The organism is Amycolatopsis sp. cmx-11-32 (assembly GCF_047608695.1).
Taxonomy (GTDB): domain Bacteria; phylum Actinomycetota; class Actinomycetes; order Mycobacteriales; family Pseudonocardiaceae; genus Amycolatopsis.
This window is the reverse complement of record NZ_JADNQN010000005.1, coordinates 390436-501898: the sequence shown is the minus strand read 5'-3', so window position 1 is coordinate 501898 and position 111463 is coordinate 390436. Positions and strand designations below refer to the sequence as shown.

Annotated in this window: 110 protein-coding genes and 1 pseudogene (2 of these 111 running past the window's edge); 68 read left to right on the top strand and 43 right to left on the bottom strand. The window is 68.8% G+C overall.

Annotated elements, in window-relative coordinates:
• Positions 1-377, top strand: the 3' end of a protein-coding gene (locus ACM6LR_RS18585; protein WP_414944185.1) for an ImmA/IrrE family metallo-endopeptidase. 391 nt of this gene lie to the left of the window's left edge; 377 of the gene's 768 nt are visible here — the last part of the coding sequence; the start codon falls outside the window, past its left edge; the stop codon is at positions 375-377.
• Positions 378-504: 127 nt separating this feature from the next.
• Here the strand turns inward: ACM6LR_RS18585 and ACM6LR_RS18580 are convergent, their stop codons facing one another.
• From ACM6LR_RS18580 to ACM6LR_RS18570, 3 genes are all read right to left on the bottom strand, one after another.
• On the bottom strand, positions 505-720 hold the full coding sequence (locus tag ACM6LR_RS18580) for a hypothetical protein (protein WP_414944184.1): 216 nt from the start codon (positions 718-720) through the stop codon (positions 505-507).
• Between the two features lie 169 nt (positions 721-889).
• The gene (locus tag ACM6LR_RS18575) at positions 890-1939 is read right to left on the bottom strand and encodes a DUF2293 domain-containing protein (RefSeq protein WP_414937326.1); all 1050 of its coding nucleotides are present in this window, start codon (positions 1937-1939) and stop codon (positions 890-892) included.
• An 18-nt stretch (positions 1940-1957) separates the two neighbouring features.
• Complete coding sequence (locus ACM6LR_RS18570; RefSeq protein WP_414937941.1) at positions 1958-2020, bottom strand: CGNR zinc finger domain-containing protein; 63 nt, start codon at positions 2018-2020, stop codon at positions 1958-1960.
• A 41-nt stretch (positions 2021-2061) separates the two neighbouring features.
• Between ACM6LR_RS18570 and ACM6LR_RS18565 the strand changes: the two genes are divergently transcribed.
• Positions 2062-2406 carry a hypothetical protein gene (locus ACM6LR_RS18565; RefSeq protein WP_414937327.1) on the top strand — a complete coding sequence of 115 codons (345 nt, stop codon included), beginning with the start codon at positions 2062-2064 and terminating at the stop codon, positions 2404-2406.
• On the opposite strand, the gene ACM6LR_RS18560 is transcribed toward ACM6LR_RS18565, so the two are convergent.
• Positions 2363-2950: a TetR/AcrR family transcriptional regulator gene (locus tag ACM6LR_RS18560; RefSeq protein WP_414937328.1), complete on the bottom strand. Its 588-nt coding sequence runs from the start codon at positions 2948-2950 to the stop codon at positions 2363-2365. The two genes, ACM6LR_RS18565 and ACM6LR_RS18560, sit on opposite strands and share 44 nt — an antisense overlap.
• A gap of 92 nt (positions 2951-3042) precedes the next feature.
• Between ACM6LR_RS18560 and ACM6LR_RS18555 the strand changes: the two genes are divergently transcribed.
• Both ACM6LR_RS18555 and ACM6LR_RS18550 read left to right on the top strand, forming a co-directional pair.
• Positions 3043-3699, top strand: coding sequence for an FMN-dependent NADH-azoreductase (locus tag ACM6LR_RS18555; RefSeq protein WP_414944183.1), 657 nt, complete (start codon positions 3043-3045; stop codon positions 3697-3699).
• Entirely contained in the window at positions 3699-4013 is a 315-nt protein-coding gene (locus ACM6LR_RS18550; RefSeq protein WP_414937330.1) for a DMT family transporter, read from the top strand. Before ACM6LR_RS18555 ends, ACM6LR_RS18550 begins: the two co-directional genes overlap by 1 nt.
• A gap of 63 nt (positions 4014-4076) precedes the next feature.
• On the opposite strand, the gene ACM6LR_RS18545 is transcribed toward ACM6LR_RS18550, so the two are convergent.
• A complete protein-coding gene (locus ACM6LR_RS18545; protein WP_414937331.1) occupies positions 4077-6083 on the bottom strand; it encodes a prolyl oligopeptidase family serine peptidase in 2007 nt (668 codons plus the stop codon).
• A gap of 86 nt (positions 6084-6169) precedes the next feature.
• Here ACM6LR_RS18545 and ACM6LR_RS18540 point away from each other — a divergent pair, with 86 nt between their 5' ends.
• The 3 genes from ACM6LR_RS18540 to ACM6LR_RS18530 are packed head-to-tail and all read left to right on the top strand — an operon-like array spanning position 6170 to position 8021.
• Positions 6170-7063: a neutral zinc metallopeptidase gene (locus ACM6LR_RS18540; protein WP_414937332.1), complete on the top strand. Its 894-nt coding sequence runs from the start codon at positions 6170-6172 to the stop codon at positions 7061-7063.
• Entirely contained in the window at positions 7060-7542 is a 483-nt protein-coding gene (locus ACM6LR_RS18535; protein ID WP_414937333.1) for a hypothetical protein, read from the top strand. The genes ACM6LR_RS18540 and ACM6LR_RS18535 overlap by 4 nt, the downstream gene beginning before the upstream one ends.
• Before the next feature lie 47 nt (positions 7543-7589).
• Positions 7590-8021 (top strand): CBS domain-containing protein, encoded by a 432-nt coding sequence (locus tag ACM6LR_RS18530; RefSeq protein WP_409491779.1) that lies wholly within the window; start codon positions 7590-7592, stop codon positions 8019-8021.
• A gap of 79 nt (positions 8022-8100) precedes the next feature.
• Here ACM6LR_RS18530 and ACM6LR_RS18525 read toward each other — a convergent pair whose 3' ends face one another.
• On the bottom strand, positions 8101-9669 hold the full coding sequence (locus tag ACM6LR_RS18525) for a DUF4139 domain-containing protein (protein ID WP_414944182.1): 1569 nt from the start codon (positions 9667-9669) through the stop codon (positions 8101-8103).
• Between the two features lie 82 nt (positions 9670-9751).
• Between ACM6LR_RS18525 and ACM6LR_RS18520 the strand changes: the two genes are divergently transcribed.
• The 3 genes from ACM6LR_RS18520 (at position 9752) to ACM6LR_RS18510 (ending at position 13788) form a co-directional block, all read left to right on the top strand.
• The gene (locus tag ACM6LR_RS18520) at positions 9752-11563 is read left to right on the top strand and encodes a Xaa-Pro dipeptidyl-peptidase (RefSeq protein ID WP_414944181.1); all 1812 of its coding nucleotides are present in this window, start codon (positions 9752-9754) and stop codon (positions 11561-11563) included.
• Between the two features lie 153 nt (positions 11564-11716).
• Entirely contained in the window at positions 11717-12571 is an 855-nt protein-coding gene (locus ACM6LR_RS18515; RefSeq protein WP_414937336.1) for a M23 family metallopeptidase, read from the top strand.
• Positions 12572-12720: 149 nt separating this feature from the next.
• Positions 12721-13788, top strand: a complete 1068-nt coding sequence (locus ACM6LR_RS18510) for a DUF4192 domain-containing protein (RefSeq protein WP_414937337.1) — start codon at positions 12721-12723, stop codon at positions 13786-13788.
• Here the strand turns inward: ACM6LR_RS18510 and galE are convergent.
• From galE to ACM6LR_RS18495, 3 genes are all read right to left on the bottom strand, one after another.
• Positions 13757-14716, bottom strand: a complete 960-nt coding sequence (galE, locus tag ACM6LR_RS18505; RefSeq protein WP_414937942.1) for a UDP-glucose 4-epimerase GalE — start codon at positions 14714-14716, stop codon at positions 13757-13759. The genes ACM6LR_RS18510 and galE overlap by 32 nt on opposite strands.
• A 291-nt stretch (positions 14717-15007) precedes the next feature.
• Positions 15008-16189, bottom strand: coding sequence for a galactokinase (gene galK / locus ACM6LR_RS18500; protein WP_414944180.1), 1182 nt, complete (start codon positions 16187-16189; stop codon positions 15008-15010).
• A complete protein-coding gene (locus ACM6LR_RS18495; RefSeq protein WP_084749284.1) occupies positions 16186-16905 on the bottom strand; it encodes a metal-dependent transcriptional regulator in 720 nt (239 codons plus the stop codon). Before ACM6LR_RS18495 ends, galK begins: the two co-directional genes overlap by 4 nt.
• Positions 16906-17012: 107 nt before the next feature.
• On the opposite strand from ACM6LR_RS18495, the gene ACM6LR_RS18490 reads away from it, so the two are divergent.
• From ACM6LR_RS18490 to ACM6LR_RS18480, 3 genes are read left to right on the top strand one after another with little or no spacing between them, the layout of a single operon-like run.
• Entirely contained in the window at positions 17013-17861 is an 849-nt protein-coding gene (locus ACM6LR_RS18490) for a sulfurtransferase (RefSeq protein WP_414937339.1), read from the top strand.
• Positions 17862-17918: 57 nt separating this feature from the next.
• Positions 17919-19091: an acetoin utilization protein AcuC gene (locus ACM6LR_RS18485; protein WP_414937340.1), complete on the top strand. Its 1173-nt coding sequence runs from the start codon at positions 17919-17921 to the stop codon at positions 19089-19091.
• Between the two features lies 1 nt (position 19092).
• Complete coding sequence (locus tag ACM6LR_RS18480) at positions 19093-21789, top strand: GNAT family N-acetyltransferase (protein ID WP_414944179.1); 2697 nt, start codon at positions 19093-19095, stop codon at positions 21787-21789.
• Here the strand turns inward: ACM6LR_RS18480 and ACM6LR_RS18475 are convergent.
• Together ACM6LR_RS18475 and ACM6LR_RS18470 are read right to left on the bottom strand one after the other, a co-directional pair.
• Entirely contained in the window at positions 21782-22693 is a 912-nt protein-coding gene (locus ACM6LR_RS18475; protein WP_414937342.1) for a hypothetical protein, read from the bottom strand. The genes ACM6LR_RS18480 and ACM6LR_RS18475 overlap by 8 nt on opposite strands.
• A gap of 28 nt (positions 22694-22721) precedes the next feature.
• A complete protein-coding gene (locus ACM6LR_RS18470) occupies positions 22722-23147 on the bottom strand; it encodes an SgcJ/EcaC family oxidoreductase (protein WP_414944178.1) in 426 nt (141 codons plus the stop codon).
• A 63-nt stretch (positions 23148-23210) separates the two neighbouring features.
• Between ACM6LR_RS18470 and ACM6LR_RS18465 the strand changes: the two genes are divergently transcribed.
• Positions 23211-23816, top strand: a complete 606-nt coding sequence (locus tag ACM6LR_RS18465) for a TetR/AcrR family transcriptional regulator (protein ID WP_414944177.1) — start codon at positions 23211-23213, stop codon at positions 23814-23816.
• On the opposite strand, the gene ACM6LR_RS18460 is transcribed toward ACM6LR_RS18465, so the two are convergent.
• The 4 genes from ACM6LR_RS18460 to ACM6LR_RS18445 all read right to left on the bottom strand — a co-directional run bounded on the left by ACM6LR_RS18460 (position 23768) and on the right by ACM6LR_RS18445 (position 28542).
• Positions 23768-24865, bottom strand: a complete 1098-nt coding sequence (locus tag ACM6LR_RS18460; RefSeq protein ID WP_414937344.1) for an alpha/beta hydrolase family protein — start codon at positions 24863-24865, stop codon at positions 23768-23770. The two genes, ACM6LR_RS18465 and ACM6LR_RS18460, sit on opposite strands and share 49 nt — an antisense overlap.
• Positions 24866-24909: 44 nt before the next feature.
• Positions 24910-26157 (bottom strand): AMP-binding protein, encoded by a 1248-nt coding sequence (locus tag ACM6LR_RS18455; RefSeq protein ID WP_414944176.1) that lies wholly within the window; start codon positions 26155-26157, stop codon positions 24910-24912.
• Positions 26154-27266, bottom strand: coding sequence for an acyl-CoA dehydrogenase family protein (locus tag ACM6LR_RS18450; protein WP_414944175.1), 1113 nt, complete (start codon positions 27264-27266; stop codon positions 26154-26156). The genes ACM6LR_RS18455 and ACM6LR_RS18450 overlap by 4 nt, the downstream gene beginning before the upstream one ends.
• Positions 27267-27360: 94 nt before the next feature.
• The gene (locus tag ACM6LR_RS18445; RefSeq protein WP_414937347.1) at positions 27361-28542 is read right to left on the bottom strand and encodes an acyl-CoA dehydrogenase family protein; all 1182 of its coding nucleotides are present in this window, start codon (positions 28540-28542) and stop codon (positions 27361-27363) included.
• Between the two features lie 103 nt (positions 28543-28645).
• On the opposite strand from ACM6LR_RS18445, the gene ACM6LR_RS18440 reads away from it, so the two are divergent.
• From ACM6LR_RS18440 to ACM6LR_RS18380, 13 genes are all read left to right on the top strand, one after another.
• Positions 28646-28837, top strand: a complete 192-nt coding sequence (locus ACM6LR_RS18440; protein ID WP_414937348.1) for a ferredoxin — start codon at positions 28646-28648, stop codon at positions 28835-28837.
• Positions 28838-28907: 70 nt separating this feature from the next.
• Positions 28908-29792, top strand: coding sequence for a 3-oxoacyl-ACP reductase (locus ACM6LR_RS18435; protein ID WP_414937349.1), 885 nt, complete (start codon positions 28908-28910; stop codon positions 29790-29792).
• A 25-nt stretch (positions 29793-29817) separates the two neighbouring features.
• Entirely contained in the window at positions 29818-30579 is a 762-nt protein-coding gene (locus ACM6LR_RS18430) for a glucose 1-dehydrogenase (RefSeq protein WP_414944174.1), read from the top strand.
• 171 nt (positions 30580-30750) lie between these two features.
• Positions 30751-31509 carry an MlaE family ABC transporter permease gene (locus ACM6LR_RS18425; protein WP_101606438.1) on the top strand — a complete coding sequence of 253 codons (759 nt, stop codon included), beginning with the start codon at positions 30751-30753 and terminating at the stop codon, positions 31507-31509.
• Between the two features lies 1 nt (position 31510).
• Positions 31511-32359, top strand: coding sequence for an MlaE family ABC transporter permease (locus ACM6LR_RS18420; RefSeq protein WP_414944173.1), 849 nt, complete (start codon positions 31511-31513; stop codon positions 32357-32359).
• Positions 32356-33672: an MCE family protein gene (locus ACM6LR_RS18415; protein WP_414944172.1), complete on the top strand. Its 1317-nt coding sequence runs from the start codon at positions 32356-32358 to the stop codon at positions 33670-33672. Before ACM6LR_RS18420 ends, ACM6LR_RS18415 begins: the two co-directional genes overlap by 4 nt.
• Positions 33673-34048: 376 nt before the next feature.
• Complete coding sequence (locus tag ACM6LR_RS18410) at positions 34049-35086, top strand: MCE family protein (protein ID WP_414937353.1); 1038 nt, start codon at positions 34049-34051, stop codon at positions 35084-35086.
• On the top strand, positions 35083-36114 hold the full coding sequence (locus tag ACM6LR_RS18405) for an MCE family protein (RefSeq protein ID WP_414937354.1): 1032 nt from the start codon (positions 35083-35085) through the stop codon (positions 36112-36114). Before ACM6LR_RS18410 ends, ACM6LR_RS18405 begins: the two co-directional genes overlap by 4 nt.
• Entirely contained in the window at positions 36111-37301 is a 1191-nt protein-coding gene (locus ACM6LR_RS18400) for an MCE family protein (protein ID WP_414944171.1), read from the top strand. The genes ACM6LR_RS18405 and ACM6LR_RS18400 overlap by 4 nt, the downstream gene beginning before the upstream one ends.
• Positions 37298-38512 (top strand): MCE family protein, encoded by a 1215-nt coding sequence (locus ACM6LR_RS18395; protein ID WP_414944170.1) that lies wholly within the window; start codon positions 37298-37300, stop codon positions 38510-38512. The genes ACM6LR_RS18400 and ACM6LR_RS18395 overlap by 4 nt, the downstream gene beginning before the upstream one ends.
• Entirely contained in the window at positions 38509-39744 is a 1236-nt protein-coding gene (locus ACM6LR_RS18390; protein ID WP_414944169.1) for an MCE family protein, read from the top strand. Before ACM6LR_RS18395 ends, ACM6LR_RS18390 begins: the two co-directional genes overlap by 4 nt.
• Positions 39744-40232, top strand: coding sequence for a hypothetical protein (locus tag ACM6LR_RS18385; RefSeq protein WP_414944168.1), 489 nt, complete (start codon positions 39744-39746; stop codon positions 40230-40232). Before ACM6LR_RS18390 ends, ACM6LR_RS18385 begins: the two co-directional genes overlap by 1 nt.
• Positions 40229-40723 (top strand): hypothetical protein, encoded by a 495-nt coding sequence (locus tag ACM6LR_RS18380; RefSeq protein WP_414944167.1) that lies wholly within the window; start codon positions 40229-40231, stop codon positions 40721-40723. Before ACM6LR_RS18385 ends, ACM6LR_RS18380 begins: the two co-directional genes overlap by 4 nt.
• A gap of 8 nt (positions 40724-40731) precedes the next feature.
• Here ACM6LR_RS18380 and ACM6LR_RS18375 read toward each other — a convergent pair whose 3' ends face one another.
• Positions 40732-41133 carry a hypothetical protein gene (locus ACM6LR_RS18375; RefSeq protein ID WP_414944166.1) on the bottom strand — a complete coding sequence of 134 codons (402 nt, stop codon included), beginning with the start codon at positions 41131-41133 and terminating at the stop codon, positions 40732-40734.
• A gap of 269 nt (positions 41134-41402) precedes the next feature.
• On the opposite strand from ACM6LR_RS18375, the gene ACM6LR_RS18370 reads away from it, so the two are divergent.
• From ACM6LR_RS18370 to ACM6LR_RS18360, 3 genes are all read left to right on the top strand, one after another.
• Positions 41403-42647, top strand: coding sequence for an aminotransferase class I/II-fold pyridoxal phosphate-dependent enzyme (locus ACM6LR_RS18370; protein ID WP_414937361.1), 1245 nt, complete (start codon positions 41403-41405; stop codon positions 42645-42647).
• Positions 42648-42734: 87 nt separating this feature from the next.
• On the top strand, positions 42735-43682 hold the full coding sequence (locus ACM6LR_RS18365) for a ferritin-like domain-containing protein (protein ID WP_414944165.1): 948 nt from the start codon (positions 42735-42737) through the stop codon (positions 43680-43682).
• Positions 43683-43745: 63 nt separating this feature from the next.
• Complete coding sequence (locus tag ACM6LR_RS18360; protein WP_414937363.1) at positions 43746-44846, top strand: FAD-dependent oxidoreductase; 1101 nt, start codon at positions 43746-43748, stop codon at positions 44844-44846.
• A 191-nt stretch (positions 44847-45037) separates the two neighbouring features.
• Here the strand turns inward: ACM6LR_RS18360 and ACM6LR_RS18355 are convergent, their stop codons facing one another.
• Entirely contained in the window at positions 45038-46834 is a 1797-nt protein-coding gene (locus tag ACM6LR_RS18355) for an AMP-dependent synthetase/ligase (RefSeq protein WP_414937364.1), read from the bottom strand.
• A gap of 126 nt (positions 46835-46960) precedes the next feature.
• Here ACM6LR_RS18355 and ACM6LR_RS18350 point away from each other — a divergent pair, with 126 nt between their 5' ends.
• The 7 genes from ACM6LR_RS18350 to ACM6LR_RS18320 are packed head-to-tail and all read left to right on the top strand — an operon-like array spanning position 46961 to position 52107.
• Entirely contained in the window at positions 46961-47371 is a 411-nt protein-coding gene (locus ACM6LR_RS18350; RefSeq protein WP_414937365.1) for a polyketide cyclase / dehydrase and lipid transport, read from the top strand.
• A gap of 8 nt (positions 47372-47379) precedes the next feature.
• On the top strand, positions 47380-48168 hold the full coding sequence (locus ACM6LR_RS18345; protein WP_414944164.1) for a metallophosphoesterase family protein: 789 nt from the start codon (positions 47380-47382) through the stop codon (positions 48166-48168).
• A 27-nt stretch (positions 48169-48195) separates the two neighbouring features.
• Entirely contained in the window at positions 48196-48636 is a 441-nt protein-coding gene (locus tag ACM6LR_RS18340) for an SRPBCC family protein (protein ID WP_414937367.1), read from the top strand.
• Between the two features lie 14 nt (positions 48637-48650).
• Positions 48651-49832 (top strand): ArsA family ATPase, encoded by a 1182-nt coding sequence (locus ACM6LR_RS18335; RefSeq protein ID WP_414937368.1) that lies wholly within the window; start codon positions 48651-48653, stop codon positions 49830-49832.
• On the top strand, positions 49829-50257 hold the full coding sequence (locus ACM6LR_RS18330) for a hypothetical protein (RefSeq protein WP_414937369.1): 429 nt from the start codon (positions 49829-49831) through the stop codon (positions 50255-50257). The genes ACM6LR_RS18335 and ACM6LR_RS18330 overlap by 4 nt, the downstream gene beginning before the upstream one ends.
• Positions 50258-50273: 16 nt before the next feature.
• Positions 50274-51233 carry an ROK family protein gene (locus ACM6LR_RS18325; protein WP_409491894.1) on the top strand — a complete coding sequence of 320 codons (960 nt, stop codon included), beginning with the start codon at positions 50274-50276 and terminating at the stop codon, positions 51231-51233.
• 4 nt (positions 51234-51237) lie between these two features.
• On the top strand, positions 51238-52107 hold the full coding sequence (locus tag ACM6LR_RS18320; protein ID WP_414937370.1) for an NUDIX domain-containing protein: 870 nt from the start codon (positions 51238-51240) through the stop codon (positions 52105-52107).
• Between the two features lie 59 nt (positions 52108-52166).
• On the opposite strand, the gene ACM6LR_RS18315 is transcribed toward ACM6LR_RS18320, so the two are convergent.
• The 3 genes from ACM6LR_RS18315 to ACM6LR_RS18305 are packed head-to-tail and all read right to left on the bottom strand — an operon-like array spanning position 52167 to position 54618.
• On the bottom strand, positions 52167-53309 hold the full coding sequence (locus ACM6LR_RS18315; RefSeq protein WP_414944163.1) for a glutamate--cysteine ligase: 1143 nt from the start codon (positions 53307-53309) through the stop codon (positions 52167-52169).
• Between the two features lie 20 nt (positions 53310-53329).
• Positions 53330-53851 (bottom strand): hypothetical protein, encoded by a 522-nt coding sequence (locus tag ACM6LR_RS18310; RefSeq protein ID WP_414944162.1) that lies wholly within the window; start codon positions 53849-53851, stop codon positions 53330-53332.
• Positions 53848-54618, bottom strand: a complete 771-nt coding sequence (locus ACM6LR_RS18305; protein WP_414944161.1) for an alpha/beta hydrolase — start codon at positions 54616-54618, stop codon at positions 53848-53850. The genes ACM6LR_RS18310 and ACM6LR_RS18305 overlap by 4 nt, the downstream gene beginning before the upstream one ends.
• A 213-nt stretch (positions 54619-54831) precedes the next feature.
• Here ACM6LR_RS18305 and ACM6LR_RS18300 point away from each other — a divergent pair, with 213 nt between their 5' ends.
• Positions 54832-55593 (top strand): lysophospholipid acyltransferase family protein, encoded by a 762-nt coding sequence (locus tag ACM6LR_RS18300; protein WP_414937374.1) that lies wholly within the window; start codon positions 54832-54834, stop codon positions 55591-55593.
• A gap of 20 nt (positions 55594-55613) precedes the next feature.
• Entirely contained in the window at positions 55614-56099 is a 486-nt protein-coding gene (locus ACM6LR_RS18295) for a polyadenylate-specific 3'-exoribonuclease AS (protein ID WP_414937375.1), read from the top strand.
• A 365-nt stretch (positions 56100-56464) separates the two neighbouring features.
• On the opposite strand, the gene ACM6LR_RS18290 is transcribed toward ACM6LR_RS18295, so the two are convergent.
• Complete coding sequence (locus ACM6LR_RS18290; RefSeq protein ID WP_414937376.1) at positions 56465-57541, bottom strand: 3-deoxy-7-phosphoheptulonate synthase; 1077 nt, start codon at positions 57539-57541, stop codon at positions 56465-56467.
• Positions 57542-57824: 283 nt separating this feature from the next.
• Here ACM6LR_RS18290 and ACM6LR_RS18285 point away from each other — a divergent pair, with 283 nt between their 5' ends.
• Positions 57825-58850 (top strand): 6-phosphofructokinase, encoded by a 1026-nt coding sequence (locus ACM6LR_RS18285; protein ID WP_414937377.1) that lies wholly within the window; start codon positions 57825-57827, stop codon positions 58848-58850.
• Positions 58851-59028: 178 nt separating this feature from the next.
• On the top strand, positions 59029-60495 hold the full coding sequence (locus tag ACM6LR_RS18280) for an amidohydrolase family protein (RefSeq protein WP_414944160.1): 1467 nt from the start codon (positions 59029-59031) through the stop codon (positions 60493-60495).
• A 112-nt stretch (positions 60496-60607) separates the two neighbouring features.
• Here the strand turns inward: ACM6LR_RS18280 and ACM6LR_RS18275 are convergent, their stop codons facing one another.
• The 3 genes from ACM6LR_RS18275 to ACM6LR_RS18265 all read right to left on the bottom strand — a co-directional run bounded on the left by ACM6LR_RS18275 (position 60608) and on the right by ACM6LR_RS18265 (position 63149).
• Complete coding sequence (locus ACM6LR_RS18275; protein WP_414937379.1) at positions 60608-62050, bottom strand: aromatic amino acid ammonia-lyase; 1443 nt, start codon at positions 62048-62050, stop codon at positions 60608-60610.
• 126 nt (positions 62051-62176) lie between these two features.
• Entirely contained in the window at positions 62177-62434 is a 258-nt protein-coding gene (locus tag ACM6LR_RS18270) for a hypothetical protein (RefSeq protein ID WP_414937380.1), read from the bottom strand.
• Between the two features lie 406 nt (positions 62435-62840).
• Positions 62841-63149, bottom strand: a complete 309-nt coding sequence (locus tag ACM6LR_RS18265) for an ArsR/SmtB family transcription factor (protein WP_414937381.1) — start codon at positions 63147-63149, stop codon at positions 62841-62843.
• A gap of 73 nt (positions 63150-63222) precedes the next feature.
• On the opposite strand from ACM6LR_RS18265, the gene ACM6LR_RS18260 reads away from it, so the two are divergent.
• The 9 genes and pseudogenes from ACM6LR_RS18260 to ACM6LR_RS18220 all read left to right on the top strand — a co-directional run bounded on the left by ACM6LR_RS18260 (position 63223) and on the right by ACM6LR_RS18220 (position 72186).
• Positions 63223-63387: a hypothetical protein gene (locus tag ACM6LR_RS18260; protein ID WP_414937382.1), complete on the top strand. Its 165-nt coding sequence runs from the start codon at positions 63223-63225 to the stop codon at positions 63385-63387.
• A 29-nt stretch (positions 63388-63416) separates the two neighbouring features.
• Positions 63417-63595 (top strand): annotated as a pseudogene (locus ACM6LR_RS18255) (chitinase); the annotation flags it as partial.
• A 105-nt stretch (positions 63596-63700) separates the two neighbouring features.
• Positions 63701-64366, top strand: a complete 666-nt coding sequence (locus ACM6LR_RS18250) for a DUF2461 domain-containing protein (RefSeq protein WP_414937383.1) — start codon at positions 63701-63703, stop codon at positions 64364-64366.
• 110 nt (positions 64367-64476) lie between these two features.
• The gene (gene pyk / locus ACM6LR_RS18245) at positions 64477-65901 is read left to right on the top strand and encodes a pyruvate kinase (protein ID WP_414937384.1); all 1425 of its coding nucleotides are present in this window, start codon (positions 64477-64479) and stop codon (positions 65899-65901) included.
• A gap of 324 nt (positions 65902-66225) precedes the next feature.
• A complete protein-coding gene (locus ACM6LR_RS18240) occupies positions 66226-67125 on the top strand; it encodes an acyl-CoA thioesterase (RefSeq protein WP_414937385.1) in 900 nt (299 codons plus the stop codon).
• 457 nt (positions 67126-67582) lie between these two features.
• Positions 67583-68497 (top strand): helix-turn-helix domain-containing protein, encoded by a 915-nt coding sequence (locus ACM6LR_RS18235; protein WP_414937386.1) that lies wholly within the window; start codon positions 67583-67585, stop codon positions 68495-68497.
• Between the two features lie 15 nt (positions 68498-68512).
• Entirely contained in the window at positions 68513-68722 is a 210-nt protein-coding gene (locus ACM6LR_RS18230) for a DUF397 domain-containing protein (RefSeq protein WP_414937387.1), read from the top strand.
• A 164-nt stretch (positions 68723-68886) separates the two neighbouring features.
• Entirely contained in the window at positions 68887-69099 is a 213-nt protein-coding gene (locus tag ACM6LR_RS18225) for a hypothetical protein (RefSeq protein WP_414937388.1), read from the top strand.
• Positions 69100-69162: 63 nt separating this feature from the next.
• A complete protein-coding gene (locus ACM6LR_RS18220) occupies positions 69163-72186 on the top strand; it encodes a helix-turn-helix transcriptional regulator (protein WP_414937389.1) in 3024 nt (1007 codons plus the stop codon).
• A gap of 268 nt (positions 72187-72454) precedes the next feature.
• On the opposite strand, the gene ACM6LR_RS18215 is transcribed toward ACM6LR_RS18220, so the two are convergent.
• The 8 genes from ACM6LR_RS18215 to ACM6LR_RS18180 form a co-directional block, all read right to left on the bottom strand.
• Positions 72455-74068, bottom strand: coding sequence for a succinic semialdehyde dehydrogenase (locus tag ACM6LR_RS18215; RefSeq protein ID WP_414944159.1), 1614 nt, complete (start codon positions 74066-74068; stop codon positions 72455-72457).
• A 146-nt stretch (positions 74069-74214) separates the two neighbouring features.
• On the bottom strand, positions 74215-75006 hold the full coding sequence (locus ACM6LR_RS18210; protein WP_414944158.1) for a hypothetical protein: 792 nt from the start codon (positions 75004-75006) through the stop codon (positions 74215-74217).
• Between the two features lie 103 nt (positions 75007-75109).
• Positions 75110-75685, bottom strand: coding sequence for a DUF3558 family protein (locus ACM6LR_RS18205; RefSeq protein ID WP_414937392.1), 576 nt, complete (start codon positions 75683-75685; stop codon positions 75110-75112).
• Positions 75682-76392 carry a hypothetical protein gene (locus ACM6LR_RS18200; RefSeq protein ID WP_414944157.1) on the bottom strand — a complete coding sequence of 237 codons (711 nt, stop codon included), beginning with the start codon at positions 76390-76392 and terminating at the stop codon, positions 75682-75684. The genes ACM6LR_RS18205 and ACM6LR_RS18200 overlap by 4 nt, the downstream gene beginning before the upstream one ends.
• Positions 76389-76772 (bottom strand): WXG100 family type VII secretion target, encoded by a 384-nt coding sequence (locus ACM6LR_RS18195; RefSeq protein ID WP_414937394.1) that lies wholly within the window; start codon positions 76770-76772, stop codon positions 76389-76391. The genes ACM6LR_RS18200 and ACM6LR_RS18195 overlap by 4 nt, the downstream gene beginning before the upstream one ends.
• The gene (locus ACM6LR_RS18190) at positions 76769-77035 is read right to left on the bottom strand and encodes a hypothetical protein (RefSeq protein WP_414937395.1); all 267 of its coding nucleotides are present in this window, start codon (positions 77033-77035) and stop codon (positions 76769-76771) included. The genes ACM6LR_RS18195 and ACM6LR_RS18190 overlap by 4 nt, the downstream gene beginning before the upstream one ends.
• Entirely contained in the window at positions 77032-77388 is a 357-nt protein-coding gene (locus tag ACM6LR_RS18185; RefSeq protein WP_414944156.1) for a YbaB/EbfC family DNA-binding protein, read from the bottom strand. Before ACM6LR_RS18185 ends, ACM6LR_RS18190 begins: the two co-directional genes overlap by 4 nt.
• A 126-nt stretch (positions 77389-77514) precedes the next feature.
• On the bottom strand, positions 77515-78129 hold the full coding sequence (locus ACM6LR_RS18180; protein WP_414937397.1) for a TetR/AcrR family transcriptional regulator: 615 nt from the start codon (positions 78127-78129) through the stop codon (positions 77515-77517).
• 100 nt (positions 78130-78229) lie between these two features.
• Between ACM6LR_RS18180 and ACM6LR_RS18175 the strand changes: the two genes are divergently transcribed.
• Both ACM6LR_RS18175 and ACM6LR_RS18170 read left to right on the top strand, forming a co-directional pair.
• The gene (locus ACM6LR_RS18175) at positions 78230-79381 is read left to right on the top strand and encodes an acyl-CoA dehydrogenase family protein (protein WP_414937398.1); all 1152 of its coding nucleotides are present in this window, start codon (positions 78230-78232) and stop codon (positions 79379-79381) included.
• A 30-nt stretch (positions 79382-79411) separates the two neighbouring features.
• Positions 79412-80554 (top strand): CaiB/BaiF CoA transferase family protein, encoded by a 1143-nt coding sequence (locus ACM6LR_RS18170; protein WP_414937399.1) that lies wholly within the window; start codon positions 79412-79414, stop codon positions 80552-80554.
• Positions 80555-80628: 74 nt separating this feature from the next.
• Here the strand turns inward: ACM6LR_RS18170 and ACM6LR_RS18165 are convergent, their stop codons facing one another.
• Positions 80629-81147, bottom strand: coding sequence for a GNAT family N-acetyltransferase (locus ACM6LR_RS18165; RefSeq protein WP_414937400.1), 519 nt, complete (start codon positions 81145-81147; stop codon positions 80629-80631).
• Positions 81148-81157: 10 nt separating this feature from the next.
• A complete protein-coding gene (locus ACM6LR_RS18160) occupies positions 81158-81934 on the bottom strand; it encodes a crotonase/enoyl-CoA hydratase family protein (RefSeq protein WP_414944155.1) in 777 nt (258 codons plus the stop codon).
• A 133-nt stretch (positions 81935-82067) separates the two neighbouring features.
• On the opposite strand from ACM6LR_RS18160, the gene ACM6LR_RS18155 reads away from it, so the two are divergent.
• The 5 genes from ACM6LR_RS18155 to ACM6LR_RS18135 all read left to right on the top strand — a co-directional run bounded on the left by ACM6LR_RS18155 (position 82068) and on the right by ACM6LR_RS18135 (position 85021).
• Positions 82068-82223 carry a hypothetical protein gene (locus ACM6LR_RS18155; protein WP_162182762.1) on the top strand — a complete coding sequence of 52 codons (156 nt, stop codon included), beginning with the start codon at positions 82068-82070 and terminating at the stop codon, positions 82221-82223.
• Positions 82224-82573: 350 nt separating this feature from the next.
• The gene (locus tag ACM6LR_RS18150) at positions 82574-83056 is read left to right on the top strand and encodes a helix-turn-helix transcriptional regulator (RefSeq protein WP_414937402.1); all 483 of its coding nucleotides are present in this window, start codon (positions 82574-82576) and stop codon (positions 83054-83056) included.
• A 131-nt stretch (positions 83057-83187) separates the two neighbouring features.
• The gene (locus tag ACM6LR_RS18145; RefSeq protein ID WP_414937403.1) at positions 83188-84072 is read left to right on the top strand and encodes a lytic transglycosylase domain-containing protein; all 885 of its coding nucleotides are present in this window, start codon (positions 83188-83190) and stop codon (positions 84070-84072) included.
• Between the two features lie 193 nt (positions 84073-84265).
• On the top strand, positions 84266-84643 hold the full coding sequence (locus tag ACM6LR_RS18140; RefSeq protein WP_414937404.1) for a hypothetical protein: 378 nt from the start codon (positions 84266-84268) through the stop codon (positions 84641-84643).
• A 24-nt stretch (positions 84644-84667) separates the two neighbouring features.
• Complete coding sequence (locus tag ACM6LR_RS18135; RefSeq protein WP_414937405.1) at positions 84668-85021, top strand: DUF3817 domain-containing protein; 354 nt, start codon at positions 84668-84670, stop codon at positions 85019-85021.
• On the opposite strand, the gene ACM6LR_RS18130 is transcribed toward ACM6LR_RS18135, so the two are convergent.
• The gene (locus ACM6LR_RS18130) at positions 85018-86439 is read right to left on the bottom strand and encodes an MFS transporter (RefSeq protein ID WP_414937406.1); all 1422 of its coding nucleotides are present in this window, start codon (positions 86437-86439) and stop codon (positions 85018-85020) included. The genes ACM6LR_RS18135 and ACM6LR_RS18130 overlap by 4 nt on opposite strands.
• A gap of 137 nt (positions 86440-86576) precedes the next feature.
• On the opposite strand from ACM6LR_RS18130, the gene ACM6LR_RS18125 reads away from it, so the two are divergent.
• On the top strand, positions 86577-87146 hold the full coding sequence (locus tag ACM6LR_RS18125; protein WP_414944154.1) for a TetR/AcrR family transcriptional regulator: 570 nt from the start codon (positions 86577-86579) through the stop codon (positions 87144-87146).
• A gap of 556 nt (positions 87147-87702) precedes the next feature.
• On the opposite strand, the gene ACM6LR_RS18120 is transcribed toward ACM6LR_RS18125, so the two are convergent.
• From ACM6LR_RS18120 to ACM6LR_RS18110, 3 genes are all read right to left on the bottom strand, one after another.
• Positions 87703-89277 (bottom strand): cation acetate symporter, encoded by a 1575-nt coding sequence (locus tag ACM6LR_RS18120; RefSeq protein ID WP_414937408.1) that lies wholly within the window; start codon positions 89275-89277, stop codon positions 87703-87705.
• Positions 89274-89696 (bottom strand): DUF485 domain-containing protein, encoded by a 423-nt coding sequence (locus ACM6LR_RS18115; protein ID WP_414937409.1) that lies wholly within the window; start codon positions 89694-89696, stop codon positions 89274-89276. The genes ACM6LR_RS18120 and ACM6LR_RS18115 overlap by 4 nt, the downstream gene beginning before the upstream one ends.
• 604 nt (positions 89697-90300) lie before the next feature.
• Positions 90301-90432 (bottom strand): hypothetical protein, encoded by a 132-nt coding sequence (locus ACM6LR_RS18110; protein ID WP_414944153.1) that lies wholly within the window; start codon positions 90430-90432, stop codon positions 90301-90303.
• A 231-nt stretch (positions 90433-90663) separates the two neighbouring features.
• Between ACM6LR_RS18110 and ACM6LR_RS18105 the strand changes: the two genes are divergently transcribed.
• Genes ACM6LR_RS18105 through ACM6LR_RS18090 form a run of 4 tightly spaced genes read left to right on the top strand, consistent with a single transcriptional unit; the run spans position 90664 to position 95848 of the window.
• Positions 90664-94074: a nitrate- and nitrite sensing domain-containing protein gene (locus ACM6LR_RS18105; protein ID WP_414944152.1), complete on the top strand. Its 3411-nt coding sequence runs from the start codon at positions 90664-90666 to the stop codon at positions 94072-94074.
• A complete protein-coding gene (locus ACM6LR_RS18100; RefSeq protein WP_005166055.1) occupies positions 94071-94523 on the top strand; it encodes a roadblock/LC7 domain-containing protein in 453 nt (150 codons plus the stop codon). Before ACM6LR_RS18105 ends, ACM6LR_RS18100 begins: the two co-directional genes overlap by 4 nt.
• A gap of 7 nt (positions 94524-94530) precedes the next feature.
• Positions 94531-95256 (top strand): DUF742 domain-containing protein, encoded by a 726-nt coding sequence (locus tag ACM6LR_RS18095; protein WP_414937411.1) that lies wholly within the window; start codon positions 94531-94533, stop codon positions 95254-95256.
• A gap of 28 nt (positions 95257-95284) precedes the next feature.
• Positions 95285-95848, top strand: coding sequence for a GTP-binding protein (locus ACM6LR_RS18090; RefSeq protein WP_101606490.1), 564 nt, complete (start codon positions 95285-95287; stop codon positions 95846-95848).
• 36 nt (positions 95849-95884) lie between these two features.
• Here the strand turns inward: ACM6LR_RS18090 and ACM6LR_RS18085 are convergent, their stop codons facing one another.
• The 3 genes from ACM6LR_RS18085 to ACM6LR_RS18075 form a co-directional block, all read right to left on the bottom strand.
• A complete protein-coding gene (locus ACM6LR_RS18085) occupies positions 95885-96442 on the bottom strand; it encodes a dihydrofolate reductase family protein (protein WP_414944151.1) in 558 nt (185 codons plus the stop codon).
• Between the two features lie 115 nt (positions 96443-96557).
• Complete coding sequence (locus ACM6LR_RS18080) at positions 96558-97214, bottom strand: DUF899 domain-containing protein (RefSeq protein ID WP_414944150.1); 657 nt, start codon at positions 97212-97214, stop codon at positions 96558-96560.
• On the bottom strand, positions 97207-97545 hold the full coding sequence (locus ACM6LR_RS18075; RefSeq protein WP_414937414.1) for an ArsR/SmtB family transcription factor: 339 nt from the start codon (positions 97543-97545) through the stop codon (positions 97207-97209). The genes ACM6LR_RS18080 and ACM6LR_RS18075 overlap by 8 nt, the downstream gene beginning before the upstream one ends.
• 136 nt (positions 97546-97681) lie before the next feature.
• Here ACM6LR_RS18075 and icmF point away from each other — a divergent pair, with 136 nt between their 5' ends.
• From icmF to ACM6LR_RS18060, 3 genes are all read left to right on the top strand, one after another.
• Positions 97682-100918, top strand: coding sequence for a fused isobutyryl-CoA mutase/GTPase IcmF (gene icmF, locus ACM6LR_RS18070; RefSeq protein WP_414937415.1), 3237 nt, complete (start codon positions 97682-97684; stop codon positions 100916-100918).
• A gap of 170 nt (positions 100919-101088) precedes the next feature.
• Entirely contained in the window at positions 101089-101934 is an 846-nt protein-coding gene (locus tag ACM6LR_RS18065) for an LLM class F420-dependent oxidoreductase (RefSeq protein ID WP_414944149.1), read from the top strand.
• Positions 101931-102920, top strand: a complete 990-nt coding sequence (locus ACM6LR_RS18060; protein ID WP_414937417.1) for a TIGR03557 family F420-dependent LLM class oxidoreductase — start codon at positions 101931-101933, stop codon at positions 102918-102920. The genes ACM6LR_RS18065 and ACM6LR_RS18060 overlap by 4 nt, the downstream gene beginning before the upstream one ends.
• Before the next feature lie 338 nt (positions 102921-103258).
• Here ACM6LR_RS18060 and kstR read toward each other — a convergent pair whose 3' ends face one another.
• Positions 103259-103906, bottom strand: coding sequence for a cholesterol catabolism transcriptional regulator KstR (gene kstR, locus ACM6LR_RS18055; protein ID WP_414937943.1), 648 nt, complete (start codon positions 103904-103906; stop codon positions 103259-103261).
• A gap of 169 nt (positions 103907-104075) precedes the next feature.
• Here kstR and ACM6LR_RS18050 point away from each other — a divergent pair, with 169 nt between their 5' ends.
• The 3 genes from ACM6LR_RS18050 (at position 104076) to ACM6LR_RS18040 (ending at position 110217) form a co-directional block, all read left to right on the top strand.
• Positions 104076-106151: an acyl-CoA dehydrogenase family protein gene (locus ACM6LR_RS18050; protein WP_414944148.1), complete on the top strand. Its 2076-nt coding sequence runs from the start codon at positions 104076-104078 to the stop codon at positions 106149-106151.
• Positions 106152-106267: 116 nt separating this feature from the next.
• Positions 106268-109033 (top strand): DEAD/DEAH box helicase, encoded by a 2766-nt coding sequence (locus ACM6LR_RS18045; protein ID WP_414944147.1) that lies wholly within the window; start codon positions 106268-106270, stop codon positions 109031-109033.
• Positions 109033-110217, top strand: coding sequence for an SWIM zinc finger family protein (locus tag ACM6LR_RS18040; protein ID WP_414937420.1), 1185 nt, complete (start codon positions 109033-109035; stop codon positions 110215-110217). Before ACM6LR_RS18045 ends, ACM6LR_RS18040 begins: the two co-directional genes overlap by 1 nt.
• 138 nt (positions 110218-110355) lie before the next feature.
• On the opposite strand, the gene ACM6LR_RS18035 is transcribed toward ACM6LR_RS18040, so the two are convergent.
• Positions 110356-111463: the 3' portion of an alpha/beta hydrolase fold domain-containing protein gene (locus tag ACM6LR_RS18035; protein ID WP_414937421.1), read on the bottom strand. Its footprint extends 140 nt past the window's final position; 1108 of the gene's 1248 nt are visible here — the last part of the coding sequence; its start codon lies beyond the right edge, outside the window; its stop codon occupies positions 110356-110358.

Here is a 111463-nt window from a genome sequence, read left to right as displayed (position 1 = left end):
CGGAGTTCCTGCTTCCTTCAGGTGTGCTCGAGCGGGCGTCGACGAGTGATCTGCGGGCTGAACTGATCCGGTTGTCCGCTGTCTACCGCACCTCATGGTCGTTGACCGTGCGCCAGGCCGGTTACGTCGGCCTGCTCGACGGCGATCGCCTCACGAGCTGGTTCTCTGAGGCGCCGACGCGAGCGGAGCTCAGGGACGCCGTCGGATGGGATCCGCAGCCTGATCTGGAAGGGGTGCGGGTCCCGCCAAGCTATGCCCGCGCTGTGATGAAGGCCTTGAGGCAGAGCTGCGTCACGCCTGCCAGGGCAGTCGAGCTCATGCACGGTGAGATCGCAATCGACGACCTCCCGGAGACCGGGACGAGCTCCGGCTCGTGACCGCCGGGTGTCCCCTGGTCCTCGATGCGACGTGTCTGAACCATTTCGCGCGTGCGGACGGCTCGACGTACTGCGGGATCTGCTCGTCTCCGACGAATGTCGAACGACTTACGTGGTCATCGAGGAGCTACGCCGTGGTTCGTCGGCTCATCCAGCCCTTCAGGACGCGCTGGAGCTCGAGTGGATCGGATGTTTTGTGAAGTGGGCGGAACGGATCGGCGCGAGTGGGCGAGATCGGGGAGAAGCCAGCGTTTTCGCCGTAACCGAGTTGCGAAGCGGTATCGCGATAACCGATGACCAAGCCGCGATCCGGGTGGCCCGGCGGTTCGGTCTTGAAGTTCACGGAACCGTATGGCTCCTGGCCAGGGCCTGCCGGGATGGGAAGTTGACCGAAGTGGCTGCTGGGAATCTCATCGACTTGGTTCGGGTCACAGGTATGCGCCTGCCCTGTACCGGTGCCGAGTTCGGCAGGTGGGGCCGAGCCCACTACCTGTTGTGACCGACTACAGGGATCAGGTTCGCCAGCGTTCGAGGACGGCGTCGATGGCCGTCTGAATGCGGTCGCGGGCGGCCTGTCGTTCCACACCTGCCATGAGGAGGTCGTCGTAGTCGGTGTCGAGGTGCCGGATCGAGGCGACGACGGCGAGGAACACCGCTCGCTCGGCCAGTTCCCGTCCGGCGGCCGACCGGCCGACCCGGCCGCTGCCGCGCAGGCCGGCGTGTTCGGCGATGGCGCGTGCCCGGTCCGGCGGGCAGCCGGGGAACATTTCGGTGATCGCGGCGAAGAACCGGGCGGTGAACTCGACGTCCTCCAGCGCTCGCCGCTCGCGATCGCGTCCGCGACGTCGTTCCCGGACGTCTTCGTCGGCGAGGCACTGGTCCTCGGCGCTGCGCAACGCCGCGTCCTCGACCAGGATCCCTTGCCGATCATGGCGTTTCCGTGACCGGTTGAACTTCATGACGACGGCGGAGAGCCGGCTCGCCTTCTTCGCCCGGCGGGTCAGGGCGGTGTCACCTGAAGGCAGGAAAACCAGGTGGCCGAGGTCGGCGCAGTCGAGGCAGTGGGGCACCTCGTTCTCCAGGAACAGCAGGCCGCCGGTGCCACCGCAGTCGGCACACGTCCACTCCTTGAGGGTCACCAAGACGATGAGGTCGGGGGCTTTCCGTTGCCTCGCCACGACTTGCGCGCGTTTGGCCTCGGACAACCCGGGCATGATCCACTGCGTTCGGAACACCGGCTCGAGGTCGGCCAGTTCGCCGGAGGTCGCCTTCAGCGGGGCTCGGTCGCGAGTGGCCCCGACGTGCTCGATTTTGGCGCTCTCGAGGCTTTTCCCGGTCGCCCATCGCCGAAGCGCGCCGAGAGCGAAGCTCAATTTCTCCGCGTTCACCGGCAAGGCCGTCGACAGATCGGGGATCCGGCCCTGCTGCCAGGACTCGAGGACGGTGTCCGGTAACCAGCCGATCCCGGTCAGGACGTCGAGCGCGGTCACCGATTTCCGCGTGGACAGCAGTTTCTCCGCCGTCTCCACGACGCGCTGTTCCAGTTTCGCCGCACCCTGCATCGCCGGAAATTCTAGCGATCACGCGGTTTCGGTCCGCGCCCGGTAGGCCCGGATCTTGGCGCGGTTGCCGCAGCGCTCCATCGAGCACCAGCGGCGGCCCGCGATCAGGCAGTTGCTTTCCGGTGACGGGCGGCGCCCAGGCGAGCCGCCGCGTTTCCGGGTCGATCACCGGCCGTGGGTTCGCCCCGGTCGAGTCGTTCGAACAAGACGAGGTCTTCGTCCGACGGTGCTTCGCCGCGGGCGTGGGTGGGCGCGACGCGGTAGAGCGCGTCCCGGAGTTGCTTGAGTGCGGCCTTACCTGGCGGCCGAAGGGCTGGGACCACGAGAGCACGATCCAGGTGGGACTCCGTCCGGCGGGGCCGGGCAAGACGACCGTCGTCCACCAGGAGCGGCTCGCCGGGCCAGAAGAGCGTGCGGCGCTGATCAGGACAGCGCGCGTCGCGCCTGCTCGCTCAGCGCGTCGGTGATCCGCTCGGGACTCAGGCCGAGTTCGCCGGTCTGGTAAAGAAAGACCTCGGGGGCGAGTGGCGCCAGCAGGATGTCGGCGAGCGCGTCCGGGTCCTTCGCATCCGCTTGCTCGGCGAGGACGCGGACGTGCGTGCGCCACAGCCGGTACGGACCGGTGGTGAACCGGGAGTGCCCGACTTCGGTGCCGAGGACGAGATGCGCGTGCCGCGCGAGCAGGTCGGTCATCGCCGCGTAGAACGCGGCCAGCCGCTCGGCGGGCGGTGCGCCGGGGCCCAGCGGGGGAGGGCCGGTGAGCAGTCGCTCCTGCAGTTCCCGCTCGTGTTCGTCCAGCAGGGCGACGGCGATCGCCGAGCGATCCGGGTAGCGGCGGTACAGCGTGGCGCGGCCGACCCCGGCCGCTTTGGCGATGTCCTCCATGGTGACGTCGGCGGCTGGACGTGCGGCGAAGAGCTCTTCGGCGGCTTCCAGGATCTTCGCGCGGTTGCGGGCGGCGTCCGAGCGTTCCCGTCCCGGACCGTTCGCGAGCAGATCTTCCGTCGGCATGTCCGCAGCTTAGGGAATATCCGGACGCGACGTCCACTTGTACCCGGTGAAGCAAGTGGACGACATGTCCACTTCACGATCTGGGAGGCCGGATGAGCCACCTTCTCCACCTCGACTCCAGTGCCCGCAGCGCGTCGTTCTCCCGTGAGCTGAGTGCACGCTTCGCCGACGTCTGGCGCGCCGCGCGTCCTGGCGCGGGCTACATCTACCGCGACTTGGCCGCGGAGCCGGTGCCGCCGATCGGGCAGGCGTGGACCGAGATCTGCGACGCCCTCCTCGCCACCGGGATCACCGACCCGGCCGGCTACGCCTCGGTGGTGAAGACGCCGGGGCAGCGCGAGGCGTGGACCGTCATCGAGCCGCTGCTGGCCGAACTGCTCACCGCCGACGTCGTGCTGATCGGGGCGCCGATGTACAACTTCTCGATCCCCGCGACGCTCAAGCTGTGGATCGACCAGGTGACGTTCCCGAAGATGTCCTTGGCGGGCAAGGCTTTCGTGGTCGCCGGGGCGCGCGGCGGCACCTATCTGCCGGGAACGCCGCGGGAGCAGGTCGATCATCACGAGCGCTATCTGCGGGACTTCTTCGCCGGGCACTACGACGTCCACGACGTCACGTTCCTGCATTCCGAGCTCACGAACGCGCTCGTCGATCCGCGGCTGAACCCGCGTGACCCCGACCGGGTCGCGTCGCGGGGACAGGCGCTCTTGGCGGCGGAAGAGCTGGCCGCGACCGAAAGGATCGCCTGATGGGCTGGGGAATCCTGCTACTGGCAGGGGTCGTCGAAGTCGCCTGGTCGCAGAGCATCAAACCGACGGAGAACTTCACCCGGTTCTGGCCGACCGTGCTCTGTTTCGTACTCGGTGTCGCGGCGGTCTTTCTGCTGTCGAAGGCGATGGACTCGCTGCCGGTGGGGACCGCGTACGCCGTGTTCACCGGGATCGGTGCGGTGGGCGCGATCTTGTTCGGCGTCGTGATCCACAAGGACCCGCTCAGTTTCGGACGGTTCGCGGCGATGGCGCTGATCGTGGGAGGGGTGGTGCTGGCGAAGGTGGCGGAGTGAGCCAGGTGTCGTGAAAGGGTCTTTCAAGACGAAATGTGTCTCGAAAGACCCTTTCATGACACGTCAGGCGAGTTTCTCCCACAGGAATTCGAGCATCAGCGCCCATTTGAACGCCAGCTGCTCGTTGTCGGCGGCCGCGCCGTGACCGCCCTCGATGTTCTCGTGGTACCGCACGTCGTGCCCCTGTTCCAGCATTCGCGCGACCATCTTGCGCGCGTGCGCGGGATGCACCCGGTCGTCACGGGTGGAGGTGACGAACAGGACCGGCGGATAGTCCCGTCCACTGTGGACGTTCTGGTACGGCGAGTACTTCCCGATGAAGTCCCATTCCACCGGATCGTCGGGGTCGCCGTACTCGGCCATCCACGACGCTCCCGCGAGGAGCTTGTGGTACCGCTTCATGTCCAGCAGCGGTACCTGGCTCACGATCGCGCCGAACAGGTGCGGGTAGCGCGTGAGCATCACGCCCATCAGCAACCCGCCGTTGCTGCCGCCCTGGATCCCGAGGCGGTTCGGCTCACTGATGCCGCGCTCGACGAGGTCGGCGGCGACGGCCGAGAAGTCCTCGTAGACCTTGTACCGCTCGGCCTTGGTGACCGAGGTGTGCCAGTCGGGCCCGTATTCGCCGCCGCCGCGGATGTTCGCGACGACGTAGGTCCCGCCGCGCGAGAGCCAGCCTCGGCCGATCACGCCGCTATAGCTGGGGGTCAGCGAGACCTCAAAGCCGCCGTACCCGGTCAGCAGTGTCGGCCCGCCTTCGGCGCCGGAGGGGCGTACAACGAAGTACGGGATCTTCGTGCCGTCCTCCGACGTCGCGAAGTACTGCGAGACCGTCATGCCTTCGCTGTCGAAAAACGAGGGCGCGCGTTTGAGGACTTCGACGTCGCCTCCGACGTGTCCGTAGCTCAGCGTCGACGGCTGGGTGTAGCCGCTGGAGTCGAGGAGGTACTCGTCGCTGACGTCAGGGTCGGTGCCGGTGATCTGCGCCGTGCCCAGCTCCGGGGCGCCGGCGAGTGGCTGCGAACTCCAGTCGTCCGACGGCGTGAGCACGCGCAGTTCCGTTCGGACGTCGGACAGCGTCGAAAGCAGCAGGTGGTCGTGCGTCCATGCCCAGTACTCCAGCGACGTGTGCGCGTCGGGTGTGAAGAGCGTCGTGAAGGTGCGCTCACCCGCCATGAAGGTGTCGAACCCGGAGGCGAGCAGGGTCCCGGACGGGTAGGTGGTGCCGTCGACGGTCCAGTCCGAGCGGAGCCGGATCAGCAGCCATTCGCGGTGCGAGGACGTCTGGGCGTCTTCGGGGACCTCGATCCGCTTAAGTTCGCCAGGTGTCCTGAGATACCGCTCCGTGCGATAGAAGTCGATCGACCGGTAAACGAAGTCGCGCTCGTATCCCTCGGTCGGGTCGTGGTGGGCGGAGACCGAGACGTCGTCCGGCTTGCCCTCGAAGACCACCGTCGCCTCTTCGAGCGGGGTGCCGCGCAGCCATTCCTTGGCCAGCCTCGGATAGCCCGAGCTGGTCAGCGTCCCCGCGCCGAAGTCGGTGCCGATGTACACGCGGTCGCGGTCGATCCAGCCGATCCGGGTCTTGGCTTCGGGCACGAAGAACCCATCCTCGACGAAGCGGCGTCCTTCGAGGTCGAACTCGCGGACGACGGTCGCGTCGGCCCCGCCACGCGACAGTTCGACCAGCGCGATGTCGTAACCCGGCCGCAGGACGGCGGCTCCCTGCCACACCCAGTTCTCGCCGTCGGCCTCGGCCAGCGCGTCGACGTCGAGCAGGAGCTCCCACTCCGGCGCGTCGAGCCGGTACTGCTCGAGGGTGGTGCGGCGCCACAGCCCGCGGGGGTTTGCCGAGTCCTGCCAGAAGTTGTACAGGTATTCGCCGCGGCGGCGGACGTACGGGATCCGGTCGTCGGCGTCGAGGACCTCGCGGACCTCGTCACGGATACCGGCGAACCGCTCACCGGTGGACAGCTCCGCCAGGGACTCGGAGTTGCGGGCTCGCACCCAGTCCAGCGCTTCGCCGCCGGTCACGTCTTCCAGCCACAGGTACGGGTCCTCGTCACTCATGTTGACAGTCTCGCCGGGGCGTCGGCCCCGGCGCCACCAGGTGTGGTGTTTTCGTATGCTGATGGCTCGCACGCTTGGGGGAGACCATGACCGGCACTGACGAGGTACCCCGCAACACGGGCTCCGCCGTGGTCGGCTTGTTCATCGTCGCCGCCTTGACCGCCGTGGGGATGGCGATGGCGGGCGGGCCGCGGGAGATCGGCGGCCAGGCCCTTCCGGTGGCGGAGGCGCTCACCTCGGAACGCGCCAAGGCGCCGGCCGGGACGGCCAGACCCACGCCGGAGGAGGTGCGGGAGCTGGAAACGAACCCGCTGCTGGCCGACGGGATCGCGCTCGCCGCGGTCACCTGCCGGCTGCCGGCGATCAGCCGAGACCCCGCGAAGCTGGAGAGGTACTACAAGACTTTCGCCTCCTGTCTCGCCGAAGCCTGGAAACCGGCTTTGGACCAGGCGAACGAGCCCGCGCTGCCGGCGACCGTGCAGGTGACGCTGCCGGAGACGAGTGCTTGCGGGAAGGTGCCGAGCGAGGCCGAGGCCGTCGCCTACTACTGCGGCGGCGACACCACGATCTACGCGCCGACCGAGTGGATGCTGAGCGACGCCGGCCTCGAACGGTCCCGTCATCTCGCGACGATGGCCCACGAGTACGGGCACCACATCCAGCGCTCCAGCGGGATCCTGTCGGCCGCCGCCGAGAAGATGACCTCGCCGGACGAGGACAGCCCGGCCGACAAGGAACGGGTCCGCCGCATCGAACTGCAGGCGAACTGCTTCGGCGCGCTCGCCCTCGCGGCCGCCGCCGGCCGCGGGTCGATCAGCACTTCGCTGGCCGGTGCCGCGCTCGACACCTACGGGAACACCGACGACAGCGACACCCACGGCAGCCGTCGTAATCAGCTGAAATGGGCGAAGGCCGGATTCGTGGGCAAGACGACGTCGTCGTGCAACACCTGGGCGGCGACCGCTTCGGAGGTCAAATGACAGACGACGTGATGGCCGAGATCAACACCGGCCTCCAGCTGCACATCTCCGGCGACCGGGCGGGCGCGCGCGAGAAGTTCGCCGCGCTGTGGGAGCGGATCGGCGAGGACGGCGACCCGCTGCACCGATGCGCGCTCGCGCACTACATGGCCGACGTCTGCGACGACCCGGCCGACGAACTCGCCTGGGATCTCCGCGCGCTCGCGGCCGCGGACTCGCTGACCGACGAACGCGCCCAGGAGTATCACGCGACCCTGGCCGTGCGCGGTTTCTACCCGTCGCTGCACCTCAACCTCGCCGAGGATCACCGCAAACTCGGTGATCACGAGGCCGCGAAGGCCCAGTGGGAACTCGGTCAGGGGACACTCGGCGCGCTCGGCGACGACCCGTACGGCACCGGGATCATCCAGGCGTACGACGCGCTCGCGACCAGGTTGGGCATCGAATCGGACTCTCCGGACTATCGCGCGCGGCGGTGAGGCCATAACCTGGAGTGACTCAGGTCACCCATCCGGGAGGAGCGCGTATGCGGATTTCCGATCTGTTGCGGAACAAGGGGGCGGCCGTCGCGACCGTCTCGCCGGAGACGAACGTCACCGAATTGCTCGAGAGACTGGCGGAGCACAACGTCGGCGCCCTGGTGGTCGTCGACGACGAGGGCGGGATCGTCGGGATCGTCTCCGAACGGGACGTGGTGCGACGGCTCAACGAGCGCGGACCCCAGCTGCTCGACGGATCGGTGTCCGCGATCATGACGAAGATGGTCGCCAGCTGTACCCCCGAGGACTCGGTGGACCAGCTGTCGGTCCTGATGACCGAACGCCGTATCCGGCACGTCCCGGTCCTGGTGGACGGCAGGCTCGCGGGGATCGTGAGCATCGGCGACGTCGTGAAGACACGCATGGAACAGCTGGAAAAGAGTCAGGAACAGCTCGAGGCGTACATCTCGCAGGGCTGAAGCCGGCCGACAATGCTATGAACGGTCCGTTACTTGCAAAATTTGCAAGTAACGGACCGTTCATAGCATCCCGAGGGCGCTACTCGCGCCACCCCGAGAGCTCCACACCCTTCGCGACATCCACCCGATATCCGAGCGTCACGACGCCCTTCGCGCCCGGAGCGAGCGTCAGCCGCCAGGTATATTCGCCCAGCTCGGTCTGCTCCACTGGCTCGGGTACGGCGCGGAGGTCGCGAACTGTGATCGCTTCGTCGCGGGAGACCGGCGCCTGGTCCAGCACGGTCACGACCGCTTCGCGCGGGCTGTGGTTGCTGACGGTCGTGTTGTAGGAGGCTTCCCGTTTGCGCACGCCGGACAGCGTCGCCTTGCTCGCCGAGCGATGCGCGAGTTCCCGTTCGACCCGGATCCGGTCGTCCACGCCGAGGGCGAGTTCGAGTTCCTCACCCGGCGCCCAGACTTCGAGCCGCGTGGTGCCGACGAACTCCGTCTCGTGGAACACCGACGCCTTCCCCGGCCGCAGCGTGTGTTCCGACGCGTTGATCACGGTCGCCCGCAGATACGCCTCCGAAGAGATCGCCGGAGCGGTGAGGTAGCCCAGTTTCGCCGTCAGGTCCAGTTGCGCGAGCGTCGTACGGTGACCCTGCGCGCCGGAAGGCACCGCCACCGGACGGCCCGGCCGGTAGGTGACCGCGGTGGTGCCTTCTTCGGCGGTCGCGGTCCGCGCCGCCATCGGGGCGGCGGCAGGGGGCGGCGGCATGCCCACCGATTCCGGGACCCCGCCGCCCATCGGCGACGCCCCGCCGTACGCGGCGCGGGCCATCATTGGCTGGACCGGGCGCACGCGGTCGAGGAACCACGGTTCGAGTTCGGGGACCACCACGGTGTTCGCCGGTCGCGCGGTGGACAGGGCCAGCTCGCATTCGGGCCAGTCCTCGCCGGTGTGCTGGGTGATCCGCCCGTACCAGGTCACGCTGACGTCCTCGCCCCGGACGCGGACGTCGTAACCGGGTTCCCAGCTCGCGTTCGCGACCACATAGGACAGTTCGAGGCCGATCTCCGCGCCGTCCTCCTGGCTTTCCAGCTCGACCGTGACCGTCGCGCTGTCCACTTCGGACAGCCCCTGCTTCGACTGGATCTCCCGGTCGAGCGCGCCGAGGTCGTCACGGAGGCGGGCGAGCCGGATGCCGAGTTCGCGGCGTTTGCCCAGCGCGTCGGCCAATTGCGTGCCGAGCGCGTCGGTCACCTCCGCGACCCGGGGCGGTTCCGCCGTGCCCGCCGCGAGCGCCTTCGCGAAGCTGCCGCCACTCCGCTTCGCCACGCCAGTCAGCAGCTCGACCTTCGCGGTCTCCGCGGCGACGGCGTCCGCGACCTCGTCGACCACGGCCTGGTCGACGCGCCGCTGTTCGATCAGGGTGCGCAGGGCGGCGTCGGCGGGCACGGCATGGCGCTCGACGGCGACGTCGACACCGGCGATGACAGCCGGGCCGGAACCGGTGACGCGCACGGAATCGGAGTCCAGGTTCCAGGGCAGACCGGCGAAACCGAACCGCGTCTCCTTGTCAAGGCGCGCCGAGGCCCGTCTCGTTATCCGGGCATGGTGGGGGTAGACGGTGACGGCGACGATCGGTGCTTCCACGATGCTCGGCATGCCTCCGACGTTAGTCTCTTGACACCTGTTCGGGCGGCCGGAAACCTCAGCTGCGTCTTACCCGCCCGCCTTTGGGGGTCCCGTGAGAGTCGCCAGGCTCGCCGCCTTGTTCACCGCCGTCCTGGTTCTTCCAGCGACGGCTCTGCCTGCCCAAGCCGATGCCCCGCCGACGCCGGTCTTCAAGGACGGCCAGGCGCAACCGGTGTTCGACCCGGCGGACGTCATCCGGGAGAACGTCTGGGTCACCGCACCGATCGACAGCGACGGTGACGGCAAGGACGACCTCGTGCACGCGGAGGTGGTGCGGCCGCGCGCGACCCAGCAGGGCATGAAGGTCCCGGTCGTCTACCAGGCCAGCCCGTACTACGCGGGCGGCAACGACGTGGCGAACCACAACGTCGACGTCGAGCTGTACGTGCCCGGCGCGAAGCGCGCCCCCGCGGGCCCGCGGATCGCGACCAAGACCGTCGGCCCGAACCCGGCGCCGATCAACTGGAGCTACCAGAACTACTTCATCGCCCGCGGCTTCGCCGTGGTGTACGGGGAGTCGCTCGGCAGCGGCCAGTCCACCGGCTGCCCGAGCACCGGTGACGTCAACGAGACCATCGGCGCGAAGTCCATTGTGGACTGGCTGAACGGCAGGGCGACGGCGCGGGACGCCGGGGGCAAGGCCGCGGTCGCGGACTGGAGCACCGGCAAGACCGGCATGACCGGCGTCTCCTACAACGGCACGCTGCCCAACGCGGTGGCCAGCACCGGCGTCGAAGGGCTGGAGACGATCGTCCCCATCGCGGCGATCTCCAGCTGGTACGACTACTACCGCAACGACGGCGCCGTCGTCGCGGCCGGCGGTTTCCAGGGCGAGGACGCCGACGTGCTCGCGGACTACGTCCACACACGCAAGGATCGTGCCGTCTGCCGCCCGCTGATCGACCGCATCGCCGTCGACCAGGACCGGGTGACCGGCGACTACAGCCCCTTCTGGGACGTGCGGAACTACCGCAACGACGTGCGCAAGGTGCGGGCCTCGGTGCTCGTGGTGCACGGCCTCAACGACTGGAACGTCAAGACCGACCAGGGCACGCGCTGGTACGAGGCGCTCAAGCAGCACGGCGTCGAGCACAAGATCTGGCTGCACCAGTCCGGCCACGCCGACCCGATCAGCCTCCGCCGCGACGTCTGGCTCGCCACGATCAACAAGTGGATGTCGCACTACCTCTACGACGTGGACAACGGCATCGAACGCGAGCCGAAGGCCACCATCCAGCGTGAGGACAAGTCGTGGGTGGACGAGCCCGAGTGGCCGCTGCCCGGCACCCAGGACGTGAAGCTCTACCCGTGGCCCGGCGGCTCCTCGAAGGGCAAGCTCGACACGCGCAACGCCGTTCCGGGCAAGGCCGCCGTCGAGAAGCTGGCCGACGACGCGAGCAAGACCGTCGAACAGCTCGCCAACGCGGCCTCGTCGGGCAACCGGCTGCTGTACTCGACCACCGCGGCGAAGCAGCCCGTACGCTTGTCCGGCACCGCGAAGGTCGGGTTGTCGGTGTCCTTCGACAAGCCCGCCGCGAACGTGACGGCGGTGCTCGTAGACCGTGCCCCGAACGGTACGGCGAAGGTGATCAGCCGCGGCTGGACCGACCCGCAGAACCGCCGCGACCCCGCCCGCACCGACCCGATCACCCCCGGTGAGAGCTACCAGGTCGAGGTCGAGCTGGTGGCGAAGGACTATCTGCTCGCGGCCGGGCACAAGATCGAGTTCCTGTTGGCCTCCAGCGACCACGACTACACGCTCCGGCCGAAGCCGGGGGCGGGTATCTCGCTCGAACTGAACCGGACCACCGTGGTGCTGCCGGTGGCGGGCGGGAAGCCCGCGTTGCGCGCGGCCTTCGGCTGAGTCGTCCCACGCCGGATGCCACGTCTTCCGAGGGAGACGTGGCATCCGGCGTTTCGGGCGGAAAACGCCGACCCGACCTCGGGCTTGTATGGAAAATGTATTTCGCCCGGCTTTGCTTCGCGGCGTCCGGCTTCCCCATCCGATGGAGGTTCCATGTCCAGGTTGCGACGCCTCGCAGTGCTCGCCGCGGCCACCGTTCTCCCCGCGCTCGGCCTGACCCTGGCCGGAACGACGCAGGCGTCGGCGGCTCCGAACTTCCAGGTCCCGTTCAAATGCGGGGTGACGGTCACGGCCGCGACATTCAGCGGGCACAGCCCGGCGAACTCGGTCGACTTCCAGAAGTCGGGAATCACCGGAATGCCGGTGCTGGCGTCGGCGGGTGGCACCGTCAGCCGGGTCGCCAACGAAGGCAGCACGAGCTACGGGCGCTGGGTCGAGATCAACCACGGTGGTGGCTGGACCACCCGTTATGCCCACCTCTCGACCCAGTCGGTCTCGGTCGGCCAGGCCGTCAGCCTCGGCAAGCAGATCGGCACGGCCGGGGCGACCGGCGGAGTGACCGGCCCTCACCTGCACTTCGAAGAGCGGCTCAACGGAACGGCACAGAAGGCGAAGCTGAACGGGGTCGCGGTGCCGTACTACGGCCACACGAACTTCACCAGCAAGAACTCGTGCGGCGGCAACCCGTACGAGGCCACGGAGGTGTGCGGAAGCGGGTTCTCGGTGGTCGACTCGCAGGCGCTCGCCGGGGGCTCCGGCACGGCGTACCTGCTGTACAACGCCTCGACCAAGGGTAACTGCGTGACCACGCTGAAGGCGGTTTCGCTCGGCACCGCGTCGCCGGTTTCGGCGTTCCTCGAAGTTCAGGGTTCGGCTCGTACGACCGATTCCGGCAGCTTCACCTACTACGCCGGGCCCGTGACGAAGACGGCCGCCTCGACCTGCGTCAAGTGGGGCGGTTCGGTCGGCTCGAACGCCTACGAGAGCCCGTTCGAACACTGCGACTGACCCTGCGGGGCCGGGCACGATAGACCACCCCACCGACAGGATCCGCGTCCCCGCGACCGGTCCACGGCGGTTGTGCACAACGGCCCCGGCTGTCCACAGATATGTCCTGCCCCCACCCGGCGGCCCCATTCCCGCCGCAGGGTGGGGGCATGACCACTTCCACCCCGACCGGCAGGACCAAGGTCGATCTGAAGGATCCGGCGGACCTGCTCGCCGCGATCCCGTACATCCTCGGGTTCCACCCCGAGAACTCCGTCGTCGTCTTCGGACAGCGAGGGCCGGACCGCAAACGGCAGGGCATGACCCTGCGCGTGGACGTTCCGCCGCCCAGCCTCGAGAAGGAGCAAGCGCTCGACCTCGCTGGCAGGCTGGCCGCGACCGCGCACACCGGTGCCACGGTGGCCGTCGTCGGCGGCGGTTCCCCGAACCCGGCCGGGCGGCCGCCACGCCGCCGTTTCGTCCGGCGCCTGGAAACCTCGCTCGCCGAGTACGGCATCCCCCTGCTGCACTCGCTGTGGGTGCCGTCCATCACCGCCGGCGTGCGGTGGGGGTGTTACCGCGACAGGGACTGCGGCGGCATCCTGCCCGATCCTCGTGAGTCGGTGATCGCCGCGGTCGCCACCAGTGCCGGCCACGTCACCCGCGAGTGCAGGGAGGACCTGGAGCGTGTCTTCGAAGCCGGTCCGCCGGAAACGCTCGCGCGGCGTTCCGACCTCCTGACCCGGCTGGCGGAGCCGCCCTGGGAAGGAGATGCCACCGTCGCCGAGGCGGGGCTCGCCGAAGTGAACGCCGCGCTCGCCCGCGTCGAGAGCGGCGACCAGGTGCTCACCGACGACCAGGCCGTCCGCTTGGCCTGGGCGCTTTCCCTCGTCGAAGTCCGGGACGCCTGCCTGCTCACCGCCGCGCCGGTGGACTCGTCACTGGCGCGGACCGCGGAGGATCTCTGGCTCTGCCTCGCCCGTGAGCTGCCCGAGCCGGAATCCGCCGAGGCACTGTGCCTGAAGGCGCACGCCGCCTACGCCCGCGGTGACCTGACCGTCGCCGGGATGGCGCTGGCCAGGGCGCGCGAAGTCGATCCGGAGCACAGAATGACCGGACTGCTGACAGCCGCCTTGGACGGGATGCTGTCCCCGTCCGAAGTGGCCGGGATCATTCTGCGGCAGCGGGCGGAAAGCCCGCTCGCACTCAGTCTCGGGCCGCTGGGCGGGACCGCGTGAACTCCCACGCGTCGGCCACGATGCCGTCGAGGTCGGTGCGCTCGGGCTTCCAGCCGAGTTCGTCACCCGCCCGCTCGCTGGAGGCCACCAGCACCGACGGGTCGCCCGCCCGGCGCGGCGCGACCGCGGCGGGGATCTCGTGACCGGTGATGCGGCGGCACGACTCGATCACCTCGCGCACGGAGAAACCGGTGCCGCTGCCGAGGTTGTAGACGCGGTGCTCGCCGTCGACGGCGTGGCGCAGGGCCAGCTGGTGCGCGTCGGCGAGGTCGACCACGTGGATGTAGTCGCGGATGGCGGTGCCGTCCGCGGTCGGGTAGTCGTCACCGAAGATCTGGATCCGCTCGCGGTCCCCGGTGGCGACCTGGAGCACGAGGGGGATCAGGTGGGTTTCGGTGGTGTGCCGTTCGCCGAAGGAGCCGTAGGCGCCCGCGACGTTGAAGTAGCGCAGGCTCACCGCGGCGATGCCGTGGGCGCGCGAGAACGATGTGATCGCGTGGTCGATGGCCAGCTTCGTCGCGCCGTAGGTGTTCGTCGGCCGCGTCGGGGCCGTCTCCGGGATAGGGGAGGACTCGGGTTCGCCATAAGTGGCCGCGGTGGAGGAGAAAACCAGTCGCTTCGTGCCGTGGTCGCGCATCGCCTCGAGCAGGCGAAGCGAGGTCAGGACGTTGCCCTCCCAGTACTTCGCCGGATCCGTCATCGACTCACCGACCAGCGACTTGGCGGCGAAGTGGAGGACACCGTCGAAGCCGTCGCCGAGGATTCGCCGCGCGACCTCGGCGGCGTCGCCCTCGATGAAGACAGCGTCCGGGTGCACCGCGTCGGCGTGCCCGGTGGAGAGGTCGTCGACCACGGTGACGTCGTGCCCCGCCTCGATGAGGCGGGCCGCGCAGACGCTGCCCACATAACCGGCTCCGCCCGTCACCATCAGTTTCAGGGTCTTGGTCGGTTCGTCGGTCACGTTCGCGCCTTTCTGCTGCGGATGCGGTCGCGGCCCAGTCTCCACGCTCCCGGGCGTCCGTCGCGCCCGGGGGTGGAAAGGCCTCTCTTGAGGTATGGGGCGAAGGTGACCTGTTCGCGCGAGGGGCCGGTGACCTACGTGGCACCGGGCCGTGGCGCTGATCGTGTGGATTTCGGCGCGTCAGACGACCCGAAATCCATACAGTTCTGCCTCACCGGCTCGATCGTGACAATAGGCAACCGGGCTTTCACCAGATGGCTAAGGCTCGTCGCGACCCGCGCCGCGCGAAGGCACCGCGGTGAACAGCCTGGGGTGGCGCAGATCCGCAGTCTCGTACGCGGCCTTCACCGCTCGCCCCACAGCGTCCACATCGGACTCACGGACCAGTGCGATCGCCGAACCGCCGAAGCCGCCGCCGGTCATCCGCGCGCCGAGCGCCCCGGCTTCGCGGGCCGAATCGACGGCGAGGTCGAGTTCACGGGTGGAGATCCGGTAGTCGTCGCGCATGCTGACATGCGAGGCGTTCAGCTGAGGGCCGATCCCGGCGATCCGGCCTGCCCGCAGCAGTTCGACGGTGTCGAGGACACGCTTATTCTCCGTCACCACATGGCGCACCAACGGCACCAGTTCGTCCGGCAGCTTGGCGAGCGCGGTGTCCAGCCCGTCGACGCCGATGTCCCTCAGCGCCTTCACCTCGAGCAGTTCCGCGGCGCGCTCGCAGCCCCTCCGGCGTTCGCCGTAGCCGCCCTCGGCGTGCGAGTGCTTCGTGCGGGTGTCCATGATCAGGATCCGGACGCCGGATTCCTCCAGCGGGAACGGCACCTGCTCCATCTCGCCGGAGCGGACGTCGAGGAACAGCACGTTCGATTCCGTGCAGCACAAGGAAGCGGTCTGGTCGAGCAGGCCGGTCGGCGCCCCGACGAAGTCGTTCTCCGAACGCTGCACCCAGCGGGCCACTTCGTGCAGGGCCGGCCCGCCCGAGCCGGTCCCCGGAGTGACGCCCCTCAACCCCAAGAGGGCGAGCGCGACGGCGCATTCGAGCGCGTGGGAGGAGGACAGTCCCGCCCCCGAGGGCACGTCCCCCGCGATCACCACGTCCGCGCCGCCGCCGAGACCCTGGTCACGCAGTACCCAGGCGACCCCCGCCGGGTACGCGGCCCACCCCTCGACCGCACCGGGGCGCAGGTCGGCGATGGTGAGCGGGCCGGATTCCTGGACCCGGCCGTCCGACCCGAGCGTGGCGACGGTCAGGACACCGTCCTCGCGCGGGCTCGCCGCGGCGGCGAGCCGGTGCGGCAGGGCGAACGGCAGCACGAAACCGTCGTTGTAGTCGGTGTGCTCGCCAATCAGGTTCACCCGGCCGGGTGCGGACCAGACCCCGGCCGGAACCCGGTCGTGAAGGGTCCGGAAGGTCGCTGCGGCGTCGGACGCGGCCCTCACCTGGCCTGCGCCAGCACGGCGTGCAGCGCCGAAACGGGCACCTGGGCGATGTTGTTCCCACCGGTGACCTCGATGGTCCCGCCGGGCGCCGTCTTGCCGACCTTGACCCGGCCGCCGGGCACGATGCCGACCGACTTGAGCTCCGTCATCAGCGTCTCGTCGAGCTGCACGTGCTCGGCGATGCGGCGGATCTCGACGTCGCCGCCACCCATCCGGGCGAACTCGTCGAGCCGCACCAGGTCGGCTTCGGCTGGCGGGGCGGGATCGCCGTCGCCGAGCTTGTCCAGTCCCGGGATCGGGTTGCCGTAGGGCGAGGTGGTCGGGTGGTCGAGCAGCTTGACCAGCTTGCGCTCGACGGCTTCGCTCATCACGTGTTCCCAGCGGCAGGCCTCGTTGTGGACGTGCTCCCATTCCAGGCCGATCACATCGACGAGGAGGCGCTCGGCCAGCCGGTGCTTCCGCATGACCGCGATGGCGAGCTCGCGACCGTGGTCGGTCAACTGGAGGTGCCTGTCGTCCGCGACCACGACCAATCCGTCGCGTTCCATCCTGGCGACGGTCTGGCTCACGGTCGGGCCGCTCTGCTGCAGCCGCTCCGCGATCCGGGCCCGCAGCGGGACGACACCCTCTTCTTCGAGCTCGTAGATCGTACGTAAGTACATCTCTGTGGTGTCGATGAGATCGTTCACGCTGTCCCCTTCGTCCGCGTAGCTCATCGTAGTCGCTGGCACTGACAGCGACGCAGGCGTGGGGACAACAAGCTCCGGAGCGGGAAGGTCCCCCAAGCTGGGCCTGAAGCCACGAGGCGCGGGAAGATGGGCCCATGCGCCCCATGATCACCACCAGCGAACTCGCCGCGCAGCTCTCCTCACCGGAATCGGCACGCTCCGTAGTCCTCGACGTCCGCTGGCGGCTCGTCGGCCCGCCCGGTGCCGATTCCTATCTTGAGGCACATCTCCCGGGAGCGGTGTACGTCGACCTCGACACCGCGCTCGCCGGGGAGCCGGGTGACGGCGGTCGTCATCCGCTGCCCGAGCCGGAGACACTGCAGCGGCATCTGCGGGCGGCCGGCGTCCGCGCGGGTCACCCGGTCGTGGTCTACGACGACTCCGACGGATCGGTCGCGGCCCGAGCGTGGTGGCTGCTGCGCTGGGCCGGGCACGCCGAGGTCGCCGTGCTGGACGGCGGGTTCGCCGCCTGGGTCGAGGAGGAGCGCCCGCTCACGGACGAGGTCCCCGTACCCGAGGCCGGGGACATCGTCGTGGAGCCCGGCGGTATGCCGGTGCTGGACGCGGCCGAGGCCGCCACCCTGGCCAGGGAAGGTCTGCTCTTCGACGCCAGGGCCGAGCCGAGGTACGCGGGGGAGACCGAGCCGATCGACCCGCGCGCCGGGCATATCCCCGGCGCGGTCAACGCCCCCTTCTCCGGGCATCTCGCGGAGGACGGCCGCTGGCGCGACGCCTCGGAACTGGCCGAGCGATTCGAAGAATTCGGCGTGACCCCGGAGACCTCGATCGGTGTCTACTGTGGATCGGGCGTCACCGCCTCGTCGGTCGTCCTCGCGCTCGAGGTCGCCGGTCACCCGGAGCCCGCGGCGCTGTACGCGGGTTCGTGGTCGCACTGGTCCCGCGATCCGGAGCGCGCGGTGGCCACGGGGGACCAGCCCGGCTGACCCGCCGGGCGGTCCGGGACGGGGCACGAGCCGCTTCCGGGCACTAGAGTTCGGGTCATGCGAGCACCGGCCGTCGTATGGGACTCCTCGCTGCTGGGTTACGACCTCGGCGGCGAGCATCCGTTCAATCCGGTGCGGCTCGAACTGACCATCCGGCTCGCCACCGAACTGGGTGTGCTCGACGGGGTCGAACTGCTCGTCCCAAGCCCGGCGGGAGACGACGAGATTCGTCGCGTCCACATCGGCGAGTACATCGAGGCCGTCCGTCAGGCGCCGATGACCGGCGCCGATTTCGCGCACGGCCTCGGTACCGAGGACAACCCGGTGTTCACCGGCATGCACGAGGCTTCGGCGCTGGTGGTCGGCTCCACGTTGCTCGCCGCTCGCAAGATCGCCGACGGCGAGGCGACCCGCGCGGTGAACATCGCCGGCGGGCTGCACCACGCGATGCCGGACAGGGCGTCGGGCTTCTGCGTCTACAACGACTGCTCGGTGGCGATCTCGTGGCTGCTGGACCACGGTTTCGATCGCATCGCCTACGTCGACACCGACGTGCACCACGGCGACGGGGTGCAGGCCGCGTTCTACGACGACCCCCGCGTGCTGACCGTGTCCCTGCACCAGCATCCGTTCACGCTGTGGCCCGGCACCGGATACTCGGCGGAGATCGGCAAGGGCGGTGCCGAGGGCACCGCGGTCAACCTCCCGCTGCCGCCCGGCACCCGTGACGGCGGCTGGCTGCGGGCGTTCGAAGCGGTCGTGCCGTCGATGCTGGAGCAGTTCCGGCCGCAGATCCTCGTCACCCAGTGCGGGGTCGATTCGCACGAAGAAGACCCGCTGGCCGACCTCTCGCTCTCGGTCGACGGTCACCGCGCCATCTACCGGCGGCTGCGTGAACTGTCCGAAGCGCACGCCGGCGGCCGCTGGCTCGCCGTGGGCGGCGGTGGCTACCAGCTGATCCGCGTGGTTCCGCGATCGTGGACGCATCTGCTCGCCACCGTGCTCGACCGCGACGTCGACCCGGAGACGGCGTTGCCGCCGAACTGGGTCGCGTCCATCTCCAGGGCAGCGCCGAACGCCGAGATCCCGGCAGGCATGTCCGACGACCGCGACACCGCTTACGTCCCCTGGGGAGACGGGGCGGACGAGCCGGTCGACATCGCCATCCGCGACACCCGCCGCGCGATCTTCCCGCTGCACGGCCTCGATCCGGACGATCCGAGGGACTGACATGACCAGTGAAGGCACCGGAAACCGCGACCCCTTCGACTACCCGCGCGAGTGGGAGGCCGACGTCCTGCTCTCCGACGGCGGCACGGTGCACCTGCGCCCGGTGATCCCCAGTGACGCCGACGGGCTGGTCGCCTTCCACGGCCGGTTGTCCGAACGCACCCGGTACTTCCGGTACTTCGGCGCCTACCCCCGGATCCCGCAGCGGGATCTGGAACGGTTCTCCGTCGTCGACCACCACGACAGGGTCGCCTTCGTCGCACTGCTGGGCGACGACATCGTGGCGGTCGGCCGCTACGAACGGCTCGAACACGGGCCGTCGGCCGAGGTCGCGTTCGTCGTCGACGACACCCACCAGGGTCGCGGGCTCGGGTCCATCCTGCTGGAGCATCTGGCCGCCGCCGCTTCGGAATCCGGGCTGCGCCGGTTCGTCGCCGAAGTGCTCGCCGAGAACGCGGGGATGGTCCGCGTGTTCCGTGACGCGGGTTACCAGGTCAGCCGCGAGATGGAAGAAGGCGTGCTGCACCTGGAGTTCGACATCGATCCGACCGAGGAGTCCCTCGCGGTCGCCCGGTCGCGGGAGCAGGCCGCCGAGGCACGCAGCGTGCACAACCTGCTGCACCCGAAGTCGGTCGCGGTGATCGGCGCGTCCACCGATCCGACGAAGATCGGGTACGTCGCCCTCACCAACCTGCTGAGCGCCGACTTCGCCGGCACCGTCTACCCGGTCAATCCGGAGCACAAGTCCGTCCGCGGCGTGCGCGCGTATCCGTCCGTCGTGGACATTCCCGACGACGTCGACCTCGCGGTGGTCGCCGTCCCCGCCGAAGCCGTCGAGTCCGTTTTGGACGGTGCGCTGGCCAAGGGGGTCAAGACCCTCCTGATCGTCTCGGGCGGGTTCGCCGAGGCAGGGCCGCATGGGTTGCACGCCGAACTGAGGCTGGTCGGGGAGGCAAGGGCGCACGGCATGCGCGTCGTCGGCCCGAACGCGCTGGGCGTGCTCAACACCGACGTCTCGGTCCGGCTCAACGCCACCCTCGCGCCGCGCCTGCCAGCCCGCGGCCGCACCGGGTTCTTCTGCCAGTCCGGCGCGCTGGGCACCGCGATCCTCGCCGACGCCGAGTCGCGCGGCCTCGGGCTCTCGACGTTCGTCTCGGCGGGGAACCGGGCCGACGTCTCCGGCAACGATCTCCTCCAGTACTGGGAAACCGATCCGGCGACCGACCTCGTCCTGCTGTACCTGGAATCGTTCGGCAATCCGCGCAAGTTCGCGCGGCTCGCCCGGCGGCTGGCGCGGACGAAGCCGGTGGTGGCGGTGAAATCCGGCAGGCACGCGGTCCGCCCGCAGCTCGCCGCGACCTCGGCCGAGGTCGACGAGTCCAGCGTCCAGGCCCTGTTCGAGCAGGCGGGTGTCGTCCGCGTCGACACGCTCGCGCAACTCTTCGACACCGCGCTGGTCTTCGCTCACCAGCCGCTGCCCGCCGGGCCACGGATCGCCATCGTGGGCAATTCCAGCGCCATCGGGCTGCTCGCCGCCGACACCGCGCGGGCGCAGGGCCTCCGGCTGGCCTCCGACCCGGTCGATGTCGGGCCTCAGGCGAGCCCGGAAGAGTTCGCCGGTGCCGTGCGCGAAGCACTCAACTCCCCGGAGACCGACGCGCTCGTCGTGGTTTTCGTGCCACCGCTCGCGATCCCTGGCACCGCCTACGCCCGCGCGCTGCGGGAAGCCGTGGTCGAGATGGACAAGAACAAGCCGATCGTGTCGACCTTCCTCGCCGTCGAGGGTGTGCCGGACGAACTGGCCGTGCTGTCTGAGGACGGCGTGCCGACGCGGGGTTCGGTCCCGTCGTACCCCAGCCCCGAGCGCGCGGTGAACGCGCTCGCGCGAGTCGTGCGTTACGCCGCCTGGCGTCAGCGGCCGCAGGGCAATCTGGTGCGGCCGTCGGGATTGCACGCCGAGCAGGCGCAGGTGATCGTCGCCGAGCTGCTGGCGGGCGAGGACGGCAAGACGACGCTGCTCTCCGACGACGACGTGGTCCGGCTCCTGGGCTGCTACGGCATCGACGTCGTCCCGTTCCAGGTCGTGACGTCCGCGGACGACGCGGTGAAAGCGGCCGAGGACCTGGGGTTCCCGGTCACCCTCAAGGCCGTCGACGAGCGGCTGCGCGGCAGGCCGGACCTCGCCGGGGTGCGGCTCGACCTGTCCTCCGCGGACGGAGTGCGCCGGGCGTACCTCGATCTGCGGGAAATCTCCGGCGAAGACGACGTCTACGTCCAGCGGATGGCGCCCAAGGGCCTGTCGTGCGTGATCGGGCTGCAGGACGATCCCTCGTTCGGCTCGCTGGTGTCGTTCGGTCTCTCCGGGCTGGTCAGCACCCTGCTGGGGGACCGGGCCTACCGCGCCGTCCCGGTCACCGACGTGGACGCCGCCACGCTGCTGCGTGAACCGCGGACGTCACCGCTGCTCACCGGGTACCGCGGCGACGAACCGGCGGATCTGGCCGCGTTGCAGGACATGGTGCTGCGCGTCGCGGCGCTCGCCGAGGACAACCCCGAAGTCCGCTCGATGACGCTCGACCCGATCCTGGCCTCACCGGACGGAGCTTTCGTCGCCAACGCCCGGATCCTGCTGGGCCCGCCACCGTCCCGTCCCGACACCGGGCCGCGACGGCTGCGGCCGATCAACGCCGTTACTTGAGTCCCGGGAGTATTACGCTGAGCACGCTCGTCGAGAGTGGCGCGAGGATCCCGAACGCCACCGTGACGTTCTTGCCCACGGTGGTGTCGGTGCCCAGAAGCTGGGTCAGGCGAGCGCGGCCCGCCAGCCAGTCCTCGGTGGGGCGCGCGTCGGGCGGCAGCGGGTAGATCTCGTCCACCAGCCGTACGCACCGGGTCTTCCACGCGAGGAACACCGGGACGTACAACAGCAACGAGATCGCGGTGAACAGCGCGCCGTAGAGCAGCACGCTCTCCGCCGGAAAGGCTTCCTTAGGGGTGCCGGTCGCGAGAAAAGCCCGGCGCTGGGCCCCGGCGTCGATGACCGCCGTGGACACGATGAGCGCCAGTACCGTGAGACAGGCCCCGTTGGCGCGCTTGCATTCGAGGAGTTCTCCGAGCACGTCGTCCGCGTGCCCTCGCGTCTCGCCGTCGAGCACTCGCGAGATCCGGCGCAGCCGGGTGTGGTTGAGCCACAACCCCAGCACCGCGGGCGCCGCCGCGATCAGGCCGAGGGCGAGCAAGGTCCGCGACACCCCGATCGCCGTCGTGGGCCTGAGGTCCCCGATCGGTGACCCGGTCTTCCACTGGAACGCGAACAGGATCGCCGCGAAGATCCCGTACGCCAGAGCCGGCTTCCAGACCGCGACACCGGCGAGGCGGCGCCAGGCCGTCAGGTGGACCGAGTGCGCGAACAGGAAGGCGAACAGCACCGCGGACGCCCCGATCAGCAGCGACCACACCCCGAACGCGCCGGTGTCGGCCAGCGCCCGGTTGCCTCGCGAGCCGAGCACCGCCCGGGTCAGCAGGCCGAGCCCGGCGAAGGCGCCGAGTGCGAGCACGCTGATCACGAGCGGCCAGAGCCAGTGCTTCCTCAGGCGCGTCACACCGACAGTGTCCCGCGAACGGCGTCGATCAGGAATCCCAGTCCTGGGGAGATCGCGCCGCGAGGTCCGCGTCGTGGCCGGTGAACTCCGCGATATCGCCCCGGATCGTGTTGTGGAACGCGGCGACCCGCCCGTCGTGGACGACCATCGTCTGCACCGCGCGTTGCTCCCCGGCGAGGGGGCCCGCCGGGATGAACATCACCGTCGCGGTGTGCACGAGGTCCAACCCGCCGCCGAGCGGGCGGTTCGACACCTGGTTGAGCTCCAGCCTGCTGCCCCGGTAGATGGTGTCGAAGATCTTCTGGCTTTCGCGTGCGATCGTCGCGCGGCCGCGCTGGATGCGGCCGAGGACGTCGACGAAGTCCACGTCCTCGGCGAAGTTCGCGGCCCACGCCTCACCGTCGCCGGCGTTCCAGGCGCGTTCCAGCGCGGTGATGATCTCTTCGGTGGTCATCGCTATCCTTTCTTGTAACGGCTACCCATTACTTAGAACAACGTTCCAACTTCGGGAGCATACATGTCAGCGGATCTTGCCGGCATCGTCCGGTTGCGCGACCGCCGCGAAGCGCTGACGCTGTGCACGATCCTGACCGCGGCCCGCGGGCTGTTCGCCGATCGCGGGTACGCGCGGACCCCGATCCGCCTGATCGCCCAGGAAGCGGGAGTGTCGCCGCAGACCATCTACGCCCACTTCGGCTCGAAGGCCGGTGTCCTTGGCGGGCTCGTCGACCTGCTCGACGACGAGGCTGGGATTCCCGACCTCATCGCCGATGCGGGGCGGACCGAGGACCCGGTCGCGCTGCTCGGCCTGCTGGCCAGGGTCGCGCGCCAGGTCCGCGAACGCTGCGGCGACATCGTCACGATGCTGGGGTCCGGAGCGGTTGTCGATCCGGACATCGCCGCGACGCAGGCCGAGGGCGCGCGACGCAACCGCCTCGGGGTCGAAATGGTGATCGGCCGTGTCCTGGCGAGCGGCCGCGAGATGGTGCCCAGGGCCGTCGACATCGCCGTGGCCCTGATGGGCGCCGGCGTCCACGCCGACCTCGTCATCGAGGCCGGGTGGACGCACGACGACTACGAAGCCTGGCTCAAGGACACGTTGGTCTCTTCGCTGCTCCGGTGACGCAGGTTCCTGCCGAAGAACGCCCTCAGTTCGGCTCGCTGGGCCGCGACGCTCCGCGCCGGGTCGACGGTGCCGATGAACGCGGCCGGGGCGTTGCCCAGCTGCGGCAACAAGGTCTGGTAGTCGGTGAAGCTGAAGTGCTCGCCGTCCGGCAGGCGCGTTTCGCGGGTCCAGCCGCGCTGGTTGCGCTGGAACTCCTGCCAGGACGCGTCCGAGGCGGCGCTGTGATTGCCCGCGCTCATCAGGAGGAACGGCCGGTCCAGCCCTTCATCGGCGACGCGGCCGAAGATCCGCTGCGACTGCGAGTGGGCCATGCTGCCGTCCAGGTTCGCTCCGGCGACGATGCGCCTGTCGGTCACCATCGTCTCGCCCGCGGTGAACCCGCCCGCGGAGTGGCCGAACATGCCGACCCGGTTCAGCCGGAGCGAGTCGAGGACGAAGCGGGTGTCCTGGACACGGGTCTCGATCACCCGCTTCGACACCTCGATGCTCGAAGGCGGCAAGGCCTTCTTCTCGACGCGGCCCCCGGGGAACTCGACCGCTTCCGCCTCGTGGGTGTGGTCGATGGCCACGACGACGTAACCCTCGCTCGCGAGCTGCTCCTGCAGAGTGGTGCCGTGCGAACGGGACAAGGTGCCGCCGGGCGAATACAGCACGACAGGTCGCTTGCCGCCCACTGCCGGCGCCCCGAGCCGCGAATGGGTGGGGAAGCGGTAGTCGATCCGGCTCGCGTCCATGCCCAGTTTGGCGGCGTCTCCTTCGGCCACCACCTTCCCGACTCCTGGCGCCATGTACGGCGCTTTCGGCTTCCCGCTCGGCAAGGCCGGGTACCGCACGGTGACCATGAGTTCCCGCCTGACGCCGGGAACCCACGGATCCTGGCGGGAGTGGTCGACCAGGTGGAGATCGGTGCTGCCGACCGCGTACGGGCCGGTCGGCGCGGTCAGGCTCAGCGGGACGGAGGTGGCGGAAGCCGCCGGGGCGATCAGCACGGCGGGGAGCGCGAGCGCCGCGGCGAGAACGCCGATCCGGCTCGGAATTCGTGTCATAGGCCGAACTTAGGAAGCGGACGGGCGCCGGGGCATCGGGAAGATCACCGGTCCCGACCCTGGGATCGCCTCCGGGTACCCGGGTAGCGGACTTCCCAGGCCTCCGCGACGCCCTCCGCCGCCAACTCTCGTTTGAGCACCTTGTGGGTCGCCGTCCGTGGGAGTGCCTCGACCACCCGCACGAACCGGGGCCGCTGTTTCGGCCCGAGATCGCCTTGCGCGACCACGAAAGCGGCGAATTCGCCCGCGCCGCCGGTGTTGACCAGTTCGCCGACCGCCTCGGCAGCGTTGAGCGGTTTCCCGCACGCGTCGAATTCCGCCGGGGGACAGGGTTTTCCGGTCTCCGGGGCGAGGATGGCGACCCCGTCGAGCAGACGGCCGAGCGAGCCTGCCGGTGTGCCGGCGTCCCGGCCGAAGTTCACGCCGCCTTCGGTCGAGCCGAACGCGTCGACCACGTGACAGCCGAACCGCGTGCCGAACACGGCGAGGTCGGCTTCCGCGCCTTCGTTGCCGTAGACCAGTTTCAGTGGGTTGTCGGCGTCGTCGTCCCGCTCGGGTGTGGAGAGCACGTAGGACAGCGGCTTGCCGACGTAGTTGGCGTACGTCGCCCCGAACTTCCGGACGTCCGGCAGGAACCCGGAGGCGGAGAACCGCCGCCTCAGCGCGATCCCGGCGCCCGAGGCGAGCCCGACCGACCAGCCCGCCATGATGGCGTTGGAGTGGAACATCGGCATCGACACGTACGCGGTGTCCTGTGTGGACAGTCCGAACCGGGTGGCCAGCATCGCACCGGGGTAGGCGACCTTGCCGTGCGTGCACCGGACGGCCTTCGGGTCGCCGCTGGTGCCGGAGGTGAAGATCAGCATGAGCAGGTCTTCGGGCTTCGCTGCCACGGGGACGACCGCCTCCCGCAGCGGTTCGAGATCGCTCAGCGGCAGCACCGGGACACCGGCCTCGGACAGCAGCGGCAGGTAGCGGTCCTCGGCGAACACCATCTCGCAGTCGGCCAGCGCGACGTCGCGGGCCAGCGCCGTACCCCGGCGCGTCGGGTTCAGGCCGACCAGGACATGTCCGGAAAGCGCCGCGCCGCCGAGCAGGAACGAGAACTCCGGGATGTTGTCCGCGAGCAGGCCGAAATGCCCGCCGGGGCGCAGCATCGCGGTGAGCGCGGCGGCGTGACCGGCGCAGGCCTGGACGTGGTCGGCCCACGACCAGCGCCGGTCCTCGAACAGCAGCCCGGTCGACGGGTCCGCTGCCCGGGCGAGCAGGAGTTCCGTGACCGTGGGGGTCATGCCGGGTCCGCGGCCAGGAGGTCGCCGAGTCCGCGCGCCTGCGCGGTCGCCCCGCCCAGCGTGAACTCCAGCCGCTTCGCCGCGACGAAGTAGCGGTGCAGCGTGTGGTCGACGTCGATGCCGACCCCGCCGTGGACGTGCACGGCGGTGTGCGCGACGCGGTGCCCGGCCTCGGCGGCCCAGAACTTCGCCGTCGCGACTTCTTCGGCCGCCGGAAGCCCTTCGCTCAGCCGCCAGGCTGCCTGCCACAACGTCAGCCGGACGGCTTCGACGTCGACATAGGCGTCGGCGAGCCGTTGCCGCACCGCCTGGAAACTCCCGATGAGGTGGCCGAACTGCTCGCGTTCCCGCGCGTACGCCGCGGTCAGTTCCAGCGCCCGTTCGACGACGCCGAGTTGCTGCGCGCAGACGCCGATCGTGCCGCGCAGCCGCAGCCATTCACCGATGTCGCCCAGCGAAACGGACGATCTCGCGCCGGGCAGTTCGACGAGGGCGGCGTCGGCGTGGTCGACGGTCCGCTGCGGCGAGACGGTCACCGAGTCCCGGTCGAGCAGGAATACCTGACGACCGCCGTCGATCGCGGCCTCGACGAGGAATCCGTGCGCGAACGCGCCCGAAGCCACCGCGGTCTGGGCGCCGGTCAGCCGCCAGCCGTCTCCGTCGGCCTCGGCGGTGAAGCCGCACGGCACGCCGTAGTCCGGCAGTGCCACCGCGAGGACGTGCTCGCCGCGCAAGACCGGGACGACCCAGCGCTCGGCCAGCCTGCCGTCGCCGGACCGCGCTGAGGGGTTCTCGGCGGGAGAACGTGCTTCGAACTCGGCGACCGCCGTCGCCGCCATGACGACCGACGTGAGATACGGCACGGGCGCGACCGCGCGGCCGATCTCGGCCAGAACCGAACACTGCTCCAACAGACCGAACCCGCCGCCTCCGACGCGCTGCGGCAGCGCGGCGTCCACCACTCCCGCCTGCGCCAGCGCTGTCCACAGTGGAGCGTCGAACCCGCCGGAACCGTGTGGTCCCAGCACTTCGGGAGTGACCTTGTCCGTCAGGATCCGGCGCGTCAGCGACGCGAGGTCCTGCTGTGCCTCGGTGAGCGTGAAGTCCATCAATGCCTCCTAGGGGGCTGAAGGGAACCATCCCCGCATCTCACGCGGCGAAGGGAGCTTTCACCGCATCGCATGCGGGGAAAGCGTCCTTCGCCTAGCGCGTGACGGGCAGGCCGAGGGCGGTCGCGGCGATCATGTCCCGCTGGATCTCGTTGGTACCGCCGCCGAAGGTGAGGATCAGCGACGACCGGTGCAGCCGTTCGATCCGGCCGCGCAGCAGCGCGCCGGGGGAGCCTTCGCGAACCACGGCCCCCGCGCCGAGGATCTCCATCATCAGCCGGTACGCCTCGGTCGCGAACTCCGTGCCGAACACCTTGGTCGCCGACGCCTCCGCCGGGCCGAGGTCGCTGCTCGCGGCCGCCCACGCGATCCGCCAGTTGCGCAGCTTCAGGTACTCGGCGTGCGTGTGGATCCACGCCAGATGCAGCCGCACCCAAGGCTGGTCGACGACGCGGGTGCCATCGGGCAGCTTGGTCGTCTGGGCCCAGGTCCGCACGTCGCGCAACGACGTCTGGATCGGGGCGGCCGAGGTCAGCGCGACGCGTTCGTGGTTGAGCTGGTTCGTGATGAGCGGCCAGCCCTCGTTCTCCCCGGCGACCCGGGAGGTCACCGGCACGCGGACGTCGTCGTAGTAGGTCGCGCTCGTGCCCGGCCCGGCGACCGTGCGCACCTTCGTCCAGGAGAAGCCGGGAGCCGTCGTCGGCACGATCAGCATGCTGAGGCCCTTGTGCTTGCGGGCCCCGGGGTCGGTGCGGGCGGCCAGCCAGATGTAGTCGGCGTACTCGATCAGGCTCGTCCACATCTTCTGGCCGTTGATCACGTAGTCGTCGCCGTCGCGGACCGCGCGGGTACGCAGCGACGCCAAGTCGGTCCCCGCGCCCGGCTCCGAGTAGCCGATCGCGAAGTGCAGTTCGCCGGCGGCGATCTTCGGCAGGTAGAACGCCTTCTGTTCTTCGGTGCCGTAGCGCATGATGGTCGGCCCGACGGTGTTCACCGTGAGGAATGGGACCGGCACCCCGGCCACGGCCGCCTCGTCGGTGAAGATGAGCTGGTCGAGCATCGGCCGGGCCTGCCCGCCGTACTCGCGGGGCCAGCCGATCGCGAGCCAGCCCGAACTGCCGAGATCTCGGACGATTTCCTTGTACACCAGGCCGTTGCCGTACTCGCCGCCATCACCGGCCAGGGCTTCACGGCGCTCGGGGGTCAGCAGTCCGGCGAAGTACTCCCGTAGTTCCCCGGCCAGGGCTCGCTGTTCCGGCGTGTAGTCGATCCGCATCCGTCACCTCTGCCGTCGGTGCTCGTTACTGGTGCCGTGGCCGCTCGCGGCGGTAGGGTAGAACCTGTTCTAGTTGTACCAGGTATGGCGGCGAGGAGGGAATATGGAGATCGACGTCGATCGCTCGCTCTGCGAGGCGAACGCGATCTGTGTCGGCTTCGCGCCCGAGGTCTTCGATCTCGACGACGAGGAGGAACTGGTCCTCGCGTCGGCCGAAGTTCCACGGAATCAAGTAGAACGTGTTACTCAAGCGGTGGCGAGTTGTCCGAAAAACGCCCTGTTAATCCGTGGTTAGCGCCGTCTATTGGACCTTGCAACTAGCGAGAACAGATTCTAGTGTGTTCGGAGAGGCAAGGAGGCCTGGAGTGAGCTTGGACGGCAAGACGGCCATCGTGACCGGAGCAGGCGCGGGACTCGGCCGGGCGGAGGCCCTGGCGCTGGCCGCGGCGGGCGCGTCGGTGGTGGTCAACGACGTCTCTGCCGCGGCGCGGGCGGTGGCCGACGAGATCGAGGCCGAGGGCGGCAAGGCCATCGCGGTCACCGGTGACGTCTCGGAGTCTTCGACCGCGGACGCGCTGCTCACCGCCGCCGTCGATTACTTCGGCGGATTGCACGTCTTGGTCAACAACGCGGGAGTGCTGCGCGACCGCATGCTCTTCTCGATGTCCGACGAGGAATGGGACACGGTGCTCGGCGTCCACCTGCGCGGGCACTTCCTGCTCTCCCGCAACGCCGGGGCGTACTGGCGTGATAAGTCCAAAGTGGACGGAGCATCGGTATACGGTCGCGTGGTCAACACCGCGTCGGAGTCGTTCCTGCTCGGCGCTCCCGGTCAGCCGAACTACGGCGCGGCCAAGGCGGGCATCGCTGCGCTCACCGTCTCCACCGCGCGCGGACTCTCTCGCTACGGCGTCCGCGCCAACGCGATCTGCCCGCGTGCCCGCACCGCGATGACCGAAGCCGTCTTCGGGGCCGAAGCGCCAGAGGGCGTCGACCCGCTTTCGGTCGACCACGTGGCGCCGTTCGTGTCCTTTCTCTGCTCCCCGGAGTCCGACCGCGTCAACGGCCAGGTCTTCCTCGTCTACGGCGGGATGGTCGCGCTCCTGCGGCCGCCGTCGGTGGAGCGGCGGTTCGACACCGCCAACGGCACCTGGACCGCCGACGAACTCGTCACGAACGTGGGCGGCTACTTCGCCGATCGAGACCAGGAACGCATGTTCTCCGCGTCCGAAATCATGTCGCTGCCGTGAACAAGAGGAACAGGTGGAGATGACGATGGGCAGGATCGAGGGCAAGGTCGCCCTGATCACCGGCGGCGCCCATGGACAGGGCGAGGCGGCCGCGCGGCTGTTCGTCGCCGAGGGCGCGCGGGTGGTGATCGCCGACATCAACGACCTCGACGGCAAGAGACTCGCCGCAGATCTCGGCGAGTCGGCCGTCTACCAGCATCTCGACGTCGGCGACGAGGCCGAGTGGGACGCCGCGATCCAGCGCACGGTCTCCGAGTTCGGCCCGCCGACGGTGCTGGTCAACAACGCCGGCATCCTGCACTTCTCCGAACTCGGCAAGACCACGCTCGCCGACTACGAACGCGTCATCCGGGTCAATCAGATCGGGGCGTTTCTCGGCATGCGTTCGGTCGTTGAACCGATGACCGGGGCCGGGGGCGGCTCCATCGTCAACGTGTCCTCCGTGGAAGGGCTCGCCGGGATGCCGTATCTCGTCGCCTACACCGCGAGCAAATTCGCGATCCGCGGGATGACCAAGGTCGCGGCGCTCGAACTCGGCGCGAAGAACATCCGGGTCAATTCGGTCCATCCCGGCGCGATCGACACCCCGATGGTCGCCGCCGCCGCGGGCGGGCAGAAAGTCGACATGTCGTGGGTGGGCAAGAAGGTCGCGCTGGGCCGCGTCGGGCAGCCGGAGGACATCGCGAAACTCGTGCTGTTTCTGGGCAGTGACGAAAGTTCGTACAGCACGGGCTCGGAATTCGTCGCCGATGGCGGTGCGACGGCGACGCATGCGCTCAAGTTCTGATTGGGCGCGGAACGGCCTCCGTTGAGGGTGGTGGTGGGAGCATGGATGGATAGCGTGGAGGTGCCGAGAGCAAAGTGAACACCGCTGACGCAGCGGTGCGCGAGCGGGTGGAGCAAGACTCGGGGCAGACGACTGGGAGGTTCTGTGGGAGCGACGGTGTCTGTCCCGGGAATGGGTGCGCTCACACAGGTCGGCAGGCTCGCGACCCTGTCGTGGGAGGTCCTGCGCGCGATCTTCAAACGCCCGTTCCAGTTCCGCGAGTGGATCCAGCAGTGCTGGTTCTTCGCCAGCGTCACCATCCTGCCGACGGCACTGGTCGCGATCCCGTTCGGCGCGGTCATCGCGCTGCAACTCGGTTCGCTGACCCAGCAGATCGGCGCGCAGTCGTTCACCGGCGCGGCGAGCGCGCTCGCGATCGTGCAGCAGGCGAGCCCCCTGATCACCGCGCTGCTGGTGGCGGGCGCGGGCGGCAGCGCGGTCTGCGCCGACATCGGCGCCCGCAAGATCCGCGAAGAGATCGACGCGATGGAGGTACTCGGGGTCAACCCGATCCAGCGCCTGATCGTCCCCCGCGTCCTGGCTGCGATCGTGGTTTCGGTGCTGCTGAACGGTTTGGTCAGCGTCGTCGGCGTGCTCGGCGGCTACTTCTTCAACGTCGTCATGCAGGGCGGCACCCCGGGTGCGTACCTCGCCAGCTTCAACGCGCTGGCGCAGGTACCGGACCTGTGGATCAGCGAGATCAAGGCGCTTCTCTACGGTTTCGTCGCAGGGGTGGTCGCGGCCTTCCGCGGGCTGAACCCGGCGGGTGGGCCGAAGGGCGTCGGCGACGCGGTGAACCAGGCCGTCGTGATCACGTTCCTGCTGCTGTTCCTGATCAACGTCGTGCTGACCGCGATCTACCTGCGGATCGTCCCGCCGAAGGCGATGTGACATGGCAGCCGAACCCGCTGTTTCGGACCGGACACTCGAGATCATCGCGCGTCCGGGCGCGATGCTGGAAGGTTTCGGGGGCCAGCTGTCGTTCTACTTCCGGGCGCTGGCATGGACCCCGCGCACGGTCCGGCGCTACGGCCGCGAGATCTTCCGCCTGCTGACCGAAGTCAGCTTCGGCACCGGCGCGCTCGCGGTGATCGGCGGGACGCTCGGCGTGATGATCGGGATGACGCTGTTCACCGGGCTCATCGTCGGCCTGCAGGGCTATTCCGCGTTGAACCAGCTCGGCACCGCGGCGCTGACCGGGTTCATCTCGGCCTACTTCAACACCCGCGAGGTCGCGCCGCTTTCCGCCGGGCTCGCGCTTTCGGCCACCGTCGGCTGCGGCTTCACCGCGCAACTGGGGGCGATGAAGATCTCCGAGGAGATCGACGCGCTCGAAGTGATGGGCGTGCCGAGCCTGCCGTACCTCGTGACGACGCGGGTGATCGCCGGCGTCACCGCGGTCATCCCGCTCTACGCCGTCGGCCTGCTCTCGTCCTACCTGGCTTCGCGGCAGATCACCATCTGGCTCCACGGCCAGTCCGCGGGCACCTACGACCACTACTTCACACTGTTCCTGCCGCCCGAAGACGTGCTCTGGTCGTTCCTCAAGGTGATCATCTTCAGCGTGCTCATCATCCTTTCCCATTGCTATTACGGCTACACCGCCAGCGGTGGGCCCGCCGGCGTCGGTGTCGCCGTCGGCCGCGCGGTGCGGACGGCGATCGTGCTGATCTCGGTGCTCGATTTCTTCCTGAGCCTCGCGATCTGGGGCGCCACGACGACGGTGAGGATTTCCGGGTGAACAGGGGGATACTGCTGAAGCGGCTCCGGCACCAGGTGCTGGGGCTGGTCTTCCTCGTGGTGGTCGTGCTGTTCTTCGTCACCACCATCGCGTTCTACCAGAAGGCCTTCACCGCCGTGACCCTGGTGAAACTGGAGACCGACCGCATCGGCAACCAGATGCGCGAGGGCGCGGACGTCAAGGTGCGCGGGATGGTCGTCGGCGAGGTGCGGTCGATCCAGGCCCACGGCGACCGCGCGACGATGGACCTGGCACTGCAACCGGACAAGACCGAGGTCATCCCGTCGAACGTGTCCGCGCGGCTGCTGCCGAAGACGTTGTTCGGTGAGCGCTATGTCGCCCTGCAGATCCCGGAGAAGCCAGAACGGCACATCGGCGAAGGCGACGTCATCCCGCAGGATCGCAGCAGCAGCGCGATCGAGCTGGAAACCGTGCTCGGCAACGTGATGCCGTTGCTGCAGGCCGTGCAGCCGGAGAAGATGGCGAGCACGCTCAACGCCGTCGCGTCCGCGTTGGACGGTCAGGGCAAGCGACTCGGCACGACGCTGGCGGGGCTTTCGGACTACCTCGGGAAAGTGAACCCGTCGCTGCCCGACCTCAAGGCCGACATCACCGGCCTTGCCGACGCCGCCGCGATCTACGACAAGGCCGCGCCGGATCTGCTGGCCGCGCTGTCGGATCTGACCACCACGAGCAAGACCCTGGTCGAGAGCCAGCGCGGTCTCGCCGACGTCTACTCGACGGTGACCGCGGCTTCGCTCGACCTGACGAGTTTCCTGAAAGTGAACCAGGACAACCTGATCCGCCTCACCACCACCCTCCAGCCCACATTGGACGTCCTCGCGAAGTACGCGCCGGAGTACCCGTGCCTGCTCAAACAGCTGGCGGGCTCGGTGCCGCGCGCGGAACTCGCGTTCGGCAAGGGCACCGCGCATCCCGAGGTCAGCCGGGTGACCATCGAGTTCACGCCGAGCCGAGGCAAGTACCTGCCCGGCGTCGACGAGCCGAAGTACAACGACAAACGCGGCCCCCGGTGCTATCCGGAGGTGCCGCCGCCGGGTCGCTGGCCGCAGTATCCGCCGGACGGCGCGATCGACGACGGTTCGTCCAAACCCGCGCCGCCGCGCGATCCGGACGGCAGGCTGCCCGCCGGCGGGAGCGCGGGTGGTTCGGTGGTGAACACCCCGGACGAACAACGGCTGATCGACCTGCTCGTGTCGCCCGCGATGGGCACGACGCCCGATCAGGTGCCGAACTGGGGCAGCCTGCTCGTCGGCCCGCTGTACCGCGGTGCGGAGGTGGAACTCCGATGAGGTCGGAGTCGGACGTTCGGGCGGGTGTGGGTAGTGGGCCGCGTGCGGTGGGCCATGAGTGGCGATTCGGGTCATCGAGGGGAACAGCAAAGGTGCCATGGTGGTCCCGAGTAGCAGGTGGTGCTGGGCGGCGGGTCCGTGAAGGCCCCTTTGTGGGACTCTGGGTCCCTCAAGGAGGCCTTCACGGACCGCGCGCCCAGGCATCGCCACCTTTGCCTTACCCCTCAACAGAACCCGAGTCGCCACTCACGACCAATTCGACGGCCGGGCTGAAGGGGCCCATCGCCGCGTCGCTCGCGGCGAAGGAAGCTTTCACCGCGTCGGATGCGGTGAAAGTCCCCTTCAGCCCGCCCGACCTGGCCGGGAGGGGGCTCCGATGAGGTCCTTCGTTCCCGACCTGCTCAAGATCCTCATCTTCGCCGTCGTCACGGTGCTGCTCACCGCGATCCTCGGCGCCACCATCGCGAACACCAACTTCGGCGAGACTTCGGGCTACACGGCCAAGTTCACCGACGCGTCCGGGCTCAAGGAGGGCGACGACGTCCGCATCGCCGGGGTGAAGGTCGGGCAGGTCGGAGAGATCGAGATCGAAGAGGGCGAACGGAACTTCGCCCAGGTCCACTTCGACATCCAGACCGCCCACCGGCTGCCCGCGTCGGTGACCGCGACCATCAAGTACCGCAACCTGGTCGGTCAGCGGTACCTCTCGCTCGGCACGGACATCGGCGACGAGAAGTCGTTGCCGCGCGGCGGGGTCATCCCGCCCGAGCGCACCAAACCGGCGCTGAACCTGACCGTGCTCTTCAACGGGTTCAAACCGCTCTTCCGCGCGCTGAACCCCGAGGACGTCAACAAGCTCTCCTACGAGATCATCCAGGTCTTCCAGGGCGAGGGCGGCACGATCACCAGTCTGCTCGCGCACACCGCGTCGGTCACGTCGGCCATCGCGGGCAAGGACAAGATCATCGGTGACGTCATCGCGAACCTCAACACCGTGCTCGGCACGGTCGAGAAGCGCTCGCCGCAGCTGGGCGAGCTGATCGACCAGACCCAGCGGCTGGTCACCGGGCTGGCCGAGCAGCGGCGGCCGATCGGGGAGGCGGTCAAGGCGCTCGGCGACCTCACCATCGCCACCACGGGCCTGCTCGCCGACGCGCGGCCCGCGCTCAAGGACGACGTCGTGCAGCTCGGCGCGCTGTCGCGGAACCTCGGCGATTCAGAACAGCTGATCGACCATCTCCTGCAGGTGCTGCCCGGCAACCTGCAGAAGTTCACCAGGACGCTGAGTTACGGCAGCTGGTTCAACTACTACCTGTGCGGGATCTCCGGCAGCATCGGCATCAAGTCACTCGACATCGAACTGCCGATCACGCCGCTGCCCGGCACGCAGCGACCGGAGAGGTGCGGGCCGTGAAGCCGCTCAAGGAACGCAACCAGGCCGCGGTCGGGGCGGTGACGCTCATCCTGATCGTGCTGATCACGGCGACGACGTACTTCTCCGACCGGATCCCGTTGTTCGGCAGCGGGACGACGTACTCCGCGTACTTCGGCGAATCGGCCGGACTGGCGCCGGACAACGAGGTCCAGGTCGCCGGGGTCAAGGTCGGCAAGGTCAGCTCGGTGGAACTCGCGGGCAAGAAGGTGCTGGTGAAGTTCCGGGTCAAGGATGCCCGGGTCGGTGACGCGACGTCCGCGTCGATCGAGATCAAGACGCTGCTTGGCGAGAAACTGCTCGCGCTGACGCCGAAAGGCAAGACGAACCAGGACCCGAACACCACCATCGGGCTCGACCGCACGCGGACGCCGTTCGAACTGCAGGACGCGTTCCAGCAGCTGTCGGGCACGGTCGGCGAGATCGACACCGCGCAGCTGGCGACGAGTTTCACCGTCCTCTCCGACGCCCTCAAGGACAGCCCGCAGTACCTCAAGGACGCGCTGGGCGGGCTTTCTTCCTTGTCCAGAACGGTTTCCTCGCGCGACGGTGACTTGAAGACGTTGCTGGCCAACACGAGCACCGTGTCCAAGACGCTGTCCGACCGCAACGCCCAGCTGAAACGGGTCCTCGACGACGGCAACCTCCTGCTCGCCGAACTGCAGCACCGGAAGGACGCGATCAGCACGTTGCTCAAGGGCACGCGACAGGTTTCGGCGCAGCTGTCCGGGCTCGTCGCCGACAACCGGACGCAGCTCAAGCCGACGCTGGAGAAACTCGGCAAGGTCACCGATATCCTGCAGCGCAACCAGGACAACCTCAGCCGCAGCCTCGCGTTGATGGCGCCGTTCGCCAGGGTCGGTGCCAACGCGACCGGGAACGGGCGCTGGTTCGAGGGCTATCTGTGCGGGCTGCTGCCGCCGACGATCATCGCGGGTGCCTTCCAAGTCAACCCGGAGGGCTGTACCCCGCCGATCGCGGGGCCGAACCAGGGAGTGGGGGGACGATGACCATCCACACACGCACCGGCCGCACGCTCTACACGTGGGTCGCCCTCGCCTGCGTCCTCGTGCTGATCGTGACCGCCGGGCTCTGGCTGGTCTTCTCCGAACCCGGCGGGACGCGGATCAGCGCGTACTTCGGCAAGACCGTCGGGCTCTACGCCGGTTCGTCGGTGCGGGTGCTCGGGGTGGAGGTCGGTGAGATCACCGGCGTGACACCGCGGGGCGAGGCCGTCCGGGTCGACATGCGGATCGACGACGACACCCCGATCCCGGCCGACGCGGGCGCGGTCGTCGTCTCGCCGAGCCTGGTGAGCGACCGCTACGTGCAGCTGACCCCGGCGTACGAGAGCGGCCCCGAGATGGCCACGGACGCGGTGATCGCCAAGGAGAAGACGGCGACACCGGCGGAACTCGACGACCTCTACACGAGCCTCGACAAGCTGTCGACGAGTCTCGGGCCCAACGGCGCCAACAAGAACGGTGCGCTCTCCGACGTGCTCGACACCGCGGCGGCGAACCTCGGTGGCAACGGGAAGAACCTCAACACCACGGTGACCCGGCTGTCCGAACTGGCCAAAACGCTGGACGGCTCCAAGGACGACCTGTTCACCACGGTGCGAAACCTGAACTCGTTCACCGGCGCCCTTGCCGAAAGCGACCAGCAGCTCAACGAGTTCTACCGCCGTGCCGCCGATGTCAGCGGTTTCCTCGCCGCGGACTCCGTGGAGGTGGGAGCCGCGCTGAGTTCCCTGGCGACGGCGATGGGCGACGTCGAGAAGTTCGTCGCGGAGAACAAGGACCTGCTCTCGTCCAATGTGGACAAGCTGGCCGGGCTGACGAAGGTGCTCGTGGACCAGCGGGCCTCGCTCGCCGAAGTGATCGACATCGCGCCGACCGGGGCGACCAACTTCATCAACTCCTACGACGCCGCGTCCGGTACGATCGCCGTACGGGACAACCTGAACGAGTTGACGCATCCACCGATCCTGACCGTCTGCCGTCTGATCAGCGTGAGCACACTCAAACCGATTCCGGACGCGCTGGGCACCATCTGCAAGCAACTCGCGCCCGTCCTCGACGGCACGCTGAAGCTCCCATCGGTCCCGCAGGTACTGGCCTCGCTGCAGAGCGGTGAACTACCGCCGCTGCCGCTCCCGCTGATCGACGTCATGAGCAAGGGGCTCCCGAAATGAGGCGGCAGCGGCAGAGGATCGCGGGGGTGATGGCGGGTGTCCTGATGCTGGCCGGCTGTAGTGACGGTGGCTTTTCGGGGCTGTACAACACTCCGCTGCCGGGTGGCGCGGATCTCGGCGATCACCCGTACCGGCTCTCCGCGCAGTTCTCCGACGTCCTCGACCTCGTTCCTCAGGCGAGTGTGAAGGTCAACGACGTCCCGGTGGGCCGGGTCGAGAAGATCGATCTCGCGCCGGACACGCGCTCGGCGTGGGTGAGCATGGTCGTCAACGGCGACATCGCGCTGCCCGCGAACGCGCGTGCCGAACTCCGGCAGTCGAGCCTGCTGGGCGAGAAGTTCGTCGACCTGCACGCGCCGGACAACCCCGAAGGCGCGCTCGCCGAGGGCGCGAAGATCCCACTGGACCGGACGAACCGCAACCCCGAGGTCGAAGAGGTGCTCGGCGCGCTTTCCCTGCTGCTCAACGGTGGCGGGGTCGAGCAGATCCAGAAGATCAGTCACGAACTGAACGAAGCGCTCACCGGCAACGAGGCCGAGGTCCGCTCGCTGTTGTCCCAGGTGGACAAGCTGGCGACCGAACTCGACGGGCACAAGGGTGCGATCCTGCGGGCCATCGACGGCCTCGACAACCTCTCGAAAATCCTGGTCGGCCAGACACAGAACCTGACGAACGCACTCGACAACCTCTCGCCCGGGCTCAAGATCGTGACCGAGCAACGGGATCAGCTCGTCGGCATGCTGCAGTCGCTGAACACGTTGTCCGGCGTCGCGACCGACACGATCGAAGCCAGCCGTGACAGCCTGGTGGCGAACCTTCGCGCGTTGCAGCCGACGTTGAAGAAACTGACCGAGGCGGGCCAGGACCTGCCGACCGCGCTGCGGATCTTGCTCACGTACCCGTTCCCGGACTACGCGGGCAACGTGATCAAGGGCGACTACGCGAACGTGGAAGCCAAGATCGACCTGAATCTGGACACGTTCCTGGAGAACATGAACAACTCGTCGCAGCCGATCATCCAGCTGCCGGGGAACAAGGGCACCGGCGCGCCGGGCGCGATCCCGTTCAACGACGGCGCCGCGCCACCGGTGCTGCCGCTGCCCATCGGTGACCTCCCGCAGCCGCCCCAGGCTCCGCGGGGGCAGGGCGGGGACGTCCTGGGCGGCGTGCTCGGCGGGATCCTCGGTCCGCTGCTGGGAGGTGGCCGGTGATCACGCGCAGGACCAAGATCCAGCTGACGGTGTTCATCGTCATCGCGGTGGTCTCGGTCGTCTACGCGGGCGGCAAGTACGCTGGGCTGGACCGGCTCTTCGGCACCCGTGGTTACCTCGTCACCGCGCAACTCGTGGACTCCGGCGGGATCTTCGTCAACGCCGAGGTCTCCTATCGCGGGGTCGCGGTCGGCAAGGTCGCGTCGATGACGCTCACCGAGCACGGCATCGACCTCGGCCTCGACATCGATCCAGGGGCGCCGAAGATCCCGGCGGACACGAAGGCCGCGGTCGCCAACCGGTCGGCGGTGGGGGAGCAGTACGTCGATCTGCTGCCCATGCACGAGAACGGGCCGTACCTGGCCGAGGGTTCGATCATCGCCCGCGACAAGACCTCGATCCCGCTCGCGCCGGACATCGTACTGTCCAATTTGGACAAACTGGTGTCGAGTGTGAAACCCGGATCACTGAAGACCGTCGTCGACGAGACCTACGAGGCGTTCGCCGACGCCGGCCCCGATCTGCGGCAACTGCTGGACAGCACCGGATCCCTCACCGCGACGGCGACGCAGTACCTGCCCGACACCCAAGGTCTGCTGGCCAACTCGCGGACGGTGCTGGACACCCAGCGGCGGCAAGCGGACAACATCACCCAGTTCTCCAGTGGGCTCAAGACGATCGCCGCGCAGCTGAAGACGTCCGACCCGGACCTGCGGCGGGTGATCGACGAAGCGCCGAAGCTGAGCCGCCAGATCAGCGATGTGCTGGCGGTTTCGGGGACCGACCTCGGGGTGCTCTTCGCGAACACGCTCACCACCGCCCAGATCACCTCCGCCCGCACCGACGCGATCGAGGAACTGCTCGTCGCGTACCCGATCATCTCGGCGTTCTCGCGGTCGACGTCGCCGGACGGCACGGGACACCTCGGTGTCGTGTTCAACTTCTTCGACCCGGCCTCGTGCACCAAGGGCTACGAGGGCACGAAACAGCGTCCCGCCAACGACCTCACCGAAGCACCGGTCAACACCCAGGCGTACTGCGCCGAGCCGCCGGGAAGCCCCACCGGCGTGCGGGGTTCGCAGAACGCCCCGTACGCAGGGAAACCGCCGGCGGTCCCGGAGCGGCCGAAGCAGAGCCCGCAGGCTGCGGAATCCGCGCAGTTGCCGGGTGTGCTGAGCCTGCTCACCGGCTCCGGTCCCGGCGGGCTCGGTTCGTTGCTGGGCGGCGAGTAGTGCTCATCCGCTCGCTCACCGTCGTCGCCGCGCTGGCGGTCCTCGTGGCCGCCTGGTTCGGCTGGTCGTGGTGGAGCGCCGCGCAGGACGACGGCCTCGCGCGCGGCCGGGAACGGGAAGCCGTGCTCACCGCCGCGTCCGGTCAGCTGGAGGTGCTCAACACGATCGACTACCGCACCGGTGCCCAGGACGTCGACCGCTGGCTCGGCGTCACCACCGGACGGCTCGGCGAGGGCCTCACCGGCGACCGGCAGATCCAGATCGACCGGGCGAACACCGGCAAGACCGTCGCGACCGCGAAACTCATGCAGGCCGCTGTCACCGAACTCGACGCCGTCGCCGGGACGGCACGGCTGATGGCCGTGCTGGAGGTGAAGGTCAGCACCGGCGGCGGACCGGCCGCCCCCAAGGTGAGCAGGCTGACCGTGGACTACCAGCGCGCGCAGGACGGCTGGAAGGTCAGCGCGGTACAGGCGGCGGGCTCATGACCGCTCGGGTACCGCGGCTCCTGACCGCGATCATCGTGCTGGCCACCGGCTGCGCCGTGTGGTTCGGCCTCCAGGCGTCCTCGCTGGGCTCGGACGGCAACGCGGCGCTGGTGGACCAGGCCGCCACCGCCGAGGTCGCGGACCAGGTCGGCGCCGGGGTGAAGGCCGTTTTCTCCTATGACTACAGCAACCTCGCACGGACCGAGCGAGCCGCGGCCGACGTGCTGACCGGCGAGGCGACCGGGCAGTACCGGGACCAGTTCGCGTCGGCGCGGAAACGGGCGGAAGAACAGAAACTGGTGCGCACCACGACGGTCCGTTCGCTCGGTGTCCGGTCCTTGCGCGGTGACCAGGCCGAAGTGCTGCTGTTCCTCGATCAGCAGACGCTCACCCCCGGTGGCGCCGCCCCGCAATCGTCGGTTTCCCAGCTTTCGGTCACCGCTGTCCGGATCGACGGCCGCTGGAAGATCTCACAACTCACTCCACTGTAATTCTGGAATCAGGAGAGCCGCTGACGTTGGTCACGGTGAGAGCGGCCCAGGAAGTCGTCGCGTATCCCTACGGCCAACTTTCGCCCGCCGAGGTTCCACGCGGTGAAGAAATCACCCCGGTTGATCGCGTCGTAGTAGGCGATCACCGTCTGCGCCACCGGAACCGAGGGTGCCGGATGGACGGTCCGGGTCGTCGGCGGTGCGACATGAACCGTCCGCGGCGGTGCGGCGACGGCCGGTGGCTGGATCACGATCGTGTTCGGGGGTGAGGCGACCGCGACGGCGGGAGCCGCCGTTACCTGACGGGTACCGCGCACGCCGCCGGTAAGTTCACCGCCCGTTTCTTCATTTCCGTAGTTCTCCCCTTTTCCTCGTGATATCGACAATGCGCGAAACGGTGTCCCGGTCACTAGTGTCGCGTGATCCTGCTTGCTTGACGTTTGGTTTCGTTCCTCGGACGGCGATCTCGCGTGATCAGACGGCGGTTACGCGTGATTGGACGGCGATCTCCGGAGATCGCCGTCCAATCACGGGTAAGACCTGCAGGATCACGCGACACTAGGGGATTCGGCCTCGTTACGAATGATGAAAAACGCGCCGGAACCATTGTCGGATCTTGTGTGCGTGGCGTAGGACCACCCTCGTCTCACGCGATCGGCCGCCGGGTTTAGCGTTAGGCATGACCACTGCACCTGTCGATGTCGAGAGCGCCCGCCGCGACTACGCGGCCCTCGTCGACCGTGGCCTCTCCCTGGACATCACCCGCGGCAAGCCGTCCCCCCGCCAGCTGGACCTCGCCGACGGGCTGCTCGACCTCCCCGGAGACGCACGCAAGGCCGAGGACGGCACGGACGTCCGCAACTACGGAGGACTGAAGGGCCTGCCCGAACTCCGCCGCATCTTCGCCGGACCGTTGCAGGTCCCGGCCGAGCAGCTGCTCGCCGCGGGCAACTCCAGCCTGGAGCTGATGCACGACACCATCGTGCAGGCCTACCTCAGCAAGGTCCCGGGCGCCGAGCGCCGCTGGGCCGACGAGGAGCGGGTCGTCTTCCTGTGCCCGGTCCCCGGCTACGACCGGCACTTCGTGCTGGCCGAGCGCTTCGGCATCGAGCTGGTCCAGGTGCCGCTGACCGAGACCGGCCCGGACATGGACGTCGTCGAGCGCCTTGTCGCCGAGGACGCCGCGGTCAAGGGCATCTGGTGCGTGCCGAAGTACAGCAACCCGACCGGTGTCACCTACAGCGACGACACCGTGCGCCGCCTGGCCACGATGACCACGGCCGCCCCGGACTTCCGCGTCTTCTGGGACAACGCCTACGCCGTGCACCACCTCACCGACGTCGAGGCGCGGCTGGCCGACGTGCTCGCGCTGGCCACGGAGGCGGGCAACGCCGACCGTGTGTTCGTCTTCGGTTCCACCTCGAAGGTGACCTACGCCGGTGGCGGCGTCGGCTTCTTCGGCGCGTCCGAAGCCAACCTGGCCTGGTGGACCGGTCTCATCGGCAAGCGGACCATCGGCCCGGACAAGGTCAACCAGCTCCGGCACGCTCAGTTCCTGCGTGACGAGGACGGCGTCCGTGCGCACATGCGCAAGCACGCGGAGCTCATCGGCCCGAAGTTCGCGGCCGTCGACGAGATCCTCACCAAGGAGCTGGGTGAAGCGGGGCTCGCGTCCTGGACCAAGCCGACCGGCGGGTACTTCGTCTCGCTGACCGTGCCCGCCGGGACCGCCAAGGAGGTCGTGCGGCTGGCCAAGGAGGCCGGTGTCGCCCTGACCCCGGCCGGTGCGACGCACCCGTACGGCGACGACCCCGAAGACGCCGTCATCCGCATCGCCCCGACCTTCCCTGAGCTGGCCGAGGTCGAAGAGGCGATCCGCGGCCTCGCGGTCTGCGTTCGCCTTGCCGCGGCGACGAAGAAATAACTTCGAGATCTTTTCCAATCCGGGTCACGGGTGGTTCCGAACGTCCGAGTGGGTGGGTGTACATCGCAAGGACGAGAGGAACCACTCGTGTTCGGAAAGCCGTTCGTTCGTACCCTGGTTTCGCGCAGTGCCGAGAACCGCACGGATCGCCGCCGGTTCTTGAAGGCCGTCGGCGCGGCGGGGCTCGGTGTCGTCGGCGCCACCTACCTAGGGGTGCAGGCCACTTCGTCCGCATCGGCGACGGGTGAGGCCGCCGCCGCCACGGGCGCCCCCAGCGACGCGGCCGTGCTCAATTTCGCGCTCAACCTGGAGTACCTGGAAGCCGAGTTCTATTCGTTCGCCGTCCACGGCCGCGGGCTGCCGGACGACCTCACCGGCGGGGCAGGCACCCAGGGCGGGGTGGCAGGCGGCAAGAAGGTGATGTTCCACGACAAGACCCTGTACCAGTTCGCGAAGGAGATCGCGGGCGACGAGGTCGCGCACGTCGAGTTCCTGCGTGGGGCCTTGGGCGAGGCCGCGGTGTCGCGGCCGGAGATCGACCTCAAGGACAGCTTCACCGCCGCGGCGCGGGCGGCCGGGCTGATCAGCGAATACCAGCAGTTCGACCCGTTCGCCAACGAGAAGAACTTCCTGCTCGCGGCGTTCCTGTTCGAGGACGTCGGCGTGACGGCCTACAAGGGCGCCGCACCGCTGATCACCAACAAGACGTTCCTGGACGCGGCCGCCGGCATCCTGGCCGCCGAGGCGTACCACGCCGCCACCATCCGGACGTCGCTGTTCGACCGGGACCTCGGCGACGCGGCCGCCAAGATCTCCAACGCCCGCGACGCCCTCGACGGTCCTGGCGACGACGATCAGGGCATCGTGCTGGGCAACCAGGCCAACATCGTGCCCACCGACAACAACGGCGTCTGCTTCGGCCGTAGTGCCGACAGGGTGCTGAACGTCGTCTACCTGAACCCGGGCCCGGTGAAGGAAGGCGGGTTCTTCCCCAAGGGAGTGAACGGCGACATCGTCGCCAGCGGCGGCGCGTGACCCTGCTGTCGTGTCGCCGTTGCCGGTACCGTCGGGTGACGGCGACACGACAGGGGGTTCGCGGTGAAGGCTGTGATCATCGGTGGCGGCATCTCGGGCACGGTGACCGCGATGGCTCTGCAGCGCGCCGGGATCGAGGCGAGCGTCCACGAGGCGCACCCGACCGGTGGTGAGGACGCGGGCGCGTTCCTGACGATCATGCACAACGGCATGGACGCCCTGCGCGCCATCGGTGCCGAAGCGCCCGTCGTCGAGAACTCGTTCGCCGCCGTCGGTCTGGAACTGGTGACGCCGGACGGGCGCACCGTCGAGCGGCGTTCGTTCGACGTCGACGGCCTCGCCGGACCACGTACCCTGACTCGCGCGGCGTTCTATCGCGCGCTGCAAGAGGAAGCGATCTCGCGGGGGATCGCCTTCGAACATGGGAAGCGGCTGGTTTCCGCCTCGCCGGGGACGGCGCGGTTCGAGGACGGGACCTCCGCTGAAGGTGACATCCTGATCGGCGCCGACGGCCTGCGGTCGGTCGTCCGGAGCCTCATCGATCCGTCGTGCCCGCCGCCGCGCTCGACCGGACTGGATGTCGTCTACGGCTATACGACCGACACGAGCGTCCCGCGGGCGCCGTCGCTTTACCGGATGATCCAGAGCCTGCACGCCTTCTTCGGCTACACCAGCGCCCCTGACGGCTCGACGTACTGGTTCGCACGGCTTCCCACGGCCGAAGGTGTGCGAAGCGGCCTGTCGGCGGCTGAGTGGCGCTCGGCGGCCTTCGCCGCTTTCGACGGGGAACCGTTGCCTGCCGCGGAGATCATCCAATCGACTGGCGACGACGTCTTCGGCGGTCACTCCTACGACGTCCCGTCGACGCCGGTCTGGTGGAACTCGTCCATGGTGCTCGTCGGGGACGCGGCACACGCGGCCTCGCCCGCCGCGGGTCAGGGAGCGTCGATGGCGCTGGAGGACAGCGTCGTGCTGGCGCAGTGTTTGCGGGATCTTCCCGACGCGCCAACGGCTTTCGCGGCCTACGAGCGGTTACGGCGGGCGCGGGTGGAGAAGCTGGTGGCCAGCAGCGCCGCGGTTTCGTCGGGGACGACCTCCGATGAAGGACGGAACTGGCTTTACCGGCACCACATCGAGTGGGACGCGAAGATCTCGGACGGCTGAGCTTTGCCCGGCCCGCGTTTAGTCCTCTGGTTGCGCCTTCACGCGGGAACCGAGAGGCGCTCACCGGGATGCCGCGGCAGGGTTCATCCCGATGTTCCCAATGTCGCATTCGAGCCGCTCAGCGGCTCGAATGCGACATTGGGAACACGCATTCAGAGGCGTGGCCCGCCCGCTCACCTCACTTACCGAAGCTACTTCTTGTACAGCGCTTCGATGTCGTTCGCGTAGTTCTTGTTCACGATGTTGCGCTTCAGCTTGAGACTCGGCGTGATCTCGCCGCCCGCCTCGGTGAAGTCCTTCGAGAGGATCGTGAACTTCTTGATCGACTCGGCCTGCGAAACCGCGCTATTGGCCTGGTTGACCGCTTCCTGGACTTCGGCGCGCAGTTCGGCGTCGTCGGCCAGATCCGAAACGGAGGCGTCGGAAGGCTTGTTGTGCTGCGACTTCCACGACGGGAAGTATTCCTCGTCGATGGTGATCAGCGCGCCGATGAACGGCCGCTGGTCGCCGACCACCATCGCCTGGCTGATCAGCGGGCTGGCCTTGATGGTGTCCTCGAGCCCGGACGGGGCGACGTTCTTGCCGCCCGCGGTCACGATGATCTCTTTCTTGCGCCCGGTGATCCTCAGGAACCCGTCGCGGTCGAGCTCGCCGAGGTCGCCGGTGTGGAACCAGCCGTCCTCCAGCGATTCGGCGGTCGCCTCGGGGTTGTTGAAGTAGCCCCCGAACACGACGTCGCCCTTCAGCAGGATCTCGCCGTCCTCGGCGATCCGCACCGAGGTGCCGGCGACCGGCCGTCCCACGGTGCCGACGCGGAACCCGTCCTGAGTGCCGACACAGGCCGCCGCGGAAGTCTCGGTCAGGCCGTAGCCCTCGAACACCGGGACGCCGATGCCGCGGAAGAAGTGCGCCAGCCGCACCCCGAGCGGGGCTCCGCCGGACACCGCCGCGACACAACGGCCGCCCAGCGCCGCGCGCAGCTTGCTGAAGACGAGCTTGTCGAACAGCGCGTGCTTGACTTTCAGGCCCAGCCCGGCGCCGCCGGTGTCCTGAGCCTGGCTGTAGGCGACCGCGGTGGCTTCGGCGGCATCGAAGATCTTGCCCTTGCCGTCACCGTGGGCCTTCTGCTTCGCGCCGTTGTAGACCTTCTCGAACACGCGTGGCACGGCGACGACGAACGTCGGCCGGAAGGTGCCGAGGTCGGCGACGAGGTTCTTGACGTCCGAGGTGTGCCCGAGGGTCACCCGCGCGCTGAGCGCCGTCACCGCGATGGCGCGGGCGAGGATGTGCGCGAGCGGCAGGAACACCAGCAGCGAGTTGCCCTGCTCCATCAGCTGCGGGAACGCGGCGATGTCGGCACGGATCTCGGCCAGGAGGTTCCGGTGGGTCAGCTCGACACCCTTGGGGCGGCCGGTCGTGCCCGACGTGTACACGATCGTGGCCAGGTCGCCCGCCTTCACCGTGCGGCGGCGCTCGTGCAGGTCGTCGTCGCTCAGCTCGGCGCCCCGGGCGATGAGGTCGTCGACGGCGGGCGTGGCGGCCTCGATCTGCCAGGTGTGCTCCAGCGTGTCGAGGCGCCCCTTGACGGATTCCAGCGTCGCGAGGTGTTCGTCGGTCTCGACGAACACACCCTTCGCCGCCGAGTCCGAAAGGATCCAGTGGACCTGTTCGGCCGAGGAGGTGTCGTAGATCGGGACGGTGACCGCGCCGGCGGCCCAGATCGCGAAGTCGATCAGGGTCCATTCGTAGCGGGTCTTGGACATGAGCCCGATCCGGTCGCCCGGTGCGATGCCTGCCTGTGCCATTCCCTTGGCCACGGCAAGGACCTGGGCGGCGAAATCCTTGGCGGTGATGTCCAACCAGGTACCGTCGACCTGGCGGCGGAAACTCACGACATCGGAGAACCGCTCGGCGTTCGCCCAGATGACGTCCGCGAGGTTCTCGTCGTCGGTCACCGGATTGGCGGCGGGGGCGCTGTATTCGCGCACGAGGAACCTCCGTGTTCGCGTGCAAGTGGTGTGACCGGTGTTACCCGCCAGTCAACTTAGCGTGCCGTGCACCTTAAGACCATGCTGGCGAATCGGCCATACCCCGGGCATGACATTCTGCCGCGTGTGAACCAGGCTCCGCCAGCTCTCGACATCGTTGACGAGACCTTCCTCGTGGTCCCGCCGTCCACAGTGGCCGCCGCCTTCGCCGAGCCGCGATCTTGGTCACGTTACTGGCCGGACCTCGTTCTCGAGGTCTACACCGACCGCGGGGACGAAGGACTGCGCTGGACCGTGCGCGGTGCCTTGATCGGTACCATGGAGGTCTGGCTCGAGCCGGTGCTCGACGGCACCTTGCTGCACTACTTCCTGCGCGCCACGCCCGCCGGTCCGGACGGGGAACCGCTCGCGCTCCAGGTCAGGGACCTGCGGCGGGAGTTCGACCGCAGGTCCCGTGCCGCCAAAGCCATCGCGCTCGGGCTCAAAGAGGTCCTGGAGGACGGGCGCGAACCCGGGGTCGGTCCCCGGGGCGAGTAGGGGAGAGCATGCGGGTTCACGTGGTGTCGGACGTGCACGGCAACGCCGACGCGCTCAAACGCGCGGGTGACGGCGCCGACGCACTGATCGTCCTCGGCGACCTGCTGGACTTCGTCGACTACCGCGAGCACGACAAAGGCATCATGGGCGCGCTGTTCGGCGCGGAGAAGGTCGGCGAGTTCGCGCGGCTGCGGCGCGAGGGCACTCGTGATGAGACCGTTGCCTTCTCGCGATCGTTGTGGGCCACTTTGGCCGATCCCGCCGCCGCCGTCGGCGAAGCGATCCACGACCAGTACGCCATCCTGTTCGGCGCCCTCACCGCGCCGACGTTCGCGACCCCCGGCAACGTCGACGACCCGTCGCTGTGGCCCGAGTTCGCCGGCGACGGCATCCAGGTCCTCGACGGCGAGATCGCCGAGTTCGGCGGCCTGCGCTTCGGGTTCGTCGGCGGCGCGCTGCTCCCGCCGAACGTGGTCCCGCGCCGCAACGGCTTCTGGCGGCCGTACCTGCGCACCCGCGAGGAATACGACGTCGCGGTGAGCGCGCTGGAGAACGTCGACGTCCTGTGCACCCACGTCCCGCCCGCCATCCCGGAACTGACCTACGACGTGGTCGCGCGGCGGCCCGAGATCGGGTCGGTGGCGCTGGTGGACCTCATCCGCGAGCAACGGCCGCGCTGGTCGGTCTTCGGGCACGTCCACCAGCCGCTGACCGCGCGGACGAGGCTCGGCAGGACCGAATGCCGTAACGTCGGTCACTTCAAGGAGACGGCACAGCCGCACGTGCTGCGCTGGTGACGCTCGGCTCCGGCTAGAGTTTGGGCCATGGCCGAGCAGTCCACGCAATCCATCGAGGTCGACGCCGAGCCCGAGCGGGTCATGGCCGTCATCGCCGACTTTCCCGCGTACCCGGAATGGGCCAAGGCCGTCCGGCAGACCGAGGTGCTCGGCGAGGACGACAAGGGCCGCGCCAAGCAGGTGAAACTCACCCTCGACGCCGGGCCCATCAAGGACGTTTACACCCTCGAGTACGACTGGGACGCCGACGGCAAGGGAGTCAGCTGGCACCTGGTCAAGGGGCAGATGCAGAAGGCCCAGAACGGTCGTTACGCCCTCGAAGCGCTGGCCGCCGGCCGCACCAAGGTGACGTATACGCTGTCCGTCGAGCTGGCGCTGCCGATGATCGGGCTGTTGCGCCGCAAGGCCGAGAAGATGGTCATGGACACCGCGCTCAAGGAGCTCAAGAAGCGCGCTGAAGCGTCCTGAGTCGAAGGGTAGGCATGCGGATCCTGCTTTTCACCGGCAAGGGGGGTGTCGGCAAGACCACGCTGGCCGCCGCGACGGCCGTCGCACTGGCAGGCCGGGGCAGGAAGACGCTCGTGGTCTCGACCGATCCCGCGCATTCCCTCGGTGACGTCTTCGGCCGCACTTTCGGCGCCGAACCGTCCGAAGTGGACGCTGTGGCCGATGGTCTCTCCGCGGGAGGGAGTACGTCGGGACTGTTGCACGCCGCCCAGATCGATTTCCGCGGCCTCGTCGACAGCACCTGGCGCGAACTCCGGCAGGAACTGCGGACCGCCCTCGCGGGGGCGGGCCTCGACTCGCTCGACGCCGAAGAGCTGACCGTGGTCCCCGGCGTTGACGAACTCCTCGCCCTCACCGAAGTCCAGCGCCTCGCCGAGCACGGTCCCTGGGAGACGGTCGTCGTCGACTGCGGTCCGACCGCGGAAACGCTGCGCCTGCTGGCCTTGCCCGAAGCGGTTTCCGGATACCTCACGCGGATGTTCAAACCGGGCGCGCGGCGGACGGCGGCCGCGGTACGGCGGCTCGGCGCGCATCTGGAGTCGCTGCGCACGCTGCTCACCGATCCCGCGACGACCACCGTCCGGCTCGTGCTGACACCGGAACGCGTCGTCGTCGCCGAAGCCCGCCGCACGCTCGGTTCGCTGGCACTGCGCGGGATCGGAGTCGACGGCCTGATCGTCAACCGGCTGATGCCGGCCCCCGGGTTCTGGCGCGGCGCCGCGGCCTCGTGGATGCGGACCCGCCGCACGCAGCAGAACACCGTTCTCGCCGAACTCGCCGACGCCGGGTTCGGGCCCGAAACGGTGAAACCGGTCGAACACCGCGCCGTCGAGCCGGTCGGACTGGCGGCGTTGCAGGAAATCGCGTATGAACTTTACCAAGGTCTGGATCCTCTGACCGGTAACGGGAAAGCGGTCACCCCGCTGCTCGAAGTGTCCGAATCGGACAGTGGCTACCGCCTGCGGATCGCGGTGCCGTTGCACCGGGATTCCGAAGTGGACCTTGCCAGAGTGGACGATGACCTCGCCGTCACCGTGGACGGTTTCCGGCGGCTGATCGCGCTGCCGGAGATGTTGCGCCCGTGCCGGATCACCGGTGCGGAATCCGACGCGCACGGCCTGGTCGTGAGCCTGGCCGGGAACCGGGGACCCGGGTGAGCGAGAACGACGAACACCCCCGGACCGACGGCCTCAAGCTGGCCGAGGAGATCCGGCTGCTGGTCGAACTGGTCGTCGAACACGCCGCGCCGTGGCTGGAGGACCTGATCTCCGCCGGGCACGGCTGCACCGAGCACGAGTCCGGTGGAGACACCGCCTGGTGCCCGCTTTGCGCCATCGTCGAGGTTTTCCGCGGTGAGCGGCCCGAGTTCGTGGCGCGGCTGATGGAGCAGGCCGCGCAACTCGTCGCGCTGCTGCGCGCGGTGCTCGCGGACCGCTGGGAACCCGAGGGCGGGGTGCATATGCCGGGTTTCCAGCCGGCGCGGAAGGAACCCGCGCGGGAAGATGCGCCGGTGGGAGCTTCGCGGGTCCAGCACATCGCCGTGACCAGGCGCGACGCATGGCAGCCGGACCGGGAGAACTGAGTTGCTGACGGTAGGGGTGGACGTCGGGGGCACGAGCGTGCGCGCCGGCGTGGTGGACGAGCACGGCTCGCTGATGGACACCGCCAGGGTCGGCACCCCCGGCGAGGAGAACGCGCTCGAAGACGCCATCGCCGGGGTCGTCGAAGACCTCCGCAACCGGCACGAGGTCTCCGGCGTCGGGCTCGCGGTGGCCGGGTTCGTCGCCAACGACCGGCGGACGGTGATGTTCGCGCCGCATCTGTCGTGGCGTGCCGCGCCGGTCGCGGAGCGGATCGAGAAGCGCGTCGGCCTTCCCGTCACCCTCGAGCACGACGTGAACGCCGCCGCGATCGGCGAATACCGCTTCGGCGCCGCGCGAGGTGCCCACGTCGCCGCGTTGATCGCGCTCGGTACCGGGATCGGCGCGGGCCTGCTGCTCGACGGCAAGATCTACCGGGGTGCCTACGGTGTCGCCCCGGAACTGGGGCACCTGACCGTCGTCCCCGGCGGACGGGCCTGCCCGTGCGGGAAGTACGGCTGCTGGGAGCGGTACTGCAGCGGGACGGCCTTGGCCGCGACGGCGGTGGAATTGCTCGCGCGGCACCCTGGCCGCTCGACCGTGCTGGCGCGTGAGACCAGGGGAGACCCCGGTTCGGTCACCGGACGCCGGGTCGCCGGTGCCGCCCGCGACGGCGACCCGATCGCCCAGCGCGCGATGACCGAACTGGCGAAGTGGCTGGCCGAGGGGCTGGCGCTGGTCGCGGACGTCTTCGATCCCGAGATCATCGTGATCGGCGGCGGGGTGTCCGAATCGGCTCCGCTGTTCCTCGACGAGGCGCGCGAGCACTACGCTGGCAAGATCACCGGCGCCGGGCACCGGCCGCTGGCCCGGATCCGCGCGGCCCAGCACGGGGACGACACGGCCATCGTCGGCGCCGCGGCGCTCGCCGTCGACGCGGCGAAGGCTCCCGGCGCCGAGGTCGGTGTGACAGGCTGAAGCCGTGACCCGTCTGGACGGCAACGGCTTCGTGAAGTGCGACTTCGGCCATCTTCACTGGGGTTTGAACGGCGCCGCCGGGTTGCTGCTGTCCGATCCCGCCCGCGGTGTCCTGCTGCAACGCCGGGCGTGGTGGGTGCATCACGGGCGCACGTGGGCGCTGCCAGGAGGAGCGGTCGAGGCGGGGGAGAGCCCGCGTGAGGCCGCCACCCGCGAGGCTCACGAAGAGGCCGACGTCCCGCCCGCCCGTGTCCTGCCGTTGTCGGCGTCGCGTGTCGATCACGGGAATTGGCGCTACACCACGATCCTGGCCGCGCCGATCGGCACGCTTTCGGCGAGGGTGAAGAACGCGGAGAGCGTGGAACTGCGGTGGGTCCGCCCGGACGAGGTCGCGGATTTCCGGCTGCACCGCGACTTCGCGATGGCATGGCCGGGATTGAGGGAACACTTGGATCGCAGGCTGGTACTGGTGGTCGACGGGGCGAACGTCGTCGGATCGCGGCCGGACGGCTGGTGGCGCGACCGGCGCGGCGCCGCGGAACGGCTGCGGGACGAACTCGCGATCTTGGCCGGGACCGGGTTCGCCGATCCGGCGTTGCCCGGCGGCGGGGAATGGTCGTGGTGGCCGAAGGTCGTGCTGGTCGTCGAGGGTAAGGCGCGAGGAGTCGCGGCGGTACCCGGTGTAGAGGTCGTCGGCGCCGAGACGGACGGGGACTCCCAGATCGTCGCCGTGGCGCACGAGGCTCGCGAGGCCGGTCCGGATGACCACGTCGTCGTCGTGACCGCCGACCGCGAACTACGGTCCCGCGTCGAGGCCCTGGGCGCCTCCACCTTCGGCCCAGGCACTCTCTTGGGGCACCTCGACCGCAATTAGTCCTCTTGTTGCGGTAGTCAGACGTCGAACTACCGCAACTAGAGGACTAATCGCGGGGGTCAGGGGCGCGCGATCGTCCCGTCCCGCATCTCCGCGATGAGGGAAGCGACGACGGCGCGCAGACTCCCGTTGTACTGCTTCGCCACCGCGCGCTGACGCAGGTAGCTGGGCCCGTACCGCAGGATCGTCTCCACCCCTCGCAGTTCTTCGACACAGTCCAGCCGCCGGGCCACCGGTTCGAGCCGGTTCAGCAGGTCGAGGGTGTCTTCGGTGACGGGCCGCTCGTTGCCCGCGGCGTCGAGGATGACGATCGCGTCGACGCCGTAGCGCGCCGCGCGCCACTTGTTCTCCTGGACGTGCCACGGCGGCAGCGTCGGCAGGATCTCGCCGTCGTCGAGGCGCGCGCTGAAGTCGTCCACCAGGCACTGGGTCAGCGCCGAGATCGCGCCGACCTCCTCCAGCGTCGGCAGCCCGTCGCACACCCGCATCTCGATCGTCCCGAAATGCGGGGCGGGCCGGATATCCCAGCGGATCTCGGAGAAGTGGTCGATCACGCCCGTGGTGAACATGTCGTCGACGTAGCTCTCCAGCTCGGTCCACTTCCGGAACTGGAACGGCAGCCCCGCTGTCGGCAGCTGCTGGAACATCAGCGCGCGGTTCGACGCGTAGCCGGTGTCCTCCGCGCCCCAGTACGGCGAGGACGCCGAGAGCGCTTGCAGGTGCGGCGCGTAGTTGAGCAGCGCGTCCAGGATCGGCAGGGCCTTGTCGCGGTGGTCGAGGCCGACGTGCACGTGGACGCCGTAGATCAGCATCTGCCGTCCCCACCACTGGGTCCGGTCGATGAGCTTGGCGTACCGCTCCTTGTCGGTGACCTTCTGCTGGTACCACGTCGAGAACGGATGCGACCCGGCCGAGAACAGCTCGACGCCCAGCGGGTCGAGTACCGAGTGCACGACGTCCAGCGACTCGTTCAGATCGGCCTTGACCTCGGCGATCGTGTCGCAAATACCGCTGATCACCTCGATGGTGTTGAGCAGCAGCTCCTGTTTGATCTTGGGGTGCTCCTCCTCGCCGTCGGGCCGGACGGCGTCGAGCACCTGCTCCGCGACCGAGGAGAGTTCACCGGTCCGCCGGTCGACGAGGGCGAGTTCCCATTCCGCGCCGACCGTCGACCGGCGCGAGGGTGTGAAGTCGATCTTCATGTCCGGAATTGTCCGACAGTTCAGACCTGCGCGCCGTTGTGCGGGTCCGCACCGGGCGGCGGCCCCTGACGGACCCGCAGCAGGAGCAGCGCGATCGCGGTCGCCAGTGCGAGGATGCCGAGCGGGGTGCCGAGCCGCGTGCCCATGCCGATCAGGTTGGGCGCGATCAGAAGCAGCAGGCCGAGCACGAAGAACAGCAGGACGATGAACGCGCCCTTGCGCGGACGCGGCAGGGGAGGCGGCTCCGGCGGCACGAAGTGGCCCTCGTCGTCGCTCGATCCGGCCGGGGCGTCCTCGAAGAGGGTCTTGTCCCAGCTGGTGCCGCCACCTCGCCAGCCCGGCTCGGGTTCGGCTTCCGAGGTCTCTGGCCGTGGTGTCTTCTCCGAAGGCTTTTCCGCCTTCTCGGCCTTTTCGGTGGCTTTCCCGGCGGGCTTTTCGAGTTCGTCCTCCGGGAACAGTCCGACACCCTCCGCACGGAGGTCGGCCACGATCTCGGCGAACGTCGCGTCGACGTCCTCCGGCCCGTCCTTGCCCCTGTTCATCCGGCGTCCACCTGTCCCTCCCGGCGCACGGACCGGGCGAAGTCCACCGTACGCGTGAAGATCAGGCCCGCGTCGTGGTCCTGGGTGGCGACGTGGAAGCTGTTCTCCAGCACCACCTCGGTGACGTCCTCGCTGCCGATCCCGTCGAGGATGATCCGCGAGTTCAGCGGCTCCACCACATGGTCGACGGCCGAATGCAGCAGCAGCACCGGCTGGGTCACCTTCGCCAGCTCCGGCCGGACGACGGCCCACAGCTTCGCCAGGCTCGCGGCCGCGCGCACCGGGGTGCGGGGATAGGCCAGCTCGGTCTCGCCCGGCTTCGCGATGTCGTTCGCGATCGCCTTCACCGACGGCACCATGTTCGCCAGCATCGGCAGCAGCTTCGTGTCCAGCCCGTGGCGCATGATCGAGGGGTTCACGAGCACGATCCCGGCGATCCGGTCGCCGAACTCCTCGGCCAGCCGCAGGGTCAGCGTCCCACCCATCGACAACCCGGCGACGAACACCGAGTCGCACGTGGAGAGAAGTGCCAGAAGTTCTTCACGGACCGCCCCGTACCAATCCTCCCAGCCTGTCCGGTTCATGTCCTGCCACCGGGTGCCGTGCCCGGGAAGCAACGGGCAGCGCACCGTGTAACCGGCCTCGGCCAGATGATCGCCCCACGCCCGCATACTCGCGGGGGTACCGGTGAATCCGTGGCACAGCAGGAACCCTGCTTCGGTCGAACCGGGGTGAGCGAACGGTTCCGCGCCGGCGAGGACGGCCATGCGATCGCCTTCCGTGAGAGCTGGGTAGGTCTCTATGTTCGCACGAGCGGAGCGGCTTGTGGGCCACTGGCCACGGTCGGGATCGGGCCGGATCGGGTGTGAGATCCGTCGCTGGGTACGGGTAACCGGGTGGACTTCGTTGTGCCGGGGGTGCGCGATTCGTAGTCTTGGCCATCGGGCGCGGGGGTTGAGCTGCTAGGAGGAGTTTTCGCAGTGCTGTACTGGCTCATGAAACACGTGTTTATCGGGCCACTGCTCAAGGCGCTGTGGCCTACCAAGGTGGTCGGCGCGGAGAACATCCCCGACGACGGTGGCGTGATCCTCGCGGGCAACCACCTCGCGGTGGCGGATTCCTTCTTCATGCCGCTCCGGGTCAAGCGCAAGGTGACTTTCCCGGCCAAATCGGAGTACTTCACCGAGAAGGGCCTCAAGGGCCTGCTGAAGAAGTGGTTCTTCACCGGCGTCGGCCAGTTCCCGATCGACCGCTCCGGCGGCAACGCGGCGCAGGCCGCGCTCGACACCGCGACCCGCCTGGTCCGCGAAGGGCATCTCCTCGGAATCTACCCCGAAGGCACCCGCTCCCCGGACGGCCGCCTGTACAAGGGCAAGACCGGCGTCGCGCGGATCGCGCTCGACTCCGGCGGCCCGGTGGTCCCGGTGGCCATGGTCGGCACCGACAAGGTCAACCCGATCGGCTCGAAGATGTGGTGGCCGCGCCGCCTCGAGATCCGTTTCGGCAAGCCGCTCGACTTCTCACGCTACGAGGGCCTGGCCGGTGACCGCTTCATCGAGCGGTCCATCACCGACGAGATCATGTACGCGCTCATGGAGCTCTCCGGCCAGGAGTACGTCGACATCTACGCCGCCAAGGCGAAGGAACTGCTCGCCGCCGACGAGGCCGGGATCCGCCCGAAGGTGCCCGCGCAGCCGTCCGCCAAGGACGTCGCCCGTATCCCGGACACCAAGGTCGGCTGAGCGCCCACTAGGGTTCTCCGGTGCGCTTTTTCTACGACACCGAATTCATCGAGGACGGCGTGACGATCGACCTGGTGTCGATCGGTGTCGTGGACGAAAGAGGCCGTGAGTTCTACGCGGTCTCGACAGATTTCGATCCCGGCAAGGCGGGCCCCTGGGTCCGCGACAACGTGCTCCCGAAACTCCCGTCGCCCGCCGACCCGGCGTGGCGCAGCCGCGAGAAGATCCGTGCGGACCTGCTCGAGTTCTTCGGCAAGCCGCCCGGCGGGATCGAACTGTGGGCCTGGTTCGCCGCCTACGACCACGTCGCGCTGGCGCAGCTGTGGGGGCCGATGCCCGCGCTGCCGCGCCAGCTGCCGCGGTTCACGCGTGACCTGCGGCAACGCTGGGAGGACGCGGGCAAACCGAAGCTCCCCGCGGCCCCGGACGACCAGCACGACGCATTGGCGGACGCGCGGCACAACTTCCAGCGGTGGGGGATCATCGAGTCCTACTGGCACCGGTAGGGCTTGCTCGTGACGCTGCGGCGCCTACTGCCTGGCCCCTGCAGCCGATGATCGTGAGTGGTAAGTCGCGTGAGGGCCAAGTGCCGTGGAGGCCCCCTTCCTCGCGCCAGGCGCAAAGAAGGGGGCCTTCACGTACTTCAAGCGATCAAGGCGCCCCCGGGAAGTCGTGAGTGCCGATTCGGTTTAGGGCCAACCGTGTCCCAGGTACCTGCTGTCGGGTGGTTTCGCGTGGCTGGCGGGACGTCACTCGTGATGGACGACTCGCTGCGGGACCCGGCCACACGCGTGTCGTCCGTCCAGTCACGGGTGTCCTCCGTCGGATCACCCGTGTCGTCCGTCCGGTCCCGCGCGACGCACCCAGGCACTCACCGCCGCGAGTCGACGGCCTCCGCCAGCGTGTCCAGCAGCTCAGCCGTCGTCTCCCACCCGAGGCAGGCGTCCGTGATCGACTGTCCGTAGGTCAGCGACGAAGCCGAGCCCAGTGTCAGGTCCTGCCGCCCCGCCACCAGGAAGCTCTCCAGCATCAGCCCGGCGATGCCCCGCTCACCGGCGCCGATCCGCCCGGCGAGTTCACGGACGACCGAAGCCTGGCGCACGTGGTCCTTCGCGCTGTTGCCGTGGCTCGCGTCGATGATCACGCGCTCCGGCAGCCCCGACTTCGCCAGCCGCGCCAGCGTGTCGGACACGGTCGCGGGGTCGTAGTTCGGACCGGCCGAGCTGCCGCGCAGGATCACGTGACAGTCCTCGTTGCCCGCGGTGGTGATCAGCGCGGCGAGACCGTCGGGGTTGATGCCGGCGAACACGTGGCTCGCGGCGGCCGCGCGGGTGGCGTCGACGGCGACCTGGACGTCGCCCTCGGTCGAGTTCTTGATCCCCACCGGCATCGACAGCGCGCTGCACAGCTGCCGGTGCACCTGGCTCGCCGCGGTCCGCGCGCCGATGGATCCCCAGGTCACGGTGTCGGAGATGAACTGGGGGGTGATCGGGTCGAGGAATTCGCAGCCGACCGGCAGGCCGAGCGCGGAGATGTCGAGCAGCAGTTCGCGCGCGAGCCGCAGGCCGTGGTTGACCTCGTAGGTGCCGTCGAGGCCGGGGTCGTTGATCAGGCCCTTCCAGCCGAGCGTGGTCCGCGGCTTCTCGAAGTAGACGCGCATGACGATGTGCAGGTCGCGACGGTGTTCTTCGGCCTTGGCGGCGAGGCGGCGGGCGTAGTCGAGCGCGGCGTCCGCGTCGTGCACCGAGCAGGGCCCGACGACGACGAGGAGCCGGTCGTCCCGGCCGTCGAGGATGTCGACGGCCGAGGCCCGCCCGGCTAGGACGGTATCGGCGATTTCCGCCGTCATCGGATGTTCGTGCCGCAGCATCGCGGGCGACAGCAGCGGGTTGATGGCCGCCGTGCGGTGCCCGTCGAGGGCGATCAGGGTGTCAGCGGAGGGAGACATCGCGGGTCTGGTTCCTTTCGAAAAGGGAGACCGACCCGCGGAACTCGCCGAGCCGGTGTGATTCCGGCTCGGGGTGGTAGGTCAGCGCAGGTCGACGCCGCCGTGCCCACCCGGGGCCGGCTTCGTAAACCAGGAATAGCGCTGCACGGCGCCAAGCTAGCACAACTGCCCCGTGGACCGATTCCCGAGGTGGTCCGCCCTGCACCGATCCAGAGAACTGACGCTACGCTGGCTTCGGGACATGTGACTGTCATCTCTACGGAACACAAGACGGAGGCTTCTGATGCGTGTCGGTGTGCTGACCGGCGGTGGCGACTGCCCGGGGCTCAACGCGGTGATCCGCGCTGTGGTGCGCAAGGGCATCGAGGTGCACGGCTGGGACATCGTCGGGTTCCGCAACGGCTGGAACGGTCCCCTCGCCGGGGACAGCCGTCCGCTCGGCCTGAACGACGTCGAGGACATCCTCACCCGCGGCGGCACGATCCTGCGCTCCTCGCGGACCAACCCGTACAAAATCGACGGCGGCGTCGACAAGATCAAGTCCGTCCTCGCCGAGCAGCAGGTCGACGCGCTGATCGCGATCGGCGGCGAGGACACCCTCGGCGTCGCGAAGCGGCTCACCGACGACGGCATCGGCGTCGTCGGGGTGCCCAAGACGATCGACAACGACCTCGGCGCGACCGACTACACCTTCGGTTTCGACACGGCCGTCTCGATCGCCACCGAGGCCATCGACCGGCTGCACACCACGGCCGAGTCGCACCACCGCGCCCTGGTCGTCGAGGTCATGGGCCGGCACGCGGGCTGGATCGCGCTGCACTCCGGCCTCGCCGGCGGCGCGAGCGTGATCCTGGTGCCGGAGCGGCACTTCAGTGTGGACCAGGTCGTCGAGTGGGTCGAGCGCCGCTTCGAGAAGGAGTACGCGCCGATCATCGTCGTCGCCGAGGGCGCGCTGCCCGAAGGCGGCGAGGAGCGGCTTCTCACCGGTGAGAAGGACGCCTTCGGGCACGTCAGGCTCGGCGGTATCGGCACCTGGCTGGCCGACGAGATCGCCGCCCGCACCGGCAAGGAGTCCCGCGCGGTCGTGCTCGGGCACGTCCAGCGCGGCGGCACCCCGACGGCGTACGACCGCGTGCTCGCCACCCGGTTCGGCCTCAACGCCGTCGACGCCGTCGCCGACGGCGACTTCGGCATGATGGTGGCGCTGCGCGGCACGGACATCGTCCGCGTCAAGCTCTCCGAAGCGACCGCCGAACTGAAGACCGTCCCGGCCGAGCGGTACGAAGAGGCCGAGGTCTTCTTCGGCTGAGCTGTGTTACAGGAGAAGGCCCCTTACTTTGTGCTGTGCTCGGTAAGGGGCCTTCGCTTTCCTTGCGGCCCCGCCCGCACGGCGAGTTGAATCGGCCACCGGGGGATCTGGGTGGAAGGGCGGGGTTCTCATGGCCGGAGCGGGATCCAGCAGACGCGAGTTCCTGAGATGGCTGACCGTGAGCGGGACCGGGGTGGCGTTGGCCGGGCTGCTGCCCGGCACGGCCGTCGCGGCCACGGGCGAGATCGTCGTCATCACCCGGGTCACGCTGATCGACGGCACGGGTTCGGCTCCGCGGTATGACGTCTCCGTCGTCCTCGTCGGCGACCGGATCGCCTGGGTCGGCGGCTCGGAGCAGCTCCCGGAAACCGGTGCCGCGCGCGTGATCGACGGCCGCGGCAAGTACCTCATCCCTGGACTGTGGGACATGCACACCCACGGTGCGGACCTCGAAGAGATCGTCCCGCCGCTGCACTTGGCCCACGGCGTCACGGGCGCCCGTGAGATGTGGGGTTACGCGGAGAACCGCGTGTCACGGGACAAGATCGAACGCGGTGAGCTGCTCGGCCCGCGTCTGGTGCTGGGAAGCGGGATCGTCGACGGGCCGGTCACCCTGCTGGGCCCGCCGGTGATCCAGGTTTCGACCGAAGCCGAGGCGCGGGCGGCGGTCCGCGCGGAGGCGGCGGCGGGCGCCGAGTTCGTCAAGGTCTACTCCTATCTCGGTCCCGAGGCGCTGCGCGCGGTCGCGGACGAGGTTCGCGACCAGGGGCTGCGGTTCTCCGGGCACTGGCCGTACAAGGTGTCCCATTTCGAGGCGAGCGATCTCGGCCAGCACAGTTTCGAACACTTCTTCGGGGTGTCCATCCACTGTTCGACCCGGCGCGACGAGATCCTCGCCCGGTTGCGGGCGATGCCTTACGACCCGGCGGCGCCGCGAGCTTTCTTCACCGTGGCGCGGCAACTGGAGTTCGAGTCGGTCTCCACGTACAGCCCCCACGCGGCGTGGAGCTATTTCAACCGGTTGCGGCGCGACGGCACTTGGCATTCGCCGACGCTGACGATCAACCGGGTCGTCACGCAGCCAGCCGAGACCCACAAGCAGGACCCGCGGCTCAAGTACGTCCCCGCCGACATCCGCGAGAGCTGGGCCGTGGGCATCGAGCGGTTCGCACCGAAGACGCCGTCGGAGATCGCTTTGCAGGAGCGGTACTACCAGGAGACGCTGCGGCTGGTCGGGGTCGCGCACGACGCCGGCGTCGGGATCATCGGCGGCACCGACTGCCTCAACCCGTACACCTTCCCCGGCAGCGGGCTGCACGAGGAGCTTGCCTTCCTGGTCGAGGCCGGACTCTCGCCGGTGCAGGCGCTGAAGACCGTCACGGGCGACGCGGCGAAGTTCCTCGGCAGGGAACGGACTTCAGGGACCGTCGCGGTGGGGAAGGAGGCGGATCTCGTGCTGCTGGACGCGAACCCGGCCGCCGACATCCGCAACGTCGCGAAGATCGACCTGGTGATCACGCGAGGACGCGTCCTGGACAAGACGGCGCGGCGCCGGATGCTCGACGCCGTCGAGACAGCCGCGAACCGCCCGCCCACTACGAGCGCGCGTCTCCACGCCCTGGCCGGCCGGGGCTGCTGTTGCTGAGCGGCCGAGCTTTCCGGCGAGTCGAGTCCGAAATCGACGAAGAACGCGTTTAGTCCTCTAGATGCGGTAGTTGCACGTGCAAGGACCGCAACCAGAGGACTAAACGCGGGGGTCAGATGAGCGCGAGGGTGTCCAAGAGGGACACGGCGTGCGCGATGTCCTCGGTGAGCGGCCGGTCCTCGACGCTCGGGTCGAGCACGGCCGCGGCGGTCTCGTAGGCGTCCCGCGCGGGCAGGGCGACGAGCTCGGCCTTCCGCATCCGCAGCGCCCGGACGGCCGCGACCAGTTCGCACGCCAGCACCTGCCGGTACGCCGTCCCGGCGGCGGTCGCCGCCCGCGCGGCCTGGGTGGAGAAGCTCGCGTGGTCTTCGATCCCGCGTGAGACGACGGCGGTGCCCAGCGTCGCCGGGAGCGCGGCCTGCCGCAGTTCGGTGAGCGCGTCGTGCGCGACGTACTCCAGGATCATCACGCCCGAACTGCCCGACGGACCGGCCGCGAGGAACGGCCGCAGTCCGGTGAACTCCGGCTCCACCAGGTCACCCAGCCGGGCTACCGACAGCTCGGCGACCTGGTGGATCGTCGCGCGCACCTGGTCGAGCGCGGTCGACACGTACGCGGTGTGGAAGTGCGCGTGGTGGTAGGCGTCCTGGTGTGCCGTCGAGATCATCGGGTTCTCGGTGCTGGCGTTGATCTCCACCGCGAGCACGTCGCGCAGGTAGTGGATCGCATCCAGCGCGGGGCCCTGCACCTGCGGGAACGCGCGGAGCCCGAACGGGTCCTGGATCCGCCGTCCTGGTTTCGGCGTGCCCTCCATGCCGAGCAGCCGCCGCATCTCCGCCGCGCACGCGACCTGGCCGGCGTGCGGACGCGCTTCGTGCACAGGTGTCGCGTACGCCTCCGGATTCCCGTCGAGCGCGATGTAGGTCAGCGCCGCTACAACGTGACTCGCCCGCGCCAGCGTGTCGAGACGCATCGCCGCGAGGGTCGCTTCGGCGAGCGTCGCGGCATTGCTGCTCATGAACGCGAGCGCGTCCCCCGCCCGCACCGGCACCGGCGGCACGCCGCCCGACAGCCACGGCCGTTCGCCGGTGAGCGCGAGCCCGGTCTCCGCGAGCGGCGCGAGGTCGCCGGTGCCGATCGCGCCGAGCCGGTGCACCAGCGGCAACGCCCCGGTCCGCACCGCGGCGGCCAGCGCGCCGATCAGTTCGGGGCTGAGCCCGGCGCGTCCGGCCAGCAGCTGGTTGAGCCGGATCAGCATCATCGCCCTGGTCTGGCCGGGGGACATGACGTCACCGCTGCCGCCGGCATGACTGCGCAGCAGCCGCAGGCCGTGATCCGGTGACTCCCCTTCGCCGACCGGGTCCTCCTTGTTGGCCCCGACACCGGTGGTACGGCCGTAGACGATCCGGCGCGTGCTCAGCTCCTCGGCGAGTTTCCACGCGCTTTCGGCGCCGCGCAGCGCGGCGATCGACACGTCAATGTTCAGCGGTCCCTCGGCGCCCGCGGCGGTCACGACGTCCGCGCAGCGCAGGGTCCGGCCGTCGACCCGGATCACGGTGGCCTCCTTTCAAGACCGCCTCACTATGACGCCTCAGGCCGAAGGCGGCCGCCAGGGCGGGCGGTTGCCCCAGTCCCACTTCGGCATCGGCCCGGGGACGGTGACCTCGCGGCCGGGAGAACATCACCGCGAGACGGCTGCCCCATTCCACGTAGGCGGCGAAAGCCGACCGGCATTCCGGGGGTCGGCCGGGAGCCCGGCTTCGTCGGCGGCGTCTAAGAGCAGGTTCACCCAGCGGCGGCGCTGCTCTTCGGTGATGGCCCTGCCGAGGTGCCGCCCGACCATGTGCCGGTGCCCGCCGTGGTCGTGGCTGTAGGTCTCCGGGCCGCCGAACACCTCGGCGAGCCAGACCGCGACGTGCTCGGGGTGGCCGGGGTCCATGTCGCGAAAAGACCGGCTCCGACAACGGGCCCCTTCAGGACGTGGCCGCGGAAGACCAGGGTCAGCCGTCGCAGAACGTCCAGCCCGCCCGCCCATTCGTACAACGTCGGCGTCTCGGTCACGTAGATCCTCCCGGCGGGGATGATCTTCCGGTCCGGCAAGGCGACCACCGCGAATTACCGAGGCAGCCGCTGAAGGAAGTTGTGCACCGGTACGGCGAACTGCGGCGCCGGATGCCGGGCGGCGTGAACACGAGGCGGACGGCCTCGTGCTCCGCGAGAGCCTGGAAAGCCGCGTGTCGAGTACCGGCCCACCGAGGAGGGGGAGCGGTTACGCCCCACACTCCAGGCGCTCCACGACTGGGGGACGAGGCGCGAGGCGGCGTCACGTTCGAGCCGCTACCTGTTCACTGACTGTCCTCGTCCAGGTGTTGTTCCAACGCGTCGATCCGCCCCTCCCAGAACCGGCGGTACGGCGCGAGCCACGCGTCGACCTCCGCGAGCGGCTCCGGGCGGAGCCGGTAGCACCGGCGCTGGGCGGCGACGCGGACGGAGACCAGACCTGCCTCGCGTAGTACGCGTAGGTGCTTCGATACGGCCGGTTGGCTCAATTCGAGTGCCTCGACGAGCTCGTTGACCGACCGCTCGCCGTCACGCAGGAGATCGAGGATGGTCCGCCGTCGTGGTTCGGCGAGGATCTCGAAAGTCTGCATCATCCAGGGAATGTGCCTTGTGCGGTATATTTCCGTCAAGGAATGTTCGAAAGTCTTGGTCTGAACCCTTGATGGAGTGGTCTGGTACTTCGCCGCACGGGGCGTCTGCCAGCGAACGAGCAAGCTGACCCATATCGACCACTCGTTCGGCAACGTGACCGGCTGCGCCCTCGGTGGCGCCGTAGCGGCCACGATCAAGTTCTACGACGCGGCCTCCAGCGCGGGAGCTTCAGGCAGCTGAAGAAGCTCAAGGTGTTGTGGTCCTTCGGCGGCTGGACCGGCGTCACCCAGGACGCCACTGGTGGCGCCGCGACCGGAGCGGCGCTGGGCACCTACAGGCGGGCATCGGGGACTACAAGGTCCTGAAGAACACCTGTCCGTCCACCGTCGCGGGCACGGCGTACGTGAAGTGCGGCAACAACTGGTGGAGCTACGACACCCCGGCGAGCCGATCCAAGCAAAGTCTCGGAGTACATGAGGGCTCCCTTCCTTGCGCCTAGGTACGGGAAGGGGGCCTTCAAGTACTTGTCGGTGGCGGGGATTAGCTTCACCGCATGGGTTTCGAGGGTTTCGGCGAATACGCCATCGACTTCTACGACGGTCTCGAGGCCGACAACTCCAAGTCCTATTGGGACGCGAACCTCGCGACCTATCAGGCCGACGTTCGCGCGCCGATGGAGGCACTGCTCGCGGAACTGGTCCCGGAGTTCGGCGACGGTTTCGGCGAGGGGAAGGTCTTCCGCCCGTACCGCGACGTGCGGTTCGCCAAGGACAAGACGCCGTACAAGACCCACTGCGGCGCGGTGATCGAGCAGGGCCGCGGAGGTGGCGCGTACTACGTCGAGGTCGGCCCGGCCGGGCTGCGTGTCGGTGGCGGCTGCTTCCACTTCGAGTCCGATCAGCTCGCCCGCTTCCGCCGGGCCGTCGACACCGAAGTGCACGGGACCGAGCTGGCCAAGGTCCTCGCGAAGCTGGAGAAAACCGGCTGGGAGGTCAAGGGCGACAGGCTCAAATCGAAGCCGCGCGGCTTCGTGGAAGACCACCCCCGCATCGACCTGCTGAGGTATCGCTCGGTGTACGCCGTCCGTGGCTGGGAGCCGGACGACGTTCTGCACGAACGAGGCGCGCTCGACAGGGTGCGGAAGGCGTGGCGTCAGGTCCGGGGGTTCAACGAGTGGGCGCGGGACCGGGTCGGGGCGAGTGAGAAGCCGCGCCGATAACCGCCGAGCCTGTTCAAGGGGTTGTCCCTCGCCCAGGTGAACTGACACTTTTCTTGAACTTTCGGTATCGGTAAAGACGCGGCACCGATGAGGGACTACGCTGTGCGAACGTGAGCCGACGCGCGAAGATCGTTTGTACCCTTGGCCCCGCGACCGCTACGCCGGAGAAGATGCGGCAACTCGTCGACGCCGGGATGGACGTCGCGAGGATGAACTTCAGCCACGGGACGCACAGCGACCACAAGCAGGTCTACGACCTCATCCGCACCGCCGCCGCCGAATCCGGCCGCGCGGTGGGAATCCTCGCCGACCTCCAGGGGCCGAAGATCCGTCTCGGCACCTTCGCGGGCGGGCCGGTCGAGTGGCACAACGGCGACATCGTGCGGATCACCGTCGAGGACGTCGCGGGCACCCACGACCGCGTCTCGACCACCTACAAGGGACTCGCCGACGACGCGAAGCCCGGCGACCGTCTCCTCGTTGACGACGGCAAGGTCGGCCTCGTGGTCAAGGACGTCGAGGGCCCGGACGTCGTGTGCGAGGTCACCGAAGGCGGCCCCGTCAGTAACAACAAGGGTGTCTCTCTGCCGGGCATGGACGTCTCCGTGCCGGCGCTGTCCGAGAAGGACATCGAAGACCTCGAGTTCGCGCTCGAACTGGGCGTGGACTTCATCGCGCTGTCGTTCGTCCGCTCGCCCGCCGACATCGACCTGGTCCACCAGGTGATGGACCGCGTGGGCAAGGGCCGCCTCCCGGTGGTCGCGAAGATCGAGAAGCCCGAAGCGGTCTACAACCTCGAAGCCATCGTGCTCGCTTTCGACGCGGTCATGATCGCCCGTGGCGACCTCGGCGTCGAACTCCCGCTGGAGCAGGTCCCGCTGGTGCAGAAGCGCACCATCCAGATCGCCCGCGAGAACGCGAAGCCGGTCATCGTCGCGACGCAGATGCTCGAGTCGATGATCAACAGCTCCCGTCCGACCCGCGCGGAGGCCTCGGACGTCGCCAACGCGGTGCTCGACGGCGCGGACGCCCTCATGCTCTCGGGTGAGACCAGCGTCGGCCGCTACGCCATCGAGGTGGTCAAGACCATGGGCCGCATCATCGAAGCCGTCGAGACCGACTCGCCGGTCGTGCCGCCGCTGTCGCATGTCCCGCGCACCAAGCGCGGTGTCATCTCCTACGCGGCCCGTGACATCGGCGAGCGGCTTAACGCCAAGGCGCTGGTCGCCTTCACCCAGTCCGGTGACACCGTCCGGCGGCTCGCGCGGCTGCACACGCGGCTGCCGCTGCTGGCCTTCACCCCGGAGGAGAGCGTCCGCAGCCAGCTCGCGATGACCTGGGGCACCACGACGCGGATCGTGCCGAAGGTCGACTCCACCGACCAGATGATCCAGCAGGTCGACCACGCGATGCTCGAAATGGGCAAGTACGCGAAGGGCGACCTCGTGGTCATCGTCGCCGGCTCCCCGCCGGGAACGGTCGGCTCGACCAACCTGATCCGGGTGCACCGCCTCGGTGAGGACGACCACGCCTGACGCCGGTCAGAGCCCACGCCTGTGAGATGAACGGGACTTTCACTGCAAATTTTGCAATGAAAGTCCCGTTCATCTCGTCCGGGACGTCCTGAAGGCGGCTTCCGCGGTCGGTTGCCGGGGAGGGGCGTGAGCGGCGATTCGGGTCCGGGGGCTGATGGGGACTTTCCCCGCGTCTGACGCGGCGAAGGGCGCTTTCCCTGCATGCCATGCGGGGAAAGTCCCCTTCAGCCCGTCGGTAGGCATCGGGACGTCCCGAAGGTGGCCTTCGCGACAAACGTCCCGCCTCGCAGAGGCCTGACGCGCCCCACCACCTAGGCTTCGCCTATGACTGAAATGGCCAGGGAGGCCGCGGCCGGATTCGACGGCACCGGGGGCGTCGGCGGTCAGCCGGTGCTCGACCGGCTGGTCGCGCTGCTGGACTTGGAGAAGATCGAAGAGAACATCTTCCGCGGCGTCTCACCGGCCCATTCGCCGGTGCGGGTGTTCGGCGGGCAGGTCGCGGGGCAGGCGCTCGTCGCCGCCGGCCGCACCGTGCCCGAGGAGCGGAAGGTCCACTCGCTGCACGCGTACTTCATCCGCGGCGGCGACCCGAGTGTCCCGATCGTCTACGAGGTCGACCGCATCCGCGACGGCCGTTCGTTCACCACCCGCCGCGTCGTCGGCATCCAGCACGGCAAGGCGATCTTTTCGCTGTCCGCGTCGTTCCAGAAGGACGAAGGCGGCATCGAGCACTCCGAGGGCATGCCGGACGTCCCTGGCCCCGAGTCTCTCCCGACGTTGCAGGAGCGGGCCGAGGGCTACTTCATCGGCCACCACGACCGGCCGCGCCCGATCGACCTGCGCTACGTCAACGACCCGCCGTGGGTGACGCGGAAGTCGGGTGAACTCCCCGCTCGCAACCAGGTGTGGATGCGGGCCGACGGCAAGCTTCCGGACCAGCAACTGTTACACGTCTGCGTGCTGACCTACGCCTCCGACATGACGCTCCTGGACTCGGTCCTCGCGCGCCACGGCGTCTACTGGGACCTCGACAAGGTGATCGGCGCGAGCCTCGACCACGCGCTCTGGTTCCACCGCCCGTTCCGGGCCGACGAGTGGTTCCTCTACGACAGCGCGTCGCCGACCGCGTCGGGTGCCCGCGGTCTGGCCACCGGCCGGTTCTTCGCCGCGGACGGAACGCACATCGCGACCGTCGTGCAGGAAGGCCTTCTCCGGGTGGTGTGAACGGTGACGTTCCGCATCGGCGGTTCGCGTTGTCCACCCTTTAGAGGGAATAGCGAAACGCATTAACATCTGGAGCCAAAGCATTACGCAATGGCTTCGGGTATAAAGGGAGGGCCGGAACCGATCGAGGGACGGCTTCGGCCCTCCACCGGGGTGAATCCGGCTTCGACGGGTATCCTGGCGAAAGCCATCGGTGCAGCTCGCGACCCGCGCCCGTGCCGCGAGCGGATCCGCCGTCGCCGATGAGGACGGGCTACCGCGTTGCACAATGCTCAACCTGCAACGGCAATCTGCAAATTGCAGGATGAAAATCCGGCCGTGCCGGAAAATGGTCGGGTGACCATCTCACCGAATGTGTCCCGGGCTGGTTAGATGAGCTTCGAGCGAGGTTTCCGAACACGGTTCTCCTCGCCGCGTCACGATCGGTGTTGCTCGGACAGCCTGTGGAGGTGCCGTGATGACGAGGGGTCAGGGACCCACCGTGCGCCGCCGGAGACTGGCGAGTGAACTGAGGCGGTTGCGCGAGGCGGCGGACCTCACCATCGACGAGGTGAGCGAGAAGCTCGAATGCTCGGCGTCGAAGGTCAGCCGCATCGAAACCGGGCACGTCGGCGTCACCCCGCGCGACGCGCGCGACATGCTCGAGCTGTACGGCATCGCCGGCGACGAGCAGGAAGCACTCGTCCAGCTGGCCAGGGAAGCCCGCAAACGCGGCTGGTGGCACGCGTATAACGAGGTGTTCACCGGCACCTTCGTCGGCCTGGAGGCGGACGCGAGTTCGCTGCGGGCGTTCCAAGCACTGCTGGTGCCGGGTCTGTTGCAGACCGAGCGCTACGCCAGGGCCGTGATCAGGGCGATGCGGCCCGACGCCGAGGAAGCCGAGATCAGGCGCCGGGTGGCGGCGAGGATGGCGCGGCAGGAACTGCTGACGGACCCTTCGCCGCCGGAGTACTGGGCCGTGATCGACGAGGCGGTCCTGCACCGCACGATCGACAGCGCCGAGGTGATGGCGGAACAGCTGCACCGGATGGTCACGATGGCGGCGAGGGCGAACGTGACCGTCCAGGTCGTGCCGTTCGGCGCGGGTGCCCACCCCGGGATGGAAGGTCCGTTCCTCGTCATGGGCTTCCCCGAACTTGCCGACACCGACGTGGTCTACGTCGACAGCACCTCCAGCGGGCTCTACCTGGAGGAACCCCCGGACGTCCGGCGATACGCGTTGATGTTCGACCATCTGCGTGCCGCCGCGTTGAAGCCGGACGACTCGGTCGAGGTGATCGCCGAGGCCGCCGGAAGGTTCGCCGAACAGGCGGCCCTGCCGGAGAAACCGCACTATCGGGACCTCGGCTTACTCGAAGTCCCCGGAAACTAGTAAGGAGTGGGGAGCATGACGCCCAACGATGATCTTTCCCAGGCCCGGTGGCGCAAGAGCAGCCACAGCGGTGGCGGCAACGACTGCGTCGAGGTCGCCTTCACCGGTTCCGGCGCCGCCCTGAGGGATTCCAAGGATCCCGATGGCGGTTCCTTCCGCCTCTCGTCGAGCGCTTGGCGAGGGCTGCTCGGCGCCGTGCGCCCGAGTGGTACGGACCACGGCTAGACACGCTGGAATTCGACCCCTTACGACCGCCGAGCAGGGGATGGGCGGGAGTAAGGGGTCGAACCACGTCCGGGTGTAGGTGATCACCCGATGCCGCGAGCCACCCCTCAGGACGAATCTGGTTCTTACCAAACCAGGTAGTGAGTTCCTAAGGGGAGACAATGATGTACAGCAACGACGCTCTGCTCACCGGAGTGCTGGCCGAGGTCGAATACCGACGGGAAGAGCTGCGGCGGGCAGGCCGCAGCGTGTGGGTCGACAGGGCCCGCCGGGCAGGCAAGCGGATCCGCGCGAACCGCGCCGAGGTCCAGGTGCCCGCCCAGCACCGCCGGGAGACCGGGCAGGTGCCCGCTCGCAGCGGCGAGATCACCCGGTAGAGGCCGAGTGCGATGAAGCTCTCGGCAGAAACCCAGGCGAAGTTGTCGGTCCGGTAGGCAAGAATGCACCTCGTGCCCCGTCTTGGCTCCGGAATCCCGATCGTCGCCCGCACTCAGGAGATGCGGCAGCTCCGCGCCGCCTTCGCCCGTGCAGAACGGGCAGAGGCGGGCGCGGTGCTGCTCTCCGGAGACGCCGGCGTCGGCAAGACCCGCCTCCTGTCCGCGCTCGGCGAGTACGCCGCCGGCGCGGGCGCCCTGGTACTCACCGGGCGCTGTATCGACGTCCATGAGGGCGGTCTTCCTTATCTTCCGTTCGCCGAGGCGCTGGCGCCGCTGGCGACGACGTCCGATCCCGCGGTCACCGCCGCGGTCCGTGCCCGGCCGGCGCTGGGCAGGCTGCTTCCGCAGATGCAGCAGGCGGAGGACTTCCCCGCCATCGAAGACGGTCAGCTCACCGCGAGCGAACGGGTGTCGACGCAACGGCTCAGGCCCGAACAGGACCTCGGCCAGCTCCAGCTGTTCGACGCGGTACTGGGGGTGCTGACCGTCATCGCGCAGCGCCGGCCGGTGGTGATCCTGCTGGAGGATCTGCACTGGGCCGACGGTTCCACCCGGAACCTGCTGTCCTTCCTGATGACGAGGCTGCGCACCCAGCGGCTGCTGGTGGTGGCGAGCTATCGCGAGGAGGACGTCCACCGGCGGCATCCGCTGCGGGGACTGCTGTCCGAGGTGGTGCGACTGGGCGCGGTCGAACGCGTCGAGGTCAAGCCGTTCGGTGCCGAGGACGCGCGCGCGTTCGTCGAGGCGCTGGCCGACGAGCCGATCGGCCAGGACATGATCGCCGACATCGTCTCCCGGTCCGAGGGCAATCCGTTCTTCGTCGAGGAACTGCTCGCGTCCGCGAAGGACTGCCGCGAGCTCCCCGCCGGGCTGGCCGAAGTGCTCCTCGCCAGGGTGGAGCAGCTTTCCCAGATCACCCGCCGGGTGCTGCGCGTGGTCTCGGTCGCCAAAGACGCGGTGGCGCACGCCGCGCTCGCCGAGATCTCCGGACTGGACGAACTCGAACTCGACGAGGCACTGCGCGAGGCGGTGCAGCATCACGTACTGGTGATCGAGAACGGCTTCTACACCTTCCGTCACGCGCTGCTGCAGGAAGCCGTCTACGGCGATCTGCTGCCGGGCGAACGGGTGCGTATGCACGCGGCCTACGCGTCGCGTATCCGCACCCGGACGCAGGGCCGCGGCCAGGACGCGCGGCTCGCGCACCACAGCCTGGAGAGCAAGGACTTCGTCGGCGCGCTGGCCGCGTTGCTGCGCGCGATGGACGAGGCCGAGAAGCTGGGCGCGCCCGGTTCCGCGTTGCGGCACGTCGAACAGGCACTGTCCATTTGGGACGCCGTCCCCGCCCCGGACCGGCCATCGGACGTCGACGAACTCCGCCTGCTGCACGAGGCGTCGTACTTCGCGAGCACGTCGGGGGAACCGGAGCGAGCGGTGGCGTATTCGCGGTCCGCGACCGAGGCACTCGGTCAGGACACCGGCAGCGAACGGGCCGCCAAGGTCTGGCGACGGCACGCGGAGGCGCTGCTTTCGGTCGACGGCACGCTCGACGAGGTCGTCGAGGCGATCGACAAGGCCTGGAGCCTGGTCGAACACACCGAGGCGAGTTCCGCGCGGGCCTGGGTACTCGCCACCAGGGCGGGCATCTTGAGACTGATCGACAGGCATGACGAGGCGCTGCAGTGCGCGCTGGCCGCGGTCGCCGACGCGAAGGCCGTCGGCGCGGGCGGGGCGGAGGCGGCCGCACTGGTCTCGCTCGGCACGCTGGCCGATTCGGCGGGCGACGTCGAGGAGGCGCGTGAGCGGCTGCGCCAGGCCGAGCGGAAGGCCAGGGATTCCGGTGCGCTCAACGGTGAACTGCGGGCGCTGCACTTCCTCGGGATGAGCTACGACGACCGGGCCGAGATCCATTCCGCGCTGAAGTACTACGCCAAGGGCATCCAGCGGGCCAAGGACACCGGGCTGACCTGGAGTTCGTTCGGGATCGAGCTGCGGACCAAGCACCTCACGCTGCGGTACGTCAGCGGGGACTGGCCGGAAGACGACGACGCCGGCCGCGCGGGCCGCGGTGTTTCGAGCGTCGTCGCCGGTCGTTTCCTGGGGATCTGGGCGCAGTTCGTCGTCGGGCGGGGCCGGTTCGAGGACGCGGACAAGATCCTGCCCAGCCTGCGGCAGCACTGGAGCACGGACGTTTCGATCGCGGGCGCGGCCGGTGACGCGGCCATCCAGCTCGCGTCATGGCGCCGGGACCACGCGGGCGCGGTGCGGCAGGCACACGAGCTGATCGACTGGCTCGAAGAGATCGAACCCGCGATGCTCGGCGGGATCCGGATCAGCGTGCACGGCCTCGCGGCCGCCGTCGCGCAGGCCGCCGAAGCCCGGGTCCGCGGGGACCAAGCGACCGTGGACGCCGCGGTGGAGTCGGGCGAGAAGATGCTCGCCCACGGACGACGTTGCGCCGAACACGGCATCCCGCGTTCGGTGTCGCTCGGTCCGGAGGCGCTGGCGTGGCTCGCCCGGCTCGAGGCGCTCGGCGGCTGTCTGCGCGGCTCGGGCGATCCGGGGCTGTGGGCGAAGGCGGTCGACGCGTTCGGGTACGGCGCGGTGTACGAGCAGGCCATGTGCCGCCTGCAGCACGCGAAGTCCCTGCTGGCGACCAACGGCGACACTTCGCTGGCCGCGTCGGAACTGCTGGCCGCGTACGCGGTCGCCGACAAGCTGGGTGCCTGTCCGCTGCGCGAAGCCGTCCGGGACCTGAGTCACCGGGCGCGCGTCGAGCTTCCCGGTGTGCCCGCGGCCCCGCGTCGTGACGTCGTCGATCCCCTCACCGACCGGGAACGGGACGTGCTGGAGCGCGTCGCGCTCGGCCGTACCAACCGGCAGGTCGGGGACGAGCTGTACATCAGCGAGAAGACGGTGAGCGTCCACCTCTCGCGCGTGATGGCGAAACTCGGCGCGAGCCGCCGGGCCGAGGCCGTCGCGATCGCCTACGACCGAGGCCTGCTGGCCGCCCCGACCACCTCGTGAATTGCCTGCCTGAAAAGGAGTCCTTCACGGGCCCGCCTCACCCGCCGCAGGTCTCCGCCGCGGAAAGGTGACGGCCTCCGTGGTCTGGCCGAGGCTGTGTGGAAAGAGGGACACTCAACGTCCCTCTTTCCACACAGCCCTGCCGGAAGTTGCCCGCGTCAGCGTTCCGCGCGACGGCCTCGTTGGCGACAACTGACCGCAATTCGTCCTCTAGTTGCGGTCCTTGCACGTGCAACTACCGCAACTAGAGGACTAAACGCGGAGGGGGTCAGCGGCGCGGAAGGCGGCGAAGGGCCTTGAGGCTCGCGCTCAGGGCTCGCGCCCAGAGCTTCGGCGGGATCCCGCGGCCGGGGCGCAGTGGCATCCCGCGCTGTAGCGCGATCGCCTGGGCTTCGGTGTACTTGAGCAGTCCTTCGGCACCGTTGCGCCGCCCGACACCGGACTCCTTCATACCGCCCATCGGCAGCCCCACGGTTCCGAAGGTCGCGGCGAAGCCTTCGTTGACGTTGACGGTCCCGGCCTTCAGCCGTGCCGCGACCTCCCAGCCCGCGCGGCCGTTGCGCGACCACACGCTCGCGTTCAGCCCGAACCGCGTGTCGTTCGCGCGCTCGATCGCCTCGGTGACGTCGGTGTAGCCATAGATCGACACGACCGGCCCGAAGGTCTCTTCGGCGAACAGCTTGACGTCCTCGGTGACGTCGGTGAGGACGGTCGGTTCGTAGAACAGCGGGCCGAGGTCGGGCCGGGCCTTGCCGCCGGTGAGCACGGTCGCGCCCTTGGACCGGGCGTCCTCGACGTGTGCCGACACCGTCGCCAGCTGGTCTTCCGAGGTCAGCGAACCCATCTGCGCCCGGTAGTCGAGCGCGCCACCGAGCTTCACCGCGGCGGTCTTGGCGACGAACGCGCGCGTGAACTCCTCGCGGATCGACTCGTGGACGTAGATCCGCTCGACGGAAACGCACAGCTGGCCCGCGGAGGAGAAGCACGCCGTGACCGCGCCCGTGGCGGTCTTGGCGATGTCCGCGTCAGGCAGCACGATCATCGGGTTCTTGCCGCCGAGTTCCAGCGAGTAGCTCGTCAGCCGCTCCGCCACCTTCGCGGCAAGCTCCTTACCTGTCGGCGTGGATCCGGTGAAGCACAGGTAGTCCGACTCTTCGACCAGCGCGTCGCCGATCCGCGAACCGCGGCCGAGCACGATCTGCCAGACACCGGACGGCAGCCCGGCTTCCTCGGCGATTTCCTGCAGCCACAGCGCCGAGAGCGCGGTCTGGTTGTCCGGCTTCTGCACGACGGCGTTACCCGCCGCGAGCGCGGGAAGGACGTCCATCGCGGTGAGCGCGAGGGGGTAGTTCCATGGCGAGATGATCCCGACGACGCCCTTGGGGTGCCGGATCTCGCCGACCTTCGTCAGCACCGGGATCAGCCCGGCGGCGCGACGCGGCGAAAGGAACTTCGCGCTGTGCTTTCCGTAGTAGGCGGCCACGAGCGCGGTGGCGCTGACCTCGTCGAAGGCGTCCATCCGTGCCTTACCCGCCTCGATCTGCACGAGGTCGAGCGCCTCTTCCTGGCGCTTCAGGACCAGGTCGTGCAGGCGGATCAGGATGCGCTGGCGGTCCTCGACCGGCCGCTGCGCCCACGCGCGCTGCGCTTCCCGCGCCTCGTCGAACACGGCGCGGACGTCGGCGTCGGTGGCCTGGGGGAGCGTCGCGATCGGCTGCCCGGTGAACGGGGCGCGCATCTGGACCGGCGCGGAGTCCTTGCCGCCCACGACCCGCCCTACGAGCCGTTCCGCCCTTGCCGCTGCCGGGGCGCCGGGAACGCCGCCGATGGTGGCCGGGCCTTCGGTGTGGCGGCTCGCGCTCGCCGGTGTCGTGCTCGTCATGCCGTCTCCGTTCCATGCCGCGCGTGGAGCCGGAAGGCGCCACGCAGAGCCCAGGTGTTACCGACGAGTACAGCATACTGCCGGTATGGAGACTGTCCAGCGCTGATATGAATAAGTTTCACATATTGCCGGGTGGTGGCGGATTGTCAGGGGAACGGGCGCAGGATGTCCTGCTGCTGCAACGCCGAGCCCGCGGGCGGCGTCGGAGGTGACGGCGGTTCGTAGGCCTGCGGTTGCGCCGGATAGTGCTGCTGCGGGACTCCGGGCGCGCAAGGCGTGTGGCCGACCGGGTAAGGGGCCTGAGGGGATGGCGCGGGTTCGCGGCGGTTGGCCACGATCGCCAGTCCGATGGTGAGCAACGCCACGAGCCCGCCCGCGAGCAGGATCCAGAATCCACTCCCGGTTCCGTAGCGTGAGACGAAGCGGCCGGTGTCCTGCCCGAAACTCAGGCTCGCCGAGATGTCCATGCCGAACATCCAGACACCGATGGCGGTCCCGGCCCCACCGGCGATCAGCAGTGTTCGCGCCGTCGTCGCGGCAGGTGAACCCGAATTCCGCCGGTACGACGCGAAGCCCACCGCGGCGCCGGCGAACAACGTCAGCGCGGTGGCGGACAGCGGGATGCCGTAACGGGCGACATGGGTCTTGTCGTAGAAGTCCTTCTCCTCCGTCGACGGTTCGATGTCGAAGCTCCGCGACCAGCCGGTCTCGGCGAATTTCGACACCGTTTTGCCGTCGGAGAGTTGCTCGTAGGTCGACTGCGGAAGAAAGGTCGCGATGAGCACCAGCAGGCCGGCGAAAACACCCATCATCGCGGCGAACAACCGGGGGAGCCGCGCGTCGGACGGCGGCCGTTGCGTCGCGACCGGAGTCTGGACGGGTTGCCTTGCGCCGAACGGGTCAGTCGGATGGGATGGCTGCTGCTGCGGCGCGTTCATGGTCGGCTCCTCCGCCGGTTCTGTTGTCCAGCAAGGAATTTCACCACGGATCGGCCCCGGAGATAAGTGTCACCTGTGCTCTGGTCAAGGGCTCCGGAGCGTGCTAGGTGCGGAGATTGTCGATGACGAATTCCGTCACCTTCTTCGCCGCGCCGCAAGAGTCGTGCTGCCACGGGCCCGCTTCGGCCCGTTCGTCGATGTTGGTGCCGACGTACATCAAGGTCTCCTCGTCCAGTCCGAGTGCCAGCCGGCAGGCGAGTGGTCCCTTGTCCTGGCGGCCGGTGATGTTCTCCTCGGCCCAGACCACCACCACCGGATAGCTTTTGATCATCAGTTCCTCCCATCGGTTACCGGTGTCTTTGCCACTCGCGTGGTCGGCGTAGAGGGTTTCGAGGGTTTCCCTCAGTGGGCTCAGCCACGAGGTCTGTACCCGGACGATCGGCCCGAAGGCGAGGACGCAGCGGCCTTCACCGCCGGTGTCGCGGACCCCGCCGGTGAAACCGATGCTTTCGACCTGCTCCACCGTGATCGCGCTACAGGGGTCGGCGATGAACCTGGCGCCGTCGAGCGGAACGGGGATGGGCGGCGCTGGAGCGGGCGAACCCGGTGGCGGACCGGTCGCCGTCCCACCGCACCCGGCGACAAGCAACGTCAGCAGGACGATCGCCAGGCGCCTCACTCCGGATCCGCTTCGGGTTTGATCCGCCATCGCCGGGGATCGGCGACCACCACCGCGCTCGTGCCAACTGTCGGGACCTTGGGAAAGGTCTCCGCGATGACCTGGAGCTGGAACCCGGCCCCGATCAACGTCGTCATGTCGGTGAGCAGCTGGGTCAGGCTCGCGTTGCAGTCCCGCCAAAACGTGGTGAACGCGGAATTGATGCCGTCGATCAGATCCATGAGCGCGACCGGAGTCAGCGGGGGGAAGACCGCCGAACCGAGGACCACGCCGAACTTCCCGCCGAGCTGGGCGAGGGTCGAAGCGCAGTTGCCCAGGAACTCGAGCAGGTTCTTGTACGTGTTGATGACGGTCGTCGCGATGTTCACCACGACCGTCGTCAGGTTCGCCAAGGACGCCTGTCCCGCGTCGAGGGCTTTCGTCGTTTCGGAGGCGTAGGCGTCGAACTGGTCGAAGCCGTCGCCTTGCCAGGCGGTGCGCAACGACAGGTTCGTCCTCGTGACGAGATCGGACGCCGACTTGAGTTTGCTCTGCGAGCCGAACTTGTCCGCCAGTTCCAGCGGCCTTCGCAGATCGCCGAGCAGGAAGTTCTTGAGATTGTCCAGAAGTTCGAGGATGCCGTCCGCGCCGATCAGGTCGGCGTGGAAGCGGACCTCCTGATCGGCCTTTTCGGGGTACAGCAACCCGGACTTGTCCAGGCCGGTCACCGGATTCCTCCTTCGAGCCTCTTCATCTCGTCGTAGGCCTGCCTGTCGAGGTGCTCGTAGTGCTCGGCGGCGCGGTGGAGCGCCGCGCTCAGTTCGCCCAGTTCCGCGGAGTTGGCCACGGAGATCTCCCGGATCTGGTCCACCGCCCGGTTGTAGGCGTCGACGGTGCCCGCGCCCCGCACTCCCCGCATCAGCTCGGCGAGGGTGCCCGGCAACCCCAGGTCGCCCGGCTCGAGCCGGACATGGGCGAGGTCCGTGAGCGCGAAGCCGCGGACGAGATCCGCCGCCTGGTCGATGGTGTCCGCCGCGGCACGGAGTCCCTCCGGGTAGACGTGATAACCCTGTCCCGGGCCGGGGTCGAAGGGATGCGGATAGCTCACGCGATCCCTCCGTCCCGCTCGGCCCGCTGGATGCCTGCGAGCAACTTCCGGGACAGGCTTGCGGCGGAGTAGGACTTCACCACCGAGGCGTTCAAGGACACGTCCACCAGTTCGCCCGTTCCGGTGGTCGTGAACGTCCCGATCTCGCCGGGGAGCAGCCATGTCCGCTGCGCCCGCGCCGCCGCCGAAGCGGCGCTTTTCGCTTTCTCGACCTTGGCGTCTATTTCTTTCGCGAGGTGATAAAGATCGTCTTCGTGATTCATCGGCGACCCTCACTCAGGAAGTCGATTTGCTCGAAACTCTCTTCCTCGGCTGGCCCCGGTGATCTTCGGCCCGAGTCGTCCTCTTCGCCCAGCACCGCCCGCATTTTGACCAGGCTCACTTCGGCCGCCGCTGTCCTGGCGGCGTGCACGGCTTCCACCACGGCAGGCCCGGCCAGTTGCGGATGCGGGATCCCGGTCGCGTGATCGGCGAGCAACAGGCCGACCAACCTGCCCTGACCACTGACGACGGCCAAGGCCAGCCCGTCATGGGATCGGCCGGGGTGCCTGCCCCGCGCGAGTTCCGCGTCAAGTTCCCCGGCCCGGTGTCTGAGTTCGTCCGCGTTCCAGGACACGTCGGTGTCGCCTCCCCTGCGTAACCGCCTGAATATCCAGAGTAGTAAACGCAGGTGGGGCTTGTCTTCTTTTCACGCTTTCGTAAGCATGGCCCCCAGGCTTTTGTGAATTCGCAATTCTGGTGGCTACGGAGTGGTGTCCTCGTACAACATCACCGCGACGCGCTTCCATTCGTCGAGCAGATGCCGCCGCCGCTTCGGATCGCCGCCGAGTTCGGCGTCCAGTGCCAGGCCGCGGGTGAGGTTCACGGTCAGCCAGAACAGGATCTCCGCGCGTTCCTTCGGCAGGTCCCCGGCGATCGCGGTGACGTGCTCCAGGGTCGAACGGCCCAGCGCCCGGTCGACCGGGCGGATCGCCTCGCGGAGTTCGGGGTCGGTCCGCGCCGCCACCCACAGTTCGGTGGCGGCCGTGGACAGCGTGCCCGAGTAGCCCTCCCAGAGCAGGTCGATCGCCGCCGCGACGCCCGAGGCTCCGCCGGGCAGCGTGGAGATCGACGCGGCGAGCTGTCCGCGCTGCCTTTCCGTCAGATGCTCGACGGCGGCCGCCATGAGTTCGGCCTTCGCGGAGAAGTGGTGCTGCACGGCCCCTTTTGAGACCCCGGCGCGAGCGCAGATCTCCTGGACCGAGGTGCGCGCGTACCCGAGGTCGACCAGGCAGTCGATGGTGGCGTCGAGCAGAGCGGTGCGGGTCTGCTCGCGCCGCTCGGCCTGTGTCCGGTGGGTCCTGCTCAGTGCGGTCACCGAACCCCCTTTACGTGCAGCTCGGTACGGATGTACATTCCGCTTGGAACTTACATCCTAAGCGTCATGTTTTCCAGGTCCTGATCAGGAGGCGTTGGCCGTGCCCTTGCAGATCCAGAAGAGTTCGTGGAGCACGACGGAGCTCGAAGACCTCCGGGACCTTGCCCGGACCTTCTGCCAGAAGGAACTCGCGCCGAACCAGGAACGCTGGGCGGCCGACAAGAAGGTCGACCGCGAGCTCTGGACGAAGGCGGGCGAGGTCGGCTTGCTGGCGTTGTCCATCCCGGAGGAGTACGGCGGTGGTGGCGGTACGTTCGGCCACGAGGCCGTGCTCTACGAGGAGCAGGCCCGGTCCGGCGACAGCGCATGGGGCGTCACCGTCCACAATGGAATCGTCGCGCACTATCTGCTGGAGTACGCCATTGAAGAGAAGAAGCGGGAGTGGCTGCCGAAGTTCGCCTCCGGTGAGATGGTCGGCGCGGTCGCGATGACCGAACCCGGCACGGGTTCGGACCTGCAGAGCATCAAGACCCGCGCGGTCCGCGACGGCGACGACTACGTCATCAACGGCGCGAAGACGTTCATCACCAACGGTTTCCACGCCGACCTCGTCGTCGTCGCGGTGAAGACCGACCCGGACGCGGGCGCGCAGGGCGTCTCCCTGATCGCCGTCGAGACCGACACGCCGGGCTTCAGCCGCGGCCGCGTCCTCGACAAGATCGGGCTCAAGGGCCAGGACACCGCGGAGCTGAACTTCGACGACGTCCGCGTGCCCGCCGCCAACCTCCTCGGTGACAAGGAAGGCCTCGGCTTCGTCCAGCTCATGCAGCAGCTGCCGCAGGAACGGCTGATCATCGCCGTCACCGCGGTCGCCGGGATGGAGGCCGCGATCGACCAGACCATCGCCTACACCAAGGACCGCCAGGCGTTCGGCCGTCCGATCTACAACTTCCAGAACACGAAGTTCAAACTCGCCGAGGCCGCCACCGAGGCCGCGGTTTCGCGCGCGTACCTCGACCAGTGCATCGAGCGGCACCTGCGCAAGGAACTCGACGTGCAGGGCGCGGCGATGGCGAAGCTGTGGACCACCGAACGGGTCAACAAGGTCGTCGACGACTGCCTGCAGTTGTTCGGTGGCTACGGCTACATGACCGAGTACCCGATCGCGCGCGCGTGGGCCGACATCCGGATTTCCCGTATCTTCGGCGGTACCAGCGAGATCATGAAGGAAATCATCTCCCGCACGCTGTAAACCGTTGCCGTACATGGAAAGGACGTGGCGATGAAGGCTGGGCCACTGAGCGGCCTCAAGGTCGTCGAGCTGGCCGGGCTCGCCCCGGCGCCGTTCGCCTGCACGATTCTCGCCGATCTCGGCGCGGAGGTCGTCCGGATCGACCGGGCGACACCGGGCGACGACGTCATCGCGTTCCCGAACGACCCGCTCGCCCGCGGCAGACGGTCGATCGGGATCAACACCAAGACCCCCGAGGGGGTCGAGCTGGTGCTGAAGCTCGCCGACGAGGCCGACGTGCTCATCGAGGGTTTCCGTCCCGGGGTGGCCGAGCGGATGGGCATCGGGCCGGAGCAGGTCCACGCCCGCAACCCGCGGCTGGTCTACGGGCGGATGACCGGCTGGGGCCAGGACGGCCCGCTGGCCACCGTCGCCGGGCACGACATCAACTACATCGGCATCGCCGGCGCGCTCGAACCGATCGGGCCCGCGGGACAGCGGCCGGTGGTTCCGCTCAACCTCATCGGTGACTTCGGCGGCGGTGGCCTTCTGCTCGCGATGGGCGTGCTGGCGGCGTTGTTCGAACGCCAGTCGTCCGGCAAGGGGCAGGTAGTCGACGCGTCCATGGTGGACGGTGCGGCGTTGCTGACCACCAGTCTGCACGGACTCCTGAACTCCGGGCTCTGGCCGGGCGGGCGCGGTGAGAACCTGCTCGACGGCGGTGCGCCGTTCTACGACACCTACGAGACCGCCGACGGCAAGTACGTCGCCATCGGCGCGATCGAGATGCGGTTCTGGGGCGCCCTGGTGAAGGTGCTCGGGCTCGATCCCGAGGAGACCCCGGTCCACGTCGACAAGAACGAATGGCCGAAGCTGCGCAAGATCGTCGCCGAGGCCGTCGCGAAGCACACTCGCGACGAACTCGTCGCGAAGGCCGAGGGCACCGACGCGTGCCTGACGCCGGTGCTCGCGCCGGGGGAGGCGCCGTCGCATCCGCACAACGTCGCGCGCGGGACGTTCGTCGACATCGGCGGTGTGGTGCAGCCCGCGCCCGCGCCGAGGTTCGACCGCACCCCGGCGGAGACGCCGGAACCGCCGCGGCCCAAGGGCGCCGACACCGCCGACGTCCTCGCGGAACTCGGGGTGGACGCCGACGGGATCGAGCGGCTCAAGGCCGCGGGCACCATCGTGTGAGCTGAAGGGGACTTTCCCCGCCTGAGACGCAGCGAAAGCGTCCTTCACCGCGTGTCATGCGGTGAAGGACGCTTTCAGCCCAGATCGGACCGCAGCATCGAATAGAGGATGTGGTCGCGCCAGGCCCCGTCCCGGAACCCGTAGCCGCGCAGCACGCCCTCCTTGGTGAAGCCCGCCTTGGTCAGGGAGCGCTGCTCGGCGATGTTGTCCGCCTCGGTCGACGCCTCGACGCGGTTCATCTGCGTATGCGCGAAGAGATAGCGGACCAGCAGCCGCTGCGCCTCGGTCCCGTGGCCGTGGCCGCGTGCCTCGGGGATCAGCACCAGGCCGGCGTTCCAGCAGTACGACGTCGACCCGGACCTGGTCTTGTGCCAGGAGACGAAGCCGAGCCGCTGCCCGTCGAGCACGATCATCAGCATGCCGTTGTCCGCCGCGAGCATACCGGTCTCGGTCCAGCGACGGCGCAGGAAGTGCGGGTCGTGCCAGCCGTGCCATTCGAACGCGCCCGCGGCCCGCGGGTCGTTCGTCAGCGCCTCGAGCGTCGGCAGGTCGTCTTCGTGGACCGGTCTGAGCGCGACTCCGGTGTCGTTCATTGAGTCGAGATTAGGGGCTGAAGGTGCCGTGCCGTCCCGCACCGCCACTGAACCGGCTCGCGCCCTCGGCGGCCTCCTCGGCGAGCCCGCCGCGGATCAGCGCGTTCGAGAACTCGGCCCGCATCGCCTCTTCCTCGGTGAGCCCGTACTGGCCGTACGCGGACTTGCGGTCCGCGCGCAGGCACGCCTGCGGGAACGCGGCCAGTTCGCGCGCGAGGGCTTGGGCGGCGCTCAGCGCCTCGCCGTCGGGCACGACCCGGTTCGCCAGCCCGATGGCCAGCGCCTCCTCGGCGTCGACCGGCCTGCCGGTGAGGATCAGGTCCATCGCCCGGGAGTGCCCGATCAGCCGGGGGAGGCGCACCGTGCCGCCGTCGATCAGCGGCACCCCCCAGCGGCGGCAGAACACCCCGAAGACGGCCGTGCTGTCGGCGACTCGCAGATCGCACCACAGGGCCAGTTCCAGGCCACCCGCGACGGCGTGTCCGCGGACCGCGGCGATCACCGGCTTCGACAACGCCATCCGCGTCGGCCCCATCGGCCCGTCGCCCGCCGGGCCGAGCGAGTTGGCGCGGTCGGTGCCGACGGCCTTCAGATCGGCTCCGGCACAGAAGGCGTCACCCGAACCGGTGAGCACGGCGACCGAAGCCTCCTCGTCGCCGTCGAAGGCGCGCAACGCGTCCGCCAGCGCGACCGCGGCCGGCCCGTCCACCGCGTTGCGGGCCTCGGGCCGGTTCAGCGTGATCGTCGTCACCGGCCCGTCCCGGTGGACGAGAACGTTTTCGGTCATCAATCGCTCCCTGAGGTGAATCCGGGTGGGCAACAGGGCCCGGGGCTCCTTAAAGTGGTGACAAAGTCCGCAGTGCGCGCGGAGTCATCGTCTGGACACTACGGTGTGATGGGATGGAGCCATGTCGCCCGGCTTGAAGAAATTCGTTGTGATCGCTGTCGTCGCGCTCGTGCTCTTCTTTCTGATCAGCAGGCCGACGCAATCCGCCGATGCCGTCCACACCGCACTCGGCTGGCTCCGGTCAGGTGCCGAAGCCATCGTGACGTTCGTCCGGAGCCTCTTCTCCTGACCGGTTCCGCCACCCCCGGTGTCCTCGGTGACGCCGGTGATCAGCGTGCGCGGCCACCAGCGGTTATCACTCAGGGTCACTCATGTCGGATTTCGGTCGGGTGACTCGACCATCCGGGTGGATTGCCTCCGAAAACCCGCTGGTCGACGAATTCGTGCCCTGGAAGCTCTGGCGGAACAGACCTTCGCGCCCCTACGGTGCTCACATTGCGTGATCGGTTGGTCCTCCAGGCGCCGGAGCCGGCCTCCTGGGCGAGAAGTTTCCGCAGGTGCAAGCCCCAGAGCAGCGGGAACTTCCAGCCGGGCAAGTAAGTCAGGACTTGTCAGTCGGGGAATCATGAGGAGGCAGGGATGACCGGAGATCCCGGAGTCGATGCGTTGATCCGGCAGTGGGCCGCCGAGCGGGAGCAGACCCCCGAGGAGCAGGAGGCCGACCGGATCGCGTCGGCGTGGCTGGCCGACGTGCCCCGCCAAGCTCCCGGTATCCCCGGCCAGCGTCAGCAGTCCGGCCAGGCGCGATGGGCGCCGGTCGAGGCCACCGACCCCGGCTACCTCGACGCGATGCGCAGCCGTCTGCCTGGGGTGCCGCAGGACCTGCTGGTCGCCGCCGCGGGCTGGTGGCAGATGGTCGGCGGCGTCGCCGAGGCCGAAGCCTGGTGGGACGCCGGCATCAGCCCGCTCGATCAGCGTGCCCTCGACTACCGCGCGGCCGGGCTCGCCCCGTCCGATCTGAGCCGCCGTCTCGGCCCGATGACCGTGTTGCAGCACCTTCGCCGCGGCAGCGCCCCGGCCTGGTGCGTGGCGCGGCTGGCGAGGCAGCAGAAGTCCGCCTGACGAGAACTTCTCGCACGCCTGGGTGAACCGGCGTGACAGGGGCGATTTCGATTACCGCGTAACGCTAACCTGCGCGAGCTCGTTGTTCGAGTATCGGTCGTGATCGCCGCCCACGCTGGAGGACCCGCTTCGTGCGCACCACCCCGGAAAACGACGAGCTCGTCGCCGACCCGGCCACGCCCACTCCGCCACGCCGCGGGGTGGGCGCCGCCGTACTCGGCAGGCTGGTGATCGTGCTGGCCGTGCTCGCCCTCGCCGCGGGAGGGATCTGGCTGGTGACCAAGGCGTCCGCCCCGGTCGCGAGCCCGACGACGATGGAGATCCCCGCGTTGGAGGTCAAGGCGGCGGACGTCAAACCGGGGACGGTCGTCCCGGTCAACGCCACCCCCGCCGGCGGCGCGGCCCAGCAGACCTCGCCGCAGCAGGCGCAGCCGAAACCGGGCAAGGACCCCCTCGCCACCTGGACCGAACGAGCGGCGCGCGCCACCGGCATCCCGGTCAGGGCGCTGCTCGCCTACGGCAACGCCGAGCTGGCGATGCGCCAGATGCAGCCGAACTGCAAGATCTCTTGGGCCACCCTGGCAGGCATCGGCCGGATCGAGTCGAACCACGGCCAGTACGGCGGCGCCGTCCTCGGCCAGGACGGACGGCCCTCGAAGCCGATCATCGGCGTCCCGCTCGACGGGTCGCCCGGCGTCAAGGCGATCGGCGACACCGACGGCGGACAGTTCGACGGTGACCCGGCCGTCGACCGCGCTGTCGGCCCGATGCAGTTCATCCCCAGCACCTGGCGCCGGTACGCCGCCGACGGCAACCGCGACGGTGTCGGCGACCCGCAGCAGATCGACGACGCGACCCTGGCGGCGGCGCGCTACCTGTGCGTGAACAACCGGGACATGTCGGCGGCCTCGGGATGGTGGGCCGGGATCCTGTCGTACAACAACTCGACGGAGTACGCGCAGAAGGTCTTCGGGCTGGCGGACGACTACGCGAAGGCCGTTCAGACCGCGAAGTGACCTACGCCGCCACTGTCGTCACCACCGTGGGCTGAAGGGAGCTTTCCCCGCATGACATGTGGGGAGAGCTCCCTTCGCCGCATGACATGCGGGGAAAGTCCCCTTCAGCCCCCGCTCGGGAGCAGCCGGGACCAAGGTCCCGACCGGCCCGGTCGCCGAACTTTCGCCGCGCGGCCAGTGCTAGCGTCGATGCGTGCCCGCATCGTCCGTCACCCTGCGCCGCCTCGGCATCGCCGGCGTCTGCCTGGTGAGCCTGGCGCTGTGCTGCGGGCTCGCCTGGTGGCAGTGGGAGCGCTTCTCCTCGGCGAGCGGGACCTTCCAGAACCTCGGCTACGTCCTGCAGTGGCCGCTGTTCGGGCTGTTCCCCGCGTTCATGTTCTGGCGGATCCGCAAACTCCGCCGCCAGGCCGCGGAAGCCGACACCCCGGAGCGGACGGCCGAGACCGTCGTCCCCGAAGCGCCCGCGCCCCGGCGGAGACGTGCCCCGGAACCCGCGCCGTCCGCTCCCGAGGACGACGAGCTCGCCGCGTACAACAAGTACCTGCGTGAACTCAACGCCCGCGACAAGTAGTTCCCCAGAGAGGTTCGAGACCCTATGACCACCCGAACTGACGACGCTGCCCCGGCCCACTCGGTCTCGCTGGGCGGGCCGCTGATCCGGTTCCGCGTCGCGGCGTACGCCACCGGTGTGGCCCTGCTCGGGCTGGTCGTCGAGATGCTGCTGCAGTACGTCTTCCGCGTGGAACTTCCCCAGTTCGTGAAGATGATCCCCATGGTCCACGGCGGGCTCTACCTGATCTACCTGCTGCTTTCGGTCGACCTCGCGATCAAGGCCCGCTGGTCGATGAAGGGCACCGTCCTCGTGCTGATCGCCGGTTGCGTCCCGTTCTTCTCCTTCGTGATGGAGCGCAAGGTCACGCACAAGGTCCAAGCGGGCGTCAAGCTCTAAGCCCGGCGCCGGAAGGTCAGCGCCACCAGGAAGGACAACGCCGTCACGATGGCGGCGGTGGCGAACGCCGAGGTCATCCCGTGGACCGCGGTCTCCGCCGGGCTCCCGGACGGGGTCCGCGTCACCGTGCCGAACACCGTGATCAGGATCGCGAGCCCCAGCGTCGCCCCGACCTGCTGCAAGGTCTGCAGGAGCCCGCCGGCGGCACCCGCGTCGTCGGTGGGCACCGTCGCCATGATGATCACGCTCAGCGGGGAGAACGCCAGCCCCGCGCCGGCGCCCATCAGCACCATCGGCCCGAGCAGATGGGAGAAGTACCCGCTGTCGGTGGTGAGCGCGGTCAGCCAGACGACCCCGCCGGTCATCAGCGCCGTGCCGGTCAGCGCGAGCGGTTTCGGGCCGAACCGGGGGAGCAGCCGCGGAATAAGCCTGCTGAGCCCGAACATGCACAGGGCCATCGGCAGGAACGCGAAGCCGGTCTCCAGCGCGGCGAATCCCGCGATGTCCTGCAGGAACTGGGTCAGGAAGAAGAAAAGCGACATCATCGCCATCGGCCCGAGGAAGAAGTTGACGTAGGCCGCGGCGCGGTCGCGTTCGGCGAACAGCCGCAACGGGATCAGCGGCTGGCTCACCCGCGTCTCGATCGTGAGGAACGCGGCCAGCAGAGCCAGCCCGGCGGCGAGGCTGCCGAGGGTGATGGTGTCGCCCCAGCCGTGCGACGCGGCGTGGGTGAACGCGAACACCAGCGAGCCGACGCCGAAGGTGCCGGTGATCGCGCCGGGAAGGTCCAGTCGCGCGCGCCGCCGAGGGGGATCGGCGACGTACCGCGAGGTGAGCAGGACGATCGCGAGCCCGAACGGGACGTTGATGTACAGCGCCGCGCGCCACGAGATCCATTCGGTCAGCAGCCCGCCGAGCAGCAGGCCGATCGCGAAACCGCCGCTGGACATCGCCGAGAACAGCGCCAGCGCACGCACCCTGGCCTTGGCCTCGGTGAATGTGCTGGTGATCAGCGCCAGTGTGCTCGGCCCGGCGAGCGCCGCGCCGACACCTTGCGCGATCCGCGCCGCGATCAGCATCTCAGCCGAACCGGCGAGGCCGCCGAGCAGGGACGCGGCGGTGAACACGGCCGTGCCCACGACGAACATCCGGCGTCGGCCGAACAGGTCGCCCGCCCGTCCGCCGAGCAGCAGCAAACCGCCGAAGACGAGGCTGTAGGCGGTCATCACCCAGGACAGCCCGGTGTCGGTGAAGCCGAGTTCGGACTGGATGCGGGGGAGCGCGACGTTCATCACCGTCGCGTCGAGGATGAGCATGAGCTGGCAGGTCAGCACGATCGGCAAGACCAGCCGGTGTGGAGATGGTGGGGCCTCGGCCGTCTCCGGCCTAGGCTCGGTACGCAGGGATCGCTCGGTCAAGGAATACTCCAAAGACGTAACGAGATGAAGCGGAGAGACTCTCCACTTGAGGTCGTGAGCGATGATATGGAGAGTGTCTCCGCTTACGCAAGTGGATTGGGAGAACGTCTCCGTTTTCGTCGCCCGAGGAGGTGCAGATGGCCACGGCCGATCCGGTCCGTCCCATGCGCGCGGACGCGCGGCGCAACTACGAGCGCATCGTGGCTGTGGCGAAGAAGGCGTTCGCCGCCGACGGCGTGGACGTGCCAGCCGACGACATCGCCAAACGCGCGGGCGTCGGCGCCGGCACGTTGTACCGGCACTTCCCGACGCGCGAAAAACTGGTCGAGGCCGTCTATCGCGACGAGATCGATGGGCTGGCGCAGCGCGCTTTCGACCTGCTCGAAGAACTACCGCCTGGAAAGGCGCTCGAGACGTGGCTGTCGACGCACGTCGTCTACGTGGTCGAGAAGCACGGGCTGGCGATGACGCTGAAGGCGTCCGTCGACGCCGGGTCCGAGGTCTTCGGCTGGTGCCAGGCCCGGCTGCGGACCGCGTCCGACGCGATCGTGAAGGCGGCTCAGGAGGAGGGCTTGCTCCGAACCGATGTCACCGGGGTCGACATCCTGAGGCTGGGCCACGGGGTGGGTTCGGCCGCGAGCAAGGCGTCGCCGGAGGACACCGAGCGGCTGCTCGCGATCGTGCTGGACGGCCTCCGGGCGCGTTGATTCTCGGACGAGGCGACCCTCGCGACCCTCGCGACCGTGCGTTGCTCGTTTGAAGTACCTGAAAGACCCCTTCCTCGCGCCTGGCGCAGGGTCCCGGCAAAGTCGAGGTCTTGCAGGTCAGACGGTTATTCGTCGCTGTGTGAGACTGACGAGGTAGGAATGAGGACGTCTAGTGTCCCCATTCCTACATCGTCGCGGGGTTCACACTGGTTGCGGAGCTTGATCAACAGGGGTTCAGGGACATGCCTTCCCCGCTCGGCCCTTGCGGGCACTAGCGATGACAAGTCCGGATTACCACCAGCAGCTCCGCGACTTCGCCGGGACCCTGGCGCCTGGCGCGAGGAAGGGGTCCTTCATGTACTGGTGAACGCGTGAAGGGACCCTTCACGCGCGTTGGTTGTGACTGGTGGTGCGCGGAGGCTCAAGTTGGTGTTCCAAGAGAGGTGAGGGGAACTTCAAGGGACTCTGGGTCCCTTAAGGAGGCCTTCACGGACGACCCGCGATTCGATCGCACACCCTGGACGCCTCCGGAGGTCTCCCGGCATGTGGCGGTGGGTCAGGAGCCGATCCCGGTGAGGGACCGCACCTCCATCTCGGCGTGCTTGTCCGGATCCGCCTTCGAGCGGCCGACGAACGTGCCGACGATGCCGCACAGGAACGAGAACGGGATCGAGACCAGGCCGGGGTTCTTCAGCGGGAACCAGTGGAAGTCGACGCTCTTGATGATCGAGTCCGCGGACCCGGACATCACCGGCGAGAAGAGCACGAGCACCAGGCTCGCGATCAGTCCGCCGTAGATGCCCCACAGCGTGCCGGTGGTGTTGAACCGTTTCCAGAACAGCGAGTACAGCAGCGTCGAGAGGTTCGCCGACGCCGCGACCGCGAACGCCAGCGCCACCAGGAAAGCGATGTTCTGCCCGTTCGCCAGGATGCCACCCACGATCGCGAACGCCCCCACGGCGACCGCGGTCAGCCGGGCGACCCGGACCTCGGCGGCCGGTTCCGCCTTGCCGCGCTTGAAGATGTTGGCGTAGACGTCGTGGGCGAAGGAGGCCGACGCGGTGATCGTCAGCCCGGCGACGACGGCGAGGATGGTCGCGAAGGCCACCGCCGAGACGATGCCGAGCAGGACGGTTCCGCCGATGTTCAGCGCGAGCAGCGGCGCGGCGGAATTCTCCCCGCCCGGCGCGTTCTTGATCGCCTCCGGGCCGACGAGGGCGGCCGCGCCGAAGCCGATGACCAGGGTGCAGAGATAGAAGACGGTCATGCAGGCGGTCGCCCACACCACCGAGCGCCGCGCCTCGCGCGAGTTCGGCACCGTGTAGAACCGCATCAGCACGTGCGGGAGCGCGGCGGCGCCGAGGACCAGTGCCAGCGCCAGCGAGACGAAGTCGAGTTTCGTGATCTCGCTCTTGCCGTACGAACCGCCAGGCTGCAGCAGTTCGTCGCCGAGCGGGCTCCTGTCGGCGGCGGCGGAAAGCAGGTTCGAGAAGCTGAAGCCGAACTTGCCGAACAGGAACACGGTGATCAGCGCGCCGGTCAGCAGCAGGATGGTCGCCTTGATGATCTGCACCCACGTGGTGCCCTTCATCCCGCCGACCAGCACGTACAGCACCATGACGACGCCGACGACGCCGATCACCAGCGCTTGGCCGACGCCGCCGTGGATGTCCAGCAACAGCGCCACCAGCCCGCCGGCGCCCGCCATCTGCGCGAGCATGTAGAAGAAGGAGATCACCAGGGTCGACGTCGCGGCCGCGGCGCGGACCGGGCGCTGCTTCATCCGGAAGCTCAGCACGTCGCCCATGGTGAAGCGGCCGGTGTTGCGCAGCAGTTCCGCGATCAGCAGCAGATCGACCATCCAGGCCACGAGGAACCCGATCGAGTACAGGAAGCCGTCGTAGCCGTGGATCGCGATCGCCCCGGCGATACCCAGGAACGACGCCGCCGAGAGGAAGTCACCCGAGAGCGCGATGCCGTTCTGCCGCCCGGTGAAGGCGCTGCCCGCCGCGTAGTAGTCCGAAGTGGAGGAATTGCGCGTGCTGGCGCGGTACACCACGTACAGGGTGATCGCGACGAACAGCGCGAACACCGCGATGTTCAGGACCGGGTCGTTGTCGGGGATGCTCATCGCTCCCCCGCCTCGACCGAGGCCCGCAGCTGCTCGACCTTGGGGTCGAGCCGTTTGTTGGCGAAGCGCAGGTAGGCGATCGTGATCAGGATCGTGCTCGCGAACTGGCCGAGGCCGAGCAGGATGCCGACGTTGATCTCGCCGATCACCTTCCGGCTCATGAAGTCGTGCGCGTAGGCCGCCAGCAGCACGAACGTCATGTACCAGGTGAAGAACAGCAGGCTCATCGGGAACACGAACCGTCGGAAGGTCTTGCGCAGCGCGACGAACTCCTTGCCGTGCTGGATCCGGTCGAAGTCCGGGCCGGTACTGCGCTGCGGCGGGGGAGCGGTCTGGCGCCCGCGGACGAACAACGCGGGCAGCTGCCCGGTGTCCTCGAGGGCGTTGCTCACCGCGTAGGGGCGCGCGACGTCGGGCATGGGTTCCTCCGGGGGCTTGCTGGCATCCGGCGCGGGACGGAGCGCACATACTAACTACGGCTTCGGGCGCGCTGAATAGGCGACCCCGCTTCCACGAACGCACGACCTGGTATTCGTTTTCCTGTTGTATTAGTGTTCTGGAAATTCATTTTGGTCGAAATGATTCGGCTTTCTCACTCGTAATAGTGAGGTCGCTTGTCACGCGCGGTCGTCGCCCGAACGGCCCACTGCGGCAAAAGGTGGAGGTGACCACGCTGTGTCCCTCGTTTTGGTGACAGATCGTAGTTCTGGTTCCGGGTCGCGACGGGGTTCGATACTGTGCCCGCCATCGCGGACCGGGGAAGATCCCCTGGTTCGACGGTCATCCCGAAAGGAATCACCACGTCGAGCGACAACGAGCCGACCAGCGTGGCAAGGCCACAACATCGGGCACACATTTGAGCTTGACCCACCCGTTGGGGGCACGGAAAGTAGTTCGACTGGGCTACGTGGCTACCCTGCGTAGGCTGATCGGGTGACAGGGGCATCCTGTGTATCCGCGCAACCCGTAACCGGAATTCCCTCGTTTGTGACGCGGAGACGGATTTCGGGCCGTGTACATCGTTCAGGTGTGCACTTTTCCCAGGTCAGCGCCCGTGTGCTGAACGGAATTGACGGCGCCCGGATTGGTGTACGATTCTTTGGCCCGGCTGACCCGCAGTGATCGATTGGCAAAAAAGTTGATCTCGACGACCATGCACTTCGCAGGTTGCGACCTGCACGTGCAGGTGCAAGACCTCCTGAAGCGGACCGGTGTTCCTGGGGACACCAGGATCGCCGGACGGGGTCCCTCATGTCGCGGTCGATCACGTGGTCAGGCCGGGGCCGAGTTCCCCGCAGGTGAGTACCTCGCGGGAACGGACGCCTCAGACCGTGCCAGGACGCCGGACAGGGAGTCACCTACGTGACCGTTGCAGGAGAAGGCCAAGTGCCTGTCGGGGAGCTGCTGGGCCGCACTCCCCGGCCATCGCGGTGGGCCACCGGCTGGCGCGCGGTCGTTCGCTGGCGGGACTGGAGCCTGCCGGTGAAGCTGTCGGCCGTGACGCTGGTGCCGATCCTCATCGCGCTCGCACTGGGCATCGCCACCATCGCGGGACAGGTCGGCCGTTCCGACGGCTACCAGCGGCTGGACCGCCTCGTCGCGCTGAGCGGGCAGATCCGCACGCTCGCCGACGGTCTCGGCCGTGAACGCACCCAGTCCGCCGCCGGGCTGACCACCGGCACCGTCGGCGGCACCCTCGAACTCGGCTCCGCCCGCGCCGACGTCGACACCGCCATTCCTCTCTATGTGGCCGCCGCGTCCAGGGCCGTCGAGAACGAGCCGTCGCTTCGCCAGGCACGCGACGCCGCGGCCGTCCAGCTGGCCAGGCTGGCCGACATCCGGCAGCGGGCCTCCGCCGGACAGCTCGACCCCGTCCAGGCCATCGGCGAGTACACCGACGTCACCACCGCGCTGCTCGCCGTCGACACCGCGTTGGCCGCGGGCGCCAGCCAAGACGTCCTCGGCGGCACTCCCGCCGCGTTGCACGACCTCGTCGTGATGAAGGAACAGCTTTCACTGAGCCAGGCACTGGTCTCCTTCGGCATCGCCCGCTCGAGCCTCGCGCCGAGCGAGCTCGACCAGCTGCGCACCGCCGAACTGCGGCTGTCCGACCGGTTCACCGACTTCCGCGCCGCCGCTTCGGAACAGCAGCGCCAAAGTTTCGGCGCTACCGTCACCGACGAAGCGATGGAGACGCGCGACAGGCTCGCGAAGACCGCGCTCGGCGAGCAGGGCACCCCTTCCGCACAGGCGTTCCGCACGTTGTCCGCGCAGGGCTGGAACGACGCCTCGAACGCGGTGATCACCAAGACGGGCGAGATCGCGAACAAGTTCGGAGCACAGGCGAGTTCGGTATCGGCCGAACTGGTCGACGACGCCAGCAGCGGCGCGGGCCTGCTCGCGGTCCTGTTGTTCGGCGCGATGGTGCTCGCCGTCGCGGTCGTCTTCCTCATCACCCGTCAGCTGCTGCGCTCACTGAAGGTGCTGCGCGCCAGCGCCCTCGACGTCGCCGAGAAGCAACTGCCGGACGCGGTCCGCAACATCCAGGAGGGCCGCTCGCAGGGCACCGACGTGCGGCCGGTGCCGGTCGGCGGCGACGACGAGATCGGCGAGGTCGCCAGAGCCTTCGACAAGGTGCACCACCAGGCGCTGCGCCTGGCAACCGAGCAGGCCTCGATGCGGACCGGCTACAGCAACGTGTTCGTCAACCTCTCCCGCCGCAGCCAAAGTCTCGTGCAGCGGCAGCTGCAGCTGATCGAGCGGCTGGAGCGCGACGAGGAGGACGCCGACCAGCTCGCCACGTTGTTCCAGCTGGACCACCTCGCCACCCGCATGCGCCGCAACAACGAGAACCTGATGGTCCTCTCCGGCGCCGAGCCGGGCAGGCGGTCCGGCCAGCCGGTCTCCGCCACCGACGTGGTGCGCGCGGCGGTGTCCGAGATCGAGCAGTACCAACGGGTCACCGTGCAGAACCCGCCGCCGGTCCGGCTGGTCGGGTACGCGGCCAACGATCTGATGCGCCTGATCGCCGAGCTGCTGGACAACGCCACCGCGTTCTCCGCGCCGGAAACCCAGGTGACCGTCGCGACCAGGCTCGTCGAAGACGGCTCGTTCGGCATCGACATCCTCGACAAGGGAATCGGGATGAACGAGGCCGAGGTCGCCGAGGCCAACGCCCGGCTCACCGAGGCCCCCAACGTCGACCTCGCCACCTCGCGCCGGATGGGCCTGTTCGTGGTCGGACGCCTGGCCAGCAGGCACCACATCGGCGTCTCGCTGCACGGCGGCAAGGACATCGTCGGCGTGCGGGCCACCGTCTCGGTCCCGGCGGACCTCGTGATGCCCCCGCCGGGAGACCCCGGCCCCGCCACCGGCCCGATCACCCAGCGCCTCGCGCCGCTGCCGCCGCAGCAGCCGGGTGGCCTGCCCCGCCGTCAGCGTCCCGTGAACGGCTCGCGGCCGAGCGTGCCCCCGCAGGGCGTCGAGCGGTGGCCGTCGGCGAACGATCTGGCGGGCCACACCAAACCCGGGATGAACGGGCACGCCCCCACCCAGGACCCGCGGCCGCCGTCGGATCTGGAGATCTCGGGAACGGCGCTGTTCAGCCCGATCCCCAAGGACCAGACGACATCTCCGCCCGCCCAGCCGCCGTCGACCCCACCGCCGTCGACCCCGCAGCCCCGTTCGCCGGAGCCCGCCGCCGAGCCCGAGCCGGTCGCCAAGGACGTGCCGAAGCCCGCCGAGTCCACGTCGGCTTCGATGGAAGGCGAACTGCCCAGCGGCAAGGAACTGTTCGAGGCCAAGAACAGCACCACGCTGAGCGAGTGGTGGAACCAGGCGACCACTCCGCCCCCGGTGGCGGCGCCGCCCACCGCGTCGGAGACGACGCCGATCTTCGACGAGATGCTCTCGGCGTGGTTCCGTTCGCCCGCCCCCGTGCCGGAAAAACCCGCGGCCAAACCGGCGGCCAAGAAGGAGAAGCCGGGGCAGACGGAGCCCGAAGAGAAGAAGGTCGCCGAGCCCGCCGCCGAAGCCGGGGCCACCGCCGAGCAGGAGGCACGCAACTGGGATTTCGCCAGCGACAAGGCCTTCCGCACGGTGCAGGAGGTTTCCCAGACCACCCCGTCGACGTTCACCCAGGCCGGGTTGCCGCGTCGCCGCAAGGGCGAGCAGCTGCTGCCGGGCAGCGCGGCGTCGTCGCTCCCGGCCGCCGAGCCCGCCGCCGAGTCGGACCTGCCGGTCCGCGACCCGGCGAACGTGCGCGGCAGGCTGAGCAGTTTCCAGCAGGGCGTCAAGCGGGGCCGCAAGGAGATGGCGGCCAAGGCCCCGCCTGCCCCCGCCACCCAGCCGGAAGCGACGCCCGTGCCCGCGAAGGCACCGGAGCCCGCGAAGGCACCGAAGACGGCCGCGCGTCCAGTGGCGCCGCCCGCCGCGCTGCCGAGCCGGAAGCCCGAGAAAAAACCGCAGGCAGCGACGCCGGAACCGGAACCGGTCTCCGCCGTCGAGGAGACCGACGCGTGGAACTTCGGCTCCGACGAAGGCTGGAAGGCCGCCCAAGCGGTGTCCCAGTCTTTGCCTCCGAAGATGACTTCGGCAGGATTACCCCGGCGCCGTCGCGGGGAGCAACTGCTTCCGGGCAGCGCGGGACCGCCCGGCGGGGCGGTCACCCCCCGACCACAGCGAGACGCGCACGACGTGCGCGGCCGCCTGAGCAGTTTCCAGCAGGGCATCCAGCGCGGACGGCACCACACAGCCCAGGCGACCGAAGCCAACCACGAAACCCTGGAGGGTGAATGACCTCGCCGAACCCGGCCCAGCCCCAGCAGAACCAGTTCGGGTGGCTGGTGAACGACTTCGCGGAGCGAGTGCCCGGAGTGGCGCACGCCGTGGTCGTGTCGGCGGACGGCCTCCTGCTCACCGCGTCCAGCAGGCTTCCGCTGGACCGGGCCGACCAGCTGGCCGCGGTCGCGTCCGGCCTGGTGAGCCTGACCCAGGGTGCCGCACGGTGCTTCGAAGCGGGCGCGGTCAACGAGACCGTCGTCGAAATGGAACTCGGCATCATGGTGCTGATGTCCATCAGCGACGGCTCCTGCCTGGCCATCCTCGCCGCCCCGAACTGCGACATCGGACAGGTCGCCTACGAGATGACGATGCTCGTGGACCGCGTCGGCCAGATCCTCACGCCGGAACTCCGCGCGCAATTGCAGGGCGCCGGTGGGTCGCTGATCGGCGAACCGGTGGGATGATGTCCCGATGAGCACCGGGTCCGGATCCTTCGGCGAACCGCCGGGGACGGGTGAACACCAGCCCCCGCGCGCGGGGGCTGCCAATGCCGCCGGTTCAAGGGACGACGGTACCTTCGCCGACGTCCTGAACGGCTTCACCCTGGATTCGGGCCGTGGTCGTCGGAAGCGCAAGAAGAGCAAGCAGTCCGAAGATGCCCCGGTTCCCCATGCAGTCCCGCAGCCGACCGATCAAGGAGACCGCGTGACCTCACTTGCTTCTCCACCCGACAGCGGCGCAGGCGCCGTCGGGCCGAGACCAGGTGGTCTTTTCGACCCGGGCCCACCCAGTGGCGAGTTCATCATGCCCGCCGTTTTCGAGCAGGCGCCTTCGCCGCTCGAAGAGACGGCGATCGTCCGTCCCTATGCCCTCACGGGCGGCCGGACCAAGGCGAACTACGCTCTCGAGCTGGAGACGCTCATCTCCACCAAGGACCACGTCACCGCGGGTAGCCTTCCCGCGGTGGCCGCGGAGCAGATCGAGTGCGTCTCGATCATCGAGGAGTGCCGGACCCCGCGTTCGGTCGCCGAGATCGCGGCGACCCTGCGTGTACCGCTGGGTGTGGCACGCGTGCTGATCAGCGACGCGGCGGACGCGGGACTGGTCAGCGTGCACAAGACGATTTCGGGCAATGACGGCGCCGAGGCACATCTGGTGTTGATGGAAAGGGTTTTGAGTGGACTCCGTCGGCTTTAAGGCACCGCGGGACACCGCGCCCCCGACCATGACATCCGCGAAGATCGTCGTGGCGGGTGGTTTCGGTGCGGGTAAGACGACCTTCGTCGGTTCGGTGTCGGAGATCGTCCCGCTCACCACCGAGGCGATGATGACGGACGCCAGTCGGGGGATCGACAACCTCGACCAGACGCCCAACAAATCGACCACCACGGTCGCGATGGACTTCGGCCGGGTCTCCCTCGACGCGGACCTGATCCTCTACCTGTTCGGCACGCCAGGGCAGCAGCGGTTCTGGTTCATGTGGGACGACCTCGTCCGCGGCGCGATCGGCGCCGTGGTGCTGGCCGACACGCGACGGCTGGCCGATTCGTTCGCGCCGATCGACTTCTTCGAGGACCGGGGCCTGCCCTACATCGTCGGGGTCAACACCTTCGACGGCGTCCTCGAGCACGACATCAACGACGTGCGTGAAGCGTTGTCGATCGACCCCAACATCCCGATCGTCCGCTGCGACGCCCGTGAACGGGAGTCGACGAAGCAGACGCTGATCACGCTGGTCGAATACGCGATGCGGCAGTGGATCGCGTTGCGCGCGAGCAACTCCAGGTGAACCTGGCGGCGGCAGCGTAGGGGCTGCCGCCCTGGTTCACACCGTTTCGTAACTCAGCAGCACCGCACGCCCGTCGAGCGTGCGCGTGCCGGTCAGCCGCAGGTCCGTCCGGACGCCGCCCGGGAACACCTGCCTGCCGCCGCCGAGCACCACCGGGTGCACGACGACATGGACCTCGTCGATCAGGCCGCGGTCCGACAGCGCGGTGGCCAGCTCGGCCCCGCCCATCAGCAGCAAGTCCTTGCCGGGCCCGCTTGTGAGTTCGGTGATGCGCTCGGTGAGGCCGCCGCCGACCACTTCGGTGTTCCAGCCGGCCTTTTCCAGTGTCCGGGAGAAGACGATCTTCGGGGTCTCGCGCCAGATCGGGGCGTACCTGACGTCGTGCGGGTGGTCCGACAGCGATTCGGCCTGCGGCCAGAACGACGACATCATGTCCCAGACACGCCGCCCGTAGACCAAGGTGTCGGCGCGGTCGGTCAGTTCCTGGGAGTGGTCGGACAGCTCAGGTCCCATCGCGGGCCAGTCGAACTCCCCGTTCGGGCCCTCGATGTGGCCGTCTAGCGAGGTGTGCACGAAGTAGACGAGCTTGCGCATGGCTGGATCCCTCCGGTGCGGCGCCCGCCTTCCGGGCGCCGGTCACCGAGAGGTCGGAGCGGCCGCGGCGTTCTCGACCTGCCCCGACAGCAACTAGAGGACTAATTGCGATCGGTCAGTATTCGTCGTGCCGCTTCCACCAGCTCCCTGGCGCGTCCGTCCCCCGGCTGGACTCCTCCCAAGCCTCCTGGCGCCCGAGCGGCGTCAGGTCCAGGTAGCGCAGCGTCCCCACCAGCTGGTCGCCGCCGCGAGCGGTGGTGAAATAGGTCCGGAACACGTCTTCGCCGTCGCGCAGGAAGACGCTGATGCCGAACCCGGTGCCGATGCCGCAGTCCGCGGTGAAGTCGCTGCCGCTCGCCGAGACCCACGGGACGGTCCAGCCCATCCGCTCCTTGTACCGCTCGATTTCGGGCAGCGTCGCCGGCGCGACCACGTACAGCGTGGTGTCGCGGGCGTGCAGGTGGGCGAGGTGCCCGATGTTGTCCACGACCATCGAGCAGCCGGGGCAGCCCGCCTTCTGCCCGGGGCTGAGCATGAAGTGGTAGACGATCAGCTGTCGTCGTCCCTCGAACAGGTCCAGCAGTGTCACCCGGCCTTGCGGTCCGTCGAATTCGTACTTGCCGTCGTAGCGGACCATCGGCAGGCGACGGCGTTCGGCGGCGACCGCGTCCGCGGCGCGGGTGAGTTCCTTTTCCTTGGCCAGCAACGCGTTTCGCGCGATGTGCCATTTGTCCTGCGAGACTATTTCCGGCAGTGCCGTGCTCTCAGTCATTGCGATCGCCCTTCTGTAGTTCGGCCAGATGTTCCTCCAGCCGGTCGAAGCCGCCTTCCCAGAAACGCCGGTAACGCTCGACCCAGTCGGAGATCTCGCCGAGCGGGGCGGCCTCCAGTCGGCAGGGCCGCCATTGCGCCGTGCGGCTCCGGCTGATCAAGCCCGCGCGCTCGAGGACCTTCAGATGCTTGGAGACGGCCTGGAGGCTGACCGAAAAGGGCTCGGCCAGCTCGTTGACGCTGGCCTCGCCGGTGGAGAGCCGGGCGAGAATCGCCCGCCGGGTGGGGTCCGCCAAGGCGGCGAACGTGGCGCTGAGCTGATCAGTGGTCATTGCTGCTCAATCGATCGGTTGTTTAACCCTTCGGTTGAATATACTGGTGCGAGTCGATCTGTCAAGGACGAGTGAGAGCGCCATCACGCGAGCGAATGGGTTTAAAATAGTAGGAAGTCCTAGTATTTTTAAAAAGATGAGCAGCGACCTGCACCGGCCCGTGAACCCTGTTCGCTTCGTGACGGCGTCGAGTCTCTTCGACGGACACGACGCGTCCATCAACATCATGCGGCGCATCCTGCAGTCGCAGGGCGCGGAGGTCGTGCATCTCGGGCACAACCGGTCGGTCGACGAGGTCGCCACCGCGGCCATCGCCGAGGACGTCCAGGGTGTGGCCATCAGTGCTTATCAGGGTGGGCACGTCGAGTACTTCAGCTACTTGGTCGAGCTGCTGAACGAGCGCGGAGCCGGACACATCAAGGTGTTCGGCGGCGGCGGTGGCGTCATCGTCCGCGAGGAGATCGACCTGCTGCACTCGCGGGGCGTCGCGCGGATCTTCTCGCCCGAGGACGGCTACGAGATGGGCCTCCCTGGCATGATCAACCTGATGATCAAAGCCTGCGACACGGATCTGTCCGCGCAGTCGCCGGGCTCGCTCGACAAACTGTTTTCCGGTGACATCCCCGCGCTTTCCCGAGTCATCACCCAGTTGCAGCGTGAATCGCTGCCGCGGGAGTGGCTCGACAAGGTAGCCGAAGCCGCCAAGGCGCGGACGACGCCGGTCCTCGGCATCACCGGAACGGGTGGTTCGGGCAAGTCGTCGCTCACCGACGAGCTGATCCGCCGCTTCCGGCTGGACCAGGAGGACAAACTCCGCATCGCCGTGCTGGCCGTCGACCCGTCGCGCCGTAAGGGCGGCGGAGCGCTGCTCGGTGACCGGATCCGGATGAACTGCCTCGACGGCAGCCCGGTCTACTTCCGCTCGCTGGCCACCCGGACCACCAGTGGCGAGATCCCCACCGGCCTCTCGGAGTCGATCCTCGCCTGCAAGGCCGCGGGCTTCGACCTGGTGATCGTCGAGACGCCGGGTATCGGCCAGGGCGACGCCGGCATCGTCGACTACGTGGACCAGTCGCTGTACGTCATGACGCCGGAGTTCGGCGCGGCGTCGCAGCTGGAGAAGATCGACATGCTCGACTTCGCCGACGCGGTGGCGATCAACAAGTTCGAGCGCCGCGGCGCCGAGGACGCCCGTCGTGACGTCGCCCGCCAGCTCGTCCGCAACCGTGAGGCGTTCAGCTCCTCGCCCGACGACATGCCGGTCTACGGCACCAGCGCCGCGAAGTTCAACGACGACGGCGTCACCGCGCTGTACCAGCACTTGCGTGACACCCTCGCCGAACGCGGCCTGACCGTCTCTCCCGGCGTGCTCCCGAAGGTCGCGGGCAAGGTGTCCACCGACGCCAGCACGATCATCCCGGCCAACCGGACGCGCTATCTCGCGGAGATCTCCGACATCGTCCGCGGCTACCACACCAAGACCGAGCAGCAGGTCGCCGCGCTGCGCAAGCACGAACACCTCGCCGCCGCCAAGGAGGCGCTGGCCGCCGTCGACGCGAGCACCGACGCGCTCGACGGGCTGCTCGCCGCCGCCGAGTCCGATGTGGACGGTGAGTCGACAACTCTGCTGTCGCGTTTCCAGGAACTCGCCGAGTCCTACCGCGCCGATGAGCTGGTCGTGAAGATTCGTGACAAGGAACTGCGCACCCAGCTCTGGCGTGAGACGCTGTCCGGCAACCGGATCCCGCGCGTGGCGCTGCCGCGCTACACCGAGTCCGGCGAACTGCTGTCGTTCCTGCGCCGCGAACACCTGCCGGGATATTTCCCCTACACCGCGGGCGTTTTCCCGTTCAAGCGCGAGGGTGAGGACCCGGCGCGGATGTTCGCCGGCGAGGGCGACCCGTTCCGCACCAACAAGCGGTTCAAGCTGCTCTCGGCCGACTCCGACGCGAAGCGCCTTTCGACCGCCTTCGACTCCGTCACTCTCTACGGGCACGACCCGCACACCCGACCCGACATCTACGGCAAGGTCGGCACCTCCGGCGTCTCCATCGCGACGTTGGAGGACATGGAGGTGCTCTACGACGGCTTCGACCTGACGTCGCCGAGCACTTCGGTGTCGATGACGATCAACGGGCCGGCGCCGACGATTCTCGCGTTCTTCCTCAACACCGCGATCGACCAGCGTGTGGCGGCGTTCAAGGACGAGCACGGCCGCGAGCCGTCCGAAACCGAGGTCGCCGAACTGCGCGAATGGGCGCTGCGCAACGTCCGCGGCACCGTGCAGGCGGACATCCTCAAGGAGGACCAGGGGCAGAACACCTGCATCTTCTCCACCGAGTTCAGCCTGCGGATGATGGCCGACATCCAGGAATGGTTCATCGAGCACGGCGTCCGGAACTTCTACTCGGTGTCGATCTCCGGCTATCACATCGCCGAGGCCGGGGCGAACCCGATTTCGCAGCTGGCGTTCACCCTGTCGAACGGCTTCACCTACGTCGAGAGCTACCTCGCGCGCGGGATGAGCATCGACGACTTCGCGCCGAACCTGTCGTTCTTCTTCTCCAACGGCATGGACGCCGAGTACTCGGTGCTGGGCCGGGTGGCGCGCCGGATCTGGGCCGTCGCGATGCGGGAGCGCTACGGCGCCAACGAGCGTTCGCAGAAGCTCAAGTATCACGTGCAGACCTCGGGCCGGTCGCTGCACGCGCAGGAGATGAGCTTCAACGACATCCGCACCACGCTGCAGGCGCTGTGCGCACTGTACGACAATGCGAACTCCTTGCACACCAACGCTTTCGACGAGGCGATCACGACGCCGTCGGAGAGCTCGGTGCGGCGCGCGATGGCCATCCAGATGATCATCAACAAGGAATGGGGCCTGTCGAAGAACGAGAACCCGTTGCAGGGCTCGTTCATCATCGACGAGCTGACGGATCTGGTCGAAGAGGCCGTCCTGCTGGAGTTCGACCGGATCTCCGAACGCGGTGGCGTGCTGGGCGCGATGGAGACCGGCTACCAGCGCGGCAAGATCCAGGACGAGTCGATCCTCTACGAGCGTCAGAAGCACGACGGCACGTTGCCGATCATCGGCGTCAACACCTTCCGCAACCCGAACGCCGGCGAGGACGACGTCGAGGTCGAACTCGCGCGGGCGACCGAGGACGAGAAGGTCTCGCAGTTGCACCGGCTGGAGGACTTCCAGCACCGGCACCACGCTGAGGCGCAGGTCGCGCTCAAGACGCTTCGCGAAGCGGCGACCCGCGGCGGCAACCTGTTCGGCGTACTGATGGACGCGGCGCGCGTATGCTCGCTCGGCCAAATCACCGAGGCGTTCTTCGAGGTGGGCGGGCAGTACCGGCGCAACGTCTAGGTGTACTGCCCTGGGAGGTGGTGAACGGGAGCGACACGTGGGTTGATGATATGGCTGGGTGAGGGACCAGCTGATGTCGCGGCCCGGCTGCGGAACTCCGAAAGCACGCTTCGAGAGACACGGCCTAGCGGCTCGGGAATATCGCGGGGCGTGACCGGGTAGTTGCTGACATGGAGATCGGAATCGCCACCTTCATCACCGATGAAGGCATCAGGCCGGACGTCCTGGCAGCCGCCGCCGAGGAGCGCGGGTTCAGCTCGCTGCAGATCGCGGAACATTCGCACATCCCGGTCAGCCGGGAGACGCCGTACCCGGGCGGCGGCGAGCTGCCGCACGTGTATTACCGGACCTTGGACCCGTTCGTCGCGCTGACGGCGGCGGCCGGGGCCACCTCGAAGCTCAAACTGGGCACGGGCGTCGCGTTGCTGCAGCAGCGCGACGTCATCCACACGGCGAAAGAGGTCGCCTCGCTGGACCTGGTTTCGCGAGGCCGGTTCATCTTCGGCGTCGGCGTCGGGTGGAACCGGGAGGAAATGCGCAATCACGGCACGGATCCGCGCACGCGGGGCGCGCTCGTCGACGAGCAACTCGCCGCGCTGAAGGAGATCTGGGCCAAGGACGAGGCTGATTTCCATGGCGAGTACGTCGACTTCAACCCGATTTACGCGTGGCCGAAGCCGGTGCAGAAGCCGCATCCGCCGATCTACATCGGCGGCGCGGGGGAGAAGGTGCTGCAACGGATCGCCAAGTTCGGTGACGGCTGGCTGCCCCACGCCCACACCCCGCCGGAGGACCTTCGCCAGGCGCGCCAATGGCTCGCCGACCAGGGCCGGAGTGACCTCAAGTTCTCCGCTTTCGGTGCCTCCCCGGACGAAGAGCAGCTGCGCGGGCTGGTGAGCGGTGGTGTCGACGAGGCCACGTTGTTCCTGCCGACCGAGCCCGAAGCGGCGACACTGGAGCGACTCGACCGGTACGCGAAGGTCGCCGAGAACTTTCGGAAGGGGCAACAGGCGTGACTGAGGTTCAAATCGGCTTGGCCGCGGCACTCGAGCAGTTCTCGCCGCGTGAATCGATCCGGCTGGCGGCGCTGGCCGAACAGCACGGATTCTCCGGCCAGATGGCCGCCGACCACTTCCAGCCGTGGGTCCCTCAACAGGGTGAAGCGTCCTTCGTGTGGAGCGTGCTCGCTTCGCTGGCTGAGAACACCACCGGCGACCTCGGGCCGGGCGTGACCTGCCCGTCGTTCCGGCTGCACCCGTCGATGGTCGCGCAGGCCGCGGCGACGCTCGAGGCGACCTACCCTGGCCGGACCTGGCTCGGTATCGGCTCCGGCGAGGCGCTCAACGAACACATCATCGGCGGCTACTGGCCCGAAGCGCCCGAGCGGGTGCGGCGGATGTTCGAGGCGCTCGAGGTCATCCGGAAGCTGTTCACCGGCAAGGACGTCAAGCACAGCGGCGAGTTCTTCAAGCTGCACACCACCCGCCTGTGGACGCTGCCGGACGAGCCGCCGCCGATCTACATCGCGTCGGCAGGCCCGTACACCTCGCGCAAGACCGGCGAACTCGCCGACGGGCTGATCACGCCGGGCGCGTCGATCGAGAAGCTGGCGGGAATCCTCGACAACTTCGGGACCGGCGCGCGCAAGGCGGGCAAGGACCCGGACTCGATGCCGAAGCTGCTACAGGTGCACCTGTCGTGGGCCGAGGACGACGAGACGGCGTGGGCCAACGCGATGGAGCAGTGGCCCAACGGCGGCATGAAGTTCCCGAAGGCCGACATCCGCTCGCCGTTCGACTTCGCGCAAATGGCGAAACTGGTGCGGCGTGAGGACTTCGAGGGCCGCATGGTCGTCTCGTCCGACCCGGACGTGCACCGTGCCGCGCTGCAGAAGTACGTCGACGCCGGCTTCAACCGGATCTACGTACACAACGTGGGCCGGAACCAGGACGAGTTCATCGAGACCTTCGGGCGGGACGTACTTCCGAAGCTGACCGCCTAAGGCGTGTCTCTCGAACTGGGGTTGGCAGGTTGGGCGAGGACACGCGCGTGCGTTTTTTGGCCGGAGGCCTTGGATTTGCGGAGGCGGGCCGCTGATACGGCTGGGTGAGGGACCAGTGGATGTCGCGGCCCGGCTGTGGAAATCCGAAAGCACGCTTCGAGAGACACTGCCTAGTGTCGCGTGATCCTGCTTGCTTGACGTTGGGTTTCGTTCCTCGGACGGCGATCTCGCGTGATCAGACGGCGGTTACGCGTGATTGGACGGCGATCTCCGGAGATCGCCGTCTGATCACGGGTAAGACCTGCAGGATCACGCAACACTAGGCCCCGCGAGTTTCTTCAGGCGTTCTTGTCCAGCAGCAGGTGCACCGACAGCTCCAGCCGGTTCGCGACGTCGGCCGCCGAAGCGCGCCGGGTCACCCAGGCGACCAGGTTCGCCATCCAGACGTCGGCGATGACGTGGAAGATGTCGCGATCGGCCTCGGTCGGGTCCTCGATGCCCATGGCCTTGGCGAACATGTTCTCCATCAGCCGCCCGACCTGCTCGACCTCGGCGGCGGCGGTGGTGTCGGCGAACATGAACGCGCGGACCATGGCCTCGGTGAGGTGCGGATCGCGCTGCATCAGCCGGGTGTTGCGGCCGAGGACGAACATCAGCCGCTCGCTCGCGGTGTCGCCAGGGATGGCGGAGCGTTCGAGTTTCTCTTGCGCGCGCTCGAATTCCCTGGCCAGCCCGGAGACGAGCAGGTGAATCTTCGAGGGGAAGTAGCGGTACAGTGTGCCGAGCGCGACGTCCGCCTTCTCGGCGACCGCGCGCATCTGGACCGCGTCGTACCCGCCTTTCGCGGCGAGCGTGAGGGTCGCGTCGATGATGCGGCGCCGCCGGTCGCGTTGTGCCGCGGAGCCGAGTTCGTCGCCGCCCAGCGCGGAGAGACCGGTGCCGCTACGCGCCTTCGCGCTCGTGGGTGCCTTGGCCTTCCCTGGCATCGCCACGTCCCCCTTCATCGAACCGATCTTCGGAACTTGTTCCACTTCCCCCGCGTAGCGTACCCAAGCGGACGAACTGTTCGAGACGTGACCCACTGGGCAAGAAAATGTAACGCGTTCTACACTCGCGAGTAGGTCCGAGTATGGCCACGGCGAGGAGGTCCCACCCGTGTCGATCGCGCTCACCGAGGAACAGGCGGCACTGGCCGCGTCGATCCGGGCATGGGCGGCGGCCACCCGGCCCGTCGACGCCGTCCGAAGTGGCCGGATCACCGAGCCGCCGCCGGGACTGGCGGAACTCGGCTTGTTCGGCGTCGCGATTCCCGAAGACGTCGGCGGCGCCGGCGGCACGCTCGTGGATCTGGCCGCCGGACTCGCCGAAGCCACCGAAGCACTCGTCCCCGGTCCTGTCCTCGGGACGGTGTTGGGCGGCGCGTTGCTCGCGACGGTTCCGCAAGCCGCCAAAGAGATCCTGCCCGGCCTCGCGGACGGGAGCGAACGGCTGGCGGTGGTGCTCGGCCCCGGGTTCCTCGTCTCCGGTTCGGTCGTGGACGGCGAGTCGGGACCGGCTCTCGACGTTCACCCTTCGGCGTGGCTGCTGGTCTCCGCCGGCGACGTCTCCGCACTCGTTCCACCCGGGACGTCCGGAGTGGACATCGAGCAGTGCGATCCGTTCGACGCCTCCCGCCCGGTCGGCCGCGTCAGGTGTGCCGGTGCGTCACCCGAGGCGGTTTTCGAATCGCTCCCCGTGGACGCCTACGCCGCCACGCTCGGTGCCGCCGAAGCCGCCGGTATCGCACGATGGTGTCTCCGGACCGCCGTCGAGTACGCGAAAGTGCGAGAGCAGTTCGGCCGTCCCATCGGGTCGTTCCAGGCGATCAAGCATCTTTGCGCGGAGATGCTCTGCCGGGCCGAAGCCACCGATGCCCTGGCGTGGGACGCGGCGAGGGCGGCAGACGACCCCGCGCAGCATTCTTTCGCGGTCGCGACGGCGGCGGCCTACGCTCTCGACGCGGCCGTGGCCAACGCGAAGGACTGCATTCAGGTCCTCGGCGGCATTGGATTCACCTGGGAGCATGACGCGCACTTCTACCTGCGTCGCGCCGTCGCCCTGCGTCAGTGGCTGGGCGGTTCCGCCCGGTGGCGCCGTCGCGCCGCCGAACTCGCGCTCCGCGGCGACCGCCGGACGTTGCGTGTCGAGGCCGGTGAGGACGCCGAACTCCGTGTCCTGGTAGGCGAAATCGCCACCCTGCCCGAGCCGGGACGGCGTGCCGCACTGGCCGATTCGGGACTGCTGGCACCGCACTGGCCCGCGCCGTACGGCCGGGGCGCCACGGCCGCCGAACAGTTACGGATCGACGCCGCCCTCATCGATGCCGGTATCCGCCGTCCCGACATGGTCATCGGCTCCTGGGCGATCCCGACGCTGCTCGAACACGGTTCTCAGGAGCAGCGAGACCGCTTCGCCGCGCCCACTCTGCGCGGCGAGATCACCTGGTGCCAGCTGTTCAGCGAGCCCGAAGCAGGCTCCGACCTCGCGTCGCTCCGCACGACGGCCCGGCGCGCCGACGGCGGCTGGCTGCTCAACGGCCAGAAGGTGTGGACGTCGCTCGCGCGTGAAGCCGATTGGGCGATTTGCCTGGCGCGCACCGATCCGGCCGCGCTCAAGCACAAGGGCATCACGTACTTCCTCGTCGACATGACCACCGGCGGGATCAGCACGCGCCCGCTGCGCGAGATCACCGGTGACGCCGTCTTCAACGAGGTCTTCCTCGACGACGTCTTCGTGCCGGACGACATGGTGGTGGGTGAGGTGAACGGCGGCTGGCGGCTCGCGCGGACGACGCTGGCCAACGAACGCGTCGCGCTCGGCAGCGGCTCCGCGGTGGGAGAAGGCGTCGAGAACGTTCTCGCCACTCTCGGCGACGACGCCGACCTGGAGAAGCTGGGCGCGCTGATCGCCGACGGCAGCGCGTGTTCGGTCCTGGACCTGCGGGCGACCTTGCGGCGGCTCGACGGCCAGGACCCGGGCGCCGAGTCGAGCGTGCGCAAGCTGCTGGGCGTCCGGCATCGGCAGGCGGTGGCGGAGTTCGCGCTGGAGGCACTCGGTGAGAACGCCCTCGTCGCCGGTGACCCCGCGCAGCACGAGTTCCTGCTGACCCGCTGCCTCAGCATCGCGGGCGGCACGACGCAGGTGCTGCTGTCGCTGACGGCGGAGCGGTTGCTGGGGCTGCCGCGGTCCTGAAAGTCCCTGTCACGGCTCCGCGGCGTGCTATGAACGGTCCGTTCATAGCAGGATTTGTGAGGAACGGACCGTTCATAGCACGTCCCGCGCGCCGCCTGTCGGTCCCGTGCTCTAGCGTGCGGGGCGTGGAGTTCGGCACAGAAACCCAAGCCACCTTCGTCCCCTCGGATCCCCCGCGGGACGGCGTGTTGGCGCTCTGGGGAGAAGGCGTAGAGGGTGACACCGCGATCGAACTCGTGCTGCCGGCGGGAAAGGTCTTCCGGCGAACGAAGGTCGACGCGGCGCTCGTCCCGTTGTCACGCGCGATTCCGCGGTTGCTGGTCGCGGAGGGCGACTTGAGCCCGGCCGTCGCCGCGTGGTCGGCCGCCGTCGAGGCCGGGGTGAACCTCATCGCCCGCGGCAGGCTGCTGCCCGCGGCCTCACCCGGTGGGGTGGATTCATGGCGGGTCGGCCCGCTCGACGTCGCCGACGAGGAGATGCTGCGCGGGCTCGCCGCCGCGCTGCCGCCCGAGGCGCACGCGCTGCCGTTGTCCGGGCTGAAGCGGATCAGGTTGCATTCACCGGAGTCTTTGATCCGCGCGCTCTGGGACGCGACGGCGGACGTACTGGTCCGCACGCCGGCCGCGAGCGTCGCGGCGGGCGGTCCGGCGTTCGCTTCGGCCGAGTCGACGCTGGTCGGGCCGGACGGCGCCGCGTGGCTCGCGGAATTGAACACCCGGCAGGCGCAGGACGCGCATCTCGTCCTGCGTATGGAGGTGTCCGAATCCGAGAACCCCGACGAAGAGCCCACTTTCGCCGCCGTCCTCGCCGTGCGGAGCGCCGCAGATCCGAGCCTGATCGTCGAGGCGGCGACGTTGTGGGACGCGCCCGAAGCGGTATTGGAGCGGATGGGCGAGCAGGTCGAGACGCAGTTGCTGCTCGGGCTGCGGCGAGGTGCCAGGGCGTGGTCGCCGCTCGGCCGCATGCTGCGATCGGCCGCGCCGACCGAGCTGGCGCTGGAGTACGACGAGGTCGTCGACCTGCTGACCCACGGGGACGTGGCGCTGGGCGGCGCCGGTATCGAGGTGCAGTGGCCGATGGATCTGTTCGCGGGCGAACTCAAGGCGAAGGCGAGCGCGACGCAGACCCCCGGCAGTGTCACCGGGCCCGAGTTCACGCTCAAGAGCCTGTTGCAGTTCCGCTGGCGGCTGAGCCTCGGCGACGAGGAACTCACCGACGCCGAGGTCACCGCGCTCGCCGAGGCGAAACGGCCGCTGGTGAGGCTGCGCGGCAAATGGGTCAAGGTCGACGCGCGCCTGCTCGCGAAGGTGCGCGCTCACCGCGCGAAGAAGCTGTCCGGCGCCGAAGCGCTGGCCGCGGCGCTCACCGGCGAACTGGAACTGGACGGCGAGAAGGTCGAGTTCACCGCCCCGTCGGCGCTGACGGGGCTGCTCCAGCGGATCCGTGACAGCGCCGCGGAACCGATAGAGCAGCCCGCGGAACTGCGGGCGACCCTGCGGCCGTATCAGAAGGCGGGCCTGGCGTGGCTGGCGACGATGACCGGGCTCGGACTCGGCGCCTGCCTGGCCGACGACATGGGGCTCGGCAAGACGATCCAGCTCATCTCCCTGCATCTGCACCGCCGTCCGCTGAAGGAAGGTCCCACACTCGTCCTGTGCCCGACGTCGTTGCTTGGCAACTGGGAACGCGAATTCGCCCGGTTCGCGCCGGACGTCCCGGTGCGCCGGTTCCACGGCGGCGGCCGGCACCTCGACGAGGTCGCGCCGGACGAGGTCGTGCTCGCCACGTACGGCGTCCTCCGCCGGGATCGCGCGACCCTGTCCGAAGTGGACTGGGGGATGATCGCCGCCGACGAGGCGCAGCACGTCAAGAACCCGCTTTCGGTCACCGCCAAGGAACTGCGGAAGATCCCGGCGGCGGCGAAGGTCGCACTGACCGGGACGCCGATGGAGAACCGGCTCACCGAACTGTGGTCCATTGTGGACTGGACGACCCCAGGTCTGCTCGGCTCGCTCGACGGGTTCCGCCGCAAGGTCGCCCGTCCGATCGAACGGAACTCCGACACCGTCGCGACCGAACGGCTCGCCGCCACCGTGCGGCCGTTCCTGTTGCGCCGTAAGAAGACCGACCCGGACATCGCCCCCGAACTCCCGCGCAAGACCGAGACCGACCGGTTCGTCCCGCTCACCGCCGAGCAGACGACGCTGTACGAGGCCGTCGTCCGGGAGAACCTCGCGATGATCCGCGAGCTGAACGGGGTGGCGAGGCGCGGGCAGGTGCTCAAACTGCTCACCGAACTCAAGCAGATCTGCAACCATCCGGCGCAGTACCTCAAAGAGCCCGGCGTACTGCACGGCCGGTCCGGCAAGCTCGCCGCTTTCGAGGAACTGCTCGACGTCATCCTCGACGAGGGCGACAGCGTGCTCGTGTTCAGCCAGTACGTCCAGCTGTGCCGCCTGCTGGAGAAACGCCTGGCCGAACGCGGACTGCCGACGATGCTGCTGTCCGGGTCGAGTACGCCCGAGGTCCGCGAGGACATGGTCGCCCGGTTCCAGGCGGGCGAGGTGCCGGTGTTCCTGCTGTCGCTCAAGGCGGGCGGGGTCGGGCTCAACCTGACCAAGGCCACCCACGTGATCCACTACGATCGCTGGTGGAACCCGGCGGTCGAGGACCAGGCCACCGACCGCGCGTACCGGATCGGGCAGGACAGGCCGGTCCAGGTGCACCGCCTGATCTCCGAAGGCACGCTCGAGGAGCGCATCGCCACCGTCCTGGAGACCAAACGCGGCCTGGCCGACGCGGTCATCGGCGCCGGCGAGAACTGGATCACCGAGCTGTCCGACGACGAACTCGCCGACCTCGTCCGACTCGGGGACACCTGATGCCCAGCGTGACCGGGCGGAAACGGCGCACCTTCGGCAACACGTGGTGGGGCAAGGCGTGGGTCGAGGCTTTGGAAGACCGCGCCAAACTCGACCCGAACCGGCTGCCGCGCGGGCGGACGTACGCGCGCAAGGGCACGGTCAGCGACCTTGCGGTCGGCACGGGCGAGGTGACGGCCCGGGTGTGGGGCAGCCGAGCCGTGCCGTACCGGGTGACCATCCACATGCGGGCGTTCACCGAGGAGCAGTGGGAAAGCCTGCTCGGCATGGTCGGCTCGCGGCTCGGGCACGTCGCCGCCCTCCTCGACGGCGAATTGCCCGGCGAGCTGGCCGGGGACGCGCGGGCCGCCGGCGCGGACCTGCTCCCCGGCCCGGGTGATCTGCGTCCGAAGTGTTCCTGCCCCGACAGCGCGGACCCGTGCAAGCACGTCGCCGCGGTGTACTACCTGGTCGCGGAAGAGGTCGACGCCGATCCGTTCGTGCTGTTCCTGCTGCGCGGCAGACCGCGGGAGGCCGTCCTCGCGGAACTGCGGTCCCGCCGGGCGCCCGCGAACGAGTCCGGCGAGCGGGTGCGCGCCCCCGCCGCGCCCGGCGTCGACCCGAAACGCGCCTACACCCGGCGGATCGCGGCGTTGCCGCCGCGACTGGCGGTCCCGGGCACGGTCGGGCCGCCCGCGGTCCTCGACCTCGATCCGCCGCACCGCACGGGCTGGAGCAGTGACACGTTCGCGGAACTCGCCGCCGACGCCGCCGCGAGGGCCTGGGAACTGCTGGTCATGGGGCCCGGCCGCGAACCGGAGCTGACGTTCGAGGAAGACCTCGCCCGCCGGGCGGCGACAGGCGATCCGGACGTGGTCACCGAACTCGCCGAGGCCGCGGGGATGCCGGTGCGGGACCTCGCCGTCTGGGCCCAGGCCTGGCGCGAGGCGGGCCTGGGCGGGATGGCGGTGGTCCGGGAGGTCTGGCGGCCGGGGCAGGCGCCGCTCGCGCAGGCCAGGGCGGACTTGGCCGAATCAGGGCTGCCGGGAGCGCCGAAGACCTGGCGGAACCGGATCACCCAAGGTGACCTGCAACTGCGCTACGGCCGTGACGAACGCTGGTACCGCTTCGTGCGCGACGGTGAGGGCTGGCGGGTCGACGGTCCGCCGTCCACGCGGCCGACGGACGTGATCTACCCACCCTGACCTCGAGCCTCGTGAGCGGTGAGGAGTTGAGCGTGGAGGAGGGACGTTCAACGCATTGCCGCGAAGGGAGCCTTCACCGCGTGCGATGCGGTGAAAGTCCCCTTCACCCGGCGCGGCACGACGAACCGTCCCTACCAGTCACGAGGGGCCGGGCTGGCGCCGCCAGGTGCGGTGACTCCATTCCAGGAACCGTTCCACCCCGCGGACCACGTGTGCGCTGCGGATCGACGGAAAGACGTCGAAGGCGTGCTGCGCGCCGGAGATCTCCGCGTAGGCGACTTCACGCTGGGACTTCTCCCGCAGGCGCCGCACGAATTCGCGGGCCTCACCGACCGGCACCAGTGAGTCGTGGACGCCGTGGATGACGAAGAACGGCGGCGCGTCCTCGGTGATCCGGTCCAATGGTGACGCCGCGACGTAGTCGTCGAGGAAGTTCACCGGGTCCTTGTCCGCCTCGAAGACGTGCCGGGCGATCAGGGTCTTCAGCCGTGTCTGGCTGGAACGCCGTCCGCTGGTCGCGGCGAAGTCGTACACGCCGTAGTGCGGGGCGCACGCCTGGACGCTGGTGTCGGCCTCGGTGAAGCCGGGCTGCAGTGCCGGATCGTTCGCGGTCAGTGCCAGCAGCGCCGCGAGATGCCCGCCCGCGGAACCCCCGGTCACCGCCACGAACGACGGGTCGCCGCCGTAGGACTCGGCGTTGTCCCGGATCCAGGCCAGCGCGCGTTTCGCCGCGATGATGTGCGCGGGCCACCGGGCGGCGGGGGAGAGCGGGTAGTTGATCGCGACGCAGATCCAGCCGCGTTTGGCCATGTGCAGCATCAGCGGAAGGCCCTGCTGGTCCTTGTTGCCGATCACCCACGCGCCGCCGTGCACCTGCAGCAGGATCGGCGCGCCGGTGACCTTCTCGCGTGGCGCGTAGACGTCGAGCAGGAACCGCTTCCCGCCGGGGGCGTAGGCGATGTCGCGCGTCCGCCGGACCTCGGGGTCGCGCATGCGGAACGGCATCGCCAGCTGACCCCACGGTGTCGCGAGGTCGGTCGGGCTCGGCGGGTGCTCGAGTTCCCCGGTATAGGCCTTGCCGATGCCTTCGGTGAGCGCGGTTTCGATCTCGTCGCGCGCTCGCTGGGACTGGACGATCAGCGTGCCGAGCCCGGCCGCCGACGCGGCCGCGAGGGTGAGACCGGCCTTGCTCGATCCGCCCCGGTGCCGGGCGACGTGCGCCGCCACGTCGGCCGCGGTGAGCGCG

Coding starts and splice junctions, on each gene's coding strand:
- ACM6LR_RS18510 (WP_414937337.1), top strand. CDS start 12,721: ATGACCACTTCCACCCCGACCGGCAGGACCAAGGTCGATCTGAAGGAT.
- ACM6LR_RS18215 (WP_414944159.1), bottom strand. CDS start 74,068: ATGACGAGCACGACACCGGCGAGCGCGAGCCGCCACACCGAAGGCCCG.
- ACM6LR_RS18450 (WP_414944175.1), bottom strand. CDS start 27,266: ATGGACTTCACGCTCACCGAGGCACAGCAGGACCTCGCGTCGCTGACG.
- ACM6LR_RS18240 (WP_414937385.1), top strand. CDS start 66,226: ATGACTGAAATGGCCAGGGAGGCCGCGGCCGGATTCGACGGCACCGGG.
- ACM6LR_RS18305 (WP_414944161.1), bottom strand. CDS start 54,618: ATGGCCGTCCTCGCCGGCGCGGAACCGTTCGCTCACCCCGGTTCGACC.
- ACM6LR_RS18190 (WP_414937395.1), bottom strand. CDS start 77,035: ATGAATCACGAAGACGATCTTTATCACCTCGCGAAAGAAATAGACGCC.
- ACM6LR_RS18310 (WP_414944162.1), bottom strand. CDS start 53,851: ATGAACAGGGGCAAGGACGGGCCGGAGGACGTCGACGCGACGTTCGCC.
- ACM6LR_RS18430 (WP_414944174.1), top strand. CDS start 29,818: ATGGGCAGGATCGAGGGCAAGGTCGCCCTGATCACCGGCGGCGCCCAT.
- ACM6LR_RS18340 (WP_414937367.1), top strand. CDS start 48,196: ATGGCCGAGCAGTCCACGCAATCCATCGAGGTCGACGCCGAGCCCGAG.
- ACM6LR_RS18265 (WP_414937381.1), bottom strand. CDS start 63,149: ATGATGCAGACTTTCGAGATCCTCGCCGAACCACGACGGCGGACCATC.
- ACM6LR_RS18380 (WP_414944167.1), top strand. CDS start 40,229: ATGACCGCTCGGGTACCGCGGCTCCTGACCGCGATCATCGTGCTGGCC.
- ACM6LR_RS18525 (WP_414944182.1), bottom strand. CDS start 9,669: ATGCCGAGCATCGTGGAAGCACCGATCGTCGCCGTCACCGTCTACCCC.
- ACM6LR_RS18115 (WP_414937409.1), bottom strand. CDS start 89,696: ATGCCCGACGTCGCGCGCCCCTACGCGGTGAGCAACGCCCTCGAGGAC.
- ACM6LR_RS18100 (WP_005166055.1), top strand. CDS start 94,071: ATGACCTCGCCGAACCCGGCCCAGCCCCAGCAGAACCAGTTCGGGTGG.
- ACM6LR_RS18110 (WP_414944153.1), bottom strand. CDS start 90,432: ATGGTCGTCGAGATCAACTTTTTTGCCAATCGATCACTGCGGGTCAGC.
- ACM6LR_RS18470 (WP_414944178.1), bottom strand. CDS start 23,147: ATGACCACCGAAGAGATCATCACCGCGCTGGAACGCGCCTGGAACGCC.
- ACM6LR_RS18490 (WP_414937339.1), top strand. CDS start 17,013: ATGCGCCCCATGATCACCACCAGCGAACTCGCCGCGCAGCTCTCCTCA.
- ACM6LR_RS18400 (WP_414944171.1), top strand. CDS start 36,111: ATGACCATCCACACACGCACCGGCCGCACGCTCTACACGTGGGTCGCC.
- ACM6LR_RS18455 (WP_414944176.1), bottom strand. CDS start 26,157: ATGACCCCCACGGTCACGGAACTCCTGCTCGCCCGGGCAGCGGACCCG.
- ACM6LR_RS18165 (WP_414937400.1), bottom strand. CDS start 81,147: ATGAACGACACCGGAGTCGCGCTCAGACCGGTCCACGAAGACGACCTG.
- ACM6LR_RS18225 (WP_414937388.1), top strand. CDS start 68,887: ATGTACAGCAACGACGCTCTGCTCACCGGAGTGCTGGCCGAGGTCGAA.
- ACM6LR_RS18460 (WP_414937344.1), bottom strand. CDS start 24,865: ATGACACGAATTCCGAGCCGGATCGGCGTTCTCGCCGCGGCGCTCGCG.
- galE (WP_414937942.1), bottom strand. CDS start 14,716: ATGGTGACGGGCGGAGCCGGTTATGTGGGCAGCGTCTGCGCGGCCCGC.
- ACM6LR_RS18515 (WP_414937336.1), top strand. CDS start 11,717: ATGTCCAGGTTGCGACGCCTCGCAGTGCTCGCCGCGGCCACCGTTCTC.
- ACM6LR_RS18220 (WP_414937389.1), top strand. CDS start 69,163: ATGCACCTCGTGCCCCGTCTTGGCTCCGGAATCCCGATCGTCGCCCGC.
- ACM6LR_RS18440 (WP_414937348.1), top strand. CDS start 28,646: ATGGAGATCGACGTCGATCGCTCGCTCTGCGAGGCGAACGCGATCTGT.
- ACM6LR_RS18075 (WP_414937414.1), bottom strand. CDS start 97,545: ATGACCACTGATCAGCTCAGCGCCACGTTCGCCGCCTTGGCGGACCCC.
- ACM6LR_RS18535 (WP_414937333.1), top strand. CDS start 7,060: ATGACAGACGACGTGATGGCCGAGATCAACACCGGCCTCCAGCTGCAC.
- ACM6LR_RS18230 (WP_414937387.1), top strand. CDS start 68,513: ATGACGCCCAACGATGATCTTTCCCAGGCCCGGTGGCGCAAGAGCAGC.
- ACM6LR_RS18420 (WP_414944173.1), top strand. CDS start 31,511: ATGGCAGCCGAACCCGCTGTTTCGGACCGGACACTCGAGATCATCGCG.
- ACM6LR_RS18345 (WP_414944164.1), top strand. CDS start 47,380: ATGCGGGTTCACGTGGTGTCGGACGTGCACGGCAACGCCGACGCGCTC.
- ACM6LR_RS18485 (WP_414937340.1), top strand. CDS start 17,919: ATGCGAGCACCGGCCGTCGTATGGGACTCCTCGCTGCTGGGTTACGAC.
- icmF (WP_414937415.1), top strand. CDS start 97,682: ATGAGCAGCGACCTGCACCGGCCCGTGAACCCTGTTCGCTTCGTGACG.
- ACM6LR_RS18040 (WP_414937420.1), top strand. CDS start 109,033: ATGCCCAGCGTGACCGGGCGGAAACGGCGCACCTTCGGCAACACGTGG.
- ACM6LR_RS18210 (WP_414944158.1), bottom strand. CDS start 75,006: ATGAACGCGCCGCAGCAGCAGCCATCCCATCCGACTGACCCGTTCGGC.
- ACM6LR_RS18160 (WP_414944155.1), bottom strand. CDS start 81,934: ATGACCGAAAACGTTCTCGTCCACCGGGACGGGCCGGTGACGACGATC.
- ACM6LR_RS18395 (WP_414944170.1), top strand. CDS start 37,298: ATGAGGCGGCAGCGGCAGAGGATCGCGGGGGTGATGGCGGGTGTCCTG.
- ACM6LR_RS18250 (WP_414937383.1), top strand. CDS start 63,701: ATGGGTTTCGAGGGTTTCGGCGAATACGCCATCGACTTCTACGACGGT.
- ACM6LR_RS18085 (WP_414944151.1), bottom strand. CDS start 96,442: ATGCGCAAGCTCGTCTACTTCGTGCACACCTCGCTAGACGGCCACATC.
- kstR (WP_414937943.1), bottom strand. CDS start 103,906: ATGCCAGGGAAGGCCAAGGCACCCACGAGCGCGAAGGCGCGTAGCGGC.
- ACM6LR_RS18545 (WP_414937331.1), bottom strand. CDS start 6,083: ATGAGTGACGAGGACCCGTACCTGTGGCTGGAAGACGTGACCGGCGGC.
- ACM6LR_RS18090 (WP_101606490.1), top strand. CDS start 95,285: ATGACATCCGCGAAGATCGTCGTGGCGGGTGGTTTCGGTGCGGGTAAG.
- ACM6LR_RS18170 (WP_414937399.1), top strand. CDS start 79,412: ATGAAGGCTGGGCCACTGAGCGGCCTCAAGGTCGTCGAGCTGGCCGGG.
- ACM6LR_RS18270 (WP_414937380.1), bottom strand. CDS start 62,434: ATGGACCCCGGCCACCCCGAGCACGTCGCGGTCTGGCTCGCCGAGGTG.
- ACM6LR_RS18135 (WP_414937405.1), top strand. CDS start 84,668: ATGACCACCCGAACTGACGACGCTGCCCCGGCCCACTCGGTCTCGCTG.
- ACM6LR_RS18495 (WP_084749284.1), bottom strand. CDS start 16,905: ATGAGCTACGCGGACGAAGGGGACAGCGTGAACGATCTCATCGACACC.
- ACM6LR_RS18530 (WP_409491779.1), top strand. CDS start 7,590: ATGCGGATTTCCGATCTGTTGCGGAACAAGGGGGCGGCCGTCGCGACC.
- ACM6LR_RS18065 (WP_414944149.1), top strand. CDS start 101,089: ATGGAGATCGGAATCGCCACCTTCATCACCGATGAAGGCATCAGGCCG.
- ACM6LR_RS18285 (WP_414937377.1), top strand. CDS start 57,825: ATGCGTGTCGGTGTGCTGACCGGCGGTGGCGACTGCCCGGGGCTCAAC.
- ACM6LR_RS18235 (WP_414937386.1), top strand. CDS start 67,583: ATGACGAGGGGTCAGGGACCCACCGTGCGCCGCCGGAGACTGGCGAGT.
- ACM6LR_RS18125 (WP_414944154.1), top strand. CDS start 86,577: ATGGCCACGGCCGATCCGGTCCGTCCCATGCGCGCGGACGCGCGGCGC.
- ACM6LR_RS18370 (WP_414937361.1), top strand. CDS start 41,403: ATGACCACTGCACCTGTCGATGTCGAGAGCGCCCGCCGCGACTACGCG.
- ACM6LR_RS18425 (WP_101606438.1), top strand. CDS start 30,751: ATGGGTGCGCTCACACAGGTCGGCAGGCTCGCGACCCTGTCGTGGGAG.
- ACM6LR_RS18120 (WP_414937408.1), bottom strand. CDS start 89,277: ATGAGCATCCCCGACAACGACCCGGTCCTGAACATCGCGGTGTTCGCG.
- ACM6LR_RS18465 (WP_414944177.1), top strand. CDS start 23,211: ATGTCAGCGGATCTTGCCGGCATCGTCCGGTTGCGCGACCGCCGCGAA.
- ACM6LR_RS18315 (WP_414944163.1), bottom strand. CDS start 53,309: ATGAAGATCGACTTCACACCCTCGCGCCGGTCGACGGTCGGCGCGGAA.
- ACM6LR_RS18445 (WP_414937347.1), bottom strand. CDS start 28,542: ATGCGGATCGACTACACGCCGGAACAGCGAGCCCTGGCCGGGGAACTA.
- ACM6LR_RS18550 (WP_414937330.1), top strand. CDS start 3,699: ATGGGCTGGGGAATCCTGCTACTGGCAGGGGTCGTCGAAGTCGCCTGG.
- ACM6LR_RS18095 (WP_414937411.1), top strand. CDS start 94,531: ATGAGCACCGGGTCCGGATCCTTCGGCGAACCGCCGGGGACGGGTGAA.
- ACM6LR_RS18080 (WP_414944150.1), bottom strand. CDS start 97,214: ATGACTGAGAGCACGGCACTGCCGGAAATAGTCTCGCAGGACAAATGG.
- ACM6LR_RS18410 (WP_414937353.1), top strand. CDS start 34,049: ATGAGGTCCTTCGTTCCCGACCTGCTCAAGATCCTCATCTTCGCCGTC.
- ACM6LR_RS18150 (WP_414937402.1), top strand. CDS start 82,574: ATGACCGGAGATCCCGGAGTCGATGCGTTGATCCGGCAGTGGGCCGCC.
- ACM6LR_RS18555 (WP_414944183.1), top strand. CDS start 3,043: ATGAGCCACCTTCTCCACCTCGACTCCAGTGCCCGCAGCGCGTCGTTC.
- ACM6LR_RS18335 (WP_414937368.1), top strand. CDS start 48,651: ATGCGGATCCTGCTTTTCACCGGCAAGGGGGGTGTCGGCAAGACCACG.
- ACM6LR_RS18575 (WP_414937326.1), bottom strand. CDS start 1,939: ATGCAGGGTGCGGCGAAACTGGAACAGCGCGTCGTGGAGACGGCGGAG.
- ACM6LR_RS18290 (WP_414937376.1), bottom strand. CDS start 57,541: ATGTCTCCCTCCGCTGACACCCTGATCGCCCTCGACGGGCACCGCACG.
- ACM6LR_RS18480 (WP_414944179.1), top strand. CDS start 19,093: ATGACCAGTGAAGGCACCGGAAACCGCGACCCCTTCGACTACCCGCGC.
- ACM6LR_RS18560 (WP_414937328.1), bottom strand. CDS start 2,950: ATGCCGACGGAAGATCTGCTCGCGAACGGTCCGGGACGGGAACGCTCG.
- ACM6LR_RS18540 (WP_414937332.1), top strand. CDS start 6,170: ATGACCGGCACTGACGAGGTACCCCGCAACACGGGCTCCGCCGTGGTC.